This is a genomic window from Erwinia persicina (genome assembly GCF_014838825.1).
Lineage (GTDB): Bacteria > Pseudomonadota > Gammaproteobacteria > Enterobacterales > Enterobacteriaceae > Erwinia > Erwinia persicina_A.
Map to the genome: position 1 here is coordinate 1 of NZ_JACYMO010000003.1, position 115,343 is coordinate 115,343.

Sequence of the window (115,343 nt, forward strand, 5' to 3'; positions counted from 1 at the left end):
GTGATCCCGCCGGGCGATGAAACGGTGGTGCTGGATTTTGACACGGTAATCGACAAGTACCTGTATCTGAACACCCGCACCCTCGGCCAGGCGTTCAGGCTGCATCTGGCGGAGTGCGATCTCAGCCTGGGCAAAACGGTCAGGGTGACCTTCAGCGGTAATGAAAGCACCGCGCTGCCGGGGTTGCTGGCGCTTAGCGGTGCCAGCCAGGCCAGCGGCATCGCCATCGGTATGGAAACTGCGCAGGGCGAACCGTTGCCCATTAACCAGCAAGGCAAGGCGCAGGCACTGGTGAGCGGGGCCAACACCCTGGCGGCACAGGCCTATGTGCAGGGTGAACCGGACGCGCTGAAGCATAAAACCATTGAGCGCGGGCCGTTCAGTGCGGTGGTGACCTTTAGCCTGGAATATGAATAACAGTGCAGCGGCATGGCAAACCGCCTGGCGCTGGCTGTGCCAACGTCGTCGCCATGCGCCACCCAATGTGGACATCTGGCATTTGCGCTTTCACTGGGCGCGGCAGGACGACCGGCTGTATCAGCAACTGCAAAGTGGGAGTTACCGGCTGGCACCGATGCAGGTATTGCGGCGTGGTGGTCACAGTTGGGTGCAGTGGTGTGCGCAGGATGCACTGATATTGAAGTGGGCTGCGCTGCTGCCAAAACCTGCCCGTTGCATGCACTTGCGCGGGCATGGCGGTAGCGTGGTTTCGGTGGCAGAAGCACCACGTAGATAACTTTTTTAACGCCCAGGAGGGCCTGTGGTATGCGCGATATATGGATGACTTTTTGCTGTTTACCCGCACCCGCTGGCAACTGCGGCGCAGCGTTAAGCGGCTGCATGAATTTTTTGACCTGGGCGGGTTTGAAACCCACCCGGACAAAACACAACTGGGCAGGATTGCACAGGGGTTTGACTGGCTGGGGGTATGGTTTACCCCCACGGGGTCCACCATAGCGCCCAGAGCGCTGGAAAACCATCGTGCACGACGCGCGCGGCTTTACGAGCAGGCTCGCCGACAGGGGCTGTCATCGACAGAAACTGCGGAACGAGTGCGAACGTACGAGGCACGGTGGACATTATGGGCAGAGCGTATGCTGGGTCATCCAATGGATGATATTTAAGGGTCTCTGCCGTTTAATAAAAATTCTGAGAAATATACACCATGAATTTCCATACTACCTTGCGTGTCTTCGTCGTGCTGATCTGCAGTGTCCCGACCCTATGCTTCTCCAACCTGACCGTGAGTATAACAACAGCACCCCCACCTGACCGGCCGTGGGAAGCGCTTTATGGCACGGTCTCGGGGGCTAGCGCGACGGACCCTACCCCCAACCCCTGCTACCAACGATGGGGGTGCCATCTCACCTTCTTCGCAATCCAAGAAGAGTGGTATCCGGTCGGCCGCGAGGAATATACTACGTGGGACCTCAAGGGGTTCGACTTTCCGGAAGGACATACGGACATGGACTATAAAACCCTGGGGGAATGGTGGTCGGCCGTGGTCGACAAGGGGCGTATCGCATTTGACGTTCCACGATTCGAAGTCGGAGTCGCAGGTAATCCCTGTCTGGTCATCGCCGGAACGAATGACGAAATCCTCCGACGCATGGCGGCCAACACCATCGTATCGAACTGCGCCAAACCGCGTGTACAAGTCCCGAGCTGCAAGGTGGAACCAGAACAAATAAATGTGACATTCAACACCGCCGCCGGCCGTGATCCTGGCGAACAGATAGTTCCGGATGTACGCCTCTCCTGCACGTCGGCTGTGGCTGTGCGTATCGAAACGAACACTGCAGAAGAAATACCGCTCGGGGGTGATAATACCACCGTAGCTGTACTGGACTGGGGTAGTGGGTACGGACGGCCTGGCGTATTCAATATGGCCGATAATGGAAGTCGTCCGATACCGCTCAAGGTGAAAACGCGGGGCATCGCCCTGCTGGAACCTGGGAGCTACTCTGGCAGCGCGATCGTGAACATAAGTTATGAATAAGACGGGCCATGTTGGCCCGAATCGTCTGTCCCCGTCCAGCTCCCGGAGTACACACCAACCCTATACAACGCAGAAGGGCACGTCGCCTTCGAAACTCCGGTCGAGTTTTGGGATAACGCGCAAAGCGGCGATCAGCATTCCGTCAGTTGTCAAACCGAGCTTAGCGCGAAGGGTGTAAGTAAACATGGGCGCGCCGGCTACAAGCATCGTGCTGTACGCCAATTATCGTTCAGCGTTTCACGTTTGACTGATATTTTTATAATGTGTATGGCGTTATTTTTAACGCCATTTTTCTAATATTTCCAGGTTATCACGATATTCTAGCGTATTTTTTTTCTTATTTATATTTTTGCTTTTTATGCCGTTGGCGATATATATCCCCAACCCCGGCGGGATTGGATTGCGGCTGCCGTTACTTTTGAGGTCACGCCGGCGCGGCTCTATTAATGGGTGCGGCTGGCGGGCAATACCGCTGTGCCGCATTGATAACGCCTGGCTGTCGCGCAATAATCGCAGGCTGTTTGCTGTTTGCTGTTGGCGCTGCCGGTTATCTTTACCCGGCCCGAATGGCAAAGCCCTGATATGTGGCACTGGCTGGCTTATGTGCCGGGGTGCTGTTTTATTTCGCCTGGCTGCAAGTGCGCATGACCACGCGCCAGCGCCATGCAGCGTTGTATTTGATTTTATCGCCATCGGGTTGACGATAATGGTCTATTTTCTGTCCGGTTCAGACCTGCCGCAGCGATGTATATGCCCTCTGGCCCCAACTGATGAGACTGCGATCTTAACGAAAATCGGATAAATCTACCGGGCTGTTTCGCAGTGAGCATCAATGGCAGAAACGGCGTTCCATCAATAAAAATAACAGACATAACCTTATTATTTTTTTCATTTTTATCCAGGGGTTGAGATTAAGCCATTGCGTGAACATTACGCCATCAAGGGGTTAAATGGTGGGGTTACTACGCGCTAATACCGGTTCGTTTTTTAGGGCCGCAGGTTTTTTTACGTTCGGCCGCTTAAGCGCCGATATGAATAAAACCACCGGAGATAGTGTGATCGAAAACCGGGTAGAAGCTATTGCTCATTTGGGCCTGTGCGGCGTTTTATTAGCCTGCAGTCGGGGCGCGTTGGCGCTGGAATGTCATATTAATAGTGATAATGGTATCACTGAAGAGATCGAAAATATGGGTGTATTTTTATGGTAATCCGGCGGGCGACGTGGTGCGCCCCGGTATCGGCATGGGGCTGATATATAACGATGCCGCTCTCGGCATCGTCAAGGCAGGCAGCAAGGTGCAAACGGATATCCGGCGGCTGAATAATAAACCGGAGAAGGGTCAGGCCAAATACAAAATTTATTTGGAGAAAATCGGAGAAATAAAAGAGGGAGGCAATGATGCGATGGCAGTGTTCCAACTGGATGGTGCAGGGGGTATTAACAGTACACCGGGGAAAAACTATCGTTATATCTTGCATGGTATGGCGGGAATAAAGGTCTCGAACTGTTCAGTTACGATCAATGCACCGAGTGAAATTGATTTTGGTGTTATCTCAGCGGTCGCGGCCCCGGGACTGATCGCCGCCAAACCCCTCAGTGTGACGGCGGTTAAGAACCAGGCTTGTCATGCCGGTAGTAAATTAGGCGTTGCGCTGATCTTCTCTTCGCCCGGAGGTGGATTGGTGGAGAATAATACTGCTCTGGATCTGGGGAGCGGTGCTTATTTTAACATTAAGGATAAGGAAGGAAAAATCGCCTTCGAAACGCCGGTCAAGTTTTGGGATAACGTGCAAAGCGGCAATCAGCAGACCGTCACTTATCAAACCGAGCTTAGTACGAAGGGTGTATTAACGATGGGGGTAGCCGGGAAAAGTATCGTGCTGTACGCTAATTATCTTAAGTGTTTCACGCCGAACTTATTTTTCATAATCTAAAAGACGTTATTTTTTAACGTCATTTTTCTAATATTTCCAGGTTTTTTTATGACATTCGATCGTATTCATTTCTTATTTTTATTTTTTCTGTTTGTTCCGCTGGCGATATATATCCCCAACCCCGGCGGGATTGGATTGTCGCTGCCGTTTAATTTGATGGTCTACGGCGGCGCGGCTCTATTAATAGGGGCTTGCTGGCGGGCAACACCGCTGTGCCGAACGGTGATAACGCCGACCTGTCGCACAATAATCGCCGCCTGTTTGCTGATGGCGCTGCCGGCTATATTTACCCGGCCTGAATGGCAAAGCGCCGCCGTTTGGCGGCTGGCTGGTTTATTTGCCGGAGCGGCGTTCTATTTCACCTGGCTGCAGGTGCGTATGACCGCGCGTCAGCGCCATGCGGTGCTGTATTTAATTTTATCGGCGGCGGTGCTTCAGGCGTCAATCGCGCTGCTGCAGATGTTTGCGCCAGCAATGGCACAATCCTGGGTCCCATCCGGCAGCTCGCGCGCCTTCGGCATTTTCCAGCAACCTAATGTGCTGGCGAGCTTTATCGCCACAGGGCTGGCGCTGGCGTTGGCGGCGTATATGCTGCCTGGGTTCCAGCGGCTGGATCCGCGTGCAGAACGCTGGCGTCGCCGCGCTCTGGCCGCGGCGCTGGTGCTGCTGCCGATGGTGTTGGTGTGGGTGCAATCCCGCACCGGCTGGCTGGCGGGTGCCCTGGTGCTGGGGCTGTTTGTCCTGTGTTTTTGCCGCCGTTATCCGCAGGCTGTGGCCATTGCCTCGCTGCTGGTTGCCGGCGGCACCGTGGCGGCGGCGCTGGTGCTGTGGTGGGGGAGTGAGCTGGGTGGTGCGTTGCGCTACGCCAGCCATACCGGCTCCAACCATGCGCGCTACGCCATGCTGCGCGATACGCTGGCGATGATCGCCGAAAAGCCGCTTTTGGGCTGGGGTTACGGCGGTTTTGAGTACAGTTTTCAGCATTTTCGTATAAACCAGACGCCACCCACGGTGGTGACTGAAATCGCCCGTCATCCGCATAATGAATTGCTGCTGTGGTGGGTGGAAGGGGGCGTGGTCGCGCTGCTGGGTATGCTGCTCCTGGTGGGGGCGGGCATCAAACTGCTGACCCACGCCCACTGGCGCGACAGGCGTGCTGTTGCCTGCGGTAAATCATCGGCGGGTGAGGCACTGGCTCTATGCGTGGCACTGCTGCCGATTGCGCTGCACAGCCAAACTGAATACCCGTTTTACCTGTCGGCACTGCACTGGCTGGTGTTTCTGTTGTTGCTGGCAATGCTCGATCGGCTGGTCAGTCCGCGCCTTGCCACCGGCTGTGGGTTAAAACGATGGCGACTGCCGATGCTGGCCCTGTCGCTGGTGGCGCTGTTCGTGATGGTGACCGGATTTTACAGCGGGCAGGTATTGACCCAGGCGGAGCGCGGCGGGTTGCAGGATATGCGGCAGGTGGACGCCTTGCCGGGCTGGGCAAGTTGGATGCATGACGATCGCCTGCAGTTTGATCGCCAGTTGGCAGGCTTGCTCGCCTTTAACCGAACGGGTGACGAGCAGCGGCTGGAAACCTATGCCCAATGGGCGCAGCGTTATCTGAATCACCGCATTGATAAAAACGTTTACGCCAACCTGTGGGTGATTCTGCGCCAACAACAGCATTGGATGTTGGCTGAGCAGTACCGGCGTGACGCCGCGCGTTTATTTCCCCAGGATGGCCGGTTTACTGATGCAATGACTGGATCAGATTCGGGGTCAGGATCACAAGCTGCTTATCCCTGATTATGAACGGATCACATACGGGGATCGGGTCAGGCGAAGCTGCTGGTTTAGTATTTATAGAAATGATATATCGCGATCATCACCACCACATTCAGCACCACACTAATGATGAAGTACGTTTTAAACGGTTGTTTCTGCGTTTTATGGCGAAAGCGTTGCTGACCGGCAATCGCGCCAGGCCATCCTCCCAGCAAGCCAAAGACCAGCAAGGTGGACTCCGGTACCCGCCGCCAGCTTTTGCGGGCAGCCTGTTTATCTCCACCGTAGATCAGAAACGTCAGTGTGCTGGCCAGCAGGAACCACATCACCACAGGGTGAGGCAGGAATGCGCTGCCGGTGGCCGCCAGGGCCAGCAGCAGGTAACAGAACAGATTCAGTGTCATTCAATAAGCCTGTAAGTAGACCCGTTCAGCCCAGTGGACTCTTTTCGGAAGTGGATATCATAATTAATAACATCATGTGGTGTAAGTATCCCATCAAAACGGCCCATTCACGTTCAGAGACCTTCCTGCATACTGATTATGTCACCTGAGAAGATCGCTATGCGTAAGATCCGTTTCATCGGGCACCCGATCATCATCGTACCGAAATCCGTCGATATCAAAAAAACAAAGATCTTGAGGGTGAGACTCATCGTCTGAAGCAGATGTTGGCCGATCGGAGTCTGGAAAGTCGGGCGCTGAAAGACGTCATCGAAACCAGTGGTGATTAACGCTTTTATACTTTTAATAAGTGCGGTTAATATTATATTAGATCGAATAATTTTCTATATTTTTTAATGTCTTCTAAACGGCCTGATAATTTTCATTGGGTTTTAAGTTATCCTCACTTTAACTATTTATAGTGTCTTTACCTGATGAACAGTGTATTTTCTGAAAATTTATATTTTTTCGCAAAAAATACTTGACCTTCCAGGCGTGGTAAGTCGGATAAATACAGCAGGAGCTGCCAAGGCTCAGCAAAACCCATTCGTCTCCAGTTGCGGAAGGTAACATGATGAAAGTCAGAAAAATAACACTGCTCACAGCGGCAATAAGCCTTGCGCTAGCTATTGCTGGCTGCAAAGAAGTCGACTCCACACCGGCGGCTCCAACAGCACCTGTTTCTGCTCCAGTGGCCGAAGTGATTGTCAGGCCAATAACCCCCTTTGCAGAACTCACGGGGTCACTCACAGCGGTTAATCATGTCGAATTACGTCCAAGAGTTGCCGGCTATATACAGAAAGTAAGTATGCCTGAAGGACATTTCGTCGAAAAGGGCAGCGAACTATTTCTTATTGATCCACGGGTGTTACAAGCGGCGTTTAATAATGCAAAAGCAGGTTTGCGAGAAACAGAAGCCGCATTGATGTTAGCTAAAGCTGAATATTCTCGTACTGAAAAATTGTTTGCTCAAAAAATTGTTTCACGCGCTAATCTCGATACTGCCATTGCCACACTGAATGCCAGAAAAGCACAGGTGGATGCAGCCAAAGCAATGCTTGAATCAGCACAGCTTGAGTTAAGTTTTACCCATGTCACCGCGCCAATTAGTGGGCGCGTGGGTCAAACTTTGGTGACTGAAGGGAATTATGTTGCCAGCGGTGTTACACCACTGACGACAATCGTCTCAATTGACCCTTTGTATGTTTATTTTGATATTGACGAACGTACTTATTTGCAGTTTTTCGCTGCAAATCGAGCCAATGCTAAGCTCAAGAGTTCTCCAGCCGCAAAAGTAGAAATCGCATTACTTACTGACAAAAGCTATTCGCGACAGGGTCGTGTTGATTTTCTTTCCAATGGTGCTGAACGTCAAACGGGAACCGTGCGTATCCGTGCAGTTATCGATAACCCTGATGGAAAATTAACGCCAGGCTTATTTGCCAAAATTAAATTAGAGACGGGGCCATCACAGCCTAAAGTTTTGATATCCGATCTATCGATTGGTGCCGATCAAGGTGGTCGCTATGTATTAGTGGTTGATAAAGAAAATAAGACAGAGTATCGACCGGTAGAATTAGGCACTACCGTGGACGGTTTACGTGTCATAGAGCATGGCTTGCAGCCAGGTGAACGTATCGTCGTCAAAGGGTTTATTCGTCCAGGTATGCAAGTTAAGCCACAATCAGTCGGAATTGATGGCAAGCCTGTCGAAGTTACAGAGAAGCAAACTGCAGGAGATAAGCCATGAAATTTCCTCGTTTCTTCATTGAACGGCCAATCTTCGCTATTGTTCTTTCTATTCTGATGGTTCTCGGGGGGATTGTCGCTTTTTTCCAGTTACCCCTCAGTGAATATCCAGCGGTAACGCCCCCGACAGTTCAAGTGACAGCATCTTACCCTGGCGCTAATCCAAAGGTGATTGCTGAAACCGTTGCTGCACCACTTGAACAAGCCATTACAGGTGTTGAGGGCATGTTATATATGTCCTCACAGTCGGCAACCGATGGTCGTATGACGCTTACCGTCACATTTGCACAAGGAACGAATGCCGATATGGCACAAATTCAAGTGCAAAACAGAGTTTCGCGAGCACTGCCTCGTTTGCCTGAAGAAGTACAACGTCAAGGCGTTATCACTCAAAAAACCTCACCAGATATTCTGATGGTGGTTCACTTATTGTCTGCGGATAAACGTTACGATCCCCTTTATATTTCCAATTATGCTTATCTCCAGGTTCGCGACGAATTATCACGTATACCCGGTATCAGCGATGTCCTCGTTTGGGGCGCTGGCGAATACAGTATGCGGCTTTGGCTTGATCCTGATCTTATTGCTGCCAGAATGCTGACGGCGGGTGATGTCATTGCCGCAGTTCGTGAACAAAACGTACAGGTTGCGGCAGGTTCTGTTGGTCAAATGCCAAATTCAAATGCAGCTTTCCAGGTAACAGTAAACACACTTGGACGATTAACTGACGAAGAGCAGTTCGGTAATATTATTATTCGTACTGGCGATAATGGACAGGTTACCCGTTTACGGGATGTGGCTCGCATCGAAATGGGTGCTGATGCGTATGCACTACGTAGTCTGCTTGATGGCGAACCGGCTGTTGCGCTTCAAATTATTCAGAGCCCTGGCGCTAATGCGCTTGATGTTGCACAAGCAGTGAGAACAACGATGCAACGGCTTGAAGGTGATTTTCCTGCTGGATTAAGCTCACGTATTGCTTATGATCCGACTGTATTTGTTCGCGCCTCTCTTCAATCAGTGGCAACAACTTTACTTGAGGCAATTTTTCTTGTTGTTATTGTCGTTGTACTCTTTTTACGGAGCTGGAGAGCATCACTTATTCCATTGCTGGCAGTACCTGTCTCATTAATTGGTACCTTTGCCATCATGTACATAATGGGGTTTTCACTTAATACCTTGTCATTATTTGGCCTTGTCCTTTCGATAGGGATCGTCGTCGATGATGCGATCGTGGTGGTTGAAAACGTTGAGCGCCATATCGAAAATGGAGAAACGCCTGTACAAGCCGCAAGGCTGGCCATGGATGAAGTTACGTCGCCGATTATTGCCATTACCTCTGTACTTTCGGCAATTTTCATCCCAACTGCATTCCTGAGTGGTCTGCAGGGTGAATTTTATCAGCAATTTTCGCTAACCATTGCAATATCGACTATCTTGTCAGCCATTAATTCACTCACACTTAGCCCTGCACTTGCAGGCATGTTATTACGTCCACGTAAAGCGCATGTTGTGAGTGACCCACATACTTTGCCTGGACGCGTTAATCTATTTTTACAGATGATCGGCAAGCCGTTTAAGCGAGCACCCAGTGCTTATAGTAACACGGTACGAAAAGTGGTTAGCGTCAGCGGTCTGGCACTTTTAGTTTATGGTGGATTACTTGCGCTAACTTATTTTGGCTTCAAGGCTGTTCCACCAGGTTTTGTGCCAATGCAGGATAAGTATTATCTTGTAGGAATCGCACAGCTGCCTAATGGATCATCGTTAGATCGTACCGATGATGTTGTTAAAAAAATGTCTGAAATAGCGCTCGAAGAACCGGGCGTTGAAAGTGTCGTTGCATTTCCTGGGCTTTCAATCAATGGATTTGTTAATGTTCCTAATGCTGCCGTTATGTTCATTATTCTTGATCCATTTAAAGCTCGTACGACTGATGAGCTTTCGGCCATGGCTATTACAGGGCGATTACAAGCTAAATTTTCAACCATTCCTGATGGCTTCCTGGGTGTATTTCCACCACCACCGGTACCGGGTTTAGGTGCAACTGGCGGTTTTAAAATGCAAATTGAGGATCGCAGCGGTGCCGGGCTTGATGCATTAGTGAAAAATACCCAAATTTTGATGACTAAAGCCACTGAATCCGGGATGGTGACAGGGCTTATGACCAGCTTAGATATTAATGCTCCTCAATTTGATGTCACGATTGATCGAATTCAAGCTAAGAGTCAGGGCGTTAATTTAGCTGAGGTATTCGAAACACTGCAAGTTTATCTTGGCTCTATCTATGTTAATGATTTCAATCGTTTTGGCCGCACTTACAAAGTCATGGCGCAAGCCGATGCCGCTCATCGCATGCAGGTAGAAGCGATAGGACGTTTGCAAGTCCGTAATCTGGCAGGAGAAATGTTACCCCTGTCATCATTTGTAACCGTTACACCAGGCTCTGGCCCCGATCGTGTCATTCATTATAACGGCTATCCTTCTGCTGATATATCAGGCGGTGCCATGTTGGACGTTAGTTCAGGTCAGGGAGTTGAAACCATGGAGCGACTGGCAAAAGAAATATTACCAGAAGGAATGAGTTTCGAATGGACTGAATTGGCTTACCAACAAAAAGGGGCTGGCAATTCTGCACTGTTTATTTTCCCGATGTGTCTATTGCTTGCGTATCTTATCCTTGCTGCACAATATAACAGCTGGCTGCTTCCTTTAGCCGTTCTCCTTATCGTGCCAATGTGTTTGTTAAGCGCCATTACTGGTGTTTGGTTGATGGGGGGTGACAATAATATCTTTGTCCAAATAGGTCTTATTGTCCTGGTTGGCTTAGCCGCCAAGAATGCAATTTTGATTGTCGAATTCGCCCGAAGTCTTGAAAGCGAAGGCGTGAGTACTCTGGATGCGGTTATCAAAGCGTGTCGATTACGTTTACGACCTATTCTGATGACATCACTTGCATTTATTGCCGGTGTTATTCCATTAGTTTTGGCCAGTGGCGCTGGGGCTGAAATGCGTCAATCCATGGGAATTGCAGTCTTTGCGGGGATGCTCGGTGTGACGCTATTCGGTTTATTCTTAACCCCTGTATTTTATGTTGTTATGCGCAGGTTGTCTGTGCACTACGAAAAATACCGGGCCAAAGTTAAATTGCACAAAGAGGGGCGTATATCATGAATACACTTTCTCAAAAAGTATTGTTCTCTTTGAGTGCTCTTATTTTACTGTCCGGATGTACAGCTGTAGGTCCTGATTACTCGCCACCTTTATTACCATCCGCTGCAAATTTTGGTGGATCGGTTGCGGGTATGGGTTCCGGCGCTGTTGAAATTGAGTGGTGGAAAACATTTGATGATCCTGCACTCGTTATCTTGATCCAACGCTCACTTGCTGCAAACCATGACATCGGTATCGCCGTCGCCCGGCTTGAAGAAGCAAACGCGATTCTGCGTGAAAATAGACAAAATTTCTTACCACTGGGTGGTATAGAGAGTGGTTATGAGCATCGTCGGCAAAGCCGGACGGAAACTTCATCCGGCCAGACATCGCAGTTCGATACTTATCGAATTGCGGTTGATTCATCCTGGGAAATAGATCTCTTTGGCCGTGTACGTCGTTCAGTGGAAATGGCCCAGGCACAAGCTGGCTCACGTGAAGCATTATTACGACATGTACAAGCAGGTGTCGCTGCTTCTGTCGCTGCTACATGGTTCGAACTTCGAGGTGTTGAAGCCGAACTTGCCGTTGTTACTGATATTAGCCAAAGTCAGCGCGAAAGTTTCAGGCAGACCGAACGCTCCGTAAAGGCAGGTTCTGCCAGTCAATTTGACCAATTACGAGCAGAAGCTTTGCTGCGCAATATCGAAGCGGCTGTGCCTGAACTGGAACGCCGCCGAACCGCTTCTGTTAATGCATTGGCGATCTTGCTTGGTGAAGTCCCTCAGGATTTTAAATTACCGGCGGCTGTACCTTCAACAACACAAACACACAAAACCCTGGTTCTGCGAACCCTGGACGTGGGTGATCCAGCCTCGCTTCTCTCGCGACGAGCGGATATTGCTGCTGCTGAGCGTTCTCTGGCGGCCGCAACGGCTCGGGTGGGGATTGACACAGCAAGTCTGTATCCTGACGTTCAGATACAAGGTTCTATTGGGCTTGTTGCTGGAAGCCTTAATGCAATGAATGATACCAGTATTTTATCGGGCTTTATTGGCCCGATTATACGCTGGTCTTTTCTCGATACAGCGCGAGTGCGTGCTCAAATTGCAGCCAGCGAAGCACGAACTAAAGCGGCATTAATCGTTTACGATCAGACCGTACTGCGTGCATTACAAGAAACGGATGATGCCTTCAAAGCTTATGATGCGGCAAATAAGACCCTTGAGTTACACCAACTTGAATCAGTCGCACATTCTGATGCCGCACGTCTTGCTCAATTACGGTTTTCCCTCGGTGAGGGGATTTACTCAGATGTACTTGAGGCACAAAAATCTGATTTTATTAGCCGCCGTGCCCTGGCGATAGCCTATACCAATCAGCAACTCGCCATTGTGAGTATTTACAAAGCATTGGGCGGTGGTTGGGAAATTTGTACAGCGAAAAATAGTGATTGTTCAGGGGCTGAGGGCAGGCAATATTCCTATGTTAAAAATTAAATTCAAAATGAATAAAAAAATCCTTGACCTTGCCCTTAGGGTCAACCTTATGTTGCTACCCAACAACCATATTTAAGGGGAATCTCAATGAATACTAACCCAACAATATCCTCAGCCACCCGGCTCAGTTTACCCGTTGAAGGTATGACTTGTGCATCTTGTGTCGGTCGTGTTGAGAAGGCATTAAAAGCCGTGCCTGGCATAAGTACAGCATCAGTCAACCTGGCGACAGAACGTGCTGATATCACAGTGACTGATTCAGGCGATGCACTGTCTGCTGTTCGTGCCATTGAGAGCGCGGGTTATAGCGTCCGTCATGAAATAACAGAACTCGCCATTGAAGATATGACCTGTGCATCTTGTGTCGGACGTGTTGAAAAAGCACTGGCACAGACTCCCGGCGTTATCGAAGCTGGTGTGAATTTAGCGACAGAACGTGCCCGAATTATCCATTTTGCTGACGTTATTTCTGTAGCCGACCTTGAAGCGGCTGTCGTTAAGGCTGGTTATACATCTCGTCGATTATCTGCCGAATCGGCAAATACAGAAGATCAAGACAATGAACGTCGTGAAGGTGAAGCGCGTTCATTACGCCGGGCGCTATACACTGCGGCTATTTTTACGTTACCCGTTTTCATACTCGAAATGGGATCGCATGTTATCCCCGGTATGCACGACCTGGTAATGAGAACATTGGGCCAACAGGTGAACTGGTACATTCAATTTGTGCTTGCAACTATCGTTCTGTTTGGCCCAGGAATGCGCTTCTTCCGCAAGGGAATACCGGCACTGTTACGTGGTGCTCCTGATATGAACTCACTGGTTTCTGTTGGCACAATTGCAGCCTATGGATATTCTGTTGTCGCCACTTTTATCCCCGGGGTACTGCCGAAAGGAACAGCAAACGTCTATTTTGAAGCGGCGGTTGTGATAGTCACCCTGATCCTGCTTGGACGTACTTTAGAAGCGCGTGCAAAAGGCCGTACTTCACAGGCAATCAAACGGTTAGTCGGACTTCAGGCAAAAACAGCTCGCGTTGATCGCAATGGCAAAATAGTTGAGATTCCACTCGATCAAGTAGCAACAGATGATGTCATTCTCGTTCGTCCTGGTGAAAAAATTCCTGTTGATGGTGAAGTTGTTGACGGTTCATCTTATGTTGATGAAAGCATGATTACTGGTGAGCCTGTACCCGTATCGAAAGGTATTGGGGCTGAAGTTGTCGGAGGCACCATCAACAAAACAGGCGCTTTCAGCTTCCGTGTGACAAAGATTGGGGCAAACACTGTTCTTGCACAAATTATTCGTTTAGTTGAACAAGCACAAGGTTCCAAATTACCCATCCAGGCCTTAGTCGATAAAGTAACCATGTGGTTCGTGCCAGCAGTAATGACAGGGGCGGGCTTAACGTTCATTATTTGGTTATTCCTGGGTCCAGATCCCGCGCTAACTTTTGCGTTAATTAATGCAGTTGCTGTTCTTATTATTGCCTGTCCATGTGCTATGGGTTTAGCTACACCAACATCTATCATGGTGGGTACTGGGCGCGCAGCAGAACTGGGTGTTCTCTTCCGCAAAGGTGAAGCGTTACAAGCATTGCGTGATGTTAGTGTTGTTGCACTCGACAAAACAGGGACACTGACCAAAGGACGTCCTGAGCTAACCGATTTGGTTCCGGCTGAAGGTTTTGAATACAAGGAAGTATTAGCTTTAGTTGCTGCAATTGAAACACGTTCTGAGCATCCAATTGCTGAGGCCATTGTGGCCGCCGCTAAGCAACAAGATATCACTCTGGCTTCTGTTGAAAGCTTCGAAGCCGTTCCTGGGTTTGGTGTATCTGCTCAGGTTGCAGGCCGGACTGTTGCTGTTGGTGCAGATCGCTACATGACTCAGCTTGGCCTTGATGTAAACAACTTGCAACCGACGGCGCTGCGTCTGGGTGAACAAGGTAAGAGTCCACTCTATGCTGCCATTGATGGCCGTCTGGCAGCAATAATCGCGGTCGCGGATCCCATCAAAGAAACGACGCCTGAAGCGATTAGGGCGCTGCATGCTCTGGGCCTAAAAGTTGCAATGATTACGGGTGATAATAAAGCTACCGCTGCCGCAATTGCCAGACAACTCGGTATTGATGAAGTGGCAGCAGAAGTGTTACCCGATGGTAAAGTTGCAGCCCTGAAAAAATTCCGTGCTAATGGCGCTCGAGTTGCATTTGTTGGCGATGGTATTAACGATGCGCCAGCACTTGCTGAATCTGATGTGGGTTTGGCCATTGGTACAGGTACAGATGTAGCCATCGAGGCTGCTGATGTCGTGTTAATGTCAGGGGATTTACGTGGTGTTGCTGATGCTATTGCACTTAGCCAGGCGACAATTCGTAACATCAAACAGAATCTGTTCTGGGCCTTTGCTTATAATGCCTTACTGATCCCCGTGGCTGCCGGTTTGCTTTATCCTCTGAACGGTATGTTGCTTTCACCGATGTTTGCCGCTGCGGCAATGGCACTTTCCAGTGTCTTTGTTCTGGGCAATGCTCTGCGATTAAAACGTTTTCAGCCACCCATAAAGCAAACCGTTATGCAAGATGACGACCGTCATCAGATTCATGCAGCTGAATAAATCAAAAGGGCAGCCAGATGTGAATATAACCAATCCTGACGTCATGGCAGAAACCAAAGCGCGTACCGGCGTCCGGGTTGCACCGATCGGCGCGATCGGTGAGCAAATAGTTTACGGTACATTTTCATCACAAAAGCCAAACCTGATTAAGGCTCTCGGCTTGTCGGGTTTATAGAGAGGAAAAAAAATGAATATCGGTCAGGCAGCTAAACTCTCAGGTATCTCGGCGAAGATGATCCGTTATTACGAACAAATTGGGTTGATACCAAAAGCAATTCGTTCTGATGCTGGTTACCGTCATTACAGTTCATCGGATATTGATAGTCTTCATTTTATTCGTCGTTCACGTGACCTTGGTTTTTCTGTTGAACAAATTTCGGGATTAATGAACTTATGGCTCGATGGCGAACGAGCCAGTTCTGACGTGAAAACAATGGCGCTTACCCATATTTCAGAGCTAAGATCCAGGATAGCTGAATTACAGACAATGGCGGAAACGCTTGAGCAATTAGCCCGTGACTGCCAGGGTAATAATCAGCCTGGCTGCCCAATTATCGCGGGATTAATTGAACCCAAAACGCTAACTGAACAACAATCGCAAAAACGTCAAAGAGTTCAAAGAACACCCCGGTTTGGGAGCAGTTCACTTGCTCCATTGCGCAATCGAAGGTCATTGTAACGATCCCAGCTTTGGTTCCAGGCACTTTTCCAGGGTGGAGATGAATGTCGGCAGATTCGATGTGCTGTACCAAGATCGACTGGAGATCTTTAAAAAGGATCTCGGCAGTTTCGTGCGTTTTTATGAGTTTATGTCTCAGATCGTCGATTATGACGATAAAGAGCTGGAAAAACTTAGCCTCTATGCGCGTCATCTGCGTCCCTTGCTGCATGAGCAGAGACTGGACGAGGATGAGGTGGATGTCAGCAATATCCAGATGAGCCATTATCGTCTGTCGAAAATCCATGCCCAGCATCTGAAGCTGCAGGAAGATTCACCGGAATATAAGCTGCACCCCAGTAATGATGTGGGTACCGCCAGGCCTAAGGACAAGAAAGAAGAGTTCATGTCGCATATTCTGGCACGGTTAAATGAGCTGTTTATTACGGATAATCTGACCGACAAAGATATGGTCAATTATGCGTTTTCCGTTCGTGACAAACTCTCGGAAAATCAGTCAGTAATGACGCAGATTGCTAATAATACGCGTGAGCAGGCGATGCTGGGTGATTTCCCTAAAGCCATTGATGATGCCGTGATGGACAGCAGTGAAGCGCAGCAGGAAATGATGATGCAGTATCTGTCGAGTCCTGAGCTGGCCAGGGGGTTCGCCCGGGTGGTTTTTGATATGTTGAAGGGAGCCTGAACAGCAGGTTCATCATTTTGTAATACGCATAAGGAAGCGCCATGCCTGTACCGACTTACGATAAATTTATTGAACCCGTGTTGCGCTTTCTGGCTACCAGGCCTGAAGGCGCGACTGCCCGCGAAGCGCATGAGGCCGCGGCGGACAGACTCAATCTGGATGAAAGTCAGCGTGCAGAAGTCATTGCCAGCGGCCAGCTGACCTATAAAAACCGGGCAGGCTGGGCACACGACCGGCTAAAGCGTGCGGGATTATCGCAGAGCCTGTCGCGGGGAAAATGGTGCCTGACGCCGGAAGGACTGGGCTGGGTTCATGCGCATCCTCAGCCACTGACCAGAGAGGATGTCACGCATCTGGCCTTTGATTTTAATCGTGTGACATTAAGACAGCAGCCGGATGCCGTTGATCTCGACCCGCAGCCTGAGCCTCTCAGCGTGGAGGAACTGGCGCTGAGCAGCCCGGACGATCGGCTTGAGCAGGCGCTGAATGAGTTACGCAGTGCGGTGGCGGATGAATTGCTGGAAAACCTTAAACAGGTTTCTCCTGCGCGCTTTGAGGTGATTGTTCTTGATGTGCTGCACCGTCTTGGCTACGGCGGGCACCGCGACGATCTTCAGCGTGTGGGGGGCTCAGGCGATGGTGGCATTGATGGCATTATCTCGCTGGATAAGCTGGGCCTGGAAAAGGTTTATGTGCAGGCGAAACGCTGGCAGAACACGGTGGGCCGCCCTGAGCTGCAGGCTTTTTATGGCGCACTGGCCGGACAAAAAGCCAGACGCGGCGTGTTTATCACCACATCTGGCTTTACTTCTCAGGCGCGGGACTTTGCCAGGGCAGTGGAAGGTATGGTGCTGGTGGATGGGCAGCGGCTGGTGAATCTGATGATTGAGAATGAAGTTGGAGTGACTTCTCGTATATTACGCGTGCCAAAACTGGATATGGACTATTTTGAGTAATGAGTGAATCCAGCGCTGATCCTGTAAATAACGCTGAGCATCTTCCATTGTCTGGCTGGTGTGATGCTAATTCATCGCAAGCCTAAATGCGTCAGCCATATATTCTTGTTCCCGGCCCGAAAGCCCTAAACTATTTGCAATGGTTCTCCACTGGCTGACTATTTCAATAAAGTCCTGGATGATTTCATTGGCCTCTGCCAGGTTCAGGCGAAAGTGTCCCGCAACCTCTCGCGCCAGTTCAAGGTCCAGCGCGTTATCCGCCTCGGTGATATTCAGTTTCAGGCCGTCAGACCAGGGAACAGGGTTGATATCGTAGGCCTCCGAAAGCCGCCACCCTTTACCGGGGACCAGGATAAACCCGTGATTGCGCAGGTGATCATCGGTGTTTGAAACGAGAATATTGAAAACGATTCGGGACCAGAGTTCTTTCAAATCCTGCCTGGTCTGTGCTCCCTGCCGTATCAAAACATCTGCGAGTTCCAGATAACTCACCCCGTTCGAGGCGTCATCTCCATCCTGATGGCGGGTCATTGTCATGGCCGATGCAAAATGCAGGCGCTGGCCTGAATCTGTCCGGTCAAAACGACGCACCATAAAACAGTGATGATCGCTGGCAAATTTACGGGCTTCTGCGGTGGCGACGTGAAGCCCACAGCCTGTGGCAAGCGCGTTGGCGACCATTTCCCAACCGCCCACATTGTAATCATCCCGGGTACTGGGAAATTTTGCGATGTAGAGATGGCCATACTCGTCTGCAATGCTGGCTTTTGGCCTGGCGCCACCTAAAGAACCCCCCGGCGCAATGAGCATACGCAACCACTCCTGACCCTGTGGAGAGGTATTGTCAGGATCATCCTCCAGCGCACGGCTTGCTCTTTCTAAGGCCTTAATTTCTGTAAAAGGTGGTGCTGCGATATCAGTCCGGTTATCAAGAAATTCGCCTGCATCTTCAAGCCTGAAACGCAGGGCACCCACGCGATAAAGGTCATGTACGCCCAGCAGGTAATCGGATTCATATAACCGGGATCCTTCAACCTGAACACCGGCGCGGATATCTCGTTCCAGGCGACGCTTCATCAGCATTCGCCCCCAGCGATCGGGGCTGGCGTCGCCAAATATGCCAAACTTATCCCGTGGAAGAGTCGGATATTGGGCACCTTCGAATAGCAAAATTTCAGGGTCAAGTTGCACAAGGCTTAGAGCGGGATCGGCCAGTGCTGCGGGATCATACTCAAATTCAAACAGCTCGCGCGTCCGACTTTGTCGGTTATGCAGGAAACCCATCCTTTTTGGTCCGGATAATCCTGCCCAGTCTGCGTATACCGCGATCATTGCCATTGTCAGCCACCTTTTGTCGGTTTCTTCCGTGGTTTGAGCAGGGAAGCCAGTTCAGCGGACGTAGTCCCCCTTTCTTTCGGAGCTTTTGTGTTTGGGCGGTGGCTTGTTTTCACGCTGGCTTCGGCCTGAGTATCGGCTTTTTCATGTCTGGCAGCAGCCCCGGTACGTGAGTTTTTAACCACAGACGTTTGGCGTGAGGCAATGACTTTTGCGGGGGAAAACTTATCGTTTTTTATCAGGCGAAAATCCTGTAGCTGACGCCCCAGCTCATCTTCAGCTGCTAATTTGTTCAAATCATCTTCCAGCCCTAAAACTTGCATCACGGAGAGGTACGCCCCTATCGTGACACCTGAGCCTCCCGCTTCCAGGGAACGTAGCGTCACTGGCGTCATCCCTGCACGTTCCGCAACCTGTTTGGCTGTGAGTTTACGTCGCAGGCGGGCGAGTTTCAGTCTCTCACCAAAATCAGTAAGCAGTCGGTTTGTGTCAGGGAGTAAGGGTGCTGTTTTTTTCGCCATAATGTCAATATTTTATCTTTATTTAATGCCTATGGCTATAATATTATCATTTTAATGGTGGGTCGGTCTCAGTAAACGTCATATTAAAAGTGATAATATTATTTCACTTTTAACTAAAAAGAGAAAAAATATTATCACTGCGGTGGGGCAGGCTTGGCTGGCTATTGGATCAGCGCAGCAGGGGCTTTCTGGCATTGCTCAGCAACTGGAAATCCCGCCTTTTCAGGCGGGACTCGCTCCTTAATCCCTTACCCTCGCACCCGTTTCCCCGCAATCACCCCGATAAACTCCTCCACCTGGCGCTGCTTACGTACTGACAGCGTGCAGACCTTCCTCAGTGACGTCATCAACGCGGACTCCTGCGGTTCGGGATCGCGGGCGGTGATCACCAGGCAACCGTTCATGACGCGGATATCGATTTTGGTGCCGGTGGCAAAGCCTGCGGCTTCCAGCCATTTCCCTTTGATGCTCAGCGCCGGGATCTGCTGGTAATCTGGATAGGTGCTCGCATAAGTCACGGTTAAATGGCGCAGCGTGGGCGCGGTGACTTCTGATTTAACAACGTCTGTATTACAATTCTGCTCAGCCATGATAACTACTCCATCTAGTTGTTGCGGTTAGCGGCATGACGGTGTTCCTAGCACCTTCATGCTGCGATTAATAACCCTGTTATTATAACCAGCAGTAAAAACTAATCACTCTGAAAAGAGAGTCAAAGTTAAAAAATGCAACGCGGCGCAGAAAAATAATGAAGGAGATGTAATCTCCTGACAGGTTTTTTAAATAACTTTTCTGTTTGTAGGTTTTTTTAACTTCCCTGAAAATAATAATTAAACTGTTTTATTTACGTATGGGACGGATTAAAATTAATGGGGTTTAAATGTAAAATGTATTACCTAAACGCTTAATGATAAGTACTTGGTTTGATATCGTAATCTCTTTAAATATTTTTTTCTGGCGATAATGATTCCTTGATTACCGTGAAATGATATCATCGGCATGTGATTTATATTATTTTCAGTTTGACGTTTTTAGCGTTAATTGTAATAACAAAAGGAGGTGTTATGACGTGGGAGTACAATCAGAGAACCGGTGAAATGACTCACAATGGAGCACATTACGCAAATGGGTATAGTGGTAGCCCTGAAGGAAAAATAACCCTTCTAAAGAGAATGTCGGTTTTGTCGGGCCGATCCCGCGTGGCTACTGGCGGATTACTCGTCATACCAGAAGTAAAGGTAACTGGACGATAGAACTGGTACCTATTGCGGGAACAAATACATTTGGTCGTAATGCTTTCAGAATACATGGTGATAACCCTAAAACTCTCGGTAGTAGTTCTGAAGGGTGTATAATTATCAATGGCGCTAATGTTAGAGCAAATATTTTCAATTCCGGTGACGATATTCTGGTGGTCAGATGAAAAGGATATATTTGTTAGCTATGATCATGCTGTCATACAGTTCTATGGCCGAAATAAATGTGGTGACGCCGAAAATTGTGCTTGAGAATATTCATGACAGTGGTGCGAAAAAATACCTCCATGATTTAGCGAAAGAAAATGCCAGGGCAACATCAACCAGTCAGTGGGAAGCAATCGTAAAAGGTCTTTCCTCTGGGGAGGCTGAATGGCTACAGATTGTTCCGCTGATTGCCCGCTACACCGATGCAGGATTCGCTGAAGATCTCGCTACGGCGCTGGCACAGGCCCTTCCTAAAAATGTGGCGGGCGTGATGAATGTTCTTGATGAGCAACTACCCCCTGTCAGTATCGGTAATGTGTGTTCGATGCCGCTTTATAACGAAACGGTTCCAGAACAAAACGAATATGTCGTGAAAGCTATCCAGGCTCTTTACAAGAATGATACTCCGCAGGCTAAAGAATGCCTGCGGCAACTTATCAAAACGGTCGGTAAGGCTGGCCCATTTCGCAGGGTGGATTAGATGGCAATTCCCGTTTATATGTACATACACGACGATGCAGGCAACTTGATTAAAGGCAGTGTTGATATTCACGGCAGGGAAAACAGTGTTGAAGTTCTGGGGCTCCATCATGAAGTCTATCTTCCCACTGATGATCTTACGGGTGAAATAGTCAACACCAGAAAACATTTGGCCTATCTTGTCGAGAAGGAGATTGATTCATCTTCTTCCTATCTTTATAAAGCCGTCACTAGCGGGCGCAGGCTAAAGCAAGTGGAGCTTAAATTTTTTAAGATTAATGATGCCGGTTATGAGGTTGAGTACTTCAACACTCTGCTGGAAAATGTGCGTGTGAAGTGTATTTTACCACTCATGCATGATATTAAAGACACTGCTAAGGAGAATTTCAATCACATGGAAATTGTGGAGTTTATATATGAAAAAATCAGCTGGAAATATGTTGATGGTAATATCATCCATTCTGATAGCTGGAATCAAAGAAAGACAGCGTGACGGTACAGCTAATGATAACTTACCCGGGATACTCCCGTGAAAGCCTTGCTATATCTCCTCTTTCTCCCGGCCTTCACCTGGGCCGCAATAACCCCCGCAGAGATACAGCACGGTATTCAAAAAGATGGCAACCACGCGTTCGCCCGGAATACTCCCGACGGCGACTGGCGTGAAATACTCAACAATATCTCTGCGGGTAAAGGTGAATGGATCGCGCTGGCACCCGAACTCGCTCCGGTAATGGACAGGCAACACGCGATTCAACTGGGGAAAGCGCTTTACAACGCACTGTTACCGAATGCGAAAGAAACGCTGGCTGTACTGGCTATTCTGGATCAACACCAGCACGCCTATCCTTTTCAGCAGGGCACGGGGACTAGCTGCCTTCCACCGCTGAATAAGGCCGGTGATGCCGTCGAGAACCAATCTGTCTATGAGCAGACCCGGCTGGCGCTGCTGGATGCCGGGCCGCAGGGTGGGGACTGTTTGTGGACGATGGAGGCGCTGGTTGAGGAAGTAAAATCTGTCAGCACAATCCGTGATACGTTACGCTAACTTGACACGAGTAACCGGTTCTCACCGCCGTCCTGGCGGTTCGTCCTGGTTCACTGTGCTTCCTCTGCGCTGCTGAATGCCGCCTCAACGTCAAAATCCAGGTCAAAACCCAAACCGAAAACAACTCAGGATGCGAAGGGGTAGACCCTTTTTTCCGGTCTGCCCGTGATGTTGAGTAGGACGCCAATCCGGAGTTACGGGGCGATCGGAAAAGATGATCGCCCCCTACGAAAGATCGCAATGCAGTCGGGGTTTTAAAATTTACAGCGAGCGCTATCTTGCGGGGAGGGGGCCAGTTTGAGGTAAGCCGGACGTCACGCGACAGGACGTCGCGTACCGAGGCCCGCAGGGATGCGTCTTTTGCCGATCCGGCGTGCTCAAACTGGCCCCGGACCGGTCGCTGAACAGGCAGCCAGTACCAGACCGGTTGCTGAACAGGTAGCCAGTACCAGACCGGTCGCTGAACAGGCAGCCAGTAAAAGCATTTCCGGGGCCCTTACGCCCCGTACCCCATCACCTGCAACAGATGCTGTGCCTGCTGCACCGCTTCCTGACGGTGCGCCACACCCAGCTTCTGATACAGATTACGGATATGGGTTTTAATGGTGGTGGAGGCCACGTCCAGCTCCCCGGCGATCTGGTCGTTGCTGTAGCCGGAGTAAATCAGCCCCAGCACCTGCCATTCACGCTGAGTCAGCGGGCTGGTGCGGATCAGCTCCGGCACCTGCGGATGGGTCAGCAGTTTATTGACAAAACCTTCGTCGAAATGCGCAAACTTATGGCGGTGATGCTGGTTAATCTCGCGCAAAATCTGCTGCGCCCGGCGCTGCTCCAGGTCGGGCAGCAGGTTAAGCTGGATCAGCTGACGCAGCTGCTGCGCCATCATCTCCCCTTCAATGACAAAGTGACTGATAAACCCGGTGCGGTTAGCCAGCCCCAGGGCTTCAATCAGCGCCCGCTGCGCTTCCGCTTTGCGGCCGGTGTGCCAGTAAAGCAGATTACTCAGCAGCAGGTTGCGGTTCAGGTCGCTGGTCAGGCGCAGCTGGCGCGCGTTCTGATTCAGCTCATCCAGCACCACTTCGGCTTCATCAAACTTCTCCAGCATGATCTGCACGCGGGCAATATTGCGCCACTGGCCCTGCTGGAAGTGGTTGTCGGCCATATCCGGCTTACGCGCCTGCTGTAACCACTGGCGCGCCGCCGCTTTATCGCCGGTCATCTGCCAGTAGGTGACGCGCGGCTTATCGGTGTTGGTCAGCCAGTCGATATGATACTGCCCGGTTTTCAGCAGCGCCTCGCAGCGCTGTAAATGGTGGTGAGCATTGTCCAGCTGGCCGCGTGCCAGCGAACACTTGGCCAGCATCGCCAGGCACTGCAGCTGCTGCTGCGGCTGGAAGTTGGTGAGGATCTCCAGCCCCTGGCGTGCGGCGTCTTCGGCATCGTCCAGCCGTGACCACGACCACAGCAGCTGGGAGCGCAGGCGCAGCAAAAACTCGTGCATCGGCAGCTGTTCCAGATGCTGCTCACGCACCAGCTCAAACGCGCGCTCCTGCATCTCAAACGCGGCCTGCAAAAAGCCCTGGGCAATCAGGATCTCGCTCTGCTGAAGCAGCGCCCACAGCGCGTAGTGATAGGCTTCGTGGCGGCGGGCAATCTGCTCCGTCTGCTGCATCAGCGGCAGGGCGCGGGCCAGGTCACCCTTGCAGTGCTGGATCTCGCCGGTGACGGAGGTGGCCACAATGCGGCTGTAAAAACTCTCGTAGGGCAGAAAACGCAGCGCCTCGGCGGCCAGCTGTTCGGCCTCGTCCTGGCGACCGTCGTTAATGGCGACCTGCGCGCGCAGCGCGTTAAACTCGGCGTTCAGATCCTGATCCATCACGATATCCCGCTTCTGCATCTCACTTTCTGCCTGCGCCAGCAGCGTGTCCACCTCGGCGTAGCGGTGCTGGCTCTGGGCCAGCCACGCCTGCAGCAGCACCAGCCTGGGGCTCTGGATCAGGCGGTCGTAAGGCAGGGCGGCCAGGCACTCTTCCAGCAGGGCCAGCTCGCTCTGGTTGAACAGCGACCAGGCGTGCTGCAGCATAATATCGCGCAGCATATCAATATCATCCGCCCCCAGGGCGTGGTGGATCGCCTCCGCCGGGAACCCCTGCGCCAGCCAGCCTTCGGCGGCGGCGCGGTGGATGGCGGGCAGCTCCGCCGCCAGCTCCCACTGACAGCGCTGGCGCAGGAAGCTGGCAAACAGCGGATGGAAGTTAAACCACTCTCCGGTGTCATCCATGCGGTGGATAAACAGGCCCTGGCGTTCGAGCTCCTCCAGCCGCTGCTGGCCGTTGCCGTCGCCGGTCAGGCGCACAATCAGCGCATCATTCATCGAGCGCAGCAGCGAGCAGCGCAGCAGAAAATCCCGCGTCGGGGTATCCACGCGATCCAGAACTTCATCCACCAGATAGTCGGACAGATGGCTGGCGTTCAGCCCCGCCAGCTTACGCGCAGACTGCTGGGTGGACTGGCGCGACGGCGTGCTGGACTGGCGGGCGGACAGGGCGATCAGCTGCAGGGCGGTGGCCCAGCCGGCCACGTCGTCACACAGGCGGCTGCTGTCGACCTGGTCAATCGGATCCTTCAGGCGGTTGTCGAAAAACTGCTGTGTCTCCGGGTGGGTAAACGCCAGATGCGCGGCGTTCAGCTCCAGCAGCTGCTCACGCACGCGCAGGTTGGCAATGCCGAGCGGCGGCAGGGTGCGGGACAGCACCACCAGCGACAGGTTCTCCGGCTGGTGCCGCAGGAAGAAGCGCATCCCATCGTGGATCGCTTCGTTAGAAATCAGATGATAATCATCAATCACCAGCAGCAGCGGGCGGTGCCAGTCGGAAAGCTCGACAAACAGCTGTGCAAACAGCGCGGGCAGGCTGGCGTACTGATGCTTCTGGCTGAGGGCCTCGCTTTTGCCGCAGTGGCCGCCGCAGGCCTGCTGGATAGCAGCGATCAGATAGCTGGCAAAACGCTCCGGCAGGTTGTCGCTTTCATCAAGAGAATACCAGCCCAGATCGCTCTTACCCGCCGCCCAGTGGGCCACCAGCGTCGTCTTACCGTAGCCCGCCGGGCTGGCAACCAGGGTCAGACGATAGTGGGGGGCCGCCGAAAGCTTCGTCAGCAGTCGGTCGCGAACCACGGTATTTTGCTGCCGCACCGGGCGGCTCAGTTTTGATGGGATCAGCATTTTTTTCGATTCTTTTGACGGTAGTCAGGGGGACGTAATCTTTATTTCGCAGCGCGTAATTAATCACTTTTTCTAAAGTCCTCCTTTGAAACATCGAATGCAACAATGTTACGTATTTACATGCCGTTAACTTGCTCTGCATCACATTTCTAAAGACAAATTTTTGACCCCCTCCCCCTGACCGCCCGTCTCCTCCGGCTACGCCCCGTTTCTCCTCCCTGCCTAATCGCTGGCGGGAGGATGCCGCCCCGCGCTGAAGGTTGCAGCATAGCGCTTAATAACACTCCACTTTTCCTACAGATTCCCGAATAAAGAGGCATGTGATGCAGGTGACTTTAGATAAAACGCAGTTTATCGCCGCGCTAAAACGCCAGTGGCAGGGGTTCGGCTTACAGCAGGCACAGGATATGACGCCGCACCAGTGGTGGCAGGCAACCAGCGCGGCGCTGTCAGAGCAGCTGAACGCACAGCCCGCACCCGCAGCGACGCCGCACCCGCAGCGTCATGTGAACTATATTTCGATGGAGTTTCTGATTGGCCGCCTGACCGCCAACAATCTGATTAACCTCGGCTGGTATGACACGGTCAGCCAGGCGCTGCAGGAGCAGGGCGTGGCGCTGGCCGACGTGCTGGAGCAGGAGACCGACCCGGCGCTGGGCAACGGCGGTCTGGGCCGCCTGGCGGCCTGTTTCCTCGATTCGATGGCCACCGTCGGACAGCCCGCCACCGGTTACGGCTTAAATTACCAGTACGGCTTGTTCCGCCAGTCCTTTGAGGCCGGGCAGCAGCAGGAGGCCCCGGATAACTGGCAGCGCGAAAGCTATCCGTGGTTCAGCCACAACAGTGCGCTGTCGGTGGACGTCGCCTTTGGCGGTAAGCTGGTGAAGGATGCACAGGGCGCAGAGCAGTGGCAGCCGGCGTTCACGCTGCGCGGCGAAGCCTGGGACCTGCCGGTCGTCGGCTACCAGAATGGCGTCACCCAGCCGCTGCGCCTGTGGCAGGCCACCGACGTGCATCCGTTCGACCTGGCGCTGTTTAACGACGGCGCGTTCCTCAGGGCAGAGCAGAAGGGCATCGACGCCGCGAAGCTGACCAAAGTGCTCTACCCGAACGACAACCACGACGCTGGCAAGCGCCTGCGCCTGATGCAGCAGTATTTCCAGTGCGCGTGCTCGGTGGCGGACATTCTGCGCCGCCATCACTTCCTTGGCCGCAAAATCCAGGATCTGCCCGACTATGAGGTGATCCAGCTGAACGACACCCATCCGACCATCGCCATCCCGGAGCTGCTGCGCATCCTGCTTGACGAGCATCAGCTGGAATGGGACGCGGCCTGGCGTATCGTGCAGAAAACCTTTGCCTACACCAACCACACGCTGATGCCGGAAGCACTGGAGTGCTGGGATGAAAGGCTGGTACGCAGCCTGCTGCCGCGTCACTTTTCGCTAATCAAAGCCATTAACGCCCGTTTCCGTAAGGTCGTCGATAAACAGTGGCCGGGCGACAAAGCGGTGTGGGAAAAGCTCTCGGTGCATCAGAACCGCCAGGTGCGCATGGCCAACCTGTGCGTGGTCAGCGGCTTTGCGGTGAACGGCGTCGCGGCGCTGCACTCCGGGCTGGTGGTGAAGGATCTGTTCCCGGAATATCACCAGCTGTGGCCGACTAAATTCCACAACGTCACTAACGGTATCACCCCGCGCCGCTGGTTAAAGCAGTGCAATCCGGCGCTCTCAGCGCTGATCGATGACACGCTGAAAACCGAATGGGTGACGGATCTCGATGCGCTGCAGGGGCTGGAAGCATCGCTGGATGATACGGCGTTCTGCCAGCGCTATCAGCAGATTAAGCGTGACAACAAAATCCGGCTGGCGGCGTACGTAAAGCAGGTCACCGGGCTGACGCTGAACCCGGAGGCGATCTTCGACGTGCAGATCAAACGTCTGCACGAGTACAAACGTCAGCATCTCAACCTGTTGCATATTCTGTCGCTCTACCGCCAGCTGCGCGATAACCCGGAAATGGATCTGGTGCCGCGCGTGTTCCTGTTCGGTGCTAAAGCGGCACCGGGCTACTACCTGGCGAAAAACATCATTTATGCCATCAACCAGGTGGCGGAAAAGGTCAATAACGACCCGCTGGTACGTGACCGCCTGAAAGTGGTGTTTATCCCGGATTACCGCGTGTCGGTGGCCGAACTGATGATCCCCGCGGCGGACGTCTCCGAGCAGATCTCCACGGCCGGTAAAGAAGCCTCCGGCACCGGCAACATGAAGCTGGCGCTCAACGGCGCGATGACCGTCGGCACGCTCGACGGGGCCAACGTCGAAATCGCCGAGCAGGTAGGCGAAGACAATATCTTCATCTTCGGGAACACCGTCGATCAGGTCAAAGCGCTGCTGGCGAAAGGCTACGATCCGCGGGCCCTGCGCAAAAAAGATAAGCATCTGGACAGCATTCTGAAAGAGCTGGAAAACGGCTTCTTCAGCAACGGGGATAAAACGGCCTTCAGCCTGATGCTCGACAGCCTGCTCGGCGGCGGCGACCCGTACCTGGTGCTGGCGGACTTTGCGGATTACTGCTCCGCACAGCGCAAGGTCGATCTCCTGTTCCGCGATCGCGACGCGTGGACGCGCAAAACTATCCTCAACACCGCCCGCGTCGGCATGTTCAGCTCTGATCGCGCCATTCGCGACTATCAGCAGCGTATCTGGCAGGCGAAACGCTAAGGGGTCCGCATGGAGAACAACACACTGGAGCAGGCGGCCAGGGAGGCGGGGATCGCCGCCGGTTTTATCAATGCGCACGGCCAGCAGCAGGCGATAGCGGCGGAAACGAAGCGTGAGCTGTTAACGGCGATGGGCTGGACGGTGGCGGGGCGCAGGCCCGCCACCCCGGTGCCGGGGGTCAAAGTCTTTGTTGCCGGGCAGCGCCTGGCGCTGCCGGTGGAAGGAGACGGGGAATACCTGTGGACGCTGCAGCTGGAGAGCGGTGCCACGCAGCGCGGGCGCATCAGCGGTAAAATGACGCTGGCGCTGGCGGGGAAAATTCCGCCCGGCTACCACCAGCTGACCCTGGCGCAGGGGGGGGATGAGTGGCAGTGCCGGGTGATTGTCGCCCCAAAACGCTGCTATGAACCGGATGACCTGTTGGCCGGGAAAAAGCTGTGGGGAACCTGCGTACAGCTGTATACGCTGCGGTCGGACAGCAACTGGGGCATCGGCGATTTTGGCGACCTGAATCTGCTGTTGAAGAACATTGCTGAACGCGGCGGGGCCTTCGTCGGGTTGAACCCAATCCACGCGCTCTATCCGGCCAATCCGGCGGCGGCCAGCCCTTACAGCCCGTCATCGCGCCGCTGGCTGAACGTCGTGTATATCGACGTCGGCGCGGTGGATGATTTCCGGCAGAGCGACGCGGCGCAGCGCTGGTGGCAGCAGCCTGATACCCAGCAGCGATTAAAAGCCGCCCGTGCCAGTGACGAGGTGGATTATGCCAGCGTGGTGCCGCTCAAGCTGGAAGGGCTGCGGCTGGCCTATGCGCATTTTCTCGGGCGTAAGCCGCAGGATGCGCAGGTCAGAGCGCTGGCCAGCTTTACCCGCGAGGGCGGGGAGAGCCTCTGGCTGCAGGCCGCGTTCGACGCGCTGTACGCCCACCTGGCGCAGGAGAACGGTAAAGGGGTGGGCTGGAACCAGTGGCCCGAACAGTATCACGACGCCCGCGGCCCGGCGGTACGGGCGTTCTGCGAGCAGCACGCGCAGGAGGTGGCGTTTTATCTCTGGCTGCAGTGGCTGGCGGAAACCCAGTTCGCCAGGTGTTATCACACCAGCCAGCAGCAGGCGATGCCGATGGGGCTGTACCGCGATCTGGCGGTCGGCGTGGTCGGCGGCGGGGCGGAAACCTGGAGCGATGGCGACCTGTACTGCCTGAAAGCTTCGGTGGGTGCGCCGCCGGATATTCTCGGCCCGCTGGGCCAGAACTGGGATCTGCGGCCGATGGATCCGCATGTGATGGTGAAGCGCGGCTATCAGCCGTTTATTGATCTGCTGCGGGCCAATATGACCAGCTGCGGGGCGCTGCGTATCGATCATGTGATGGCGCTGCTGCGCCTGTGGTGGATCCCGGCGGGAGAGACGGCGGATAAGGGGGCCTACGTACACTATCCGGTGGACGATCTGCTGGCGATCCTCGCGCTGGAGAGCCAGCGCCATCGCTGCATGGTGATCGGTGAAGATCTGGGGACGGTGCCGGTGGAGATCGTCAGCAAGCTGCGCGAAGGCGGAGTTTACTCTTACAAGGTGCTCTATTTTGAGCGCGATGAGGAGAATAACTTCCGTGCGCCGCAGTCCTATCCGGTGCAGGCGATGGCGACCATCACCACGCACGATCTGCCCACGCTGCGCGGCTACTGGCAGGCGGACGATCTGGCCCTGGGGAAAACGCTTGGCCTGTATCGTGATGACAGCGTCCTGCAGGAGCTGTATCTCGACCGCGCCCGCGCGCGTCAGGGGCTGCTGGACGGGCTGCATCACTACGGCTGTATTCCACAGAAAACCGGCCGCCATGCTGAACTGATGGCGATGACGCCGGTGATTAACCGCGGGTTGCAGCGCTATGTGGCCGACAGCGCCTGCGCGCTGCTGGGCCTTCAGCCGGAGGACTGGCTGGATATGGCCACCCCGGTGAACGTGCCGGGCACCAGCGATGAGTATCCCAACTGGCGGCGTAAGCTCTCGCACACGCTGGAGGAAATGTTCGCTGACGATCGGGTTAATAAGCTGATCAAGGATCTTGATAAACGGCGGCGCAGGGTGTCGGTGAGCTGAGGTCAACGCAGTGAAAAAAGGGTTTCTGCCGGTGGGGGGAAACCCTTTTTTGTTGGGTAAAAATCATCAGAATCAACAGCCTGTGGTAAGCCGTCCAGTTCGGGGGAAAGAGGGGCATCCCCTCAAGGATCTCCAGAAAGATTTTATTGCTGGATGAATAGTGAATGGGCTGGGGCCAGTCTGAGCACGCCGGACCGGCAAAAGACACATCCCTGCGGGCCTCGACACGCACCCTCCCTGGTGCGTGACGTCCGGCTTACCTCAAACTGGCCCCATCCTGTTAAACAATCGTGCCCGCTGTGATTTTTTAAAACCGCTACGCCCATGTCAGCAGGTGAAGGAGGAAGGGCTGATTGCAGCAGGCTGCCGGCCAGGGAAGGCCGGCCGCCAGGCCACAGGGACGTGTTTATGCCGTTGCAGCAAGCAGCCCTTCCTCCGAAAACCAGGTATACCGCGCCTCTCGCGACAACGCCCTGGCCGTGTTCCGGGGGGACCTCAGTGGCTGAACGCCTCAGCCCATACGTCGTACATTCAACTGGCAACAGCATGTCTGGGAATTCCGCAGCGCTACATCCGGCAGCCATTTTGGTCTGTATAGAGAGCATTCGTAGCGTCAGATTTTGACATAAAAAAGGGCGGCTTATTCAGCCGCCCAGGACACAGGGAAAAGTACTACACCCGTTACCGGGATAACGCGCAAAAATATCGCTATAAACTAACCCTTCACCCCGCCGGCCGTCAGGCCACCCACCAGCCAGCGCTGGGCGATGAGGAACACCGCCGTAATCGGAATAGCAGAGAGGATCGCGGCGGCGGCGAAGTCACCCCACAGGTAGTTCTGCGGGTTCAGATACTGCTGCATTCCCACCGCCAGCGTATAGCTGTTCACATCGCGCAACAGCAGAGAGGCCACCGGCACCTCGGTGATGGCGGCGATAAAGGAGAGGATAAACACCACCGCCAGAATCGGCACTGACAGCGGCAGCAGCACCAGACGGAACGCCTGCCACGGCGACGCACCGTCCAGCGCGGCGGCTTCTTCCAGCGAGCTGTCGATGGTTTCGAAATAGCCTTTTATCGTCCATACGTGCAGGGCGATACCGCCCATATAGGCGAAGATCACCCCGCCGTGGGTGTTCAGCCCGAGGAACGGGATGTAAATACCCAGGCGGTCAAACAGGGCGTAGAGCGCCACCAGCGACAGTACCGCCGGGAACATCTGGAAGATCAGCATCCCTTTCAGCAGCGAACTTTTGCCACGAAACTTCATGCGGGCAAAAGCATAGGCGCAGGTGGTGGACAGTGCCACGATGCCCACGGCGGTGATCCCGGCGATCTTGATCGAGTTCCACAGCCACAGCAGCACCGGGAACGGCGGCGGCGTCAGGCTGCCGTCGCTGTTGGTTACGCTGATCCCCAGCGCCAGCTTCCAGTGATCCCACGACACCTGATCCGGGATCAGGCTCCCCGTGGCAAAGTTACCCGGCCGCAGCGAGATGGTGAACACCATCAGCAGCGGGAACAGGATCAGCGCCAGAAAACTCAGCAGTAACAGGTGCGTCACCAGCAGTCTGACTTTTTGCGACCTCGGTTTTACCATCGGCATTGTTGTTACTCCCTAGTCGAATTTCATACGTGAGGCTTTCAGGTTGACGACAGCCAGCGCGCCGACCAGCAGAAAGATCAGCGTGGCAATCGCCGCCGCCAGCCCGAAGTCCTGCCCGCCGCCGCCCTCAAAGGCGATGCGATAGGTGTAGCTCACCAGCAGGTCGGTATGCCCGGCAGGCGTGGTGGTGCCCAGCATGTCCGGCCCGCCGTTGGTCAGTAGCTGGATCAGCACGAAGTTATTAAAGTTGAAGGCAAAGCTGGCGATCATCAGCGGCGTCAGCGGTTTGATCAGCAACGGCAGCGTGATGCGGAAGAAGTTCTGCATCGGGGTCGCGCCGTCCATGGCCGACGCTTCGTAGAGATCGTCCGGGATCGCCTTCAGCAGGCCCATGCACAGGATCATCATGTAGGGATACCCCAGCCAGGTATTGACGATGATGATCATGCTCTTCGCCGTCCAGGGATCGCTGAACCACGCCGGTTTAATCCCAAACAGCGCGTTGAGCATCAGGTTGATCTCCCCGAAGCTCTGGTTAAACAGCCCTTTGAAGATCAGGATGGAAATAAACGCCGGGACGGCGTAGGGCAGGATCAGCAGGATACGGTACGCCGCTTTGCCTTTCAGCTCCTCCCACTGCACCACGCAGGCCAGCACCATGCCGACGGCAACGGTCAGCACCACGGTGAGCAGCGCAAAAATCACCGTCCAGACAAAGATAGACAGGAAGGGTTTCTGAATGCCGTCATCGTGCAGCACGCGCAGGAAGTTGTCCCAGCCGATGCCAACGGTAAAGCCGGGGCTGAGTTTTTCTGCCTGCCATTCTCCCCCGGCGTTCACCGCCTGATAAAAACCGCTCGCCATATTCGGCCGGTAGACCACGCCGGATTGGGCATCGGTCAGCTGCTGGTTCTCTTTATTCAACTGATAGAGCGGCTGCGTGCCGGAAAACTGGCGCAGGGAGCTCATGCGCAGGATGCTGCCGTCCGGCAGGGCGGCCTGCAGTTTGCCCAGCGCCTGGCGGTTCTGCGTCACCACGCGCAGCCCGGCTTTTTCCCCGGTGGGGGCCGCCTGCGGCGTCAGGTGCAGCGTCTTCGCGTCAGAGGCATCAAAGGCGAAAGGCGGGGAAACCAGCACCTCGCCGCTGTCCGGGGAGGTCAGCGTCAGCTGCCAGCGGTCGCCGGACGGGTAGAGGGCAAAATTCAGCGCCTTGCCGCCCTGGAACTCACGGCCCATCAGCACCGACTGCGCACGTTCAAACGTCAGCTGGTTGGTGCTGCTGTAGTTGGTAAAGGCAATGGCGATGGTGCAGACCAGCGGGAACAGGACGAATAACGCCATGCCGGCCAGGCCGGGGTAAACATAGCGCCATGAGTAGGCACGGCGGTTTCCGTAGATATACAGGCCGGTACTGGCGAGGATCAGGGCCAGAACGGCAAACAGATATTCACCCTGCGCATACATCAGCACGATCAGATAACCGGTTAAGCAGGCAAGCAGGCCGATGGCCAGCCATTTCAGCGCATGACTCAACGGCCGTTTTTTTTCAGCGGTCAGACCGGTTTGGGCTACTGGCATAGGGGCTATCCTTGTAGGAACGATGGGGAGCCCGCAGGCTCCGCACCGTTTATTTCATTACCTCAACGGCATCAGTCAGTTAACGTATTTATTTGGTAATGCGCGACTCGACGTCTTTCAGCGCCTGCGGCACGGTCTGCCGGCCATTCACCGCATTGATAATCGCGCTGCGCTCGGCATACCAGAACGCGCTCATCTGCGGGATGTTCGGCATGATTTCACCGTTTTTCGAGTTCGCCATGGTGGCGGCGATGCGCGGATCTTTCTCCAGTTTTTCCTGGTACGATTTCAGCGCAACCGCGCCCAGCGGTTTGTCTTTGTTGACGTCGCCCAGGCCCGCGTCGGTGATCAGGTAGTTTTCCAGGAACTCTTTTGCCAGCTCTTTGTTCGGGCTGGCGGCGTTAATCCCGGCAGTCAGCACGCCGACGAACGGCTTAGACGGTTTGCCGTGGAAGGTGGGCAGCAGCGCCACGCCGTAGTTGATTTTGCTCTTGTCGAGGTTTGACCATGCCCACGGCCCGTCGATGGTCATCGCGGTCTGGCCCTTGTTAAAGGCGGCTTCAGCGATGGAGTAGTCGGTGTCGGCATTAATGTGTTTGTTTTTCACCAGGTCGATAATGAACTGCAAGCCAGCGCGGGAGCCGTCGTTATTCACCCCGGTGTCTTTGATGTTGTATTTTCCGTTTTCATACTTGTACGCATAACCGCCGTCGGCGGCGATGATCGGCCAGGTAAAGTAGGGTTCCTGTAGGTTCCACATGATGGCGCTTTTGCCTTTGGCACGCAGCGCGGTGTCCAGCGCCGGGATCTCTTCCCAGGTTTTCGGCGCGTCTTTAATCAGGTCTTTGTTGTAAATCAGCGACAGTGCTTCCACCGCGACCGGATAGCCGATCAGCTTGCCGTTGAAGGTGACCGCGTCCCAGGTGAACGGGAACAGTTTGTCTTTAAACGCCTGATCCGGGCTGACTTCTGCCAGCAGGCCGGACTGGGCATAACCGCCAAAGCGGTCGTGCGCCCAGAAAATAATGTCAGGGCCGCCGCCGGTGGCCGCCACCTGCGGGTATTTTTCTTCCAGCTTGTCCGGGTGTTCTACCGTGACTTTAATGCCGGTGTCTTTTTCGAATTTCTTACCGACTTCCGCCAGGCCGTTATAGCCTTTATCCCCATTGATCCAGATGACCAGCTTCCCTTCTTCTATTTTGGCAAAGGCAGAAGAGGACAGCACCATGGACGCAAGCGCGGAGAGGGCCAGGGCATGTTGAACGACTTTTTTAATGGAAGGAGCCTTAATGCTGAGAGTCATAATCCAATCCTTTTATTCTCTGTTAGGAGCCGGTCATGCTGATGTCACAGACGGGATGACAGGGTACCGCGTCAGTGTGGATTCAACCCGGCCTGGCTTCATCATCCCCCCCTCTACGCCCCCGGCTCTCAGAGTGTGATCCCACCGACACTCTCAGGCGTTATGTGCTTTACCGCTCAACAATCCCCTTCATTTTTTGCAACCCCGATCACGAATTTGCAGGTTGTTGTGAACTTTCAGCCGCAGGCCGGGTGCCCGCGTCCTCCCTGCGTCTCCCCCGTGAAAAACTTTGTTACGGATGATTACGCTTAACCGCTATTCCTTCACTCTTCGTTGCATCGAGTTTTCTCGCAGGATTCAGGTACAGGAGTTCAGGATGGCGAGCGTTTCCCTTAACAGCGTGTACAAGGCCTTTGGTAAGACGGTGATTTCCAGCGACATCAATCTGGACATCCAGGAAGGCGAATTCGTGGTGTTTGTCGGCCCTTCCGGCTGCGGTAAGTCAACGTTGCTGCGGATGATTGCCGGTCTGGAAGACATCACCTCCGGTGAGTTGAAAATTGGCGATAAGCGCATGAACGAGGTACCGCCCGCAGAGCGTGGGATCGGCATGGTGTTCCAGTCCTATGCGCTGTATCCCCACCTGTCGGTGGCTGAGAACATGTCGTTCGGGCTGAAGCTGGCCGGGACGAAGAAAGCTGAAATCAGTCAGCGGGTGAACCAGGTCTCCGAGGTGCTGCAGCTGGCGCACCTGCTGGAGCGCCGTCCGAAAGCCCTGTCGGGCGGGCAGCGTCAGCGCGTGGCGATTGGCCGCACGCTGGTGGCGGAACCGACGGTCTTCCTGCTGGATGAACCGCTGTCTAATCTTGATGCCGCGTTGCGCGTACAGATGCGCATTGAGATCTCCCGTCTGCATAAGCGCCTGAAGCGCACCATGATTTACGTTACCCACGACCAGGTGGAAGCGATGACGCTGGCCGACAAAATCGTGGTGCTCGACGCCGGGCACATCGCCCAGGTCGGCAAACCGCTTGAACTGTATCACTACCCCGCCAACCGCTTTGTCGCCGGGTTTATCGGCTCGCCAAAAATGAATTTCCTGCCGGTCAAAGTCACCGGTGTGGAACCGCAGCGCGTGCAGGTAGAGCTGCCCAACCGTCAGCAGGTCTGGCTGCCGGTGGAAGGCACCGACGTGATCGTCGGCAGCAATCTGTCGCTGGGGGTGCGCCCCGAACATCTGCTGCCGGGCGACATCGCTGAAGTGACGCTGTCCGGTGAGGTTCAGGTGGTAGAGCAGCTGGGTAACGAAACCCAGATTCATATCCAAATTCCGGCTATCCGTCAGAACCTGGTGTACCGCCAGAACGACGTGGTGCTGGTAGAAGAAGGTGCAACATTCGCCATCGGTTTGCCGCCACACCGCTGCCATCTGTTCCGCGAAGATGGAACAGCATGTCGCCGGTTACACCCCGAACCCGGCGTTTGAAAGCACGCGATCCCCTACAGGAGAAAATGATGATAACAATGCGTAGTGCTTCCCTGTCGCTGGCAGTGGCTGCCGGTATCCTTTCTGCACAAGCGATGGCGGTTGATTTTACCGGCTATGCCCGTTCCGGGATTGGCTGGTCAGGCAGCGGCGGCGAGCAGCAGTGCTTCAAAGCCACCGGTGCCGACAGCAAATACCGTCTGGGTAACGAGTGTGAAACCTATGCCGAATTAAAGCTGGGTCAGGAAGTGTGGAAGGAAGGCGATAAGAGCTTCTACTTTGATACTAACGTCGCCTATTCCGTGTCGCAGCAGAACGACTGGGAGTCAACCGATCCGGCTTTCCGTGAGGCCAACGTGAAGGGGAAAAACCTGATCGAATGGCTGCCGGGGGCGACAATGTGGGCCGGTAAGCGCTTCTATCAGCGTCATGACGTGCATATGATCGACTTCTACTACTGGGATATCTCGGGCCCGGGTGCCGGTCTGGAGGATATCGACCTGGGCTTCGGTAAGCTGTCACTGGCTGCCACACGTAATACCGAAAGCGGCGGATCGTTCGGCTATATCGCCGACCAGCGTAATGAAGTCGCCACCTCCAACGATGTGTTCGACGTGCGTCTGGCCGGGCTGAACACCAACCCGGGCGGTGTGCTGGAGCTGGGTGTGGACTACGGCCGTGCCAATGCGCGCGATGGCTACTCGCTGGCTGACGATGCCACCAAAGACGGCTGGCTGCTGACGGCGGAGCACACGCAGAGCATTTATAACGGCTTCAACAAGTTTGTGGTGCAGTATGCCGCTGACGCCATGACCGATCCGGGTCAGGGCGCGGCCAATGGCCATTCCAACGGTTCGGCGATCAACAACAACGGCAGCATGGTGCGCGTGCTCGACCACGGTGCCATTGATTTCAACGACACCTGGAGCCTGATGTATGTCGGCATGTACCAGGACGTTGACCGTGACAACAACAACGGCACCACCTGGTACACCGTGGGTATGCGCCCGATGTACAAATGGACGCCGATCATGAGCACCCTGCTGGAAGTGGGCTATGACAACGTCAAGTCCCAGCGTACCGGCGACCGCAACGGCCAGTACAAAGTCACCCTGGCCCAGCAGTGGCAGGCAGGCAGCAGTATCTGGTCGCGTCCGGCCATCCGCGTGTTCGCCACCTATGCGAACTGGGATGAGAAGTGGGGCTACGACACGGATACCGGCACCAGCAACGGCTTAGCCATGAATGACACCAGCGCCCGTACGTTCAGCCGTGGTAATGACGATGAAGTGACGTTTGGCGCGCAGATGGAAGTCTGGTGGTAACTTTTTCCTTCCTGTTTCGCGCTGCTGATGCGTTGGCTGCGCGGCCTCGCCCCGGTCACGTAGTGGTCTACGCTCCCGGGGACTTGGCCACTTGCCGCCTTCCAGCAACACGAAACAGTTTGGAAAAAGCTGTGTTTAACATGAGCTAAGAAGTGCTGGCTGGCGGTATATCAGTGGATAACCGCCAGCCTTTAGCGTGATCAAAAGGAAATAACGATGAGAAAAAATCTGCTGTCACTGTGTCTGTCGCTGAGCCTGCTGGCGGCGTCGCCTGCCGTAGTGTTTGCCGCGCAGCATGATGCCAATACCGCCCCGGCGATCGCGCGTGACACCCTGCACCATCTTTCATGGACGCCGCTGGTACCACCGGTGACGCAGGATGTGACGCTGGGAACCGCCAGCGCAAAGATTAATCAGGGTGATATTCAGGGGGCTGTGGCGGCTTTTGCGCTGCCTGCCGACCGGGGATCGCTTGAGATCACGCTGACCAGTATTGCCACCGGTAAAACGGTGTATGCCCCGAATGTGTTAGTGCTGGATGAGCAGATGCGTCCGGCAGCCTTTTACCCTTCCAGCTATTTCCCGTACCAGCCGCCGGGCATCGTTTCCAGCGATCGTCTGGAGGGCACCCTGAAACTGACCCCTGCGCTGGGCCAGAAACAGATCTTCCTGCTGGTGTATACCACGCGTCAGGATCTGGCGGGGAGTACGCAGATGGTGAACCCGGCGAAAGCCTATGCGGCGGGCGTGGGTAACGCCGTGCCGGATATCCCGGATCCGGTGGCGCGCCATACGCCGACCGGTACGTTAAGCCTGAAAGTCACCGCCGAGCAGAAAACCGGCAACGTGATGATTGGCCAGATCTTCCCGGCAGCAGCACCGGCTGCCGCACCGGTGGTGGTGGGCAGTCACACGCCGCCAGCGCCGGCGAAACCGGCGGAGCCGATGCTCGACGATTCCGAAAGCTATTTTAATGATGCGATTAAGAAAGCGGTGAAGGCGGGCAACGTGGATAAGGCGCTGAAGCTGCTGGACGAAGCGGAACGCCTCGGGTCGAAAACGGCACGGCAAACCTTTATTGACAGCGTGAAACGCTGATAGCCATTAAGCCGCCGCCCCTCGCGGTGTGTGAGGGGCACAGGCCCGTGCGGGTTTACCGGCTTAAACACATCTCATACTGCGTCAGCGCCATCGGTTCAAAGCCGGCCCTGTGGAACAGGGGAGCCAGCCTTTGCGGTACCGCCACGGGTGTGCGGATCCCCGGATAATGCGCGCCAATGCGGGCCAGCAGATCGCTGCCCAGTCCCTGACGGCGACAGGCCGGATCAACAAAAAGATAACGCAGCTGTGGCGTCCCCGTCAGCCGGTCGATCACCCCCCACGCAGTCTGCCCGTTGCCCACGACCTCACAGGGCAGCGCCGGGAACGCGTGCGGATCAAGCAGCCACGGTGTCTCCTCCTGCGGGGCACGCCAGATGGCGCGCAATAATGCAGCGGTAGGCGTGTGCTCAAGAGGGGGGGCAGAGCCGGGCAAAGCGCCTGGCCCGGAAAACCCCAGCAGCGTCTGTGTAATGCGAAAGCCCAGCGTCTCATAAAGCGCGATCGCCGCCGTATTACCTCCGATGACCTCCAGCCAGACTGGCCCGATATGCTCCGCCGCCAGCCGGGACAGCACTGCCGTCATCATCGGCTTTGCCCGCCCCTGACCGCGAAAGTCCGGGTTCAGCGCAAAGGCCGCAATCCTTGCCTCACGGCCGCGCGTGGCGATCAGGACGATGGCCACGGGCGTCTCCCCCTGCATCCAGACGCCGGAGTGAAGAAAATTCAGCCCTTCAGCGCCAAAGCGCGTGGCAAAATAGTCCGGCGTGACCGACAGCGGCACCACGTACTGCTGAAAGCAGGTATTCATGATGTCACTGAGCTGCACGATGCTGAAGTGAAGCGCAGGAACAAAGACAGATGACATAGTCAGACTCCGTTGTCGTGATGGCTACTGGCTGAAGCCATCTCCGTGATCAGTATTCAGCGCGGGCTGCCGCTGAAGCCCGGTAAGCTTACCGCTGAATGAAATAGTATGTCACGACGGTGGCTTTTTCCCCGTCAGACTACCAGAATAGCCTCATAAACCGGTAAACGCCGGGTGAAAACGGATATAAGCAGCGAGGTAACACCATGCAACAAGGCCCTCTGACCGAAGCAGAACTGGAATGGCTGGACGATATTTTAATGAAGTACGGCAGTGAGGCGTCGGTGGTGGATGCTTCTGAGCTGGATGGCCTGTTCACGGCGATCCTCTCCGGCCCGGTGCTGGTGGAGCCTCAGCAGTGGCTGCCGGTGATCTGGGGCGGGGAAGAGAACGATCCTGAGTGGGAATCGGACGAAGAGTTTGAACAGTTTATGGATCTGCTCGCCCAGCATATGAATGACATTGCCGATCGCCTCAGTGATTACCCGGATCAGTTCGAACCGCTGTTCGGCCTCAATACCGTGGAGGATCAGGAGTTCACCGTGGTGGAAGACTGGTGCTTCGGCTACATGAAAGGCGTGGCGCTGGGAGACTGGTCATCACTGCCAGTGGCCCTGCAGCCTGAGCTGGCGACGATCGCGCTGCATGGCAACGAGGAAAACCTCGCCCGCCTGGAGAAGCTGACGCCGGAAGAGTACGAGCAGAGTATTGAGGCGATCCGTACGGCGGCCATCAGCCTGCATGCCAAATGGCTGCTGCACTAAACCCCGGCCAGCCGCGCGCTGACGCGCGTGGCTGACCCTTCACCGGTTACCAGCCCGGTACGGCCCCACCGTTAAAGATAGTCTCTGCCGCAGTGGCCACTTCAGGCGACTGGTACGATTTAACAAAGTCGCGCACGTTGGCGGCGTCTTTATTCTCCTCGCGGGTGACGATGATATTGACGTACGGCGACTGTTTATCTTCGATAAACACGCTGTCGCGTACCGGATTCAGCCCCGTCTGTTGCAGATAGGTGGTGCTGATAATCGCCACCGTCACCTGCGCATCATCCAGCACGCGCGGCAGCTGCGCCCCTTCCATCTCCATAATTTTCAGCCGCTTCGGGTTGGCGATAATATCGACCGCCGTCGGCAGCAGACCGGTATTGGCCCTGAGCATAATCAGCTTCTCTTTCTGCAGCAGCAGCAGGGCGCGGCCCAGGTTGGTTGGGTCGTTAGGGATGGCAATGGTGGCCCCGTCTTTTAATTCGCTGACCTGTTTAATCTTTTTGGAATAGCCCGCCATCGGGAACACGAAGGTGTTGGCGACGGCCACCAGCGTCGTGCCTTTGGCTTTGTTGTCCTGCTCCAGGAAAGGACGATGCTGGAAGACGTTGGCATCCAGATCGCCGTGCGCCGTCGGGTCGTTCGGCAGCAGCGATCCGCTGAACCCGACCAGCTCCACCTCCAGGCCGTACTTCTCCTTCGCCACCTTTTTCGCCACTTCGGCCACATCCTGCTCGGCACCATTGATCACCCCGACCTTAATATGGTGGGCATCGTCATGTTTCTGGTCGCAGCCAGCAAGCAGGATCGCCATCATCAGCGCGGCGGATTTCAGGGTACGGCCCAGGGGGTGTTTCACATTATTTTCCTTAATTTCAATAAGCTGGAAGCCTATCAAACAACCGCAAATCGCTGGCGGAGTCAACATTGCCGCTTATGATAAAAAGGGTGGCGTTATAATCAGAGGTTGTAAGGCAGGGCGGGGCGGGAATTACGCTTTTTTGCTCTCAGCATGCCACAGGCAGATCTGAACGGCCAGCTCATCTTCCAGGGTATAGAAAAAGCAGGCGGGAACATCCAGCACTTCCGCCAGACGGCACACCAGTTCGAAGTCCGGGACATGGATACCACGCTCATATTGATTCATCCGTGCGCTGGCGGTCGCTTCGTCAATCCCCGCCAAGACCCCAAGCTTTTGTTGTGATATTCCTTTCTTCACCCGGGCTTCTTTTAAACGATGTGGCAGCATGTCGATCCTGATTTGTGAGCAATTAACAGGATTCTCTAAGCTGCCCGTGTAAAATGTACTAAGTATTACTTAGTATTGGATTTGCACGATATCAGACCTGGAAAACAAGCAGAGGAAGGCATGAAGAAAAAAACTGATATGCACCCCGCCGATATTGTCGCGGCGATGAAAAAGCGACAAACCTCTCTGGCCGAGCTGTCACGCAGAGTGGGGTTAAGTTCCGGCACGCTGGCAAACGCCCTGAAAAGGCCCTGGCCAAAGGGGGAGTTTATTATTGCCACCGCGCTGGGAATGCACCCTTCGGAGATTTGGCCCAGCCGCTATTTCGATAAGCGTGGCAAACTGCTGGCCCGCGAACAGCTGCTGCGGCGCACCCGCCAGCGCGAGACTGAACCGCAGGCCCCGGAGGGTGGGGAACGCACGGCCTGAGTGATCCCGGCGTGTCAGGGACAGATCGTATCGGACGGTTTATCAGCCAGCGAACGGCGGGCATACCGCCGCCTGGCTGTGTCGCCAGGAGCAGAAAGCCGACTCAGCCCCTGGCCTGCGGTGGTTGCCTGCCAGGGGAGGGGAAGGATCAGTTGGCCATAATGCTGGCGGCCAGCTGAGCACTGCCTGAGGTATTGCCGATCAGTTCGGTCAGCAGGTTATTCACGCCGTCGCTCATCGGTGTAAAGCGTGTCTCCGGTGAGCGGGCGACCACGATAAACACGCCGACGCTGTACTGCGGCACCATCGCCATATAGGTGATGAAGCCGCCACCGCCGCCGGTTTTTTCAATAATGCCCGGACGGCCGTCGCGCGGGGCCATATACACCCAGCCCATGCCCAGCGCATCAGCGCGCCCGGGCACGTCCATCCCATCCACTTTGGTGAGCTGACTGCGCTGATAAATCATCGTCTGCAGACGGTCGGCCTGTGCGCTGCGGCTGTTAACGTCCGAGGCAAGGAACTGCTGCATCCAGCGGCCCATATCATCCGGCGTGGAGTAAACGCCGCCGCTGCCGATAGCGGCCAGCGAGTTATTGCACGGGCTTGGGCTTTTGGCCGGGATCATCAGGCGGCGACACTGGTCCGGTGAGGGCGTAAAGGTGGTGTCCTTCATGCCCAGCGGTCGGGTGACCAGCTCCTGTAACAGCGCGGGATAGGGTTTGCCCCCGGCGCGGGCCAGCGCATCGCCCAGCAGGTCAAACGCCAGATTGGAGTAGCCTGCGCGCTGTCCCGGTGCCCATTTCAGCTGGGCGCTGCGCAGCCAGTTCCAGCGCTGGCTGTTGGTCGGCCAGGTAAAGACCGCCCGGTTCGCTTTGCCTCCCGGCTGCTCGCGCGGCAGGGCGCTGGTGTGGGTCGCCAGGTTGATCAGGCGGATTGGCTGGCCGTTATACTCGGGTACGCGACTGCCCGGCGGGGCATATTTGCTCAGGGGGTCGTTCAGCTTCAGACGACCCTGCTCAGACAGTTTCACCATCACTTCGCTGGTCATCAGCTTGCTGAGGGAGGCGATGCGCACCAGGGAGTCTTTTTGCGGACGCTGCTGGCTTCCGGGGCGAACGGTGCCCCGGCTGACGAAAATGCGCTGATTGGCATCAATCGCCACCATCGCCATGCCGCTGGCCTTGGTGTTATAGAAGATGTTGTCGGCGTACCGTTCAACGGTCTGTGACGCCATCAGCGGGTCAGGCTTTGGCTGTGCCTGGCTTTGCAGTGGCAGTGCCAGTGCAGGGAGCAGCAGTAAAGCATAGAGCGGAGATTTCAACGGGCAGGCATCCCTGTAAAGTAAATAGATAACCACTTTATACTCGTCATACTTCGGGTGGCATGTGCGTTAACTGCGCTCGCTGATCCCCGTCACAGGGTTAGCCGTGCTGACGGGGATCGCCGGGCATGAGCACCTGACTGCAAGCCGAATTATTCAGAATACATAGTAGATTTTCTGATTTTAACTGCAAGTCTTTCCGGTGGAGAAAATGTGCCCCATCAGGGCTGCGGGGCGACCCGCAGGCTGACCAGACCCACGCCCAGTTTTCGGGCGGCAAAACCGTCCGTCAGTCCGAGGCTGGACTCCTCAGGCTCCGGCGGCACGATGATAATCGATCGCGCATGGCCGGGATTGCTCACCTGCAACGTCAGCGTGCTGTCCTGCTCGCCAAACGTCACCTGCTGCTGCCAGTCGCCGACCTTTATTGTCACCGGGCGCAGCGCATTGGGGCCATAGGCCCGGGCGGTCAGCGTCAGCGTAAAGTCGGCAGGCAGCGGTTCCAGGTACTGTACGGTCACCTGTGGCAGCAGATTGGCGTCTGACCAGCGTCCCCACGGTTCAACATAGGAGAGGCCGGACACCTTTTGCACCTGCTGCGGCAGGCCTGGCAGATTAAACAGCACTGTGTCAGAGCGGTACTTCAGGTCAGTATCGGCAATCTTCAGCCGCGTAACGCTGCGCTGATACTGCTCATCGTCCTGCGCGGCGCTGGTCTTTGGCGGGAAGACAATCTTCCCCGGTGTATTCCCCGGCTGGACCCGGGAAATGACCGGTGAGGCGTTCAGCGTGCCGTTAGCCACACACAGTCCGTTATCCATCGCCAGCTTGTCATCCCACACGCTGCCTATTTTGTAGCAGCGGTCAATCCAGACAAACTTCTCGTCGGGCGCAAACTTCGCCAGCTGCTGCTTCAGCGGCGTGGCAAGCCAGGCGTCCAGCTTCGGTTCAATCTTACCCGGCGTCACGGACAGCAGCAGCGGCAGCTTAAAGTGGGAGCCGGAGAAGCTGAAGAGGTTTTTATCCGTATCAATTTTGTAGTCAGAGATGCTCTTCGGGAAGTTCCACAGCTGGATGACGTCGGGCTTCCACTCGGTGATCTTCTCTTTAATATTCAGATAGGTTGCAGAGAGCGAGGTGGAGGAGAGGCTGCTGCGGCCGAGGCCGATAAAATTATCGCCGCCCATCGCATCGAGTACGGTAGCACCGTTATCCAGCGTGCTGCGCTTGACGTTGAGCACCCGGCTGCTGACATCATCGCCGCGCAGCATAAAGAACAGGTCGCGACGATCGTGCTGATTCAGGTATTTAAACGCCGTGTTGTTCATCGCCAGATGATCGGAGCTGACGACAATAATGGTGTTTTTAAAGTACGGCGTGGCGCGGATTTTTTCGATCAGCGCCGCAATATGCTCCTGACCGCACGCCACGGCGGCGAAAGATTTATTGTCTTTGCCTTCAAAGGGATAAGATTTGCGCTGGCAGCTGCGTGAAATAAACCCGTCGGGATGATGCGTGTCGACTGTCAGGGCAAACAGTGAAAACGGCTGATTCTTCTTCGCCAGCTCCAGATATTTCTCGAAGACCAGCTCCAGCACTGTATCGTCGTACCAGCCCCAGTCGTTACGATATTTAGGATCTTTCACGATGCTTTTCAGCTCGTTAAAGCCGTAGGCATGGTCAAAGCCGTGGGAGGAGAGGAACAGATCCTTACCGGCAAAGCTCAGGCTCGCCCCCTGGTAGAAGTAGTTCTGATAACCGGAGGACTTCAGAATATCGCCCAGGCAGATATTCTGCGGATAGAAGGAGGAGAGTGAACTGGAAGCGTTGCCGTCAAATGGCGCAAACAGCGGAATACCACACTGCGACGCCACCATGCCGGCAATGGTGTATTCGGTGCCGGGAAGCTGCTCGGTGTTACTGAAGTCCACCGCATTGTTTTTGATCGCACTCAGCTCCGGGGCCAGCTTCGGGAAGGCCTTGTCGTCAAAATAGGTACGTTCCAGGCTCTCCGCATAGATATAGACCAGGTTTGGCCGATCGCCCCGCAAGGTTTTCCCCGGCACCTTGTAGTGGGCGTCAAAGTCCGAATCCCCTTTAGCGATCTGCGATTTAATCAGCGCCGCCACCTGCTGATAGGCTGGGGTGGTTTTGATCGAGGCCAGCGCCAGTATCAGTGCCAGGGCACTGTATAATTGACTGTAGTCGTGGCTTTTCCGCAGGCGTAATACCCAGGATAATAAAAGAAACAGCAGAAATAAACCTGTTATCAGCGCAGCGGCTGGCAGAATATACTTTTGCAGTCCGGCACCGCTCAGGCTGCTGGTAATGGTATAAATCACCGCATCATTAATTCCTTCGCCGGTAAAATAGTTACTCGCCAGCAGCGAAGCATTGAGGATGATATAGATGCCCAGCAACAGCAGCACGGCAATAAACCACAGCTTATGACGCCCTGCCTTCCATGTGTACAGTGACGCTGAAGCGATAAAAAACAGTAACGAAACCCATTCTGAAACCATTAGATCGATCTTACCCTGTCTGTGACGCAATCCCTGTCAGGTGTCTGCGAGGTGAAAATAAGGAATGTAATCAGGTAACTTAACGCAGCAAATTATCCCTGGCAACATTCAGAGGCGACAGAGAAAAGTGAGACTGGGGCGATCTGCTTCATCGCCGTTTAATCTTTGTTTAGATTGGCGGGCTGAAAGCGGCCTGGCCGCGCGGTCATTAACGCGGGCCGACAGCCGGAAACCCGCATGACGGGCGGCGTGGCCGCAGGGGCAGGCGGGATCGGCAGGCCAGGCTCACTGCCGGGGGGATGAAAAAAACCACGTGGCAAGTAAACTGCGCTAATGTATTTTACTGCGCCAGAATAATGCTGAAATTCAGATTTGGCTCACACAAAGGGGCGGGTGGAAATCGGGGGCCCATCAGGATGAAAGCGACGGGATCGTTCATGCCGCCAGCACGTGCAGTATAAAGAGTGAAAAATGCGCTATATTGACTTTATCAGGCTGCCTAAAAAGAGCCTTATCCCTGCCCCGCGTTGCCCGCTGTCAATCAGATGTGTCCGGCACTTTTTTATAAAACCCACAAAATAAAGCACAATATGATTAATAGTGTAAATAAATACATTCATTGAAATATTTACTTAATCTATTTTGGCAATAAACAGCACAAAACCTTATCCCCATAACGCCTTTTTTAGCGACGTTCAGGATACTATTTTTCCTGCTATTTATTTGACTATATTACGCAGGGATTCTAAATGTTAACAAAAATGCGCGTTTTAACTCAGGCCATTGGCCTGGGGCTGATTATTGGCAGTACTTCGTTTGCTGCCCAGGCTGAAATTACCCTGTTAAAACAGGATCCTCAGGCGGGTGATCCGTTAAGCCGCCTGAACTTTACCGTGGGCGGGAGTATTCGCCCTCAGTTCAATAATATGACCGGCGACGGGGATAAAGGTTCCTACAAACGTAATGGTTTTGATGGCGGTACCCGTTTCCGCTTTGCCGCAGACTATTATCTTTTTGATGATATTAGCTGGATCAGTTATTACGAACTGGGTGTGAATATCCCGGCGGTATTTAGCTGGGATAATCATCATGCAGACGGGGCAAATAACACCTCCCGCCGTATGTTATATACCGGTCTGAAAAGTAATACCTGGGGGCAGCTGACCTTCGGCCAGCAGAACAGCGTGTATTATGACGTGGTGGGAGCGAAAACCGATATCTGGGATTATGACATGCTTGGCCAGGCTCCGGGTAACGGCATCAACGGTGATTACGACGGCTCCTACCGTGGCCGCAAAATGCTGAAATATAAAAATACCTTCGGCGACGCGGATGTTTACGCGTCTTACCTGTTCTCTGACGGCGAGTATTTACCGGGCAACGGCCTGCGCTACAAGCGTCAGGGCGGCGGGTCTCTGGGTGTGGATTACCACATCACCAAAGACCTGACGTGGGGCACCGCGTGGAACTATACCCGCGCTGAGATGCGCAACCCGGGTAACGGCGATGACAAAACCTACGATCAGAATATCGTGGGGACGGCGTTAAGCTGGAAACCGGATAACTGGACCTTCACCGTCGGGGGCGGCTGGTACGATAACTTCCTCACCACCAAAAAAGTGGATGTGGATAACTACTTCTCCGGGAATGCCTGGGGGGTGGAATACCTGGCGGGCTATACCGTGCCGGTCGGCGCTTATGGCCTGACCTCCGTCATGCCTTACGTGATGGGCGACCGTATGCAGTATGTAACCGGGCGTGATTACCAGCGTATCGATAACGGCGTGGGCGTCACCCTGAAGCTGGACTACGGTTTCCGTGTGGATTACGAACACGTGTTTACCTCCAGCACCGACGACCTGGGCGATATGAATCTGGTGCGTCTGCGCTACGATTTCTGATCACCAACGAACGACTCCCCGGCAGGCTGCCGGGGAGTCACTCGTTTTACAGCTCGCCGGTCAGGTACTGTGCCACGCCGTTGCCAAAGCTCCAGTCACCCTTATCGTTGGTGATAAAGGTGATCATCACGTCTGACGGCAGAATGCCGCAGCTCTCCTTCAGTTCCCGACACAGTTCGGCCATAAAAAACTGCTTCTGCTCGCTGCTGCGCGGGCTGGTAAACACCCGCACCATCACCAGGTTATCGCTACGCTGTAGTCCGAGGCCGGTATCTTCAAACACCATCTGATAGCCTTTGTTTTCGTGAACAATCTGATAGCGATCGCGCTCGGGGACGTTAAACGCCGCCAGAACCGCACGGTGTGCCGCATCCAGCAGTGTTTTCAGCTCTGACTCGGAACGACCCTGAATGACATCAAACTGAAGTAGTGGCATGGAAACCTCGGCGTTGTGGGTGAATAACAGGATTTAACCGGATGCGACGGCGTAAGGGCTGCCGCGATCTCAGGGGGCCAATTTACCCACAATCCGCGCCGGGAAAAAGCGCTATACTTGAATTGATTATTTACTATAGTGAACAATGCCATGAAAGAACTGAAAACGGATGCGCTGTGGACTCATCTGCACTGGCTGACGGTGCTGGCGGAGCAGGGGACCTTTACCGCCGCGGCAGAACGGCTGGAGGTGAGCAAGGCCGCGATGTCGGTGAAGATCAAAGAGCTGGAACAGCTGGCCGGGGTACCGCTGGTGACGCGCACCACGCGCAGCGTACGTCTGACCAGCGCGGGTGAAAAGCTGGTAGACGACCTGCGCGGGCCGTTTGCGCAGATTGAACAGAGCTTCTTCGGCGTGCGGGATTCTGCCGGTCCGTTACGCGGGCTGGTGCGCGTGACTGCGCCGGTAGCCTTTGCCCGCCAGCAGCTGGTGCCGCATATGACCGCTTTCCTGCGTGAGCATCCCCAGGTGCGCATTCAGCTCGAAGTGTCTGACCGTCTGGTGTCACTGGCCAGCGAAGGTTTTGACCTGGCCATTCGCCACAGCAACAGCCTGCCGGAGACACACGTCGCCCTGCCGCTGTGCCGCACCCACGCGGTCGTCGTCGCCTCCCCGGCGTATCTGGCCCGCTATGGTCATCCGTCCCGCCCGCAGGCGCTGAGTGAGCATCAGTGCCTCTATTATCCCCGCGGGGTGGAGACGCCCCGCTGGCGCTTCCAGCCGCTGGCCGGCGGCGAATCCGTGACGGTGAACGTCAGCGGCCCTTTTGCCACCAATAACAGCGAGTCGATCCGCGATGCCGCGATGGAGGGGCTGGGTATTGCGCTACTGCCGGACTTCAGTGCCCAGGCGGCGCTCAGGGAGGGCGCGTTAGTGCAGTTACTGCCGCAGTGGCAGACGGTGGGGGCATTTGCCGACACGCTGTACGTGGTGCGCCCGTGGTCTGCTCAGGTTCCGCGTGCCGTCAGCGCGTTCATTCACTGGCTGCGTGAAGCCTTTGCCAGCGGCTGAACGGTGCAGTCGCTGTGCGCTGACGCACAGATTATATAAAATTTGTTAAAGCTTTCGTAACACCCTGCCGACAACCCCTGCTTAATTCCTGCAATTTCCCTACATTCATAACAAGGTCGTTATATGCATACCCACCCGCCTGTGACTCAGCAGGAGTATCCGCTCGATGATGATACGACCCTGATGACCACCACCGATGCCCGTAGCTACATTACCTACGCCAACAGCGCGTTTATTGAGATAAGCGGCTACGATCGCAGTGAGATCGACGGCCAGCCGCATAATCTGGTCCGCCATCCTGATATGCCCGCAGCCGCCTTTGCCGATATGTGGGCCACGCTGAACCAGGGACTGCCGTGGACCGGACTGGTGAAAAACCGCCGTAAAAACGGTGACCACTACTGGGTTCGTGCCAATGTTGTGCCGGTGATCCGTAACGGTGAAATCCAGGGGCATATGTCAGTGCGCATCAAGCCTACGGCGGAGGAGGTACAGGGGGCAGAAGCCCTGTATCAGAAGATGAATCAGGGCAAGATGAAAGGCTGGCGTCTGCACCGGGGCCTGCTGCTGCGCAGCGGCTGGCTGAGGGGACTAAGCCTGCTGAAAACCATGCCGCTGCGCTGGCGTCTGCACAGCGCGGTGCTGGCCCTGTGGCTGCCGCTGGTGGCCGCTGCCGCAGCGGCAGGCCTGGCGGGGGTCCCGCTGGGCGGCTTTACGCTATTTTCTGCGCTGATAGCGCTGCTGGTGGATCTCTGGCTGCAACGCCAGATTGCCAGGCCGATGGCGGCCGTGTGTCGCCAGGCGCTGAATGTTGCCACCGGAGCCAATCCGCATGTTGAGCATATGGACCGGGTGGATGAGATCGGCACGACGCTGCGCGCGGTGGGTCAGCTGGGCCTGATGTTCCGCTGGCTGCTGAATGACGTCAGCGACCAGGTGTTGGACGTCCACCGGGCCAGTGACGAACTGGCGCGCGGCAACGATAAGATCAGCAGCCATACTGAACAGACGGCCGCCAGCGTGCAGCAGACCGCCAGCACCATGAACCAGATGACCAGTACGGTGCAGCGCAACGGTGAAAGCACTGAGCAGGCCAACCAGTTCTCGCGCACTGCCAGCAGTGCCGCCGTCAAAGGCGGTGAAGTGATGCAAAACGTGGTGGTGACAATGGATGAAATTGCCGACAGCTCCCGCAAAATCGCTACCATTACCGGCCTGATCGACAGTATTGCCTTCCAGACGAATATCCTGGCGCTGAACGCCGCGGTGGAAGCGGCACGCGCTGGCGAACAGGGTAAAGGGTTTGCCGTGGTGGCTGGCGAGGTCCGTAACCTGGCGCAGCGCAGCGCGGGTGCAGCCAGTGAGATCCGTCAGCTGATTGCGGCCAGTAATCTGAAGGTGCAGTCCGGGGCCGGGCAGGTCCATGAGGCAGGCAAAGCCATCGGGGATATTGTGGAGAAAGTGCAGAACGTGACCGAGCTGCTGCAGCAGATCAGCGTGGCGACCGCCGAGCAGGGGGCGGGCCTGGGCGAAGTGGGTCAGGCGGTGGAGGCGCTGGATCGTCTCACGCATGATAACAGCGCACTGGTCAGCGAGGGAGCGCTGGCGGCGCAGCGGATGAAACATCAGGCAGAGCGCCTGGTCGAAGCGGTCAGCGTCTTCCGCTGACCACGGTCGGCGCAGGCGCGGGTTCCTGCCGGCTGCTCCGTCGGCGTATTCGGCAGCTTATGCCGCTGCGCCACATGAAAAAAGCAGCACAAATGCGTCACCTGGGCGAAGATGTCATTCTGATGGTTATCTTATTAATCGAAGGAGTGTCATGAAAAGCTATCAAATAGCCCTGATCCCCGGTGACGGCATCGGCGTGGACGTGACGAAAGCCGCATGGCAGGTGCTGGAGCACAGTGCCGGTCGCTTTGGTTTTGCCCTGAGCGGTGAGACGTTCCCGTGGTCCTGTGAGTATTATCTGCAGCACGGAGAAATGATGCCTGAAGACGGCATCCGTACCCTGAGCCAGTTTGATGCTGTGCTGCTGGGAGCCGTCGGCTGGCCCGAAAAGGTGCCGGATAACGTGTCGCTGCACGGCCTGCTGCTGCCGATCCGCAAGCAGTTTGACCTGTATGCCAACGTGCGCCCCCACCGCCTGCTGGCAGGGGTGGAGGGGCCGCTGCGTAAAAGTGAGTTTGATATTCTCTGCATTCGTGAAAACACCGAAGGCGAGTACAGCGGTGCCGGCGGGCGCATTCATCAGGGCACTCCGGCCGAGGTGGCGGTCGAAACGTCGATTTTCACCCGGCGCGGTGTGGAGCGCATTCTGCGGTACGGCTTTGAGATGGCGCAGCAGCGCAGTAAGCGGCTGGCGTCGGTGACCAAATCGAACGCGCAGAAGTACACCATGGTGATGTGGGACGAGGTCACCGAAGAGGTTGCTCGTGACTACCCGGATGTGACGGTTAATCGCTACCATATTGACGCTATTGCGGCGCGCATGGTGATGAACCCGGAAACCCTGGACGTGATCGTCGCCTCCAACCTGTTTGGCGATATCCTCACCGATCTCGGCGCGGCCATTCAGGGCGGCCTGGGCTATGCCGCTTCTGCTAACCTCAATCCCGATCCGTCAGTCCCTTCCATGTTCGAGCCGGTGCACGGTTCCGCGCCGGATATTGCCGGACAGGGCATTGCCAATCCGATTGCCGCCATCTGGTCGGCGGCAATGATGCTGCAGCATCTGGGCGAGACGGATGCGGCGGGAGCCATTCTTCGCGCGGTGGAAACGGTGACGGTGCAGCATCAGCCGGATCGCGGGATGAAAACGGAAGAGATTACCGCAGCGGTCATCGCTGCGTTATGATTGTTCAACGGGCTCCCGTACCGGGGGCCTGCTGTCAGGGAGACCTCCGATCGTGGAAGCGCACGGCATCACCGATATTATTCAGCCCGGCCTGCGGGTGCTGTTCTGCGGCATCAACCCGGGCAAGTCCTCTGCCCATACCGGGTATCATTTTGCCCATCCCGGCAATCGCTTCTGGAAAACCCTTTTTCAGGCCAGGTTCACCTGGACGCAGCTCCGCCCGGAGCAGGAACAGCAACTGCTGGAGACCGGCTGTGGCATCACCATGCTGGTTGAGCGGCCCACGGTGGTCGCCACCGAACTGGCCGGTAGTGAGCTGCGCAGCGGCGGGCAGGCGCTGATGGAAAAGATTGAGCGCTACCAGCCTGCCGCACTGGCGGTGCTGGGCAAACAGGCCTATCAGCAGGCGTTCCGGCGCAGCAAGGTTGAGTGGGGCAGGCAGCCGCTGACGATGGGGAATACGGAAATCTGGGTGCTGCCTAATCCGAGCGGATTGAACCGGGCGTCACAGGATGCGCTGACGGCAGCCTATGCGGAGCTGGATCTGGCGCTCAAGGCGCGGGGAATATAGTTTTTCATTAAAAAAAATGGCCCCTCATTGAGGAGCCATCTTATCGCGCCGATCCGCTTAATCGTCGAGGAAGCTGCGCAGCACTTCAGAGCGGCTAGGGTGACGCAGCTTACGCAGCGCTTTCGCCTCAATCTGACGAATACGCTCACGCGTTACGTCGAACTGTTTGCCCACTTCTTCCAGCGTGTGGTCGGTATTCATATCGATACCGAAACGCATACGCAGTACTTTGGCTTCACGCGCGGTCAGACCGGCCAGCACGTCGTGCGTGGCAGAACGCAGGCTTTCTGACGTGGCAGAGTCCAGCGGCAGCTCCAGCGTGGTGTCTTCGATAAAATCACCCAGATGTGAATCTTCATCATCACCAATCGGCGTCTCCATAGAGATAGGCTCTTTAGCAATTTTCAGCACCTTGCGGATTTTATCTTCCGGCATCAGCATACGCTCCGCCAGCTCTTCAGGCGTCGGCTCTCGGCCCATCTCCTGCAGCATCTGGCGCGAAATACGGTTGAGCTTGTTAATTGTCTCAATCATATGCACCGGAATACGGATGGTACGCGCCTGGTCAGCGATCGAACGGGTGATCGCCTGACGGATCCACCAGGTGGCATAAGTTGAGAACTTATACCCACGGCGATACTCAAACTTATCCACTGCTTTCATCAGACCGATGTTACCTTCCTGAATCAGATCCAGGAATTGCAGACCACGGTTGGTGTACTTCTTGGCGATAGAGATAACCAGACGCAGGTTAGCCTCAACCATCTCTTTCTTCGCACGGCGCGCTTTCGCTTCGCCGATCGACATACGACGGTTAATGTCTTTTACCTGTTCAATCGTGAGGCCAGTTTCCGTTTCGATCTGCTGTAGCTTCATCAGACTACGGTGTACGTCATCTGACACATCGTTCAGCTTCTCTGACCACGGCTTATTCATTGCCAGTGCCGCTTTGAACCAGGTTTCGCTGGTTTCATTGCCGGTGAACAGGGTAATGAAGTTCTTCTTCGGCATCTTACAGATTTCTACGCACAGCTTGAGGATCAGGCGTTCCTGAGTACGGACGCGATCCATCATGGTGCGCATGCTGTTGACCAGGAAGTCGAACTGCTTCGGCACCAGGCGGAACTGCTTGAACACGTCGGACAGATTCTGAATCTCAGCAATAGCATCAGCGTGGCTGCGGCTTTTCGCTTTAATGACGGTGCGGGTGGTTTCGTACTGTACGCGCAGGTCATTGAATTTCTCACGCGCCAGTTCCGGGTCGATGCTGTTGTCATCGTCCGAACTGTCGTCGTCAGACTCTTCGTCTTCTTCTTCGTCATCACGCTCTTCAGCGGAAAGTTCAGAACCCACGTGAGTCGCAGTAGGGGCGATCTCTGCTTCGGCATTCGGGTCGACAAAACCGGTGATCAGATCGGACAGGCGAGCGTCGCCCGCTTCAACACGGTCGTACTGCTCAAGCAGGTAAGTAATCGCTTCAGGGTATTCAGCAACGGAACACTGTACCTGGTTGATACCCTCTTCGATGCGTTTGGCAATATCGATCTCGCCTTCACGCGTCAGCAGTTCAACCGTCCCCATTTCACGCATGTACATGCGCACCGGGTCGGTGGTACGTCCGATTTCAGATTCTACGCTGGATAATACCTGAGCAGCCGCTTCGGCAGCGTCTTCATCCGTGTCGTTATTGTTCTCATTCAGCATCAGATCATCGGCATCAGGCGCTTCTTCTACAACCTGAATGCCCATGTCGTTGATCATCTGAATGATGTCTTCAATCTGATCGGAGTCGACGATATCTTCCGGCAGATGGTCATTGACCTCGGCATAGGTCAGATAGCCTTGCTCCTTACCACGGGTGACAAGTAGCTTAAGCTGTGACTGCGGGTTTTGCTCCATAAGACGGTATCCACACTTCTGTTAAATTAGATTGGTGTCGGGTCGGCTAACATGCCAACAATAACAGTGAGGGCGTTTGGATTATTGCCGCTGCCCGTCATGGCGGCCGTCAGGGTCTACCTGACTCGAATTCGGCACTTAAGCCGCTTTGATCGTTGTCGAGGCTATCGCACTTGCCATTTTGAACCCCGGCTGTGCTCGCAGTCCTCACGTACTTCAGTACGCTCCGGGTGCTGCGCGCAGGTGGTGTCCAAACTGACTGCGCCGATAACGTCTCTGAATTTTGTGTAATAAGGTCAAAACCTTATTCATTTACTGTTTCTTCAGCGCCTGGCTCAGCGTCCAGAACTCGCGACGCTCTTCTGCGCTCAGGACGTGCGTGCGGTCGCGGGCGATCAAATCTTCAAGCCTGCGTTCCAGCGCGTTGTCATACATACTGCCCAGCGCGTCCTTAAACATGGTTTCCACTTCGTCATCTACGATCATGTGGTTCCATGTTGCCAGGGTTTCAAGGCTCTGGCTAAATTTTGTTCCGCGATATAATTCTAGTAGCTGTCCGGTGGTCAGGCCAGGTTGTGCTGCGCAAGTGCTTACTAACTCAACGAACAGCGGAAAACCCGGCAATTCTGACTGCTCCAGCCCTTCCAGAGAGGGCACCATCATCGCCAGCTGCGGATTCTGTATCAACAGCCCAATAAGTATACGCATGGTTGTGCGTTTTAGCTGAGGCTGCGCGGGCGGTTTCGCATTTTCCGCTTGCTTCGGCATCAGCTTTTCCAGCTGGCTGTCATCAAGAATGCCCAGCTTATTACCCAGTTCCTGCCGCAGGTAGATGCGCAATGTCTCACCCGGCACCTGACTGATTAACGGCAGCGCCAGCGTACTGAGCTGCGCTCGTCCATCCGGGGAGCGCAAATCCACCTGAGGCATCAGGGTGTCGAACAAAAACGTGGAGAGCGGCATTGCCTGCTCCATCCGCGTTTCAAATGCCTCTTTCCCCTCTTTACGCACCAGCGTATCCGGGTCTTCACCGTCGGGCAGAAACATAAAGCGTAGCTGACGACCGTCATTCATGTAAGGTAACGCGGTTTCCAGCGCCCGCCATGCGGCCTCGCGGCCTGCACGGTCGCCGTCATAACAGCAGATCACCGTATTGGTCGAGCGGAACAGCAGCTGGATATGCTCTGCCGTGGTGGAAGTACCGAGGGAAGCCACCGCATAATCCACGCCAAACTGAGCCAGCGCCACCACATCCATGTAGCCTTCGACCACCAGCAGTTTAGTGGGTTCCGGATAGTTTTTTAGTGCTTCATACAGGCCGTATAGCTGGCGACCTTTGTGAAAAATATCGGTTTCCGGTGAGTTAAGGTATTTTGGCATTGCGTCACCCAGCACGCGGCCACCAAAACCAATCACCCGCCCACGCTTGTCGTGGATAGGGAACATCACCCGTTCGCGGAAGCGATCGTAACTGCGGCCCTGCTCGTTGGTGACGAGCATCCCGGCATCGATCAGTGACTGGCGGTCATCGGGATTACGGCCAAAACGTTTGAGCGCATTATCCCAGCCTGCCGGGGCGAAACCGATAGAGAAATGTTTTATTACGTCGTCGCTCAGCCCACGCTGAGACAGATAGTCGCGCGCGGCAGATGACGTGCTTTGTGTCAGCGACTGCTGATAAAATTCACTCAGCCCCGTCATTAGCTGATACAGGCTCTGACGCTGATGACGTTCGAGCTGGCTGGGGCCGCTGCCGCTTTCGTACGGCACTTCCAGCCCGTAAAGCGTGGCCAGCTCTTCAATGCTTTCCACAAACTCCAGCCGATCGTAGTTCATCAGGAAGTCGATGGCGTTGCCGTGCGCACCGCAGCCAAAGCAGTGATAAAACTGTTTTTCACCGTTAACGGTAAAAGAGGGCGTTTTTTCATTATGGAAAGGACAGCATGCGTGGTAATTCTTGCCCTGCTTTTTCAGCTTTACCCGGGCATCAATAAGATCCACGATATCCGTGCGCGCAAGTAGGTCATTGATAAATACGCGTGGAATGCGTCCAGCCATAAATCCCCTTCATCTTTCTGCGTCTGGCTGCGTTGGCTGCTGTCATTCACCCCGGTCACTGACTGATGTCAGCTCCCGGGGATTCATGCCATTGCCGCCTTGCCAGACACCGAAATCTATTGGGGATAATTCCCTTCATCTTTCTGCGTCTGGCTGCGTTGGCTGCTGTCATTCACCCCGGTCACTGACTGATGTCAGCTCCCGGGGATTCATGCCATTGCCGCCTTGCCAGACACCGAAATCTATTGGGGATAGCTCCCTTCATCTTTCTGCGTCTGGCTGCGTTGGCGGTTTTTCAGCGCCTGGCTGTATTGACGTTTATGAACCAAAACAGTGCGTTACAGGGAATTCCGCTGTAGGGTCTATTTTTGGTTCATAAACGACAACAAGCCGCGCATTCCTTTCGGAAGCACGGCCTGAATACTACTAACTTGTCTGTGAAGCGTGAGGGTGACCCCTCAGGATATTAGTACAGACGAGTGCGGCGTGCGTTTTCGCGAGCCAGTTTCTTCGCGTGGCGTTTTACTGCAGACGCTTTAGCGCGCTTACGTTCGGTAGTAGGTTTTTCATAAAACTCACGACGACGAACTTCAGCCAGAACGCCTGCTTTCTCACAAGAACGCTTGAAGCGACGCAGTGCAACGTCGAATGGCTCGTTTTCACGTACTTTAATTACCGGCATGTAACTCTCACCTCGATAAATTCGGTTTTGCTGCTGACATCGGTGCCAGCTCATTTCAAAATGGTGCGGAATTTTACTCCAACACAGGCTTCGTTGTAAAGCACCATAGCATTAAGTAACCAACAGATACGCCTGTGCGGCTGCCGGTTTTTTTCAGGGGACTGATTATACACGAATCCTCCTGGCCTGGTGCGAAAAAAAACACCTTATTGCTCAATGCGTAATCGCCCGGCAGGTAAATTACCGGAGCGGATATGCGCCTTCATGCTACACTGCGCGCCGCAAGAATGAGGTAAAAAAAGCCATGCGTGTTCTCGGAATTGAAACATCCTGCGATGAAACCGGTATTGCCATTTACGACGATGCTGCCGGTTTGCTCGCCAATCAACTTTACAGCCAGGTCAAACTCCATGCCGATTACGGTGGCGTGGTGCCGGAACTGGCCTCGCGCGATCACGTGCGGAAAACCGTGCCGTTGATCCAGGCGGCGCTTCAGGAAGCCGGACTGCAGGCGAAAGATATTGACGCTGTCGCCTATACTGCCGGTCCTGGCCTGGTGGGTGCTCTGCTGGTCGGGGCGACCATTGGCCGCTCGCTGGCGTTTGCCTGGGATGTGCCGGCCATCGCCGTGCATCATATGGAAGGCCACCTGCTGGCACCCATGCTGGAAGAGAATCCACCGGCTTTTCCATTCGTTGCTCTGCTGGTGTCCGGTGGGCACACGCAGCTCATCAGCGTTACCGGTGTGGGGGAATACACTCTGCTGGGTGAGTCGGTAGATGATGCGGCTGGTGAAGCGTTCGATAAAACGGCCAAGCTGCTGGGGCTGGACTATCCCGGCGGCCCCCTGCTGTCAAAAATGGCACAGCAGGGGGTAGAAAAACGCTTTGTCTTCCCGCGACCGATGACCGATCGTCCGGGGCTGGATTTCAGCTTCTCAGGCCTGAAGACCTTTGCCGCAAATACCATTCGCGATAACGACGACAGCGATCAGACCCGCGCTGATATTGCGCGGGCGTTTGAAGATGCGGTGGTGGATACACTGGCTATTAAATGCCGGCGTGCGCTCGATCAGAGCGGTTTCAAACGTCTGGTGATTGCCGGAGGCGTCAGCGCGAACCGCACGCTGCGCAGCAAGCTGGCGGAGATGATGCAGAAGCGCGGCGGGGAAGTGTTCTATGCCCGTCCTGAGTTCTGTACTGACAATGGCGCGATGATCGCCTATGCCGGAATGGTGCGGTTGAAAGGTGATACCCCCGCCGGACTCAGCGTGACGGTTCGCCCGCGCTGGCCGCTGTCTGAACTGCCGGCGATTTAATCCTCCACGGGGTCAGGACTTTTCCGGCCCCTGCGTTTTCTTCTTTTTCTTCTTCCAGATCTTATTTTCCTGCCCGCGCCACAGGCGCTGAATATTGTCATGATGACGTAACAGGATCAGGCAGGAGAGCATCGCAACCGGGAAGGTAAACTGCGGTTTAAACCACCAGACGTAGAAGGGCGCAATCAGCGCGCTGACAATCGCCCCCAGCGATGAATACCCGCTCAACAGTACAGTCAGCAGCCAGGTACCGGTCATCAGGCCAGTCAGATCCCAGCCGATCGGTGCGATCGCCCCAAAGGCTGTCGCCACCCCTTTACCGCCTTTGAAGTGGAAGAACACCGGATAAATATGGCCAAGGCAGGCGGCAATGGCGGTCAGACCCAGATACAACGGCGTGAGGCCGAGGTGATAGGCCAGCCACACCGGCAGCATCCCTTTGCATACGTCAAACACCAGTACCGTAATGGCCGCACCTTTGCCACCGAGGCGCAGCACGTTGGTGGCTCCGGGATTACCCGATCCGTTGTGGCGTGGGTCTGGCAATCCGAACAGTCGGCAGACCAGAATCGCACTGGAGACAGAGCCACACAGATAAGCGAAAATGATCATGCCAAGCGCGAATACACTCATAACACCGTTCCGTCTTGTTGGGGTCGTCTTAAAGTCAGCATCTGTGGATAATACGCATAAACCGCCGGCGATGGTATCCGGCAACCACAAAAACAGAGAGACATAACATGGATATCGTATTTATTGATCAACTGTCGGTTATCACCACCATTGGCGTTTACGACTGGGAACAAACGATTCAGCAGAAGCTGGTGTTCGATGTCGAAATGGCCTGGGATAACCGCAAGGCCGCTGCCAGTGATGATGTTAACGACTGCCTCAGCTATGCTGATGTATCAGAAGCCATTATTCACCATGTCGCTCAGGGTAAGTTTGCCCTGGTCGAGCGCGTGGCAGAAGAAATTGCTACGCTGCTGCTGACCCGTTTCGCTTCGCCGTGGGTGCGAATTAAAGTCAGTAAACCCGGGGCTGTCGCCCAGGCGTTGCAGGTCGGTGTCATCATTGAACGCGGGACTAATCCGAAATAATTCCATTTTGATTGCCATCACAATGAAACCAAACCACATTATGCTCTGTCTTAAGGTTGCCCTGATGATGTCAGGGCACAATGGGCGGGAGCGTTAAGCGACCGCCTTTTTAATGGTTTTAACAGGGTTAGGGGCAGATTTGATGGCAGATATTCATCAGCTATGGGTGGCAGCAATACTTGGGATTGTTGAGGGGCTGACGGAGTTTCTCCCCGTGTCTTCTACCGGACACATGATCATTGTCGGTCATTTGCTGGGATTTGAAGGTGAGAAGGCGGAGACCTTTGAAGTTGTCATTCAGCTCGGATCGATTCTCGCCGTTGTGGTGATGTTCTGGCGTCGTCTGTTTGGCCTGATTGGCATTCACTTCGGTGAGATGAAACACGAAGGAGTCGGGCAGGGTAAACTGACCTTGATCCATATTCTGCTGGGGATGGTGCCGGCGGTGGTGATTGGCCTGCTGCTGCACGACAAAATTAAGACGTTGTTTAATCCGGTCAACGTGATGTACGCGCTGGTGGTGGGCGGTGTGCTGCTGATCGCGGCAGAATTGCTGAAGCCTAAGCAGCCTAAGGCGGTTGGCGTGGACGACATTACCTATCGTCAGGCGTTTATCATTGGCTGCTTCCAGTGTCTGGCGCTATGGCCGGGCTTCTCCCGCTCGGGTGCCACCATTTCTGGCGGGATGCTGATGGGCGTCAGCCGCTATGCTGCCTCGGAGTTCTCCTTCCTCCTTGCTGTACCGATGATGATGGGGGCCACCGGCCTGGATCTCTACAAGAGCATGGGCTTCCTGACGATGGCTGACTTCCCGATGTTTGCCGTCGGCTTTGTCACCGCGTTTATCGTGGCGCTGATTGCGATTAAGAGCTTCCTGCACATTATCAAGCGCATCTCGTTTATACCGTTTGCCATCTACCGCTTTATCGTGGCCGCTGCGGTCTACGCGGTGTTTGTTCTGTAAGCTGAACGGGGGCAGGCCTGCCTGACCCCGGCCATGCTACAGGGCTCTCCAGTTCTCCAGCGCCGCCACCCGGCGGCGCGTGAGCTCTTCCCTCACTTCCGCCCCTTTGAATCCTGCCTCTACCACCTCTCTGGTCGATACCGACTGCACCACCCGCCAGGCTTCGCGCAGGTAATCGCCTTGCGGATAAGGATTATTTTCGAAACCGGTCCGCCCGCGGGCATCGGCTTCGCTGGTCAGGGCAATCTGCTCTACGCGATGCGGTTTACGCCAGGCGTCCAGCCGGTCAAACAGCGCCACCAGCGTAGCCGCCGGATGATTCTGTACCGTATGCACCAGATCGTGAAACTCGGTGACTAACAGCGCCAGATCACGGGTGGCATTGGGAATGCGCAGGCGTTCACACAGGGCGGCCACCAGCGGCACGCCTGCCGGGCCATGCCCGTGATGGCTTGGCCACTTCTCCGGAGGCGTCAGCGCCTTGCCCACGTCGTGAAACAGCGTGGCAAAACGGATATCCACCTCGGGACTGAGCTGTGCGGCTATCGCCAGCGTCATCAGCGCATGAACCCCGGTGTCGATTTCCGGATGCCATTTTGCCGGAGCCGGAACGCCGTACAGGTTATCCAGTTCCGGGAACAGCACTGCCAGCGCACCGCAGTCTCGCAGCACCTGGAAAAACACCTGCGGATTTTGCGTCTGCAGCGCACTTTCCGTCTCTTTCCAGACGCGCTCCGCCGTCAGATGCGCCAGTTCGCCGCTGCTCGCCATTGACGCCATCAGCGCCAGGGTTTCACCGGCAATATGGAAGTTAAGGTGGGCATAGCGGGCCGCAAAGCGCGCCACGCGCAGTACGCGCAGCGGATCTTCACTGAAGGCTTCAGAGACGTGGCGCAAGACCCGATTTTCCAGGTCTTCCCGCCCGCCGTAGGGATCATAATAGTGACCAGCGGCATCCTGAGCGATGGCGTTAATCGTCAGATCGCGGCGGGCCAGATCCTGCTCCAGGGTAACATCCGGTGCGGAATAGCAGACAAAACCGGTATAGCCGCTGCCGGACTTACGCTCGGTGCGGGCCAGCGCATACTCTTCATGGCTGTCCGGGTGGAGAAATACCGGGAAGTCACGGCCAACCTGCTCAAAGCCCTGTGCCAGCATCTGCGCGGGAGAGGCACCCACCACCACCCAGTCTTTGTCTTTTATCGGCAAATTCAGCAGTCCGTCACGCACGGCGCCACCGACAAGGTATGTTTTCACTGGGGTCTCCAAAGGCTGCGGGTCAGAATAAACTGAACATGAATTGTCACACTATAACATTCATGTTGCATGAATGATAAATTGCGGGCAACGCAAAAAGGGCATCCGCAGATACCCTCGGGTGTCGCGCCAGTCTGGTCAGTTCATCCAGCGGTCGCTTTTCTTCCTGCGCGGGATCATATGCGGTAACAGCAAGCCCAGCAGCAGGCCGACGCCGGCCACGCCACCCCCGTACATAAACCACTGCATGATAATGGTGCGCTGTTTGTCATCAAGCTGAACATTGGCGGCGTCGACTTTCTTCTTGGCCACGATAAGCTGGTTTTTCAGCTGCTGATTTTCTTCTTTCAGGCTGTTAATGGCGTTGTCGCTTCCCGCCACCTTTTTTTGCATATCGGCGGTGCGTTCATTCCAGCTACCGTCGATATTGGCCAGTTTGGCCGTCAGGACTTTGACCTGTTGTTCCAGTTCGGGCACACGGGTGCGCAGGCTGGGCTGCTGGCTGAGTTGCGTCAGAGGGATCCAGGTCGTACGGCCCTGGCTGTCACGGATCTGGCCATATTTGCTGTTGTCATTCGTTTGCAACAGCGTCACTTCTTCGCCAGCGTTTAAGGTGCCAACCAGACGATAATCATTACCCGGCCCGCTGCGGACCCAGGTGGTCAGTTCGTCGGAAATGTAGCGTTTCTCTTCGGCGTGGACGGTTGCCGCAGCGCTCATCGTGAGCAAAGTCAGACCAATGAGGTGAGTGATTTTCATTCGAACTCTTTTTGCATAAGGGCTGTAAAAATGTAATTGCACAGTCTGGAACGGCCTCACACAAAGCTGAATGAGAACTATCCTGGTCTCAGGCGGCTTGAGACGCTGTGCGCGAAAGCGTAATAAAGCAGAGACAGTGTTGTCTCTTGTGCATTATTCTTGGTGGCTATAGCAGTACGATCGCCCGCCATCTTTGCGAGCATTATCAGATACCTTAACCGTTTACTCAGCCGTTAACGACGTAAATAAGACATTATGACCATAGAAATCGAATTAAAGTTCATTGCCGTTCCAGAAGCGGCCGAAAAAATTGCCAGTAAGCTTACCGCCTGGCCACATCAGCATTCCGCCGGTCAGGCATTGACCAATATTTACTTCGAAACGGCTGACAGTCAGCTGCGGCGCTGGGATATGGGGCTGCGTATTCGTGGCTTTGGTGACCGCTATGAAATGACGCTGAAAACCGCCGGTCAGACTATCGGGGGGCTGCATCAGCGCCCGGAATATAACGTTGCACTGGCAGCACCGACGCTGGATATTCAGCAGTTACCAGCCGATGTCTGGCCCGCCGGGACGGATGTGGCGGCCCTGCAAACGCAACTCGCTGCGCTGTTTAGCACCCATTTTACACGCGAGAAGTGGGTGGTCACTTACCTGCAAAGCGAGATTGAAGTTGCATTTGACCGGGGAGAAGTGATCGCTGGTGAACGTAGCGAGCCGCTGATGGAAGTGGAGCTGGAGCTGAAAAGTGGCCAGCGTGACGATTTGCTGGCCTTTGCCGCCGAACTGGCGACGATTGAAGGCCTGCGGCTGGGCAGCCTCAGCAAAGCGGCGCGTGGGTATGCACTGGCCCAGGGCGATCTCCCGCGAGCCTTACGTCCGGTGCCACTGCTGAAGGTCAGACCGAAGGCAACGGTAGAAGAGGGGATGCGGGCGGCCTTCCTGCTGGCATTAACCCAGTGGCAGTATCATGAAGAGCTGTGGCTGCGCGGTAACGCCGCCGCGCTGCATGAGGTGAAGGATGCGCTGGAAGTACTGCGTCAGACCTTCTCACTGTACGGTGCGCTGGTGCCGCGCAAGGCCAGCAGTGAGCTGCGTCAGAAGCTGACTCAGCTGGAAGAGGCGCTGCTTGAAGACAATCCTGAAGCGCAGCGGATCTGTTTCAGCCCGCTCTGGCTGCAAACGCAGTTAGCGCTTACTCACTGGATAGCCACTGAACGCTGGCGTCAGTTTGTCGATCAAAAGGCAGATACCAAGCTGCAGGGGTCGTTCAAACGCTTTAGCGACATCATGCTGGGCCGCATTGCCGCCGACCTGAAAGAGACCTTCACCCATCTAAACCATTCGGGTGAGTATCAGGACAAGCTGACGCGCCTGCATCGTCAGGTACTGGCCGTGCATCTGCTGGCGGGTGCCTACGATCCGGCGGCCGTCAACGCCTGGCTACAGAGCTGGAAGCAGCTGCAGGAAGCGATTGTGAAACAGCAGGAAGTCTGGCTGGATGGCCACCGCCAGCAGGCCCTGAAACAGGCGGCTTTCTGGAAAAATGGCAGCCTTTAACCCGTTGCGGGGTCATTCGATTCTATAGGGAGTGTTTATTGTATGGTGCCATCATTAACTCAGCCACTGCCGGTCGTCATGCAGCAGCAGAGCGCGTTGCTTGATCCATTATTCAGCGATGCCTCCGCAGCGCAGCAGGCGGTGCTGGCGTTCAGCGATTTTATCAGTGATAACCTGACAAAATATCCCGCCTGGTGGCAGCAGCTCCGGCAGCAGCCACCGCAGCAGGATGAATGGCACCATTATCCCCTCTGGCTTCAGGCACAGCTGGCGAACGTGCAGGATGAGAACACGCTGATGCGTGAGCTGCGCCTGTTCCGCCGCCATATGCTGACGCGCATTGCCTGGATGCAAACTCTGGCGATCAGTGATACGCAGCAGTCTTTGCGGCAGCTGAGTGAGCTGGCGGAAACCCTGATTGTTGCCGCCCGCGACTGGCTTTGGCAGGCCTGCTGCCGCGATTTTGGCACCCCGATGAACGCCGCCGGGGAACCGCAGCCGCTGTTAATCCTCGGCATGGGCAAGCTGGGGGGCGGTGAGCTTAACTTCTCTTCCGATATTGATCTGATTTTCACCTGGCCGGAAAACGGCACGACCCGGGGCGGACGGCGCGAGCTGGATAACGCCCAGTTCTTTACCCGGCTTGGCCAGCGCCTGATCAAAGTACTGGATCAGCCTACCGCCGACGGCTTCGTGTATCGCGTGGATATGCGCCTGCGTCCCTTTGGTGACAGCGGGCCGCTGGTGCTGAGTTTTGCCGCGCTGGAGGATTATTACCAGGAACAGGGGCGCGACTGGGAACGCTATGCGATGGTCAAAGCGCGTCTGATGGGCAGCGACAATGACCGCTGGAGTGAAGAGCTGCGTCAGATGCTGCGGCCGTTTGTCTTCCGCCGTTATATTGACTTCAGTGTGATCCAGTCGCTGCGAAATATGAAAAGTATGATCGCCCGGGAAGTACGGCGACGCGGGCTGAGGGATAACATCAAACTGGGCGCGGGCGGCATTCGGGAAACCGAATTTATTGTCCAGGTGTTCCAACTGATACGTGGCGGTCGCGAGCGTTCGCTTCAGCTGCGCTCCCTGCTGCCGACGTTGGAGGCCATAGGCCAGCTAAATCTGCTGTCATCAGAACAGGTCGCCCAGCTGCACGATGCCTACCTGTTCCTGCGGCGTCTGGAAAACCTGCTGCAAAGCATCAGCGATGAGCAGACGCAGACGCTGCCGGGCGGCGAGCTGGATCGGGCGCGTCTGGCCTGGGCAATGGGCTTTGCCGGCTGGACGGCCTTACAGGATGCGCTCGACCGGCATATGCTGGCGGTGCGCACCATCTTTGACGATTTGATCGGTGACGATGCCCCGGAACACGGCGATAACCGTGAAGCCGGGGAGTATGGCGTGCTGTGGCAGGATCAGCTGGAAGAAACCGAGCTGGAGCCGCTGGTGCCGCATCTTGATGGTACCGCCCGCCAGCATCTGCTGCGCACTATCACCGATTTTCGTCAGGATGTGGATAAGCGAACGATCGGCCCGCGCGGCCGCCATGCGCTGGACCAGCTGATGCCGCGCCTGCTCAGTGAAGTGGTGCCGCGCGATGATGCCCCGGTGACCCTCGGTCGCCTGACTCCGCTGCTGCTGGGTGTCGTTACCCGCAGCACCTATCTGGAGCTGCTGACAGAGTACCAGGGCGCGCTGAAACACTTAATTCGCCTGTGTGCCGCTTCCCCGATGGTCGCCAGCCAGCTGGCGCGGCATCCGCTGCTGCTGGATGAACTGCTCGATCCGGCCACCCTCTATCAGCCCACGGCAACCGATGCCTACCGCGATGAGCTGCGTCAGTATCTGCTGCGCATTCCGGAAGAGGATGAAGAGCAGCAGCTGGAAGCCCTGCGCCAGTTTAAGCAGGCGCAGCACCTGCGCATTGCGGCGGCGGATATTGCCAAGACCCTGCCGGTAATGAAAGTGAGCGATCACCTTACGTGGCTGGCGGAAGCGATGATTGAATCCGTGGTGCAGCAGGCATGGAATATGATGGTGCTGCGCTACGGACGACCTTCCCACCTGACGCGTGACGATGAACGCGGTTTCTCCGTGGTCGGGTACGGCAAGCTGGGGGGCTGGGAGCTGGGCTACAGTTCTGACCTTGATCTGGTGTTCCTGCACGACTGTCCGTCGGACGCGGTGACGCTGGGTGAGCGCAGTATTGACGGCCGTCAGTTCTATCTGCGTCTGGCGCAGCGCGTCATGCACCTGTTCAGTACGCGCACCTCCTCTGGCATTCTTTATGAAGTCGACGCCCGCCTGCGTCCGTCCGGTGCGGCGGGGATGCTGGTCAGCACCTTTGATGCGTTTGATGAATATCAGCGGCATGAGGCCTGGACCTGGGAGCATCAGGCCCTGGTGCGGGCGCGCATCGTCTTTGGCGATGCCGCCCTGAGCCAGCGATTCGACCAGATCCGACGCGGTATTCTGTCGCTACCGCGTGAGCCTGAAGCACTGAAAACGGAAGTGCGTGAAATGCGCGAGAAGATGCGCGCCCACCTCGGCCACAAGCATAAGGGGCGCTGGGATATCAAAGCCGATCGCGGCGGTATTACCGACATTGAGTTCATTACCCAGTATCTGGTGCTGCGCTACGCTGCGCAGGATCCGATGCTCACCCGCTGGTCTGATAATGTGCGCATTCTTGAGCTGCTGGCCAACAGCGGCAAAATGGCGGCCGCCGAGTCGGAAGCGCTGACCCATGCCTATGTCACGCTGCGCGATGCGCTGCACCATCTGGCCTTACAGGAGCTGCCGGGGCATGTCGAAGAAGACGCTTATGCCCGTGAAAAAGCGGTGGTGAATGCCAGCTGGCAGACATGGCTGGGGGCCTGATATTACCGTGCAGACGCGATGATTAGTCACTGACACTATTGTGCTATTATCGCGCGCACTCATTTTTACTGCAGTCTGGAGTCTCTGGAATGAAAATTACACTGCCTGATTTTACGCGTGCGGGTGTGTTGGTGGTTGGCGATGTGATGCTGGATCGCTACTGGCACGGCCCGACCAGCCGTATTTCACCTGAAGCACCGGTACCGGTGGTAAAAGTCGATCACGTGGAGGAGCGTCCGGGTGGTGCCGCTAACGTCGCCATGAATATTGCTGCACTGGGCGCGCAGTCACGGCTGGTGGGGCTGACCGGCGTTGATGACGCCGCGCGTGCGCTGAGTGCGACCCTCACCGGTGTCAACGTGCAGTGTGATTTTGTCCCGGTACCGACCCATCCGACCATTACCAAACTGCGCGTGTTGTCCCGTAATCAGCAGCTGATCCGCCTTGATTTCGAAGAGGGATTTGAAGGCGTCGATCCGGCACCGATGCACGAGCGCATCGAACAGTCGCTGCCGAAAATAGGTGCGCTGGTGCTGTCAGACTACGCCAAAGGTGCGCTGGCCAGCGTGGAGACGATGATCGCCCTGGCCCGTAAAGCCGGTGTTCCGGTGCTGGTCGACCCGAAAGGCACCGACTTTGGACGCTATCACGGCGCAACGCTGCTGACGCCGAATCTTTCCGAATTCGAAGCGGTAGTCGGCAAGTGTACGAGCGAAGACGAGATTGTTGAGCGCGGCACGAAACTGATGTTACAGCATGCGCTCTCTGCGCTGCTGGTGACGCGTTCAGAGCACGGTATGACCTTGCTGCAGCCGGGTAAAGCCCCGTTCCATATGCCAACGCAGGCCCAGGAAGTATTTGACGTCACCGGGGCAGGCGACACGGTGATCGGCGTGCTGGCGGCGGCGCTGGCGGCCGGTAATACCCTCGAGGAGAGCTGTTTCCTCGCCAACGCGGCGGCCGGTGTCGTGGTCGGCAAGCTGGGGACGTCTACCGTATCCCCGGTCGAGCTGGAAAATGCGATCCGCGCCCGCCCGGAATCCGGTTTTGGCGTGATGGATGAAGCGCAGCTGATTGCTGAGGTGGCGAAAGCCCGTCAGCGTGGCGAGAAAGTGGTGATGACCAACGGCGTCTTCGACATTCTTCACGCCGGACACGTCTCCTACCTGGCCAATGCCCGTAAGCTGGGCGACCGGCTGATTGTGGCGGTTAACAGCGACGCGTCAACCCGCCGCCTGAAAGGCGAAACCCGTCCGGTTAACCCGCTGATCAATCGTATGATCGTGCTGGGTGCGCTGGAAGCGGTGGACTGGGTGATTGGCTTTGAAGAAGACACCCCGCAGCGCCTGATTGCTGAGGTTCTGCCCGATCTGCTGGTCAAAGGCGGCGACTACAAGCCGGAAGAGATTGCCGGCAGTAAAGAAGTGTGGGCTAACGGCGGTGACGTGCGGGTGCTCAATTTCGAAGACGGTATTTCGACCAGTAATATCATCAAAACGATTATCTCGGGAACCGGGAACCACTAATCGTCGACGGCTGCCCGGGGAGGGCAGCCGTATACTGCGTTGTCACTTATTCCGCTGCTTTTGGCTCGGTCACCGCAGGAACCGGAGCCGGAGAGACCCGGCTTTCCAGTTCGGCCAGACGCTGTTCAAGCGCGGCCAGCTTCTCGCGGGTGCGCAGCAGCACCTGAGTCTGTACGTCAAACTCTTCGCGGTTCACCACATCCAGACGGGTCAGCTGAGCCTGCAGCGTCTGACGGATTTTCTTCTCTACATCATCGCCAAACTCACGAATACCTTTCGGCATGGACTCATGAACCTGACGGGCAAGCTGTTCGATTTTTTTTGGGTCAAGCATAGCGGCTTCCTGATAGCAGCGAATTTGATCTTAGTGTAATGCCAGATGGCTCAGGTATAAACCTGAAAACGCCAAAGCGAAAAAATGGATATCAATTTGCCCGTTTTGTTCGTTGCTCTGTCACTTTTTCAGCGTTATGATGAATTTGCTTATTCTCAGGGCGGGGCGAAATTCCCCACCGGCGGTAAATCAGCGTTTGCTGAAAGCCCGCGAGCGCTTCAGGATCACTCCTGAAGGACAGCAGATCCGGTGTAATTCCGGGGCCGACGGTTAAAGTCCGGATGGGAGAGAGTAACGGATCATGACGGGCTTTTGCCTGCCTCGCGTTATTTTTTTGTCACTGCATGACACTCCTAAGCACGCCCTGGTTCTGGTAACCCATACATTTATTAAGGTTTATTTACCATGAATCAGTCGCTACTTTCTGAATTTGGCACGCCTGAACAGCGTGTAACCCGTGCCATCGAGGCGCTGCGCGAAGGCCGCGGTGTGATGGTCTTAGACGATGAAGATCGTGAAAACGAAGGTGATATGATCTTCGCTGCGGAAACCATGACCGTTGAGCAGATGGCGCTCACCATTCGTCACGGTAGCGGTATCGTCTGCCTGTGCCTGACCGAAGAACGTCTGCAGCAGCTTGAGCTGCCGATGATGGTTGAAGATAACACCAGCGCCTACGGCACCGGTTTTACCGTGACCATCGAAGCCGCGAAAGGCGTCACCACCGGCGTGTCGGCTTCCGACCGTCTGACCACCATCCGTACGGCAATCGCAGATGACACGAAACCAGACGATCTGAATCGTCCGGGGCACGTATTCCCGCTGCGCGGCCGTGCCGGTGGCGTGCTGACCCGCGGTGGTCACACCGAAGCCACTATCGACCTGGTGACGCTGGCAGGCTTCAAGCCGGCAGGCGTGCTGTGTGAATTGACCAATGACGATGGTTCCATGGCGCACGCGCCGGAAGCTATCGTGTTTGCCAAACAGCACAATATGCCGGTTGTGACCATCGAAGACCTGGTGGCATATCGTCGTAGTCACGAGACCCGCCAGGCCAGCTAATCCCCGTCATACTTCAGGCTATGGGTGCGTTGGCTTTCCTCGCGCACCCCAGTCACGTACTGATGTACGCTCCCGGGGATGTGCTGCGTGGCCGCCTGCCCTAACCTGAATTATTTAGGGGAGCATTCTCCGTCATACATCAGGCTATGGGTGCGTTGGCTCTCCTCGCGCACCCTGCTTTTAATCTGCTCTCTTCCTTCCATTTGTCCCTTCAAATTTTCTGACTATCTTCGTCAGGGTTATCCTGGTTCATCCGTGGCAAAAAGCGCGTAATGTGGACTGCATTGAACAAAAACTTTGCTGGAGTCACACCATGAGCCATACACGAATGCCTGCTCTGTTCCTCGGTCATGGCAGCCCGATGAACGTGCTGGAAGAGAATATCTGGACGGAAACCTGGCGAGAACTGGGCAAAACCCTGCCGCGTCCGAAGGCAATTATTGCCGTCTCGGCACACTGGTACACCCGGGGTACGGCCGTTACGGCGATGGAAAAGCCGCGCACGATCCATGATTTCGGCGGTTTCCCCCAGGCGCTGTTCGACACCCGCTATCCCGCCCCGGGTTCCCCGGCGCTGGCCCGCCAGGTGGCGGAAGCACTTTCGCCGGTGGCAGTGGAGCTGGATCAGGAATGGGGATTCGATCACGGTTCGTGGGGCGTGCTGATCAAAATGTACCCGCAGGCCGATATTCCGGTGGTCCAACTCAGTGTGGATGCAACCAGACCGGCGGCTTATCACTTTGAACTGGGCCGCAAGCTGGCTGCGCTGCGTGAGCAGGGCGTGATGATCGTCGCCAGCGGCAACGTGGTGCATAACCTGCGCATGGTGCGCTGGAGCGGGGAGGCGGAAGCCTGGCCGTGGGCAGAGTCCTTCAACCAGTACGTGCGCGAAAATCTGAGCTGGGAAGGTGAATCAGAGCAGCACCCGCTGATCAACTTTATGCAGCATGACGGGGCCGCGCTGTCTAACCCGACCCCGGAGCACTATCTGCCCCTGCTGTATGTGCTGGGTGCGCGTGCGGAAGGTGAGGCAATTACCATCCCGGTCGATGGTATAGTGATGGGTTCACTGAGTATGCTGTCGGTACAGGTAGGTTAACAGGCAGAAGCGGAAGGTTGACCGGAAAAGGTCATCCGTAAACAGGATGAGACCTGCGACAGAGGGCAGCCAGATAAAGGGCCGCCCTCTGCATGACAGGGACACACTCATTGTGCCGGAGCTGACGTTCTGTTGCGTCAGCCCGTTTTATTCAATAAATGCGTGGGGGTAGAACCGTGACAGATCCTGAGTGATCAGATCGCGATCTTCCCGCAGACCGATGCCCGCCGGCTGATCGTTAATCAGCCAGGAGCCAATCAGCGTGTAGCTGTCACCGAATTTCGGCAGCGGGTGGAACTGCTGCACGATCATCCCTTCCTCACCGTACGGCCCGTCAACGCGTGCAATTTCCTGACCGTTTTCTACGATGCTGATATTGGCCCCCTCACGGGAGAACAGCGGCTTAACCACATATTTATCCATGTGGGGCACGTTGTCTTCTGCGAAGTAAGCCGGCAGCAGATTAGGGTGATTCGGGAACATTTTCCATAACAGCGGCAGCAGTGCTTTGTTAGAGATAATGCTTTTCCAGCCCGGTTCCAGCCAGCGCACACCGGCATCCGCCAGCTTGGTGGAGAACATCTCACGCAGCATGAACTCCCACGGATAAAGCTTGAACAGGTTGCCAATCACCTGATCGTGCTGGTCGGTAAACTGCCCTTTCTCGCCCAGGCCAATCTCATCCATAAACAGGAATTCACTTGGCAGACCCGCTTCGGTCGCGCAGTCCTGCAGATACTGAACGGTGCCACGATCTTCATCGGTGTCACGGCAGCAGGCAAAATGAAGCCAGCTAAATCCGTGCTGCTGATGAAGTTCGGCAAAACGCTCAATCAGTTTTTCCTGCAGACTGTTGAACTGATCGCTGCCCGTCGGTAGCTGGCCGGCCTTGACCTGATCTTCCAGCCACAGCCACTGGAAAAACGCGGCTTCATACAGGGACGTCGGGGTATCCGCGTTGTTCTCCAGCAGTTTGGCCGGGGACTCTCCGTCCCAGGCCAGGTCCAGCCGGGAGTAGAGCGAAGGCTGCTGACTTTTCCATGACTCGCGCACGAAATCCCAGGTATGTTTTGGAATGCGAAACTTGGTCAGCAGCTCTTCGCTGTTAACCACCAGTTCCACCGCCTGCAAACACATCTGGTGCAGTTCGCTGGTGACATCTTCCAGATATTCAATCTGCTGCAACGTAAACTGGTAATAGGCGTCTTCACACCAGTACGGTTCCCCGTGCATGGTGTGAAAACGAAAACCATATTCCGTCGCTTTTTCACGCCAGTCGGGGCGTTCAGCAATGGCAATACGCTTCATCCGCGCTTAACCCCCCATGCTGCGGTTGGTGCCGGAGGCACTGCTACGCTGCATGGTGGTTTGTTTGGCAACGGTCTCACCAAAGCCACCGCGAGTGACGGTGCTGGTTGTGGCAGGTTTCGGAGCCAGGGCCGTTTTAGGAACGGTCATGGTGCGGCCTGGCGTTGCGGCACCATAGCTTTTGCCGCTGGCATCAACGAATTTTCCGTTCGCCGGGCTGGACGGGTTCTTTGAGGAGAACAGCGGTTGCTGCTGCCCCATACCGCCACCCATCATACGGCCCATCATGTAACCGGCCATCAGAGGCATCCAGAAGCTGCCGCTGGACTGTGATTCCGCATTCGTGGTGCCGACGCCAGCCTGAGCCGGAGCCTGCTGACACTGACCTTCACCAAATTCTGCCACACAGTCTTCACGGCTGGCATATTTCGGTGCGGTTTTCACCGCTTCTTCTTTGGCGCTGTTAAACGCCGTGGTGCATTGTGCGCTCTTGCCTGGGTTCGCAGCAGAGCAGTCATCCGCGTTCTGATACATAGAGACGGTTTCGTCGGCCTGTTCACATGCGGCCAGCATAAATACTGCACTTACCGCCAGCGCAACCGGCGTTAAATGACGTGCGCTCCAGCTTTTGCGAAAGGAGGCATGATTAATCTGTTTAGTCCGTTTCATCACTTTTCGTCCTGTGCCCAAAGGTAGTGCATAGGATAGGGGAACAGCGGTGAAAAATGAAGCGATGAGGCCTGACCAGGAGGGGATCTTTACGTAGCTATACGTTTGATTGTGAAGGGGCAGCCATCGCTGCCCCTCAGGGGACTACTGACCGAATGGATTGCCGCTGGCGCGAGGTGCTGCCGGGCGACGGGTCTCGGTGGCATTCGTGCTGCGAGGCGCTGTTTGTGCTCCGTCAGCATAGGCCGTCTGCTGTGCATTTTCCGGTGCAACAATCTCCGGCGAGGTGCCGACATCTTTGCCCAGATGATTGTTCAGCGTTTGCAGATCCTGCTCGTTCAGCGTACCCAGCGCAGACTTAATGTTGAGCTGGTTAATCATATAGCTGTAACGGGCGTTCGCCAGCTGCTGCTTGGCATTGTACAGCGTGGTGGTGGCATCCAGCACGTCGACGATGGTACGGGTACCCACCGAGTAACCGGCTTCCATCGCATCCAGAGAGCTTTGTGCCGACACAACAGATTGCTTATAGGCTTCAATGCTGCTGATTGACGCGTTCACGTTATTAAACGAAGAACGTACGGTCTGCACGGTGCTGCGGTGTGCGCTTTCCAGCTGCTCACTGGCGGCCACAAACGCATACTGCGCCTGTTTCACCTGGGAGCTGACCGATCCACCGCTGTACAGCGGCATATTGAAGCTCAGGCCGACCTGGTTGCTGCCGCTGATGTTGTCATTGCTGTTCGGGCTGGCACGTTCGCCGCCATAACGGGTATTTGACAGGCCGGTTGAGGCGGTCAGATCCAGCGTTGGCATATGACCCGTTTCTGAAGAACGGATCTGCTCACGCGCCAGGTCCTGAGACAGGCGGGCGGACAGCAGCGACAGGTTGCGGCTTTCCGCTTCTTTCAGCAGCGCATTGACCGGCTGAGGTTTTTCAGTTTTGAACGTATCAACGTTTAGCGAGGCCAGGTTTGGATAGTAATTACCGGTCACCTGACGCAGGGTTTCTACCGCGTTGTCGAGGGCATTACGCGCCGAGACTTCGTTGGCCAGTACGGTGTCGTACTGTGAGCGGGCGTTCTGCACGTCGGTGATAGCGACCAGGCCAACGTTAAAGCGCTGGGTGGTTTGATCCAGTTCGCGATAGATGGACTGCTTCTGCGCTTCGGTGTAGGACAGCGTATCGATCGCATTCAGCACGTTGAAATACGCCGTCGCCGTGTTCAGGATCAGCGTTTGCTGTGCCGTCTGATAGGTGACATCCTGAATACCGGCCGTTTTTTCCTGCAGTGTCAGCGCACGCCATTTTGACATGTCAAAAATGGTTTGCGTCAGCTGCAGGGAGGCGCTTTTAGAATCGTTATGGGTATCCCGGGCGTCGCGGTAGCCGCTGTTATAGGTATAGTCAGCACCCAGGCCTAACTGCGGTAACAGCGGGCTGCGGGCTTCATTAATTTTCTCAAAGGCAGCATCACGATCGGCCGCAGAGCTACGAAGGTCAGGATTTGATAAACGTGCCTGCTGATATACCTGCAGCAGGTTTTCAGCCTGGCTGGCAACACTGAAGCCGCCCAGGCTCAGACCGATGAGTAAAGGGAGCAGTTTGTTCATTTGCATTCCTTGTAGTGCAGCAAAATTGCTATGGTAGCGCTGACGTAGGCCAAAAATTATCGCCGATAATAGCAGAGAGTTCCGATAAGGTAAGTTGGCTGAAAGTGCCATCCTGCCTTAATTTACTTAAATAAGTCGTTAAGAACCAGACAACTGTTGGAATACTCTTGCACTTTACGTTTTTGCCACCACTTCCCAGGAGAGGTTGTTATGGAAACTGGTCACAATTACCCAGTGACTTTCACCAAAAACGATGTAGAAATTATTGCACGTGAGACGCTGTATCGCGGTTTTTTTTCGCTGGAGCGCTACCGGTTTCGTCACCGCTTGTTTAACGGTGGCATGAGTGGTGAAGTGACCCGGGAAATTTTTGAGCGCGGCCACGCGGCGGTGCTGCTACCCTATGACCCTCAGCGAGACGAAGTGGTACTGATTGAGCAAATCCGTATTGCCGCGTACGACACCAGCCCAACACCCTGGGTGCTGGAACTGGTGGCCGGGATGATTGAACCGGGTGAAACCCCGGAAGAGGTGGCCCGCCGGGAAGCCGTGGAAGAGGCAGGGATCGTTGCCGGACGGGTTAAACCGGTGGTGAACTATCTCTCCAGTGCGGGAGGCACCACTGAGCGCCTGTCAGTATTTGTTGGTGAAGTGGATGCCAGCGTGGCCGAGGGAAACCACGGGCTGGAGGAGGAGAATGAGGATATTCTCGTTCATGTGGTCAGCCGCAGTCAGGCTTATCAGTGGGTGGAACAGGGGAAAATTGATAACGCAGCGGCTGTCATTGCTTTGCAATGGCTGGAGTTGCACCATAAACAGCTACGAGAAGAGTGGAATCCTGAATAATGAAACGCTATGTCCCCGATTTTCCTGAAATGATGCGCGTCTGCGAAACAAATTTTGCGCAGCTGCGGCGCCTGTTACCTAAGGAGGATCGGGCGGGAGAGTCGATGGCGTATCAGGTGAACGGTGCCAGCTATCGGATCACCATCCTGGAGTCGACCCGTTACACCACGCTGGTGGAGATCCGACAAACGGCCCCCGCAGTGAGCTATTGGAGCCTGCCTTCAATGTCGGTCAGGCTTTACCACGATGCGATGGTGGCGGAAGTGTGTTCAACACAGCAGATCTATCGCTTTAAAGCACGCTATGATTATCCTAATAAAAAATTGCATCAGCGTGATGAAAAACACCAAATTAACCAGTTTTTAGCGGACTGGCTGCGCTATTGTTTGTCCCACGGTGCGATGGCCGTTCCGGTATAAAAGATAGCTGCGACATTTTCAGAGCGAGTTAAGGACGTTGATTGGATAGCCTGTTAAAACTTCCTGTGGCGAGTGGGTCCAGAGTCAGGATTTTACAGATAACGGACACCCACCTCTTTGCAGGCAAACACGAAACGCTGCTAGGGGTGAATACCTGGGCCAGTTTTGACGCCGTTCTGGAGGTGATCACCGCAGAGCAGCGTCACTACGATCTCGTTGTCGCGACCGGCGACCTGGCGCAGGACCACTCCATTGAGGCCTATCAGCATTTTGCTGAGGGCATCGCACGTCTGTCGGCCCCCTGCGTCTGGTTGCCTGGTAATCATGACTTCCAGCCCACGATGTTCAGCACGCTGGCGGCGTCTTGTATTGCCGATCAAAAACAGGTGCTGGTGGGCGACCACTGGCAGATTGTGCTGCTCGACAGTCAGGTGTTTGGCGTCCCGCACGGAGAACTGAGCGACTATCAGCTGGAGTGGCTGGAAAGTGCGCTGGCGGCCGAACCGCAGCGCCACACGCTGGTGTTATTGCATCATCATCCGGTGCCGTCGGGGTGTTCATGGCTGGACCAGCACAGCCTGCGGAATCCGCATATGTTGGATATTGTCCTGCGACGCTATCCGCGGGCAAAAACCCTGCTGTGCGGCCATATTCATCAGGAACTTGACCTTGACTGGCACGGACGGCGCGTACTGGCTTCGCCATCGACCTGCGTGCAGTTCAAGCCGCACTGCACCAACTTCACCATTGATGCCGAGTCTCCCGGCTGGCGCTGGCTTGACCTCTATGATGACGGTCGACTGGAAACCCAGGTGCAGCGTCTGACCACGCGCATGTTTAACCCGGATCTCGATTCAGAAGGATACTGACCGATGGCCACGCTGCTGTATCTGCATGGTTTTAACAGCTCCCCCCAGTCCGCGAAGGCCACCCAGTTTAAACAGTGGCTGGCGGAACATCGCCCGGACATCCGGCTGCATGTGCCGCAGCTTCCGGCTTTCCCTTCTGAAGCTGCCGCCCTGCTGGAGACATTTGTCATGCAGTCGGCGGGGGAACAGCTGGGGATTATTGGCTCATCACTGGGCGGCTATTACGCGACCTGGCTGTCGCAATGCTTCACCCTCCCTGCCGTGGTGGTTAACCCGGCGGTGCGCCCGTTTGAGCTGCTGGCCGATTATCTCGGCCACAACGAGAACCCATACACCGGCCAGCAATATGTGTTAGAGTCTCGCCATATTTACGATCTAAAAGTGATGCAGATTGACCCGTTAGAGTCGCCGGATTTGCTCTGGTTACTGCAGCAAACGGGTGATGAAGTGCTCGACTACCGCCAGGCCCTGGACTACTACAGCGCCTGCCGCCAGACGGTAGAAGAGGGCGGAAATCATGCTTTTATCGGATTCGAACGCCATTTCTCCGCCATGCTCGCCTTCCTGGGTTTTCAGGAGTGAGTTTACGCCGGAGTCTGGTCACTCATTTTTAGCCACTACCAATCAGATTGTTACGATGACTCAATCCAGCTACAACGCTGACTCCATTGAGGTTCTCAGCGGCCTTGAACCCGTGCGTCGCCGCCCGGGCATGTACACCGATACCGTGCGTCCTAACCACTTAGGCCAGGAAGTGATCGATAACAGCGTGGATGAAGCGCTGGCCGGTCACGCCAAACGCGTGGAAGTGATCCTGCACGCCGATCAGTCGTTGGAAGTGATCGACGACGGGCGCGGCATGCCGGTGGATATTCACCCGGAAGAGGGCGTACCGGCCGTTGAGCTGATTTTCTGCCGCCTCCATGCCGGCGGTAAATTCTCAAATAAAAACTACCAGTTCTCCGGCGGCTTGCACGGCGTGGGGATCTCGGTGGTCAACGCGCTGTCAAAACGCGTCGAAGTCACCGTTCGCCGTAACGGCGAAGTGTACGAAATGGCGTTTGAAAACGGCGATAAAGTGCAGGATCTGACGGTCACCGGCACCGTCGGTAAACGTAATACCGGCACCCGCGTCCAGTTCTGGCCGGATGAGTCCTTCTTTGACAGCCCGCGCTTCTCCGTTTCGCGCCTCAGCCACCTGCTGAAAGCCAAAGCCGTGCTGTGCCCGGGCGTCGAGATTGTTTTCAAAGATAAGCTGAACAATACCGAACAGACCTGGTGCTACGCCGATGGCCTGACCGATTACCTGATGGAAGCCGTCAATGGTCTGCCAACGCTGCCAGAAAAAGCCTTCGTCGGCGCGTTCGCCGGGGATGTAGAGGCGGTCGACTGGGCGCTGCTGTGGCTGCCGGAAGGCGGTGAACTGCTGACGGAAAGCTACGTTAACCTGATCCCGACCATGCAGGGCGGCACCCACGTGAACGGCCTGCGTCAGGGCCTGCTCGACGCCATGCGCGAGTTCTGTGAATACCGTAATATCCTGCCGCGCGGCGTTAAGCTGTCGGCAGAAGATATCTGGGACCGCTGCGCCTACGTGCTGTCGGTGAAAATGCAGGATCCGCAGTTTGCCGGGCAGACCAAAGAGCGTCTGTCATCCCGTCAGTGCGCGGCGTTTGTGTCCGGCGTGGTGAAAGACGCCTTCAGCCTGTGGCTGAATCAGAACGTCCAGGCCGCAGAAATGCTGGCAGAGCTGGCGATTTCCAGCGCCCAGCGCCGCCTGCGCGCAGCGAAAAAAGTGGTGCGTAAAAAGCTGACCAGCGGGCCGGCCCTGCCGGGTAAACTGGCCGACTGCTCTGCCCAGGATCTTGCCCGTACGGAGCTGTTCCTCGTGGAAGGTGACTCAGCAGGCGGATCGGCCAAGCAGGCGCGTGACCGTGAGTATCAGGCGATCATGCCGCTGAAGGGCAAGATCCTCAATACCTGGGAAGTCTCCTCGGATGAGGTGCTGGCGTCGCAGGAGGTGCATGACATTTCCGTGGCGATCGGTATCGATCCTGACAGTGAAGACCTGAGCCAGCTGCGCTACGGCAAGATCTGCATCCTTGCGGATGCGGACTCCGACGGCCTGCACATCGCCACGCTGCTGTGTGCGCTGTTTGTTCGCCACTTCAGCACGCTGGTAAAAAATGGCCACGTTTACGTGGCAATGCCGCCGCTGTACCGTATTGATCTCGGTAAAGAGGTTTATTACGCGCTGGATGAAGAAGAGAAAGCGGGCATTCTTGAGCAGTTAAAGCGCAAGAAAGGCAAACCGGGCGTGCAGCGCTTTAAAGGGCTGGGCGAAATGAACCCGTTGCAGCTGCGCGAAACCACGCTGGATCCGAACACCCGCCGTCTGGTGCAGCTCACCATCAGTGATGAAGATCTCCCGCATACGATGGCGGTGATGGACATGTTGCTGGCGAAAAAACGCTCTGAAGATCGCCGTAACTGGCTGCAGGAAAAAGGCGACATGGCAGAAATCGAGGTCTGAGGATTTTCGACGCCAGCGCTGCGGGCCGACTGTTTTTCCCTCACCGGGAGGGCAGTTGGCCCCTTTTTTTGCGAAATAATCCGCTGATATTCTTTCTGAGGCGAGATTTAAGCAATAAAGAGTAAGGGGAATGGGCCGTGAGGGTGTACTATACGCGTCCAAACAACACAGGAAATATTTATGGCTTATAATCAAAAACAACCTAAATCAAACGGTTTTCTCATCTCCATCGCCTGTCCTAAGTGCAGTAAAAGTGCTGATCACAGCGCCCCCAGAGTTCATAAGAATAAAAACCTTCTTTGCCCATTCTGCAGTGTCCTCTTTACCCCTTCTGAAACGAAAATTTAAACCCAGACTTCTGCTTTGCTGCCATTGGTCGGAATTTTCTGCCCTCAGGCCCGGTGAAGCCGTAAGCGCATAAAGACGTCAACCTGTGCGAGGTCCTGCCGTGATTCTGTTAGAATTGCAGGGTCATCTTTCTACCAGGTTGAACTCTTGAAAATCACCCTTGAAGAGCTTCGTGCGTGGGTCGTCGTGGTCGATACCGGTTCGATCACTGCCGCCGCGGAGCAGCTTAACCAGACCACCTCCGGTATCAGTCGCGCGCTCAGCCGTCTGGAAAGCAAACTGCAAACCACGCTGCTGCACCGCACCACCCGTCGCATTGCGCTGACCGAGGAAGGGCAGATCTTTCTTGAGCACGCCCGGCAGATTATCCGTTCGGTGGAAACCGCCGAAGAGCAGATTGCCCAGCGGCGTGAAATCCCCTCCGGTCGCCTGCGCGTCAATGCCGCTACGCCGTTTATGCTGCACGTCATCGTGCCGCTGATGCCGGAGTTCTCACGGCGTTTTCCACTGATCCAGTTAGAACTGAATACCGATGAAGTGGTGATCGACCTGCTGGAGCAGCAGACCGATATTGCCATCCGCATTGGCGAATTGCGTGATTCCACCATGCACGCCCGCGCACTTGGCAGCAGCAGGCTGCGGCTGATGGCCAGCCCGGCCTATCTGCAGGAGCACGGCGTGCCGCTTAGCGTCGCTGATATGGTGGATAAGCACCGTCTGCTGGGCTTCTGCAATCTGGATCAGCACAACATCTGGCCGGTATGGCGTTCGGAAGGGGAGTTTTTGCAGATTAAACCGACGGTGATGGCCTCCAGCGGGGAGACGCTGCGTCAGCTGGCGGTTAACGGCATGGGTATTGCGCGGGTGTCGGACTTTCTCAGCCGGGAGGATGTCGCCTCCGGCAGGCTGGTGCCGGTGCTGGAGGCGGAGACACGGGAGATGTTTCACCCGATCCATGCGGTGTACTACCGCAACAGCACGCTGGCCGTGCGCATCCGCTGCTTCCTCGACTATCTCAGCGAGCAGTTTGCCAGCAAGACCCTGCTGTAAAAGGACGAACCGAAACAGAAGGTCCGCCCCTGCATGGCAAGGTGATAACCGCCAGGGGCCGACTTTTTACCGGTCAGCCCGCTGGCCTTTACAGCGCCGGTTCCAGTACAAAAATTTTCACATCGACCACATCATCTTTGATGGCGGTGCGATGCCGTTCCATATGGTCAGCCTGCTGGTGCTGCTCCAGATGTCGCAGTGAATCCCAGTGCTCCACCATAAAAATGGAATCAGGAGAGTGCTGCTTCCAGGGCACCTGGGCTTTGTGGTCAATCAGCGCCTGGTAGCTACCGCAGCCTTCTTCATCCAGCACGGTGGGGGTCAGACGCTCAATAGCGTGTAAAACGGCAGTACGTCGGCCTGGCTTGATACAGATTTCAGCGATTACGGTCAGCATACTGTTTCCTTTTTACCGGGGAACCCAATGGGTGAGTGTCCAGTTAAGCAAAAATCGCGCTCAGATGAGTCCGATAGCGCGCGATATCGCCTTCAATATCCGGCTGTTTGATCACATCGTTACAGATAAAGGTCGGCAGACCGTCCATACCGAGGAACTGGTTGGCCTTGTGGAAGTGCAGATAGACACCGTCTACGCCCACGCCTTCAAAGAACTGTTCCGGGTCGGTAAACGCCTGGAGCGGCGCATTCCAGGTCAGGGACAGCATATAGGTTTTGCCCTGCAGCAGGCCGCCTGAACCATATTTTTTCGCCGCATCGGAGCGGGTACGGCCATCGCTGGCGTACAGTTTACCGTGGCCTTCAGTGAAGACTTCGTCGATATATTTTTTCAGCGTCCACGGCTCGCCCATCCACCAGCCCGGCATTTGATAAATAACGGTATCGGCGGCAAGATATTTGTCGATTTCATCGGCGACCACGTAACCGTCGTCCAGCACGGTGACATCGACCTGATGACCGGCATCGCGCAGGAAGCTCGCCGCAACGTGGGTCAGGGTATGGTTCAGTTCACCTTTGGAGTGGGCGAAGGCTTTACCGGCATCAATAATTAAAATCTGGCTCATGTATTTTTCTCAACAGTGTGCAATGCCGGAGAGTGTATCCGACGTCAGCCGTGAGAAAAATGGGGTGCTAATCACAATACTATTGCGTTTTAAGCAACAATACGCGGCACTGATAATAACAATGAGAGAACTATGATGATGAAAATCGGGGCTGCGGCCCTCCTGCTGGTCGCGGGCAGCGCCAGCGCGCAGTCACATCTTGACCGTGCAATGCAAAGCAAAACGCTGGTGGTCTGCACCACCGGGGACTACAAGCCCTATACCTATCTGCGTCAGGACGGCAGCTACGAGGGGATTGATATCTCCCTGGTACAGTCGCTGGCAAAAAGTCTGGGGGCGGAGGTGAAGTGGGTGCCGACCACCTGGAAAACCCTGACGCCTGATTTTATCGGTAAGCAGTGCGACGTAGCCCTGGGGGGCGTTTCAGTGACGCTGAAACGCCAGCAGACGGCATGGTTCGCCAACCCGCTGGATACCGATGGCAAAATCCCTCTGGTGCGCTGCGCGGATAAGAAGAAATACCGTACGGTGGAGCAGATGAACAAAGCATCGGTACGTCTGATTGAACCGGCGGGTGGAACCAATGAGGCCTTCGTGCATGCGTACCTGCCGAAAGCGAACCTGACGCTGTTTCACGATAACGTGACGATTTTCCAGCAGCTGGTGGACAAAAAAGCGGACGTGATGATCACCGACGCCTCTGAAGCGCTCTATCAGCAGAAGCGCTATCCGTCGCTGTGCGCCATTAACCCGGATAAACCGCTGCAGTACGGGGAAAAGGCCTGGATGCTGCCGCGCGATGATATCAGCTGGAAAATGTACGTTGATCAGTGGCTGCATCTGAGTAAAGCCACCGGTGAATACCAGCAGATTGTAGAGCAGTGGTTAGCGGGGAAATAACGGCAGGCCAGGGACAAATCAAATTCAAGGGGCGGCGGCGACTGGCCGCCCCTTGTCGCCCAACCCGCGCCGCGGGAAAGCGAAACGAACGTGACCTTAAGCCCTGGCCCTGGACCTTAAAACAGCGGCCCAAACCAAAGCCCCAGCCTAGCGATATAAATCCGCTTTACCCGTCGATCCAAACAGGGACATTTTATAGGCGATCACCGCTTTTGCCGCTTTGATCGGCTCCGGGTAGATGGCATTCGGATCCCACCAGGCTTCACGGCTGAGGATCTCACGCGCTTTAGCGAAATAGGCGTATTTCATATCGCTGGAGATATTGATCTTACCGACGCCGAGCGTCACGGATTCGGCGATCTCCGCATCCGGGTTGGCCGATCCGCCGTGCAGCACCAGCGGGATCGCCACGCGCTGTGAGATCTCGCGCAGAATATGCATCTGCAGTTCCGGCTTCATATCCTTTGGATAAATGCCGTGCGCCGTACCGATAGCCACGGCCAGCGTGTCCACCCCGGTGCGGGTGACAAAGTCCTCAGCCTGATCGGGATCGGTATAAATGACCTTACTGACCCCGCCCTCCACTGAAGTGCCGGTATCACCAATGGTGCCCAGCTCGCCTTCCACCGAGATCCCCACCGCATGGGCCAGCTTGACCACTTCCTGCGTCAGCGCCACATTCTCTTCATACGGCAGCAGCGACCCATCAATCATCACGGAGGTAAACCCGCACTGAATCGCGCGCTGGACGTGCTCAACCGATGCGCCGTGATCAAGATGGATAACAAAAGGAATACGGCTGCGCAGGGTGCGTTCACGCACATAGCCGAAGAACTCATCGGTCACGAACTCCAGTTCACTGGGGTGGATGGAGATGATCGCCGGGCTATTGCTGGCTTCCGCCTGTTCGACGACGGCGCGGATAAAGCAGCTGTCGGCGACGTTAAAGGCACCAATGGCGAAGCGATTTTCACGGGTTGGTTTTAACAGTTCGTGCATTGACATCAACATGGTTGTACTCCTTCAGGGTCAGATTTTAGGCAACACTTTCCTTCACCGGCGACGGACACCGGTGAGATACAGGGCAGGTGGAAAGGGATCAGGCGTTACGCACAGCCTGCGGTACCTGATCCGTTAACTGATTCAGTGACACAGGCGGTTTCTGTCGGGTCCGCCAGCGCAGTATCGAGTGAATGAACCCTCACCGCGCCTTATTCCAGGGTGAATGTAATGTCTTCGTCACGTAGCGTACCGTCGTCAACATCATCGAATTCTTCGTCGGCAGCGGTGACGGTTTTTTTGATCAGCGACAGCATGACGCCGCAGATCACCGTACCGATTGCCAGGGCCAGGCAGAACATTACGGGCTTCGTGAACAGCGGGACGACAAACATGCCACCGTGTGGTACCGGTGCCCCAACGCCCCAGACCATAATCAACCCGCCAGCAATGGCCGACGCCACGACGCAGCTGCCCACCACGCGAAACAGGTCGCGTGCCGCAATCGGGATCACCCCTTCCGTGATCATGCAGATCCCCATGGGTAGCGCGGCTTTCAGCGCCTCCTTTTCCGCCCGCGTGTATTTGTTGCGCGTCAGCAGGAAGGAGAGGGTAATACCAAACGGAGGGATCATCGAACCGGCAAACTTCACGGCTTCCGGGCCGTAAATACCATCGACCAGCATGCCGTCAGCGAACAGCGACATGGTTTTATTGACCGGTCCGCCGAAGTCAAAAGTGGCCATGGCACCAAGGATCGCCCCCATCAGAAACTTCGATCCGCCCTGCATCGACTCCAGCAGATGGATCAGCGCTTTTTGCAGCCAGACGATCGGCTGGCCGATAAAGGTCATCATCAGCAGCCCGGCGATCACCGTGCTCAGCACCGGCAGGATCATCACCGGCATCAGGCCCTGCATGGAGGCCGGTAATTTTATGGTGCGCTTCAGCAGCAAAACGGTATAACCCACCAGGAAGCCGCCGAGAATACCGCCGATAAACCCGGTGCCGATCTGCCCGCAGATAAAACCGACGATCAGGCCCGGTGCAAAACCCGGACGGTCGGCAACCGACCAGGCGATGGCCGCAGAAATCAGCGGGACGATCAGGCCCATCCCCCAGCCGCCGATCTGATTCAGCATCCACGCGACGCTACCGGTCTGTTTACCGACATCGGGGCCGCCGATCACCTGACCGAGAGCAATGCAGATCCCGGCGGCGACGATCAGTGGGATCATCCATGAGATCCCGGTCAACAGATGACCCTTGATCTCTTGTCCCAGTTTTTTAGATTGACTGTTCATGGTGATCTCCCCTCAGAGTGGTCAGGCGCGTGTGAGCGAATCGGCCACTTTTTCAAGGAATTTCACCGGGGACTTAATCACGACATCGGTTTTGACCCGCACCACCGGTTTACCCTTAAAACGCTCTTCGCCGTTAATTTTGATATCCACCGCCAGGATCACCACGTCGGCGGCGGCAATATCTGCCGCACTCAGGGGATTCTCGGTACCGATGGTGCCCTGGGTTTCGACCAGAATGTCGAAGTGGAGCGCCTTTGCGCCTTTAATCAGTTTTTCTCGCGCGATGTAGGTATGCGCGATGCCTGCCGTGCAGGCGGCCACACAAACAATCTTCATGGTATGCCTCGTTTTCAGTGTTAACAGAGGTCTGTTTCCGCGTACTGGCTGAACAGTTCGATAATGCTTTCGGCATCCTGCTCCTGTAACAGTTGAGCTATCACGTCATCATCGGCCAGGGCGCAGGCCACCTGAGACAGAAGGCGAATATGGGTGGTATTTTGATCTTCCATGCGCACCGCAAATAAAATAATGCAGCGTACTTCGCTGCCATCGAGCGTTTCCCACGGGATATCGCTGCGGGTGCGGCCAATCGCCAGCGTGGTCTGTTTTACCGCCAGTGATTTACCGTGCGGAATGGCAATATGATTCTCAAACCCGGTTGAACCTTCCGCTTCACGCAGCCAGACGTCGTGCATAAAATCCTCTTTCGAGGTCAGGGCGCCGTCCTCATACAGCAAATCAGTCAGTTCGCGGATCGCTTCGTCTTTACTGCTGGCGTTCATGTTTAATTTGACGCGCCGGGCGCTGAGAATCTTAGTGATATCCATCGGCAAACCTCTTAAGTACAAGTTGAAAAGACGTGCTCTGACGCCTTGAAACGATCGGTTGCCTGCAGTAATTTGCTGGCAATGACCTTCTCGGTGACGCGCTTAATATCGTCGTCGTTAAAAAAGGCGGATACGTAGACCACCGGGAGCGGCTGCTCCGCCAGATGGATGGTAGAGATTACCAGCTCAATATCCTGCTGCTGGCAGTACGTGTTCAGGGAGCTGGCAGAAACTACCCCCGTAATCACCCAGTCGGGGAAAGCGCGCAGAATGCGGCTTTTCAGCAGGTGCGAGGTACCCACGCCGCTGGAGCAGACGATCAGGATGCGTTTGTGGGCTATCTGGCGCTCCAGCGCGGCCTGAAAATGTACCGTCAGATAGCCGATCTCATCATCCGCAATCTCCGGTAAGTGAAAGCGCTGGCACAACTGCATCACCGCGTGTCCGGTGAGCTGATAAATATCGCCCAGCTCCTGTTTAATATCTTCCAGCAGCGGATTGCGGATGCGGATATGGTATTTCAGCCGGTTAAGCAGAGGTTTAATATGAATCAACAGACCTTCATGCAGCAGACGATCGTCCCTGAGATTGATATTTATTACCTCAGAAAAAGTTGCGATTAAATCCAGCGTTAAATGACGGGATTCACTATTGGATAGCTGACAGCACAGCGGTGGGTTGGCAGGATTGTCCTCAACCACAATGCCGGATGAGATAATATATTGATAAACAAACCACACTTCATCGCAGGGTAGCGTATTATTCATTTTTTGTTCAATCTGGTTGACCATTCCCTGAGCAATAGTGAAAACGATTTCATCGGCTTTCTGATTGATGTTTTCTTCGCTAAGAATAAGCGGATTTCCCAGCGCCATTCGGTGCATCATAATTAATATGTGAGTAAAAAGATTAATATAATACGGTTCACCTAATGGATACGTTAGCTGCTGTTCCATCTGCTGTAAAAGCTGCTGAACAAAAAGCACATCCTCTTCGCCAAAATAGTGCGTCAGTGCCTTATAGCTGCCGGGATCAAGACGTGAATGATTGACGACCCCCGGCTCCTGAAAATTCATTACATCATTAATCAGCGAGGCCATGGCCTGGCGGATATGGTTTTCACTGCCTTCAATATGCGTTCCGCTTTGGCCTCGTACCAGCGTCAGGCCGAGTGGGGCTATCCAGCTCTCAATGATTTTCAGATCGTTAACAATAGAGGCACTACTGATAAAGTAGCGTTCTGACAGCTTGCTGATGGAGGTTTCCCGTGGCGTATCACTCAGAAGCTGAGAGGCAATTTTCACCCGACGGGAATTATTGGCCAGCGCTTCCGCGCCTCCTTCTTCTGGCGTGAAAAGCTGTTCCAGCAGCATCAAACGCTGGCTGTCATCGACAATCAGCATAATACCAATGCCTGCCTTTTTCTCTGTCGTGATATTCCACTCCGTTAACAGGGTTTCGATAAAATGAATGTCGCGATGTACCGTCTTTTCAGAAACAGCCAGCCAGCTGGCCATATTTTTAACGGAAACATATTCCGGGTGTTGCAGCAGGTACTTAAGTAATTTCTGTTGGCGTAAGGTCAGAGCTTGCATCAGATCACCCTTAAGTTTTATTTATTTATCATTCCGGGTTGGATTTATCATGTGCTGACTGAGTGAGTGTCAATCTAGTTGCTGACAGGCAAGTGGGCAATACTAAAGCTTGTCCCTGTGCGGGACATAATTAAAACGGTGTGGCGAGTTGGAATTATTTGGGAGGCAGATCACATTAACCATGAGAAAAATAAATGTGATCCTGTTCTCATATTATTCCCTTTATTCATTCTCTTTCACAAAGATTAATTTCGGCGTGAGGCGGTCACAATTTGTTGTCTGCGCCCGGGCTTAACCGTTGTTCCCTGTGACAGACCCTTATCAGATAAGGTACTATCCTCGCCAAACTTACCGCAGTGTGCCGCTGGCCCTTAACGCGCCGCGATGTGAGGAAAAGAGAACAATGACTGATCTGACGCAGGATGGTGCAGAGCGCCTTGCCCTGCATACCTTTACCGAGAATGCGTACCTTAACTATTCCATGTACGTCATCATGGATCGTGCGCTTCCTTATATTGGCGATGGCCTGAAGCCCGTTCAGCGACGCATTGTGTATGCGATGTCAGAACTGGGACTGAGCAACAACGCCAAGTTCAAAAAATCGGCCCGTACCGTCGGTGACGTGCTGGGTAAATACCATCCGCACGGCGACAGTGCCTGCTATGAAGCCATGGTGCTGATGGCGCAGCCTTTCTCCTATCGTTACCCACTGGTCGATGGCCAGGGCAACTGGGGGGCACCGGACGATCCAAAATCCTTCGCCGCGATGCGTTATACCGAGTCACGTCTGTCGAAGTATGCTGAAGTCCTGCTGGGAGAGCTCGGTCAGGGCACCGTCGACTATGTTCCTAACTTTGACGGCACCATGCAGGAGCCGTCAATGCTGCCGGCGCGCCTGCCGAATATTCTGCTCAACGGCACCACCGGTATTGCCGTGGGGATGGCGACCGATATTCCGCCACATAACCTGCGCGAAGTGGCGAAAGCCGCCATTGCGCTGATCGACAGCCCGAAAACCACGCTCGATGAGCTGCTTGATATCGTTCAGGGGCCGGATTATCCGACAGAAGCGGAGATCATTACTCCGCGCAACGAGATCCGCAAAATTTATCAGAGCGGTCGTGGCTCGGTGCGGATGCGTGCGGTATGGAAGAAAGAAGACGGCGACGTGGTGATCACCGCGCTGCCGCACCAGGTGTCCGGGGCACGCGTGCTGGAGCAGATCGCCGCCCAGATGCGTAATAAAAAGCTGCCGATGGTGGAAGACCTGCGCGATGAATCCAACCACGAGAATCCGACGCGGCTGGTGATCGTGCCGCGCTCCAACCGTGTGGATATGGAACAGGTGATGAACCACCTGTTTGCCACCACCGATCTGGAACGCAGCTACCGCATTAACCTGAACATGATTGGCCTGGATAATCGTCCGGCGGTAAAAAACCTGCTGGAGATCCTCAGTGAGTGGCTGGTGTTCCGCCGTGATACGGTGCGTCGCCGCCTTAACTTCCGTCTGGATAAGGTGCAGAAGCGCCTGCATATCCTCGGCGGTTTGCTGGTGGCGTTCCTCAATATTGACGAAGTGATTCATATCATCCGCTCCGAGGATGAGCCTAAGCCGGTACTGATGTCGCGTTTCGACCTCTCTGAAACCCAGGCTGAAGCCATCCTTGAACTGAAACTCCGCCATCTTGCCAAGCTGGAAGAGATGAAAATTCGCGGTGAGCAGGATGAACTGGAAAAAGAGCGGGCGTATCTGGAAGGGCTGCTGGCCTCTGAGCGTAAAATGAATACGCTGCTGAAAAAAGAGCTGCAGGCCGACAGCGATGCGTACGGGGACGACCGCCGTTCTCCGCTGCGCGAGCGCGAAGAAGCGAAAGCAATCAGTGAAAGTGAGCTGGTGCCGTCCGAGCCGGTGACTATCGTGCTGTCACAGAGTGGCTGGGTGCGCAGCGCCAAGGGCCATGATATTGACCCGACAGGCCTCAGCTACAAAGCCGGCGACAGCTTCCGTGCCGCCGCGCGCGGCAAGAGCAACCAGCCGGTGGTCTTTATTGACTCGACCGGGCGCAGCTATGCGCTTGACCCGATCACGCTGCCGTCGGCGCGCGGTCAGGGTGAGCCGCTGACGGGCAAACTAACGCCGCCGCCGGGTGCGGTGATCGAACAGGTGCTGATGGAGGAGGACGATCAAAAACTGCTGATGGCCTCAGATGCTGGCTATGGTTTTGTCTGCACCTTCAGCGATCTGATCTCCCGAAACCGTGCCGGTAAGGCGCTGCTGACCCTGCCTGCCAACGCCAGAGTGATGACCCCGATGGCGATCCACAGCAACGATGACCTGCTGCTGGCGATCACCAGCGCCGGGCGGATGCTGATGTTCCCGGTCGGTGATTTGCCGCAGCTGTCCAAAGGGAAGGGCAATAAGATTGTCTCGATTCCGTCGGCCCAGGCGGCCTCCGGTGAAGACAAGCTGGCCTGGCTCCTGCTGCTGACGCCGCAAAGTGACATTACGCTGCACGTCGGTAAGCGTAAACTGACGCTGAAAGCGGCCGATCTGCAGAAGTTCCGTGCCGAGCGTGGCCGCCGTGGCACGCTGCTGCCGCGTGGTCTGCAGCGTATTGACCGGGTGGATGTCGATGGCCCTGCCCGTTCCGCCCCTGTGGATGACAGCGAAGAGTAATATTCTTCCCCCGCCTGCGCGTCAGTGACGTGCAGGCGGATGTGCTGTCGGAAAAAATATAATAAGCTCAGGCGTGCGCGGAGCTGCCTGGCGCGATACCTGCAAGTGATAATGAGGTTGTTATGCTCGCTATTTTACGTCTTATGATCGTCGTGATTTATTCAATACTGTTGTGTGTTTTTGGCTGTATTTATTGTTTGTTCAGCCCGCGCGATCCCCGCCACGTTGCCACCTTTGGCCATCTTTTCGGGCGTCTGGCCCCGGTGTTTGGCCTGAAAGTTGAGCTGCGCAAACCTGTCGATGCAGAAGACTATCCCAACGCGATCTATATCTGTAACCACCAGAATAATTACGACATGATCACCGCGGCCAAAATGGTGCAACCCACGACGGTGACCGTGGGTAAACGCAGCCTGCTGTGGGTCCCCTTCTTTGGTCTGCTCTACTGGCTCACCGGTAACCTGCTGATTGACCGTGATAACCGTGCTAAAGCACACGGCACTATCGGTGAACTGGTGGATCAGTTTAAACGTAAGCGGATCTCTTTCCTGATGTTCCCGGAAGGGACGCGCAGCCGGGGCCGTGGTCTGCTGCCGTTTAAAACCGGTGCTTTCCATGCAGCGGTGGCGGCGGGGGTGCCGATTATTCCGGTGGTGGTGTCAAATACGCACGGTAAAATCAAACTGAACCGCCTGAAGAATGGGCTGGCGATTGTGGAGATGCTGCCGCCGGTGGACACTCAGGCCTTTGCCGAACAGTCCGTGCGTAAGCTGGCCACCCACTGTCGTGAACTCATGTCAGCAAAGCTGGATGAGTTAAATGCCGAAGTTGCCGCACGCGAAGCGTCAGGTAAGCTATAAATTAACGCAGTGGCCATTAAAACGGCCACGTTGTCTGCATTTTGCGGCAGCACATCTCGCGGATACACAGCCCGCGCATAATGATAAAAATGGAATACGGTCGCTGTGGCGGCCGGTTTTGACTTACGGAGTGGGTATGTCCTTCAGTCGACGTCAGTTTCTTCAAGCCTCGGGTATTGCCCTCTGCGCCACGGCGGTTCCTTTCCGCGCCCGCGCTGCCGGGCAGCCCAGTGCGCTTCCCGTGCCTCCTTTAATTGAATCACGTCGCGGGCAGCCGCTGTTTCTGACGCTGCAGCGCAGCCACTGGTCTTTTAACGGCAGTAATAAGGTGCCGGTGTGGGGTATTAACGGTCACTATCTTGGCCCGACGGTGCGCGTATGGAACGGCGACGACGTGAAGCTGATTTACAGCAACCGTCTGAGTGAACCGGTCTCGATGACGGTGAGCGGTCTTCAGGTTCCCGGCGTGCTGATGGGCGGCGCGGCGCGCATGATGTCCCCGGGCGTAGACTGGGCCCCGGTGGTGCCGATCCGTCAGTCAGCGGCAACCTGCTGGTATCATGCCAATACCCCCAACCGCATGGCGCCCCACGTTTACAACGGGCTGGCGGGCATGTGGCTGGTGGAAGATGAGATCAGTAAATCCCTGCCCATCCCCAACCACTATGGCGTGGATGACTTCCCGCTGATTATTCAGGATAAGCGGCTGGATAATTTCGGTGCTGCGGAATATGACCCGCCAGGTAGCGGAGGGTTTGTCGGTGATACGCTGCTGGTCAACGGCATGCAGAATCCGTATCTGGAAGTCTCCCGTGGCTGGGTGCGCCTGCGCCTGCTTAATGCCTCGAATGCGCGCCGCTATCAGCTGCGCATGAGCGACAGCCGGCCGTTCAATGTCATTGCCAGCGATCAGGGCTTTCTGCCTGCGCCGGTGGCGGTAGAGCAGCTGTCTCTGGCACCGGGTGAACGGCGCGAAATCCTCGTGGATATGTCCCAGGGCGATGAAGTGTCGATCACCGCCGGAGAGGCCGCCGGTATTGTTGATCGCCTGCGCGGCTTCTTTGAGCCCTCTTCTATCCTGACCTCGACGCTGATCCTGACCCTGCGCCCCACCGGCTTGCTGCCGCTGGTGACCGACAATCTGCCAATGCGATTGCTGGCCGACCAGGTGATTGAGGGGGCCGTCAGCCGTACGCGTGAGTTCCGCTTAGGCGACTCCATGCCGGGCATCAATGGCGCGCTGTGGGATATGAACAGGATAGATGTGCAGGCGCAGCAGGGGAGCTTTGAGCGCTGGATTATCCACGCCGACCTGCCGCAGTCATTCCATATTCAGGGGGTGATGTTCCTGATTAAAAGCGTGAACGGGGCACAGCCCATGGCGGAAGATCGCGGCTGGAAAGATACGCTGTGGGTGGACGGTGACGTGGAGCTGTTTGTGTCCTTCACCCAGGCCTCGTCTGAGCATTTCCCGTTTACCTATTACAGCCAGACGCTGGAACTGGCCGATCGCGGGACGGCGGGGCAGCTGGCGGTAAGCCCGTCACCGCAGCCCATGGGGTAAGGCGCTGCGGTGACGGGCTCCGGCTTGCCGCCGGGCGCTCAGTAATGGGGAAATGGAGGACGACCTGTTTTCCGTCGTCCCGCCCGATGCCTCCGCTTAATTCAGCTCATCGGGGTCCGGTCCCAGGCGGTTCCCCTCATCCAGTGCCGCAATCTCACTGATTTCCGTCTTTTGCAGGCGGAAGTCGAACACCTTAAAGTTCTCTTCAATGCGCGATGGCGTGACCGATTTCGGGATCACCACCAGACCAGTGTCCAGGTGCCAGCGGATGACAATCTGAGCCGGCGTTTTATCGTACTTCTTCGCCAGCTGTTTGATCACGTCTTTATCGAAAACGCCTTTGCCGCCCTGTGCCAGCGGGCTCCAGGATTCGGTCTGGATCTGATGCAAAGCGTTCCAGGCATGCAGCGTGCGCTGTTGCAGCATCGGGTGCAGCTCCACCTGGTTGATCACCGGGCTGACGCCGGTTTCATCCAGCAGGCGCTTCAGGTGCGGTTCGTTAAAGTTACAGACGCCAATGCTCTTCGTCAGCCCCTGCTTTTGCAGTTCAATCATCGCCTTCCACGCTTCAACAAAGTTGTCCTTTGCCGGGCAGGGCCAGTGCATCAGATAGAGATCGACACTGTCGAGCTGCAGTTTCTTCAGGCTGGTTTCCAGTGCCTGAGGCGCGTTAAGCTGATCGTCATTCCACAGCTTGGTGGTCACGAAGATATCCTCGCGTGCCACGTCCGTTTCCTGCAATGCCTGGCCGATACCCTCTTCGTTCTTGTAGATAGCGGCGGTATCAATGGAGCGATAACCGACGGACAGTGCTTTCACGGCGGCGGCGCGGGCCTCATCAATACTGGCCTGCCAGACACCCAGGCCAAGCTGGGGCATCATATTGCCATCGTGCAGTTTAATAATCGGTTGATCTGCCATGTTATCTCCTTATCAGCGTGTGAACCGGTGCGCGGGCACCGGTTGATGGCTCTAAGTCTAGTTGATACACAGGACTCGGGGAGGGATTAACGGGCATCCAGATAAATCTGACGGCTGACCTCAGGGGAAATATCCTGATGCTCACCCAGGGCGGTCAGGCCTTTTTCCTCCAGTTTTTTCAGCAGCTGCGGGATCGAAGAACCGTCGAGCTGATAGTCCCTGAAGCGCGTCGGTACGCCCATCTGCTCAAAGAAATCACGGGTGGCAGCGATGGCGGCATCGATGCGCTCTTCGTCGTTACCGTCGTGGATCCCCCAGACGCGGGCGGCGTATTGCAGCAGTTTCTCGCGTTTGGTCGCGCGCTGAATATTCATCAGCGAGGGCAGGACGATCGCCAGCGTTTGGGCGTGATCCAGCCCATGTAACGCCGTGAGCTCGTGGCCGAGCATATGCGTGGCCCAGTCCTGTGGTACACCAGCCCCGATCAGACCGTTCAGTGCCAGGGTCGCGCTCCACATGATGTTGGCGCGAACGTCGTAATTTTCCGGCTTGGCCAGCGCCTTCGGGCCTTCCCCGATCAAGGTCAGCAGCAGACCTTCGGCAAAACGATCCTGCACGTGGGCCTCGACCGGATACGTCAGGTACTGTTCAATCGTATGCACAAAGGCATCCACCACGCCATTGGCAATCTGGCGCGGCGGCAGGCTGTAGGTATAAACCGGATCCAGCACGGCAAAGCGCGGGAAGACATGATGGCTGCGGAAGGCCTGCTTATCGTGAGTGGCACGGCGGGTGATCACCGCACTGCGGTTAGACTCGGAGCCGGTGGCGGGCAGGGTCAGCACCGAGCCGATCGGCAGCGCCTGACGGATCTCCGCGCCCCCTGTCTGCAGGATGTGCCACGGGTCCTGCGGATAAAACGCGGCGGCGGCGATGAACTTGGTGCCGTCAAGCACCGACCCCCCGCCGACGGCCAGCAGGAAGGTGATCTTTTCACGCTTCACCACCTCAACGGCCTGCATCAGCGTTTCAAAACTGGGATTAGGCTCAATACCGCCGAACGCCTGCACGTCGAAGCCCTCAAGGGCGCGATACACCTGCGCCATCACACCGTTATTTTTCACGCTGCCGCCGCCGAAGGTGATCAGCACTCTGCTGCCAGGCGGAATTTCCGCAGCCAGATGGGCGATCTGGCCCTGACCAAACAGAATACGGGTTGGGGTATGCAGAACAAAATTATTCATCACGGGCAATCCTGTTGAAAGGGGTATCGGCTGGATCAGGCGTTCAATTGTCGCCAGCGGCCGGGCATGGCTCAATGCTCATTTCTGCCTGTTTCTTGCCTGATCCTCCAAAGGGCTGGAGAAATACCGGAACGGAGGCGATGATACGCCCGGGTTTCATTCTGCAGGCGGGAATCAAAATGGATAGACAGGCAATCTGCGCCCGGCTGGCGCAACAGGTCATCAGTCTGGTGACCGGCGATAAACATCAGGTGGCTCCCGTGCCGGGGATCACCCTCATACACGCAGATCGTTACTGGGCACGCCAGCCGGTGATGTATCAGCCGGCTATTGTGATCCTGTTTCAGGGGCAGAAAACCGGTTATCTCGGCAACAGCGTATTTCAGTATGACGCCACCAAGTATCTGATGCTTACCGTGCCGCTGCCGTTTGAGTGTGAAACCTTCGCCACGCCGGAACAGCCGCTGGCGGGACTGTCGCTGCGCGTCGATGCGCTGAAGCTGCAGGATCTGCTGATTGATATCGGGGACGACGACGGCTTCCGCCCTGAGCCGCAAACGCGGGGTATTCACTCGGCGCTGCTGACCGAAGAGATGCTTTGCGCGACTGAGCGGCTGCTGGACGTGATGCGCCACCCGCGCGATGCCCGCGTACTGGGCCCGCAGATTGTGCGTGAAATCCTCTACCATGTCCTGCAGGGGCCCTGTGGCGGCGCGCTGCTGGCGCTGGTCAGTCGGCAGACCCAGTTCAGTCAGATTGCCCGTGCGCTGCGCCGCATTGAGCACCATTTTACCGACAATCTCAGCGTTGACCTGCTGGCGGCCGAAGCCAATATGAGCGTCTCGGCGTTTCACCATAACTTTAAAGCGGTGACCAGTACCTCGCCGCTGCAGTATCTGAAAAGCTATCGCCTGCATCAGGCGCGCATGATGATGTTGCAGGAGGGGATGAAAGCCAGCGTCGCGGCCATCCGGGTCGGTTATGAAAGCCCGTCGCAATTTTCACGCGAATTCAAACGCTACTTTGGCGTCACGCCGGGAGAAGAGATGTCCCGGATGCGCCAGGGGGGGTAGGTGGCCGATCCGGCAGGGGGCATTATATCAAAGGTTTACCGACTGGAAAATTAACAAGGCCTTGATAATTAGTAAGAAAATCTAAATAAAATAATGTATTGAGAAGATACTTAAAAAGCCATATATTGGCCGCGTTTTATGTAGGGCCCACTATTTACTTAATTCAATTAATTCAACTGCGGCGTTAATGATACCCCCGGTTGTAGGAGAGATATGATGACGGATAAAGTCCGTATTGATACTTTAGATGCCAAATCTTTTGATGGAAACAATGAGACCTATTTAGCCAGACAGGCTGAGTTTGAATCTAATGTAAGGAGCTATCCACGTAAATTGCCGTTTGCAATTGCGAAAGCTCAGGGTGTTTGGATCACTGATGTTGAAAATAATCACTATCTTGACTGCCTTGCCGGCGCGGGAACGCTGGCGCTTGGACATAACCATCCGGACGTTTTACAGAGCATCCAGAATGTCATTACCAGCGGCTTGCCGTTACATACTCTCGATCTGACAACGCCGTTAAAAGATCAGTTCTCAGAATACCTGCTGTCCTTACTGCCAGGACAGGGGAAAGAGTACTGCCTGCAGTTCACCGGTCCGTCCGGTGCCGATGCCGTTGAAGCCGCGCTGAAGCTGGCGAAAAAAGTGACCGGCCGTGCCGGTGTGATCAGCTTCTCCGGTGGTTACCACGGGATGACCCACGGCGCGCTGTCGGTGACCGGTAACCTGTCACCAAAAGAAGCCGTCGATGGCATGATGCCAGAAGTGCAGTTTATGCCTTATCCGCACCAGTACCGCTGCCCGCTGGGCATTGGTGGTGAAGCGGGTGTTAAAGCGCTGACCTACTACTTCGATAACCTGATCAACGACGTTGAAAGCGGCGTGCGCAAGCCTGCGGCCGTGATCCTGGAAGCCGTACAGGGCGAGGGTGGGGTTAACCCGGCACCGGCCGAGTGGCTGCAGCGTATCCGTCAGGTCACTCAGGAACACGGTATTCTGCTGATCATTGATGAAGTACAGGCCGGTTTCTGCCGTACCGGTAAACAGTTCGCCTTTGAACACGCGGGCATTGAACCGGACATCATTGTGATGTCAAAAGCCGTCGGCGGCGGTCTGCCTCTGGCCGTGCTGGGCATCAAAAAGCAGTTCGATGCCTGGTCTCCTGGCCACCATACCGGAACCTTCCGCGGTAACCAGCTGGCGATGGCCACCGGCCTGACCACGTTGAAAATCCTGAAAGACAATAACGTGGCGGCGAAAGTGGCAGAGCAGGGCGAGTGGCTGAAAGGCAAACTGGCTGAACTGCAGAAGCGCTATCCGGTTATTGGCCACGTTCGCGGTCTGGGCCTGATGATCGGCATTGAGCTGGTTAAGCCACAGGAAGCGGCGGATCATATGGGCTGCCATCCGGCCGACGGCGAGCTGTCCGCACTGGTTCAGAAGAAATGCTTCGAAAACGGTCTGATCCTGGAGCGTGGTGGTCGTCACGGCTGTGTGCTGCGTCTGCTGCCGTCCCTGTTGATCACCAATGAAGAGCTGGGTGTTTTCCTGGACAAATTCGAACACGCCCTGCTGTCTGCTGGCGTCAAACCTGTATAACTGGAGTAAGTGATGTCCCGGTTAAACCCGATTCTGGCCGCGTCAGCGCAAAGCACGGATGCGTATCAGCAAGCGATTAAACAGACCAGCGAAGCCGTGGTGCAGTGGCTGCAACAGCCTGAAATGTATCAGGGAAAAAGCGTGGCTGAACTGCGTGAACGCATCCAGCTGGACTTCACCTCTCAGGGCCTGGGCAACCAGGCCGCGATTGAGCGTGCGGTCGAATTCTTCTTAAAAGACAGCCTGTCGGTTCATCACCCACAGTGCGTCGCCCACCTGCACTGCCCGAGTCTGGTGGTCAGCCAGGCGGCGGAAGTGCTGATTAACGCCACAAACCAGAGCATGGACTCCTGGGATCAGAGCCCGTCGGCTACCATTATTGAGGTGAAGCTGATCGAATGGCTGCGCGCTCAGGTAGGCTACCAGCCGGGTGATGCCGGAGTGTTCACCAGCGGTGGCACCCAGAGTAACCTGATGGGCCTGATGCTGGCGCGCGATGCCTTCTTTGCGCGCCTCGGCCATTCTGTCCAGCAGGACGGGCTGCCAGGCGATCTGAGCAAGATCAAAGTGTTGTGTTCCGAAAATGCGCACTTCTCCGTGCAGAAGAATATGGCACTGATGGGACTGGGTTACCGTTCCGTTACGCTGGTGAAAACCGACCGCTTTGCGCGCATGGACGTCAATGACCTGGCTGAAAAGATTGCGCAGGCACAGGCCAACGGCGAACAGATTCTGGCGATTGTGGCCACCGCAGGCACCACTGACGCGGGGGCTATTGACCCGCTGCCGGCGATTGCCAGCCTGGCAGCAGAACATCAGATCTGGGTGCATGTGGATGCGGCATGGGGCGGGGCGCTGCTGCTGTCTGAGAAATACCGCGACTACCTGGACGGCATTGAGCTGGTGGACTCCGTCACGCTGGACTTCCACAAGCAGTTCTTCCAGACCATCAGCTGCGGCGCGTTCCTGCTGAAAGAGGCGCGTCACTACGAGCTGATGCGCTACCAGGCGGCGTACCTGAACTCCGAGTTCGATGAAGCGCAGGGCGTGCCTAACCTGGTATCCAAATCGCTGCAAACCACCCGCCGTTTCGATGCGCTGAAGCTGTGGATGGGCCTGGAAGCGCTGGGCCAGCAGCAGTACGCTGAGATCATCGACCACGGCGTCACCCTGGCGCAGCAGGTGGCGCAGTACGTCACTGAGCAGCCGTCACTGGAGCTGGTGATGCAGCCACAGCTGGCCAGCGTGCTGTTCCGCTATCGTCCGGCCTCCCTGGCCAACGCGGATGATGCGGCTATCGCGCTGCTGAATCAGAAAATTGGTGATGCGCTGCTGGATTCGGGAAGGGCCAACGTGGGGGTGACAGAATCGGACGGGGTAACCTGCCTGAAGATGACGCTATTAAACCCCACCGTCACCCTGCAGGATATTCAGGTCCTGCTGGCGCTGGTGGAAACCACAGCAGAGCAGCTGTAATACGCTGACTGACGCGGGGCAGGCACAATGCCGTTGCCCCGCGAGACATCCAGCCCGGTTATTACCGGGCTTTTTTGCCTTTTACCACCAGGGCGATACTGCCGATCAGACCAATGGTGAGCATAATCAGCGGCAGGATCATCAGGCAGGCCATCACCTGATCTTCATGACGTTTGATAAACGGCACCTGACTGATGGTGTAACCAAACCCGACCAGAATCCCCACCCACAGCAGCCCACTCAACCAGTTAAAGAGCTGGAAACGCCCGTTTTTCAGGCCGGAAATCCCCGCCAGAGTGGGCAAAATCGTGCGTACAAAAGCCAGAAAACGGCCGACCAGCAGCGCCATCAGACCGTGACGATTAAACAGATTCCATGCGCGCTGGTGATACTGCGCCGGTAAATGCAGCAGCCAGCCTTTGACCAGTCGGGTGTTACCCAGCCAGCGGCCCTGGAGATATCCCAGCCAGCAGCCGAGGCTGGCCGCGGTGGTGAGGATTAGCAGCGTGGGTATAAATGCCATCACCCCTTTGGCAATCATCGCCCCGGCGAGCAGCAGCAGGCTGTCACCCGGTAAAAACGCCGCAGGCAGCAGACCATTTTCCAGTAGCAGCGTCAGAAACATAATGCCGTAGACTATCCAAATCACATCCGGATTGGCCAGCGCGGCAAAATCCTGATGCCACAGCGCCTGAACAATCTCGTGTAGTACACCCATTCGTTATTCCCGTTAAACCCATTGCCTTTCTTGATGACGCTATCCTGCTGGCTACGGCGACTGACGGGGTCAGATCGTGCCGTCCCTGCCGTGACAGGATAGCGTCCGTTGCGTTGGCGAATACAACTTCCTTGTCCAGTGTAACTGTAAACAGGTTCCGGCACCTTGATCAAAGGCGCGAACCCACCATGCCATTCATCAAATGTTGAAGTTCAGGCGTCTTCAGCGGCTCAGGCGGTCAAAACCGGCGGCCAGGTCGTCAATCAGATCGTCGACATTTTCCAGGCCGATATGCACACGTACCAGCGTGCCGGTAAAATCGACCCCGCCAGCCGGGCGGATGGCCGCCAGCTCCTCCGGCTGGTTAGCCAGGATCAGCGACTCGTAGCCGCCCCAGGAGTACGCCATACTGAAATGGCTGAAGTTATCCAGGTAGTCCGCCAGCTGCGCGTCACTCAGCCTTTCGTTCAGTATAAAGGAAAACAGGCCGCTGCTGCCGGTGAAGTCGCGCTGCCAGAACGCGTGACCCTGACACTCAGGGAGTGCAGGGTGGTTGACCCGGGCGACTTCCGGGCGTGCTGACAGCCAGTGTGCCACCCGCAGGCTGCTCTCCTCATGCTGACGCAGGCGCACTGCCAGCGTGCGCAGGCCTCGGCTGGTCATGTAGGCGGTATCGGCATCGGCCATCTGCCCCATCAGATAGGAGTTTTCCCGCAGTTGCTCCCAGCAGCGCGCGTTCGCCACGGCAGTCCCAATCATCGCATCCGAGTGGCCAATCAGGTATTTGGTCCCGGCCTGAATGGAGATATCCACGCCGAAGTCCAGCGCCCGGAAAAGGATGCCCGCGCCCCAGGTATTATCGATCATGATAATCGTCTCCGGGGCCTTACGGCGGATCGCCGCGACGATGGCCGGAACATCCTGCACTTCCATGGTGATTGACGCCGGTGACTCCAGAAACACCACGCGGGTGTTGGGCTGGACGAGGTCAGCGATCTCACTGCCGGTACTGTGATCAAACCAGGTGGTGGTGACCCCCAGCTTACTGAGGATTTTGGTGCAGAAATCCTGTGTGGGTTCATACACGCTGCCGCTCATCAGCACGTTATCCCCGGCAGATACAAACGCCAGAATAGCATTGGAAACGGCTGCCGCACCGCACGGATACAGGGCGCAGCCGGCACCGCCTTCCAGTTCGGTCATCGCCTCCTGCAGCGAGAAGTGGGTCAGGGTGCCACGGCGACCGTAGAACAGCTCACCGTCTGCCCGACCAGCGGTGGCCCGCTTCTTATCGGCAACGGTGTCAAAGACCAGCGACGAAGCACGCTGGATGACGGTATTCACTGACCCCTGGGTATAACGTTTGCCGCGTCCGGCACGAATCAGTGCCGTCTCAATTTTTTCGCTGCTCATAAAGATCCTGTGTCATTTTTACCCTTTTTTTAACGTTAACACGCCAGCCGTCTACGCGGTATTCAGCATCGGGTTAAGTGATAAAAATTCACCATCCGTGCGCGCCGGGGAGCCTTCAGTCAACAAACTGAGCAAAAAACACCCAAAAAGTTGTAAATAGTAATGAGAACTACTATCAATTCCCGGCCTTTTTGGTATGATCCGCGAAGTATTTTTCGCTATCAACACTTAGACGTTGGAGACACAGCGTGACAAATGATTTGATGCAGATGGACCTGTCCGTCTGGGGCATGTACCAGCATGCCGACATCGTGGTTAAAGCGGTGATGATTGGCCTTTTGTTGGCATCGGTTGTCACCTGGGCCATTTTCTTCAGTAAAAGCGTTGAACTGAGCGCGGCGCGCAGGCGTCTGAAGCGTGAGCAACAGCAGCTGGCGAATGTCCGTTCGCTGGAAGAAGCCGCCCGGATCTGTGACGGCTTCCAGGGTTACAGTCTCAGCACGCTGCTGATTAAAGAAGCGGAAAACGAGCTGGAACTGTCGGCAGGATCGGACGATAACAACGGGATCAAAGAACGTACCGGCTTTCGTCTGGAGCGCCGTGTGGCGGCCTTCAGCCGTCACGCTGGCCGCGGCAACGGTTTCCTCGCCACTATCGGCGCTATTGCCCCGTTCGTTGGCCTGTTCGGTACGGTATGGGGCATCATGAACAGCTTTATCGGTATTGCGCAGACGCAGACCACCAACCTTGCGGTTGTCGCCCCCGGCATTGCTGAAGCGCTGCTGGCCACCGCGATTGGTCTGGTTGCCGCGATCCCTGCGGTCGTTATCTATAACGTCTTTGCCCGTACCATCGGCAGCTACAAAGCCTCGCTGGGTGACGTAGCCGCGCAGGTTCTGCTGTTGCAGAGCCGTGACCTTGACCTGGCGGCGAGTGAAAGCACACAGCGCGTTCAGCCAGCGCAGAAACTGCGGGTGGGTTAAGTATTATGGCCATGCGATTTAACGAAGATCTCGATAGCAACGGTGAAATGCACGAGATCAACGTCACGCCGTTTATCGACGTTATGCTGGTGCTGCTGATTATCTTTATGGTCGCCGCGCCGCTGGCCACCGTTGACGTTCGCGTCAATCTGCCTGCTTCCACCAGTTCCCCGCAGCCGCGCCCGGAAAAGCCGGTATACCTGTCTATCAAAGCCGATAACCAGCTGTTTATCGGTAACGATGCCGTGACGCAGGAGACGCTGGTCGAGACGTTAATCAGGCAGACTGAAGGCAAGAAGGACACCACCATCTTCTTCCAGGCCGACAAGACCGTCGATTATGAAACGCTGATGAGTGTCATGGATAAGCTGCGGCAGGCCGGGTATCTGAAGATCGGCCTGATGGGCATGGAAACGACGGGCAAATAAATATTCTGTCGAAGAATGGCGGGGGCGGACCTTTTTCCGGTTGCCCCCGGCGGGCTGACTGCAACAGACGGTCAGCCGCACTCCCTACACCTGAATCGCGGGCTCTTTCAGACGCCGCACCTGATACTGCTTCACCAGCCGCTTAATCATTAATGCCCCTGCCAGCCCACACACCGCAGCAATTGTCAGCCAGACGCCCGGCATCGCTTTATCACCGGTGACATGGATCAGATAGCTGCACATCGCCGGGGTAAATCCGCCAAACAGGGCAGTCGCCAGACTGTAAGCCAGCGAGAAGCCCGTTGCACGCACTTCGGCGGGCATCACCTCGGTCAGGTACACCACCATGGCACCGTTGTAGCTGGCGTAGAGGAAGGAGAGCCACAGCTCGGCTTCCAGCAGGTGCGACAGACTGGGTGATCCCACCAGCCAGTGCAGCACCGGCCAGGCGGTGAGGATCATCAGAACGGTGAACAGCAGCAGCAGCGGACGGCGGCCGTAGCGGTCAGAGAGGGAGCCCATCACCGGCAGCCAGAACAGGTTGGAGATGCCGACGCACAGGGTGACAAAGAAGCTCTGTTTGTCACTCATCATCAACACGGTTTTACCGAACGTTGGCGTAAAGGCGGTGATCATATAGAACATCACCGTGGTGGTGACCACCATCAGCATACCGGCGAGGATCAGCGCCCAGTTACTGCCTACCGAACGCAGAATCTGCTTCATGGACGGGTGGTGTTTACGCTGGCTGAACGCTTCGGTCTCTTCCAGCATCCGCCGGATCCAGAACAGGAAGGGGACAATCATACAGCCGATCACAAACGGAATACGCCAGCCCCATTCGCTTACCTCCCCTTTATCCAGCAGATGGTTGAGCAGCAGACCCAGCAGCGCGGCAAAAATTACCGCTATCTGCTGGCTGCCCGACTGCCAGCTGACGTAGAAACCTTTCCTGCCCTTTGGCGCGATTTCCGACAGGTAGACCGACACCCCGCCCAGTTCGACGCCGGCAGAGAAGCCCTGTAACAGGCGTCCCAGCAGGATCAGGATCGGCGCGGCCATCCCGAGCGTGCTGTAGCCGGGCACCACCGCGATGGTCAGCGTGCCGATCGCCATCAGCCCCAGAGTCAGCAGCAGCCCTTTACGACGCCCGTGCTGGTCGATATACGCGCCGAGGATGATTGCACCCAGTGGACGCATCAGGAAACCCGCCCCGAAGGTCATTAGCGTCAGCATCAGGGAGGCAAAGGGGTCATCACCGGGGAAGAAGGTTTTAGCAATGGCGGTAGCGTAATAGCCAAACACCATAAAGTCGTACATTTCGAGGAAATTACCGCTGGTGACATTGAAGATTGTTTTCGCACCGCCCTGCCGCGATGTCCCTGTCGGGGTTGTTGTGGTCATTACCGCATCCTTTGTCTGTTTTTTCTCGTTTTTACCCTGCGGCAGGGGGCGGTGAATGTGATGGCGATCACTGTGTTAATTTACTGTTTGTTCACATTAGTAACCAAAAATTAACAGGAGATAAAAAAGCACAGCTCTGCACATATCCGGACGCTTATTGGCCGCTGCGTTGGGTTATTGTTCATATTTCGTTATATTTTTTTGCATTTGCACACCGTCTTTTTTTTACCAAAAATCAGCGGGATGGCCATTCTGCCGGTTTCTCTTCTCGACAGTTTCTCTGTGCTGACTAGCCTTACTGGTGAACAAAACTGTTATGAACCCAGGAGGAACCATGGCCGACCAATATGAAATGCAGAATCCTCTCACGCAGTATCCCGCCACGGAATATCCTAAACAGCGTCAGCCCGCTCCGGGCGTGCAGGCCGACATGCAGCCCCGGCCTGACTGTGGTGAAAACAGCTATCGCGGCAGCGATCGGTTAAAAGGGCGCAAGGCACTGGTCACCGGCGCTGACTCCGGTATCGGGCGCGCGGCGGCGATTGCCTATGCCCGCGAAGGGGCCGATGTGGCCCTCTCTTATCTGCCAGCCGAGCAGAAAGACGCCGAAGAAGTGGCAAAACTGGTTGAGCAGGCCGGACGCAAAGCCTTCCTGCTGCCCGGCGATGTCAGTCAGGAGGCGTTCAGTAAGAAGCTGGTGGAAGACGCCCGCGAACATCTCGGCGGGCTGGACATCCTGGCGCTGGTGGCCGGTAAGCAGGTGGCGGTAGAAGATATTGCCGACCTGACCACGGAACAGTTCCGCAAAACCTATGAAACTAACGTGTTTTCGCTGTACTGGATCACTCAGGCTGCGATCCCGCACATGCCGCCGGGGGGCAGCATTATCACCACGTCCTCCATTCAGGCCTATCAGCCGAGCCCGCACCTGCTGGACTATGCCTCGACGAAAGCCGCTATCCTTGCCTACACGCGCGGGCTGGCGAAGCAGATCATCGATAAAGGCATCCGCGTGAACTGCGTGGCACCGGGCCCGATCTGGACGGCATTGCAAATCGCGGGCGGGCAGACTCAGGATAAGATCCCGGAATTCGGTCAGCAGACACCGATGAAAAGGGCAGGCCAGCCAGCTGAACTGGCACCGGTCTATGTCTATCTGGCTTCTCAGGAGTCCAGCTACGTCACCGCTGAAGTCCACGGCGTCACTGGCGGTAATCCTCTGGGTTAACCGCCTGGGGCGGGGCGTCAGCCCCGCCCCATCTGCCTGATAAGTCGCCTGCTCAGAACGATAAATCCACCGTCACCGTATCGCTGTAATTTCCGGCCACCGGCGTGGCCTGATTTGTCAGCACCTGCGCATTGTAATTAAAGGTACGCGTTAAGCCGTCGCCGCTGACGGCATTTGCCGCGGCACTGGCCATCCGGTCAGGAGCCGTACTGCCCCAGCGAGAGGTTCCTGATCCTTTATAAATCTCATAGGCCAGCTTCCCCGTTGTGGTAGCGCTGGTCATATAGCGCTGCGTCCCCACGGCGTTCAGGCCGTTACTCAGACCCACCGTGTAGGTGCTGCCTTTGGTGCAGATGACGTTAATCGACTGACTGATGCTGTTAAAGCTGCTGACCAGCGGTGCGCTGCCAAAGCTGACCGCCGGCGCGGTGATGGTGGTGCAGTCTTTGGCAATCGCGATATTGACGATAATCGACTGTGCGCTGGTGCCGGTCTGCTGCGAGCCCAGCAGGCAGGCCCCGAGCAGACCGACGCCGGTACAGACATCGTAGTTCACCGTCACCGTCAGTGTGACGGTGTAGTTTCCTTCCGCCACCACCGCACCCGGTACCGTCCGCAGGTAGAGAGGGACATTGAACACCACCTGTCCGACGCCACCGATGTTCAGGCCGAGCAGCTGGCTGCGGGACAGGGTATAAATTGTGCCGTTAATCCCCAGTTCGTTACTGCAGTTAACATCGGAACAGAGCTGCAGCGGGATCAGATCCGTGTTCAGCTTCAGCGCCCCCCGACTGCCCGTGGTGGCAACGGCAGTGGCTCCGGTCAGCTGCAGTTTGATGCTGTCGCTGGAGAGCAGGGCCAGTACACCGCCACCGCAGTTGACGGTGATATTGCGCTGAACAGTGCCTGGCGTGGTATTGACCGTAAACGAGCTGACGCCGCCAAAGCTGGCCGTCACCGTGGGCGTCGTACAAAGTGCCATCGCGGGCAGGGTGCCCGCCATCAGCAGAAGGGCGCTATACAGCAGCAGTCGTATTCTCATGGTGTGTTTCCGTAGGGTGGCGGTGGCAGCGTGCAGACCAGCGGACCGTAAGTGGTCAGGGAAGCAGGACGTCCACCGGACAGGGTCAGCACGGTGTCACAGCGGCGTCCATCCGGGGTTGTCGCATGAATCGGGTTCTCTCCGGCCAGGTTCTCCAGCCAGGTAATGCCGTCCCAGCCGACAAAGGTAGAGGGCTGGCCAGGGCGATCGATCTGCGTCGACAGCGGCAGCGGCTTGCCGTCCTGGTCGTGCAGGATCACGCTGGCGGCGCGCAGCGGTTCAATCGGGAAGTGCAGCAGGTAACCGCTCTGCCGCTTGACGGAAAAACGCTGCTCGACGCTGCTGGCGGCCATATTCGCCGGCAGATCGAGCGTGTCGATATCATACTTTGCCGGATAATAGGAGCTCACCTGCGGCACCAGCAGGTAGCCATTTTGATCGGTTTTGCCCATCAGCTGGTTTTCAAAGCGGACGTTGATGGCCGGGTAATCGGTTTTCACCAGCACAAAGGCATCCGTCACCTGGTTGGCGGCAAAGACGCTGCCGTCCATCAGCACCAGCGAACCGGAGATATCGGCAAACTCCGTGCTGTAGCGATCGTCGCCGTAGAAGCCGGCTGACGTTTCTACCTTCTGGTCCCGCCAGCGCAGACTGCCCTGACGATAACTGCCGCCCTCGCTCTGATTGGCCACCGAGGCATCCCAGGCCAGACCGCCGTCGGTAGGCATGGAGTGGGACAGGCTGAGTCGCTCTGAGGTCCCTCCCTGTTGATTACGCTCCACGTTGACGCTGGCGTTGCTCAGTTCGCCGAAGGGGATTGTCAGGCCAACCGCGCCGGACCAGTCACCGCGCTCCCGATCGCGGCTGGCCGAGACATACAGGCTTGAGCTGCCCCACAGGCTTTTGCTCCACGAGAGGTTCATCAGCCGGGTGCGGCTGCCGTCACCGCTGGTAATATCAATCAGCGCCGCGCCGACGCTGCCAAAGCTATCCAGCGACACGCTGGCGTTATACTGGGCGCTGCGACGGCTGAGAGTGTTGAACTCCCTGATCTCACTGCTGTTTTCACGGTCGGCATACAGAGCGAGGTTGCCAAAGCCGGTGGTGCGCTGAGTTTGCTGCATACCGAGGCTGAAGCGGCTGGTGCTGTACTGGTAGCCCCAGCCGTATTGTCTGCCGTGGTCGCCCTGCATCTGGCTCTGGCTGACCGAGCCGTTAACCACGCCGTACGCTCCCAGCTTTAACTGCATTCCGGCCCCTCCCAGCGCCAGCGATGGAGCTGCTTCGGCGTGGCTTTCCAGCGTCAGCCAGTCGGTCAGGCCGTAGCGGTAGGAGCCGCTGGACGCCGCAGAGCCGTAATCAAAGCTCTTCAGACCATAGTTCTGGCGCAGAGCCCCGGCAGAGAGGGCGTAATCAGAGAGGCCCGTTTTCAGCAGGTCGCTGGCGACGTAGAACGGCAAGGTGGTACTGATGCGGCGACCCTGCGCATCGGTGGTGACCACCACGGCATTCCCGGCCCCGTTAACAAACGGCATATTGGTCAGCGAGTAAGGGCCCGGCTGGACATTGTTAGAACTGGTTTTATAACCGTTTACGAACAGATCCACCGTGGAAGGAACCGCCGCCTGGCCGGAGAAGGAGGGCAGCGGGTAGGTCACCAGGTCGGGGCGCAGCGAAAAATCACGCCCCAGCTGGATCCCGCCCAGGCGCACGCTGCTGCTCCACGCCAGCGAGTCGCTGATCAGGTCACCGACCTGCCAGTTCAGTGCGTTCTCTTCATTCTGACTGGACCACCAGGTGTCATAGCGGATGTAGCCATTTTTCAGGTAACCCTCTTCGCCGGAAAGCTGCTGCTGATAGTTACCGTTACTGATGAACTGGCCGTAACCGCCAAACAGACGCAGCTCATTCCAGGCGGACAGGCGGGAACCGCCGCCGGTAGTATGGCTGGTATACAGGTCGTAGTTGAACAGCGCTCCGTTACTGCTGCGTCCCTCAAAGCGTGGTCCGTTACGGGTCGTTCCGGCAAAGGTTTGTGCGGGCAGCCATTCCGGGGGAACCGTCAGCGAAATGCGCTGGCGCTGACGGTCATAATCGACCCTGACCCGATCCAGGGTGGAAACATCCATCAGCGATGAGGTGATATGCGCAGTCGGGATGCCGGCCTGCTGCAGGTCAGCGGCGCGCAGCAGGTAATGACCGTCACGAAACTGTACCGGTACCACCAGGCCGCGATCGTCGTCGTTCACCACCAGCCCCAGCATAAAGGCCTGTTCGTTCGCCGTGGTGGTACTGGCACCGGGCGGGGGCGGCAGCGAGGTATAGACTTCCGCACTGCCGGTCAGCGGAGACAGGCAGGTCAGCAGGCCGGTGAAGGCCAGGGTGCAGTGCCCTCCCGGCACCGGACGGTATCTGTTCATCTGCTAGCGTGCTGAACTGGTACTGCGCCAGGTCTGTTTGTGTTCCAGCTGTGCGCTGATTTCAGCACGCCCGGACGCCGGGAAGCTTAACGGGAAGGTGTTACTGGAGTTGGCCAGCACATACCCCAGCAGGCTGCCAGAGAGCGATCGCCCACCCAGCGTCACATTGCTTAACCGGGCATGCGTACTGCCCCGATTGGTGATTTCCAGCGCCTGCTTACCCTCGCGGTTAACCAGCTGCCAGCTGAGTTCCGGGCGGGCGGTGTCGGGGTCGAGGCCGCTGCCATAGACAAACAGTGGCACGGAATACCGCATCTGGAACGTCAGTCCGGCCTGATTTTCCCCCGGGGCCCTGGGGGTGGGGATCTCATCCAGCAGCACGCGGTAAGCGAGCTCCTGGCCTGCCGTGGGCGGCGTCTGGTTGATCAGACGCACCATCTGGCGCTTACCGGGTTCAATGCGCACCACCGGCGGGCTGGCGAGCACCTGCTGCTGGGTCTGATACTGTTCCTGGCCGTTCACCTGCTGCCAGCTGAAGACGCGCACCTGCATCAGTGTGGTGCTTGCCCCCCGGTTTTCCAGCCACAGTTCGGTGGCTTTCTCGTTGTGGCTGAGTTTGGGGTCGATGGGCCAGATGAGCACGGAATTACCGGCCTGGGCCTTCAGCGACATTACGCCGCAAAGCAGGACAAAAAACAGTCCCGAAAAGGTATATTTCTTCATTATTGCTCCTTGTACTGCCCGACATTACCAGCTCAATATCACCGTCAGCGTGTCGCTGTAGGTGCCGGCCCGGTTCACGCCACTCAGCTGTAACTGACCGTAGATGGGCAGCATAATATTGTTGGCATTACCCAGCGGCACTGCCACGTCCTGATTGACCGGGATAGACGTCGTGTGGGCGGCGTTGGTGTAGAGGTTGTACGCCACCAGGCTGGTGTTACCCGCCACTTTCAGATTGCGCGTGGTGGTATAGTTGCTGCCGCCGTCAATGCGCATATTCAGCGTGGTACCGGGCGTGCAGGCCAGCGTAATGCCAGCGTTCTGCACATAGGCCGCACTGGCAGTGACGCTGCCCACCCCGGGCTGCGTACCAAAATCGAGCGTGCCGAAAGAGGACGTACCGGCACCGGAGATCACGCAGCCGTTCACCACCGAGGCACTCACCGTAAAGTTCACGCTGGGCAACGCCTGCGCACTGCTGCTGTAGATCAGCAACAGCAGGATCAGCGGATAAAGGGCGTCCGCGGCGCAGTACACCCGCTTCCACACGATGCGTTCCCTTATCGCGACAATCAGTAATTCACTGCGACGTTAATCGTGTCCTGATAGGTCGCGGCCGGAATGGCGACGTTATTGTTGCCCCCGCCGGTTATACGGCCGTAGATCGGGTAGTTATCCCCGTTCGCCGGGTCGGGCGTCCCGGCGCTGACCAGGTTAGTGTTGTTGGCTATCGGGGTGGTGTAGTTGGTGCTGCCGTACAGGGTATAGGCAATACCCACGGTGGCGGTGGTGGCATTGATCAGATAGCGGGGCTGCGTGGTTTCTGCCCCGTAAACTGTGGTGGGTTTGGCGCTGCTGCTGGTGATCTGCACCGAATAGGTTGAGCCGGTTGAGCAGCGGACAAAGATACCGTTACCCAGGGATCCGACGAGGGTGGCTGATAGCGTATCGAAGGTCGCCGGGCTGGTACCGAAGTCCAGGTTACCGAAGTTGACGCCGGTACTGTTGGTGGCCAACTGTCCATTGACCAGACAGCCTGCGGTCAGGATCAGTTTAGCGGCAATACTTCCGGTGGTCGTGGCGGCATAGCCTGAACTGGCTACACCCAGGCTCAGGCCGCAACCCAGCAGTAAAAGCTTCATTTTCATAACCATTCCTTACTGATTAGAGTGATGAACGTGCTTTTCCGCCTGATGGAACAGTGTCGTCAGCAGGGCTGAATCAACAATGAAAATAATCAAAACCCTTTAGCGGGTAAAATATCACGTAAGGAATAGTCTGTTATTTGAATTAACGCGTTAGCATTCATTAGCGTAACTATAGATCAGCTCATGCCCCGCTGATAAGCGAATCGTAAAAATATTATTTATGTGTTAACAAGATCATGGATAAGTGCGCTTTCAGCCCAGCTGTGAAGGGGGTGTGAAATTTTCAACAATATTTACTGGCGGCTCTAGGCTATTTATCAGGCCAGTGCTATGTTCACTGCAGAAGACGAGTAAGTTTAATAAACTTTATAAATTATAGGGCTATATCCCATCGCTGAAAAAAAACGTTTCAGCGTCCTCCTCTTTCCCGTTACGCGGCTAAAGCTGGCTGATTTTTAGCCGATAAAACAGGCTTCAGCCCGATTAATTTTTTTAATGACACCGGGCCACCACACACTAAGTCAACATGGCTTCTGCATTCGAGACTGTCCTATGCTCATGAGTTCGTACGATCAACTGCTGGTTATCGTCTCTTTCATCGTCGCGTTCCTTGCCTCCTACACCGCGCTGGATATGGCGGGGCGGGTGGCAACCTCCACGGGGAAAGTGGCCAGAGTCTGGCTTTTCGGCGGTGGCTTCGCGATGGGCGTAGGTATCTGGTCGATGCACTTTATCGGCATGCTGGCGATGAGCCTGCCGATGGTCATGAGCTACAGCGCCAGCCTGACGGTGGTGTCGATGGTGATTGCGGTCGCTGCCTCTATTTTTGCCCTGTGGATCGTCTGTTATGGCGAGCTGCCGTGGTACCGGCTTTGCGGCGGCGCGGCCATCATGGGCAGCGGTGTGGTGGCGATGCACTACACCGGCATGGCCGCGCTGGCAATCCAGCCGGGGATCATCTGGGACTGGCGCTGGATCTGGCTGTCAGTGGTGATCGCGCTGGTGGCGTCCGGCGTGGCGCTGTGGCTGGCCTTCCGCCTGCGTCAGGGCATCGGCCGCCTTGCCCTGATGCGCAGCGGGGCTGCGATGATCATGGGCGTGGCCATTGCCGGGATGCACTACACCGGCATGGCCGCCGCCAGCTTTCCGATGGACAGCCATGCCACGCACCTTGGTGTGAACAGCAACTGGCTGGCGATTCTGGTGGTGGTGGTCACGCTGGCGATCCTCGGGATTACCCTGCTGGTCTCCATGCTGGATGCCCGTCTGCAGGCGCGGACGTCCGTACTGGCCTCATCGCTGGCGGAAGCCAACCGCGAACTGGCACAGCTGGCGCTGCATGACAATCTGACCCGTCTGCCAAACCGCATTCTGCTGGAAGACCGTCTGGATCAGGCCATCAATAAGGCCACACGTGAAGACTCGAAATTTGCCCTGATGTTTATGGATCTGGATGGCTTCAAAGCCGTCAATGACGCCTTCGGTCACCATATCGGCGACAGTCTGCTGATCGCGGTTGCCGAACGCATGCGGGAAAAAGTCGAAGGGCACCATACCCTGGCGCGACTGGGCGGGGATGAATTTGTCTTGCTGATTGAAATCGATGACCCCAATGATGCCGCTGTGGTTGCAGACTCGCTGGTGAAAGCGGTGGAACGGCCGTTTGCTATCTCCCGCTATGAGCTGGTGGTCTCTTTAAGTATCGGTATTGCGGTCTTCCCGGGCGACGGTCACGACGAGCGTGAGCTGATGTTTAACGCGGATGCCGCCATGTACCACACTAAAAATAATGGCCGTAATGGATACAGCTTCTTCCAGCCCTCGATGAATACCATTGCGCAGAATCAGCTGCAGCTGATCAACGATCTGTGGCTGGCGCAGGAGAACGACGAGCTGCGCCTGTTCTATCAGCCCAAGTTTTGTGCGCCGCGCGGACCCATTATCGGCTTCGAGGCGCTGCTGCGCTGGCAGCATCCCCAGCGCGGACTGCTGACGCCGGACGTCTTTTTGCCGCTGGCGGAAAAAACCGGGCTGATTGTCAGCATGGGTAACTGGGTTATTGGTGAAGCCTGCCGCCAGCTGCGCTGCTGGCATTTGCAGGGGCACAGCGAGTGGTCGGTGGCGGTGAACCTGTCGGCGCTGCAGTTTGAACAGGCCGGGCTGGTGGAAACCGTGATCAGGGCGCTGGAAACGCACCACATATCCCCTGAGCTGCTGACGCTGGAGGTCACCGAAACCACCGCCATGCGCGACCCGGATGAGAGTATCCGCATTCTGACGCAGCTAACCGAACTGGGGGTGAAAGCCTCTATCGATGATTTTGGCACGGGTTATTCCAGCCTGTTGTACCTGAAACGCTTACCGGCCAGCGAGCTGAAAATCGATCGTGCCTTCGTCAAAGAGCTGCAGGCACAGACCGAGGACGCCACCATCGTCACCGCCATTGTTGCCCTGGCACAGACACTGAATCTGAAGGTGGTGGCCGAAGGGGTGGAAACCGCCGAGCAGCAGGCCTTTCTGACCGGGCTGGGCTGCAATACGCTGCAGGGCTACCTGCTGGGTCGTCCGGTACCGGCGGACAAAGTGCCTGAGCTGAAACAGTATGTGGATGAGGATGACAGGGAGACGCTGGAGGTGGCCGCCCCAAAGCTGGCAACCATCGTGCCGCTCCCTGATGCGGTGTGATTTACTGCCGCGGGCTGCCGACCTATAATAGTTTACACTTTCGTTAAAACGGTCTGTAACAGTCGTGGCAAAATATGAACAGCTGGTGGCACAGATCCAACAGCAAATTGAAACGGATATCTGGCAGCCGGGGGAAAAACTTCCCTCGCTGCGTCAGCAGGTAGAGCTGAGTGGCATGAGCCTGATGACGGTAATGCACGCCTATCAGGTACTGGAAAGCCAGGGATGGATCCAGTCGCGCCCCCAGTCAGGCTACTACGTTGCCCCCCGCGCCGAATTTCTCAGCCAGCCGCCGACCCACCAGAAGGTGCAACTGGCCGAATCGGTGGATATTAATGCGTTTATCTTCGACGTGCTGCAGGCCTGCCGCGACCCGCAGATCGTTCCGTTTGGCTCGGCGTTTCCTGACCCGGAGCTGTTTCCCCAACGCCAGCTGATGCGTGCCCTGACCACCGTTTCCCACAGCATGAAAGCCGTTGATGCTCTGCATAATCTGCCGCCGGGGAATGAAGCGCTGCGCAAAACGCTGGCGCAGCGCTACGCCCTGCAGGGTATTCAGGTTTCCCCTGATGAAATCGTGATCACTAACGGGGCGATGGAGGCGCTGAACCTCAGCCTGCAGGCACTGACCGAACCCGGTGACTGGGTGGCCATTGAAAACCCCTCGTTTTACGGTGCGCTCCAGGCCATTGAACGCCTCAAGCTGAAAAGCGTGGCGATTGCCAGCGATCCGCAGACGGGGATCGATCTTGACGAACTGAGCCGTTCGCTGTCCCGCTGGCCGATCAAAGCGCTGTGGATGATGACCAACCAGCAGAACCCGGTAGGCTGCACGCTGAGTAAAGAGAAGAAGGAACAGCTGGTGGCGCTGCTGGCCCGGCACGACGTGGCGCTGATCGAGGATGATGTCTACAGTGAGCTCTATGTGGGCCATGAGAAGCCTCTGCCGGCTAAGGCTTTCGATCGCCAGGACAACGTGCTGCACTGCTCCTCTTTTTCTAAAAACCTGGTGGCGGGATTTCGTGTCGGCTGGGTGGCGGCGGGCAAACATGCGCAGCGCATTCAGCGCTTACAGCTGATGAGCACCCTGTCGACCAGCGCACCCATGCAGCAGGCGCTGGCAACTTACCTCGGAACCCGCAGCTATGACCGCCATCTGCGGCGTCTGCGTCAGGTGCTGGAACAGCGTAAAAATCTGGCACGTCAGGTACTGAAACGACATCTGCCGCCGGGGGCGCAGATTAATGATTCGCGAGGAGGGTACTTTTTGTGGGTGGAGCTGCCGAAGCAGGTGAACACCACCGAGCTGTATTACCGTGCGCTGGAAAAGAATATCAGTATTGCCCCGGGAAAGATGTTCTCCTCCAGCGAGCAGTACGCCAACTATTTCCGCTTTAACACCGCCTGGTGGCATGAATCGCAGGAAGCCGCGGTCGCCACGCTCGGCAGCCTGATCGCAGACCTTATGCTTTCCCCGTAGGGACGGACCTTTTCCGGCCCGTCCGGCCGGTTTACACCGTAGCGGCGCTTTTCTGACCCCAGGTCAGATGGAAGACGTCATAAAAATCGACTTCGCCCTTCAGGGAAAGCAGTTTGTTAATTCCCTGCTTCACTTTTTCCGGCACTTTCTCATTACTGAGAATATCGCCCACCGCCTGGTCAGACAGCGTACGGACATAATACCATTCGCCGTTGTAGCAGACGCGCAGGTCGAGGGTATCAATGTCCTCGAAGCGATATTTCGGGTTGACGTCCATCAGCATCAGACCGCTCATCAGCAGTACGAAAATCGTCGCGCCCCAGAAAGCGGGCCAGCCAAGAAAATCCGTGGTGAAGATCAGCGCGACGGTCAGGATGTAACAGCCATACATTGATGCCCACAGGCCCGGATGGGTCTTGAGAAACTGGAAACTAAAGCGCGGTTTGTTGTCGCGCTGCTCCTCGCGATTCAGGGTGTCGATCTCGCGCAGCAATATTTTTTTTACTTCTTCCATTTTTTACCTCTGCAAAAGAGTGCGGGCAGAGTGAAAGTAAACCATGTTTGAACCTATAATAGCAGGCACAGTTTTCGGTTATTCAGCTATAACAGTTGCTCACAGGGATGGGCCCGTCGTCATCGCCGGTGACGAAGTGTAAAATTCAGGCTCCCCCTGAGGGCCTGCTTA

Annotated in this window: 99 protein-coding genes, 1 pseudogene and 1 riboswitch; of the genes and pseudogenes, 57 read left to right on the plus strand and 43 right to left on the minus strand. The window is 55.9% G+C overall.

Features of this window, described 5'->3' with window-relative positions:
* The 4 genes from IFU29_RS09220 to IFU29_RS09230 all read left to right on the plus strand — a co-directional run.
* Positions 1-417 (plus strand): fimbrial protein (locus IFU29_RS09220; protein WP_191933678.1); only part of this gene is annotated, 417 nt, incomplete at its 5' end.
* Positions 410-736 carry a hypothetical protein gene (locus tag IFU29_RS22485; protein WP_244633670.1) on the plus strand — a complete coding sequence of 109 codons (327 nt, stop codon included), beginning with the start codon at positions 410-412 and terminating at the stop codon, positions 734-736. The genes IFU29_RS09220 and IFU29_RS22485, both read left to right, overlap by 8 nt.
* A 40-nt stretch (positions 737-776) precedes the next feature.
* Entirely contained in the window at positions 777-1,124 is a 348-nt protein-coding gene (locus IFU29_RS22490) for a hypothetical protein (RefSeq protein ID WP_244633671.1), read from the plus strand.
* Positions 1,125-1,465: 341 nt separating this feature from the next.
* Positions 1,466-1,999, plus strand: coding sequence for a hypothetical protein (locus IFU29_RS09230; RefSeq protein ID WP_191933679.1), 534 nt, complete (start codon positions 1,466-1,468; stop codon positions 1,997-1,999).
* 279 nt (positions 2,000-2,278) lie between these two features.
* Here IFU29_RS09230 and IFU29_RS09235 read toward each other — a convergent pair whose 3' ends face one another.
* Positions 2,279-2,590 carry a hypothetical protein gene (locus tag IFU29_RS09235; RefSeq protein ID WP_191933680.1) on the minus strand — a complete coding sequence of 104 codons (312 nt, stop codon included), beginning with the start codon at positions 2,588-2,590 and terminating at the stop codon, positions 2,279-2,281.
* A 359-nt stretch (positions 2,591-2,949) separates the two neighbouring features.
* Between IFU29_RS09235 and IFU29_RS09240 the strand changes: the two genes are divergently transcribed.
* The 3 genes from IFU29_RS09240 to IFU29_RS09250 are packed head-to-tail and all read left to right on the plus strand — an operon-like array spanning position 2,950 to position 5,728.
* A complete protein-coding gene (locus IFU29_RS09240) occupies positions 2,950-3,207 on the plus strand; it encodes a hypothetical protein (RefSeq protein WP_191933681.1) in 258 nt (85 codons plus the stop codon).
* Positions 3,161-3,934 (plus strand): hypothetical protein, encoded by a 774-nt coding sequence (locus tag IFU29_RS09245; RefSeq protein ID WP_191933682.1) that lies wholly within the window; start codon positions 3,161-3,163, stop codon positions 3,932-3,934. The genes IFU29_RS09240 and IFU29_RS09245 overlap by 47 nt, the downstream gene beginning before the upstream one ends.
* 48 nt (positions 3,935-3,982) lie before the next feature.
* Complete coding sequence (locus IFU29_RS09250; RefSeq protein ID WP_191933683.1) at positions 3,983-5,728, plus strand: PglL family O-oligosaccharyltransferase; 1,746 nt, start codon at positions 3,983-3,985, stop codon at positions 5,726-5,728.
* A gap of 47 nt (positions 5,729-5,775) precedes the next feature.
* Here the strand turns inward: IFU29_RS09250 and IFU29_RS09255 are convergent, their stop codons facing one another.
* Positions 5,776-6,111, minus strand: a complete 336-nt coding sequence (locus IFU29_RS09255) for a DUF1294 domain-containing protein (protein WP_191933684.1) — start codon at positions 6,109-6,111, stop codon at positions 5,776-5,778.
* Positions 6,112-6,721: 610 nt separating this feature from the next.
* On the opposite strand from IFU29_RS09255, the gene IFU29_RS09265 reads away from it, so the two are divergent.
* The 7 genes and pseudogenes from IFU29_RS09265 to IFU29_RS09295 all read left to right on the plus strand — a co-directional run bounded on the left by IFU29_RS09265 (position 6,722) and on the right by IFU29_RS09295 (position 17,490).
* The gene (locus IFU29_RS09265) at positions 6,722-7,900 is read left to right on the plus strand and encodes an efflux RND transporter periplasmic adaptor subunit (protein ID WP_274604289.1); all 1,179 of its coding nucleotides are present in this window, start codon (positions 6,722-6,724) and stop codon (positions 7,898-7,900) included.
* Complete coding sequence (locus IFU29_RS09270) at positions 7,897-11,073, plus strand: efflux RND transporter permease subunit (protein ID WP_191933685.1); 3,177 nt, start codon at positions 7,897-7,899, stop codon at positions 11,071-11,073. The genes IFU29_RS09265 and IFU29_RS09270 overlap by 4 nt, the downstream gene beginning before the upstream one ends.
* The gene (locus tag IFU29_RS09275) at positions 11,070-12,551 is read left to right on the plus strand and encodes an efflux transporter outer membrane subunit (RefSeq protein WP_191933686.1); all 1,482 of its coding nucleotides are present in this window, start codon (positions 11,070-11,072) and stop codon (positions 12,549-12,551) included. Before IFU29_RS09270 ends, IFU29_RS09275 begins: the two co-directional genes overlap by 4 nt.
* A gap of 87 nt (positions 12,552-12,638) precedes the next feature.
* On the plus strand, positions 12,639-15,170 hold the full coding sequence (locus tag IFU29_RS09280) for a heavy metal translocating P-type ATPase (RefSeq protein WP_191933687.1): 2,532 nt from the start codon (positions 12,639-12,641) through the stop codon (positions 15,168-15,170).
* A 187-nt stretch (positions 15,171-15,357) separates the two neighbouring features.
* Positions 15,358-15,849 (plus strand): Cu(I)-responsive transcriptional regulator, encoded by a 492-nt coding sequence (gene cueR, locus IFU29_RS09285; RefSeq protein ID WP_191933688.1) that lies wholly within the window; start codon positions 15,358-15,360, stop codon positions 15,847-15,849.
* A 70-nt stretch (positions 15,850-15,919) separates the two neighbouring features.
* A pseudogene (locus tag IFU29_RS09290) lies at positions 15,920-16,534 on the plus strand (type I restriction endonuclease subunit R); the annotation flags it as partial.
* 41 nt (positions 16,535-16,575) lie between these two features.
* Positions 16,576-17,490 carry a restriction endonuclease gene (locus tag IFU29_RS09295; RefSeq protein WP_191933689.1) on the plus strand — a complete coding sequence of 305 codons (915 nt, stop codon included), beginning with the start codon at positions 16,576-16,578 and terminating at the stop codon, positions 17,488-17,490.
* Positions 17,491-17,556: 66 nt separating this feature from the next.
* On the opposite strand, the gene IFU29_RS09300 is transcribed toward IFU29_RS09295, so the two are convergent.
* The 3 genes from IFU29_RS09300 to symE form a co-directional block, all read right to left on the minus strand.
* A complete protein-coding gene (locus IFU29_RS09300; RefSeq protein WP_191933690.1) occupies positions 17,557-18,828 on the minus strand; it encodes a type II toxin-antitoxin system HipA family toxin in 1,272 nt (423 codons plus the stop codon).
* 2 nt (positions 18,829-18,830) lie between these two features.
* Positions 18,831-19,346, minus strand: a complete 516-nt coding sequence (locus IFU29_RS09305; RefSeq protein WP_191933691.1) for a helix-turn-helix domain-containing protein — start codon at positions 19,344-19,346, stop codon at positions 18,831-18,833.
* Between the two features lie 248 nt (positions 19,347-19,594).
* Positions 19,595-19,936: an endoribonuclease SymE gene (gene symE / locus IFU29_RS09310; protein WP_191933692.1), complete on the minus strand. Its 342-nt coding sequence runs from the start codon at positions 19,934-19,936 to the stop codon at positions 19,595-19,597.
* Positions 19,937-20,538: 602 nt separating this feature from the next.
* Between symE and IFU29_RS22710 the strand changes: the two genes are divergently transcribed.
* From IFU29_RS22710 to IFU29_RS09330, 4 genes are read left to right on the plus strand one after another with little or no spacing between them, the layout of a single operon-like run.
* Positions 20,539-20,769, plus strand: coding sequence for a hypothetical protein (locus IFU29_RS22710; protein WP_342214471.1), 231 nt, complete (start codon positions 20,539-20,541; stop codon positions 20,767-20,769).
* Positions 20,770-20,780: 11 nt separating this feature from the next.
* Positions 20,781-21,290, plus strand: coding sequence for a hypothetical protein (locus IFU29_RS09320; protein ID WP_191933693.1), 510 nt, complete (start codon positions 20,781-20,783; stop codon positions 21,288-21,290).
* Complete coding sequence (gene tssD / locus IFU29_RS09325; RefSeq protein WP_118665474.1) at positions 21,291-21,782, plus strand: type VI secretion system tube protein TssD; 492 nt, start codon at positions 21,291-21,293, stop codon at positions 21,780-21,782.
* A gap of 36 nt (positions 21,783-21,818) precedes the next feature.
* The gene (locus IFU29_RS09330; protein ID WP_191933694.1) at positions 21,819-22,337 is read left to right on the plus strand and encodes a hypothetical protein; all 519 of its coding nucleotides are present in this window, start codon (positions 21,819-21,821) and stop codon (positions 22,335-22,337) included.
* A gap of 496 nt (positions 22,338-22,833) precedes the next feature.
* On the opposite strand, the gene malT is transcribed toward IFU29_RS09330, so the two are convergent.
* A complete protein-coding gene (malT, locus tag IFU29_RS09335) occupies positions 22,834-25,560 on the minus strand; it encodes an HTH-type transcriptional regulator MalT (protein ID WP_191933695.1) in 2,727 nt (908 codons plus the stop codon).
* A 323-nt stretch (positions 25,561-25,883) separates the two neighbouring features.
* On the opposite strand from malT, the gene malP reads away from it, so the two are divergent.
* Together malP and malQ are read left to right on the plus strand one after the other, a co-directional pair.
* The gene (malP, locus tag IFU29_RS09340) at positions 25,884-28,286 is read left to right on the plus strand and encodes a maltodextrin phosphorylase (protein WP_191933696.1); all 2,403 of its coding nucleotides are present in this window, start codon (positions 25,884-25,886) and stop codon (positions 28,284-28,286) included.
* Positions 28,287-28,295: 9 nt separating this feature from the next.
* On the plus strand, positions 28,296-30,383 hold the full coding sequence (gene malQ, locus IFU29_RS09345; RefSeq protein ID WP_191933697.1) for a 4-alpha-glucanotransferase: 2,088 nt from the start codon (positions 28,296-28,298) through the stop codon (positions 30,381-30,383).
* Positions 30,384-31,098: 715 nt separating this feature from the next.
* Here malQ and malG read toward each other — a convergent pair.
* The 3 genes from malG to malE all read right to left on the minus strand — a co-directional run bounded on the left by malG (position 31,099) and on the right by malE (position 34,870).
* Positions 31,099-31,989, minus strand: coding sequence for a maltose ABC transporter permease MalG (malG, locus tag IFU29_RS09350; protein ID WP_062744382.1), 891 nt, complete (start codon positions 31,987-31,989; stop codon positions 31,099-31,101).
* Between the two features lie 12 nt (positions 31,990-32,001).
* Positions 32,002-33,567 (minus strand): maltose ABC transporter permease MalF, encoded by a 1,566-nt coding sequence (gene malF / locus IFU29_RS09355; RefSeq protein ID WP_191933698.1) that lies wholly within the window; start codon positions 33,565-33,567, stop codon positions 32,002-32,004.
* Between the two features lie 88 nt (positions 33,568-33,655).
* Positions 33,656-34,870 (minus strand): maltose/maltodextrin ABC transporter substrate-binding protein MalE, encoded by a 1,215-nt coding sequence (malE, locus tag IFU29_RS09360; RefSeq protein ID WP_191933699.1) that lies wholly within the window; start codon positions 34,868-34,870, stop codon positions 33,656-33,658.
* 376 nt (positions 34,871-35,246) lie between these two features.
* Here malE and malK point away from each other — a divergent pair, with 376 nt between their 5' ends.
* The 3 genes from malK (at position 35,247) to malM (ending at position 38,779) form a co-directional block, all read left to right on the plus strand.
* A complete protein-coding gene (gene malK / locus IFU29_RS09365; RefSeq protein WP_062744379.1) occupies positions 35,247-36,356 on the plus strand; it encodes a maltose/maltodextrin ABC transporter ATP-binding protein MalK in 1,110 nt (369 codons plus the stop codon).
* Positions 36,357-36,382: 26 nt separating this feature from the next.
* Positions 36,383-37,681, plus strand: coding sequence for a maltoporin (locus IFU29_RS09370; RefSeq protein ID WP_162901007.1), 1,299 nt, complete (start codon positions 36,383-36,385; stop codon positions 37,679-37,681).
* 216 nt (positions 37,682-37,897) lie between these two features.
* Complete coding sequence (malM, locus tag IFU29_RS09375) at positions 37,898-38,779, plus strand: maltose operon protein MalM (protein WP_191933700.1); 882 nt, start codon at positions 37,898-37,900, stop codon at positions 38,777-38,779.
* A gap of 55 nt (positions 38,780-38,834) precedes the next feature.
* Here the strand turns inward: malM and IFU29_RS09380 are convergent, their stop codons facing one another.
* The gene (locus IFU29_RS09380; protein WP_191933701.1) at positions 38,835-39,647 is read right to left on the minus strand and encodes a GNAT family N-acetyltransferase; all 813 of its coding nucleotides are present in this window, start codon (positions 39,645-39,647) and stop codon (positions 38,835-38,837) included.
* 206 nt (positions 39,648-39,853) lie between these two features.
* Here IFU29_RS09380 and IFU29_RS09385 point away from each other — a divergent pair, with 206 nt between their 5' ends.
* Complete coding sequence (locus IFU29_RS09385) at positions 39,854-40,411, plus strand: YecA/YgfB family protein (protein WP_191933702.1); 558 nt, start codon at positions 39,854-39,856, stop codon at positions 40,409-40,411.
* A gap of 46 nt (positions 40,412-40,457) precedes the next feature.
* Here IFU29_RS09385 and nlpA read toward each other — a convergent pair whose 3' ends face one another.
* Together nlpA and IFU29_RS09395 are read right to left on the minus strand one after the other, a co-directional pair.
* Complete coding sequence (gene nlpA / locus IFU29_RS09390; protein WP_423244838.1) at positions 40,458-41,231, minus strand: lipoprotein NlpA; 774 nt, start codon at positions 41,229-41,231, stop codon at positions 40,458-40,460.
* A 174-nt stretch (positions 41,232-41,405) separates the two neighbouring features.
* On the minus strand, positions 41,406-41,663 hold the full coding sequence (locus tag IFU29_RS09395; protein ID WP_191933703.1) for a helix-turn-helix transcriptional regulator: 258 nt from the start codon (positions 41,661-41,663) through the stop codon (positions 41,406-41,408).
* A 120-nt stretch (positions 41,664-41,783) separates the two neighbouring features.
* Between IFU29_RS09395 and IFU29_RS09400 the strand changes: the two genes are divergently transcribed.
* Positions 41,784-42,092: a helix-turn-helix domain-containing protein gene (locus tag IFU29_RS09400; RefSeq protein WP_191933704.1), complete on the plus strand. Its 309-nt coding sequence runs from the start codon at positions 41,784-41,786 to the stop codon at positions 42,090-42,092.
* A gap of 148 nt (positions 42,093-42,240) precedes the next feature.
* Here IFU29_RS09400 and ampH read toward each other — a convergent pair whose 3' ends face one another.
* Both ampH and opgB read right to left on the minus strand, forming a co-directional pair.
* Complete coding sequence (ampH, locus tag IFU29_RS09405; RefSeq protein ID WP_062744372.1) at positions 42,241-43,416, minus strand: D-alanyl-D-alanine-carboxypeptidase/endopeptidase AmpH; 1,176 nt, start codon at positions 43,414-43,416, stop codon at positions 42,241-42,243.
* Between the two features lie 221 nt (positions 43,417-43,637).
* Positions 43,638-45,938, minus strand: coding sequence for a phosphatidylglycerol--membrane-oligosaccharide glycerophosphotransferase (opgB, locus tag IFU29_RS09410; protein WP_191933705.1), 2,301 nt, complete (start codon positions 45,936-45,938; stop codon positions 43,638-43,640).
* Positions 45,939-46,687: 749 nt separating this feature from the next.
* Here opgB and IFU29_RS09415 point away from each other — a divergent pair.
* Positions 46,688-47,839, plus strand: a complete 1,152-nt coding sequence (locus IFU29_RS09415) for a porin (protein WP_191933706.1) — start codon at positions 46,688-46,690, stop codon at positions 47,837-47,839.
* Between the two features lie 46 nt (positions 47,840-47,885).
* Here IFU29_RS09415 and IFU29_RS09420 read toward each other — a convergent pair whose 3' ends face one another.
* The gene (locus IFU29_RS09420; protein ID WP_118665494.1) at positions 47,886-48,275 is read right to left on the minus strand and encodes a tautomerase family protein; all 390 of its coding nucleotides are present in this window, start codon (positions 48,273-48,275) and stop codon (positions 47,886-47,888) included.
* Between the two features lie 150 nt (positions 48,276-48,425).
* On the opposite strand from IFU29_RS09420, the gene IFU29_RS09425 reads away from it, so the two are divergent.
* The 4 genes from IFU29_RS09425 to mug all read left to right on the plus strand — a co-directional run bounded on the left by IFU29_RS09425 (position 48,426) and on the right by mug (position 52,771).
* Positions 48,426-49,346 carry a LysR substrate-binding domain-containing protein gene (locus IFU29_RS09425; protein ID WP_191933707.1) on the plus strand — a complete coding sequence of 307 codons (921 nt, stop codon included), beginning with the start codon at positions 48,426-48,428 and terminating at the stop codon, positions 49,344-49,346.
* Positions 49,347-49,469: 123 nt separating this feature from the next.
* A complete protein-coding gene (locus IFU29_RS09430) occupies positions 49,470-51,014 on the plus strand; it encodes a methyl-accepting chemotaxis protein (protein WP_191933708.1) in 1,545 nt (514 codons plus the stop codon).
* A gap of 151 nt (positions 51,015-51,165) precedes the next feature.
* The gene (locus IFU29_RS09435; RefSeq protein WP_191933709.1) at positions 51,166-52,200 is read left to right on the plus strand and encodes a tartrate dehydrogenase; all 1,035 of its coding nucleotides are present in this window, start codon (positions 51,166-51,168) and stop codon (positions 52,198-52,200) included.
* A gap of 52 nt (positions 52,201-52,252) precedes the next feature.
* Positions 52,253-52,771, plus strand: a complete 519-nt coding sequence (gene mug / locus IFU29_RS09440) for a G/U mismatch-specific DNA glycosylase (RefSeq protein ID WP_191933710.1) — start codon at positions 52,253-52,255, stop codon at positions 52,769-52,771.
* A 57-nt stretch (positions 52,772-52,828) separates the two neighbouring features.
* Here the strand turns inward: mug and rpoD are convergent, their stop codons facing one another.
* The 3 genes from rpoD to rpsU all read right to left on the minus strand — a co-directional run bounded on the left by rpoD (position 52,829) and on the right by rpsU (position 57,410).
* Positions 52,829-54,670, minus strand: a complete 1,842-nt coding sequence (gene rpoD, locus IFU29_RS09445; protein WP_191933711.1) for an RNA polymerase sigma factor RpoD — start codon at positions 54,668-54,670, stop codon at positions 52,829-52,831.
* Between the two features lie 312 nt (positions 54,671-54,982).
* Complete coding sequence (dnaG, locus tag IFU29_RS09450; protein ID WP_191933712.1) at positions 54,983-56,728, minus strand: DNA primase; 1,746 nt, start codon at positions 56,726-56,728, stop codon at positions 54,983-54,985.
* A 466-nt stretch (positions 56,729-57,194) separates the two neighbouring features.
* Positions 57,195-57,410, minus strand: a complete 216-nt coding sequence (gene rpsU, locus IFU29_RS09455; protein ID WP_001144069.1) for a 30S ribosomal protein S21 — start codon at positions 57,408-57,410, stop codon at positions 57,195-57,197.
* 304 nt (positions 57,411-57,714) lie between these two features.
* Between rpsU and tsaD the strand changes: the two genes are divergently transcribed.
* Positions 57,715-58,728, plus strand: a complete 1,014-nt coding sequence (tsaD, locus tag IFU29_RS09460; protein WP_191933713.1) for a tRNA (adenosine(37)-N6)-threonylcarbamoyltransferase complex transferase subunit TsaD — start codon at positions 57,715-57,717, stop codon at positions 58,726-58,728.
* A gap of 12 nt (positions 58,729-58,740) precedes the next feature.
* Here tsaD and plsY read toward each other — a convergent pair whose 3' ends face one another.
* Positions 58,741-59,361: a glycerol-3-phosphate 1-O-acyltransferase PlsY gene (plsY, locus tag IFU29_RS09465; protein ID WP_191933714.1), complete on the minus strand. Its 621-nt coding sequence runs from the start codon at positions 59,359-59,361 to the stop codon at positions 58,741-58,743.
* Positions 59,362-59,468: 107 nt separating this feature from the next.
* On the opposite strand from plsY, the gene folB reads away from it, so the two are divergent.
* Complete coding sequence (folB, locus tag IFU29_RS09470) at positions 59,469-59,828, plus strand: bifunctional dihydroneopterin aldolase/7,8-dihydroneopterin epimerase (protein ID WP_191933715.1); 360 nt, start codon at positions 59,469-59,471, stop codon at positions 59,826-59,828.
* Between the two features lie 142 nt (positions 59,829-59,970).
* Positions 59,971-60,792 carry an undecaprenyl-diphosphate phosphatase gene (bacA, locus tag IFU29_RS09475; RefSeq protein WP_191933716.1) on the plus strand — a complete coding sequence of 274 codons (822 nt, stop codon included), beginning with the start codon at positions 59,971-59,973 and terminating at the stop codon, positions 60,790-60,792.
* 36 nt (positions 60,793-60,828) lie between these two features.
* Here the strand turns inward: bacA and IFU29_RS09480 are convergent, their stop codons facing one another.
* Together IFU29_RS09480 and IFU29_RS09485 are read right to left on the minus strand one after the other, a co-directional pair.
* Positions 60,829-62,049 carry a multifunctional CCA addition/repair protein gene (locus IFU29_RS09480; protein WP_191933717.1) on the minus strand — a complete coding sequence of 407 codons (1,221 nt, stop codon included), beginning with the start codon at positions 62,047-62,049 and terminating at the stop codon, positions 60,829-60,831.
* A 138-nt stretch (positions 62,050-62,187) separates the two neighbouring features.
* Positions 62,188-62,808: a TIGR04211 family SH3 domain-containing protein gene (locus tag IFU29_RS09485; RefSeq protein WP_191933718.1), complete on the minus strand. Its 621-nt coding sequence runs from the start codon at positions 62,806-62,808 to the stop codon at positions 62,188-62,190.
* A gap of 255 nt (positions 62,809-63,063) precedes the next feature.
* Between IFU29_RS09485 and IFU29_RS09490 the strand changes: the two genes are divergently transcribed.
* The 3 genes from IFU29_RS09490 (at position 63,064) to hldE (ending at position 68,771) form a co-directional block, all read left to right on the plus strand.
* Positions 63,064-64,368 carry a CYTH domain-containing protein gene (locus tag IFU29_RS09490; protein WP_191933719.1) on the plus strand — a complete coding sequence of 435 codons (1,305 nt, stop codon included), beginning with the start codon at positions 63,064-63,066 and terminating at the stop codon, positions 64,366-64,368.
* Between the two features lie 42 nt (positions 64,369-64,410).
* On the plus strand, positions 64,411-67,245 hold the full coding sequence (gene glnE, locus IFU29_RS09495) for a bifunctional [glutamate--ammonia ligase]-adenylyl-L-tyrosine phosphorylase/[glutamate--ammonia-ligase] adenylyltransferase (RefSeq protein WP_191933720.1): 2,835 nt from the start codon (positions 64,411-64,413) through the stop codon (positions 67,243-67,245).
* Between the two features lie 89 nt (positions 67,246-67,334).
* Complete coding sequence (gene hldE, locus IFU29_RS09500) at positions 67,335-68,771, plus strand: bifunctional D-glycero-beta-D-manno-heptose-7-phosphate kinase/D-glycero-beta-D-manno-heptose 1-phosphate adenylyltransferase HldE (RefSeq protein WP_191933721.1); 1,437 nt, start codon at positions 67,335-67,337, stop codon at positions 68,769-68,771.
* Between the two features lie 46 nt (positions 68,772-68,817).
* Here the strand turns inward: hldE and ubiK are convergent, their stop codons facing one another.
* Entirely contained in the window at positions 68,818-69,105 is a 288-nt protein-coding gene (gene ubiK / locus IFU29_RS09505; RefSeq protein WP_062744352.1) for a ubiquinone biosynthesis accessory factor UbiK, read from the minus strand.
* A 147-nt stretch (positions 69,106-69,252) separates the two neighbouring features.
* Positions 69,253-69,402, plus strand: a riboswitch (FMN riboswitch).
* Between the two features lie 108 nt (positions 69,403-69,510).
* Here ubiK and ribB point away from each other — a divergent pair.
* Both ribB and ygiD read left to right on the plus strand, forming a co-directional pair.
* Entirely contained in the window at positions 69,511-70,167 is a 657-nt protein-coding gene (gene ribB / locus IFU29_RS09510) for a 3,4-dihydroxy-2-butanone-4-phosphate synthase (protein WP_137270184.1), read from the plus strand.
* A gap of 313 nt (positions 70,168-70,480) precedes the next feature.
* Positions 70,481-71,266, plus strand: a complete 786-nt coding sequence (gene ygiD, locus IFU29_RS09515) for a 4,5-DOPA dioxygenase extradiol (protein ID WP_191933722.1) — start codon at positions 70,481-70,483, stop codon at positions 71,264-71,266.
* Positions 71,267-71,413: 147 nt separating this feature from the next.
* On the opposite strand, the gene IFU29_RS09520 is transcribed toward ygiD, so the two are convergent.
* From IFU29_RS09520 to tolC, 3 genes are all read right to left on the minus strand, one after another.
* A complete protein-coding gene (locus IFU29_RS09520; RefSeq protein WP_191933723.1) occupies positions 71,414-72,574 on the minus strand; it encodes a glutathionylspermidine synthase family protein in 1,161 nt (386 codons plus the stop codon).
* A 6-nt stretch (positions 72,575-72,580) separates the two neighbouring features.
* Positions 72,581-73,243, minus strand: coding sequence for a DUF1190 family protein (locus IFU29_RS09525; protein WP_191933724.1), 663 nt, complete (start codon positions 73,241-73,243; stop codon positions 72,581-72,583).
* A gap of 144 nt (positions 73,244-73,387) precedes the next feature.
* Positions 73,388-74,857, minus strand: a complete 1,470-nt coding sequence (tolC, locus tag IFU29_RS09530) for an outer membrane channel protein TolC (protein WP_191933725.1) — start codon at positions 74,855-74,857, stop codon at positions 73,388-73,390.
* Positions 74,858-75,067: 210 nt separating this feature from the next.
* On the opposite strand from tolC, the gene nudF reads away from it, so the two are divergent.
* The 7 genes from nudF to IFU29_RS09560 all read left to right on the plus strand — a co-directional run bounded on the left by nudF (position 75,068) and on the right by IFU29_RS09560 (position 80,922).
* Positions 75,068-75,703: an ADP-ribose diphosphatase gene (gene nudF / locus IFU29_RS09535; RefSeq protein WP_191933726.1), complete on the plus strand. Its 636-nt coding sequence runs from the start codon at positions 75,068-75,070 to the stop codon at positions 75,701-75,703.
* Positions 75,703-76,122, plus strand: coding sequence for a DUF1249 family protein (locus IFU29_RS09540; RefSeq protein WP_191933727.1), 420 nt, complete (start codon positions 75,703-75,705; stop codon positions 76,120-76,122). The genes nudF and IFU29_RS09540 overlap by 1 nt, the downstream gene beginning before the upstream one ends.
* Positions 76,123-76,163: 41 nt before the next feature.
* Positions 76,164-76,991 carry a 3',5'-cyclic-AMP phosphodiesterase gene (cpdA, locus tag IFU29_RS09545; RefSeq protein WP_191933728.1) on the plus strand — a complete coding sequence of 276 codons (828 nt, stop codon included), beginning with the start codon at positions 76,164-76,166 and terminating at the stop codon, positions 76,989-76,991.
* A 3-nt stretch (positions 76,992-76,994) separates the two neighbouring features.
* Positions 76,995-77,573 (plus strand): esterase YqiA, encoded by a 579-nt coding sequence (gene yqiA / locus IFU29_RS09550; RefSeq protein WP_191933729.1) that lies wholly within the window; start codon positions 76,995-76,997, stop codon positions 77,571-77,573.
* A 55-nt stretch (positions 77,574-77,628) separates the two neighbouring features.
* Positions 77,629-79,524: a DNA topoisomerase IV subunit B gene (parE, locus tag IFU29_RS09555; RefSeq protein WP_118665516.1), complete on the plus strand. Its 1,896-nt coding sequence runs from the start codon at positions 77,629-77,631 to the stop codon at positions 79,522-79,524.
* A gap of 180 nt (positions 79,525-79,704) precedes the next feature.
* Positions 79,705-79,872, plus strand: a complete 168-nt coding sequence (locus IFU29_RS22810; protein WP_157076019.1) for a YnfU family zinc-binding protein — start codon at positions 79,705-79,707, stop codon at positions 79,870-79,872.
* Between the two features lie 147 nt (positions 79,873-80,019).
* Positions 80,020-80,922, plus strand: coding sequence for a LysR family transcriptional regulator (locus IFU29_RS09560; RefSeq protein ID WP_062745820.1), 903 nt, complete (start codon positions 80,020-80,022; stop codon positions 80,920-80,922).
* A gap of 88 nt (positions 80,923-81,010) precedes the next feature.
* Here IFU29_RS09560 and IFU29_RS09565 read toward each other — a convergent pair whose 3' ends face one another.
* Entirely contained in the window at positions 81,011-81,319 is a 309-nt protein-coding gene (locus tag IFU29_RS09565; protein WP_062745822.1) for a putative quinol monooxygenase, read from the minus strand.
* 43 nt (positions 81,320-81,362) lie between these two features.
* Positions 81,363-81,944 (minus strand): NAD(P)H-dependent oxidoreductase, encoded by a 582-nt coding sequence (locus IFU29_RS09570; RefSeq protein WP_191933730.1) that lies wholly within the window; start codon positions 81,942-81,944, stop codon positions 81,363-81,365.
* Positions 81,945-82,076: 132 nt separating this feature from the next.
* Between IFU29_RS09570 and IFU29_RS09575 the strand changes: the two genes are divergently transcribed.
* Positions 82,077-82,844, plus strand: coding sequence for a transporter substrate-binding domain-containing protein (locus tag IFU29_RS09575; RefSeq protein ID WP_191933731.1), 768 nt, complete (start codon positions 82,077-82,079; stop codon positions 82,842-82,844).
* A gap of 147 nt (positions 82,845-82,991) precedes the next feature.
* On the opposite strand, the gene IFU29_RS09580 is transcribed toward IFU29_RS09575, so the two are convergent.
* The 5 genes from IFU29_RS09580 to IFU29_RS09600 all read right to left on the minus strand — a co-directional run bounded on the left by IFU29_RS09580 (position 82,992) and on the right by IFU29_RS09600 (position 87,569).
* Positions 82,992-83,855 carry a ketose-bisphosphate aldolase gene (locus IFU29_RS09580; RefSeq protein WP_191933732.1) on the minus strand — a complete coding sequence of 288 codons (864 nt, stop codon included), beginning with the start codon at positions 83,853-83,855 and terminating at the stop codon, positions 82,992-82,994.
* A gap of 200 nt (positions 83,856-84,055) precedes the next feature.
* A complete protein-coding gene (locus tag IFU29_RS09585; protein ID WP_191933733.1) occupies positions 84,056-85,147 on the minus strand; it encodes a PTS fructose transporter subunit IIC in 1,092 nt (363 codons plus the stop codon).
* A 21-nt stretch (positions 85,148-85,168) separates the two neighbouring features.
* A complete protein-coding gene (locus IFU29_RS09590) occupies positions 85,169-85,483 on the minus strand; it encodes a PTS fructose transporter subunit IIB (protein WP_191933734.1) in 315 nt (104 codons plus the stop codon).
* 20 nt (positions 85,484-85,503) lie between these two features.
* Entirely contained in the window at positions 85,504-85,974 is a 471-nt protein-coding gene (locus tag IFU29_RS09595; RefSeq protein ID WP_191933735.1) for a PTS sugar transporter subunit IIA, read from the minus strand.
* 11 nt (positions 85,975-85,985) lie between these two features.
* A complete protein-coding gene (locus IFU29_RS09600; protein ID WP_191933736.1) occupies positions 85,986-87,569 on the minus strand; it encodes a BglG family transcription antiterminator in 1,584 nt (527 codons plus the stop codon).
* 403 nt (positions 87,570-87,972) lie between these two features.
* Between IFU29_RS09600 and parC the strand changes: the two genes are divergently transcribed.
* The 3 genes from parC (at position 87,973) to ftsP (ending at position 92,673) form a co-directional block, all read left to right on the plus strand.
* Positions 87,973-90,249: a DNA topoisomerase IV subunit A gene (gene parC / locus IFU29_RS09605; RefSeq protein ID WP_191933737.1), complete on the plus strand. Its 2,277-nt coding sequence runs from the start codon at positions 87,973-87,975 to the stop codon at positions 90,247-90,249.
* A 122-nt stretch (positions 90,250-90,371) separates the two neighbouring features.
* A complete protein-coding gene (locus tag IFU29_RS09610) occupies positions 90,372-91,109 on the plus strand; it encodes a 1-acylglycerol-3-phosphate O-acyltransferase (protein WP_191933738.1) in 738 nt (245 codons plus the stop codon).
* 136 nt (positions 91,110-91,245) lie between these two features.
* Positions 91,246-92,673 carry a cell division protein FtsP gene (ftsP, locus tag IFU29_RS09615; RefSeq protein ID WP_191933739.1) on the plus strand — a complete coding sequence of 476 codons (1,428 nt, stop codon included), beginning with the start codon at positions 91,246-91,248 and terminating at the stop codon, positions 92,671-92,673.
* Between the two features lie 96 nt (positions 92,674-92,769).
* On the opposite strand, the gene dkgA is transcribed toward ftsP, so the two are convergent.
* On the minus strand, positions 92,770-93,594 hold the full coding sequence (gene dkgA / locus IFU29_RS09620) for a 2,5-didehydrogluconate reductase DkgA (protein WP_191933740.1): 825 nt from the start codon (positions 93,592-93,594) through the stop codon (positions 92,770-92,772).
* Positions 93,595-93,680: 86 nt separating this feature from the next.
* Positions 93,681-94,838, minus strand: a complete 1,158-nt coding sequence (yqhD, locus tag IFU29_RS09625; protein ID WP_191933741.1) for an alcohol dehydrogenase — start codon at positions 94,836-94,838, stop codon at positions 93,681-93,683.
* Positions 94,839-95,017: 179 nt separating this feature from the next.
* Here yqhD and IFU29_RS09630 point away from each other — a divergent pair, with 179 nt between their 5' ends.
* The 3 genes from IFU29_RS09630 (at position 95,018) to IFU29_RS09640 (ending at position 98,986) form a co-directional block, all read left to right on the plus strand.
* A complete protein-coding gene (locus IFU29_RS09630; protein WP_137269491.1) occupies positions 95,018-95,911 on the plus strand; it encodes an AraC family transcriptional regulator in 894 nt (297 codons plus the stop codon).
* A gap of 216 nt (positions 95,912-96,127) precedes the next feature.
* On the plus strand, positions 96,128-97,510 hold the full coding sequence (locus IFU29_RS09635; protein ID WP_191934040.1) for a diaminobutyrate--2-oxoglutarate transaminase: 1,383 nt from the start codon (positions 96,128-96,130) through the stop codon (positions 97,508-97,510).
* A 12-nt stretch (positions 97,511-97,522) separates the two neighbouring features.
* Positions 97,523-98,986, plus strand: coding sequence for a pyridoxal phosphate-dependent decarboxylase family protein (locus IFU29_RS09640; protein WP_191933742.1), 1,464 nt, complete (start codon positions 97,523-97,525; stop codon positions 98,984-98,986).
* 61 nt (positions 98,987-99,047) lie between these two features.
* Here the strand turns inward: IFU29_RS09640 and IFU29_RS09645 are convergent, their stop codons facing one another.
* Both IFU29_RS09645 and metC read right to left on the minus strand, forming a co-directional pair.
* Positions 99,048-99,704: a DedA family protein gene (locus IFU29_RS09645; RefSeq protein ID WP_191933743.1), complete on the minus strand. Its 657-nt coding sequence runs from the start codon at positions 99,702-99,704 to the stop codon at positions 99,048-99,050.
* A gap of 222 nt (positions 99,705-99,926) precedes the next feature.
* Positions 99,927-101,117 (minus strand): cystathionine beta-lyase, encoded by a 1,191-nt coding sequence (metC, locus tag IFU29_RS09650; RefSeq protein ID WP_191933744.1) that lies wholly within the window; start codon positions 101,115-101,117, stop codon positions 99,927-99,929.
* Between the two features lie 248 nt (positions 101,118-101,365).
* On the opposite strand from metC, the gene exbB reads away from it, so the two are divergent.
* Together exbB and exbD are read left to right on the plus strand one after the other, a co-directional pair.
* A complete protein-coding gene (exbB, locus tag IFU29_RS09655) occupies positions 101,366-102,100 on the plus strand; it encodes a tol-pal system-associated acyl-CoA thioesterase (protein ID WP_191933745.1) in 735 nt (244 codons plus the stop codon).
* Positions 102,101-102,105: 5 nt separating this feature from the next.
* Positions 102,106-102,528 (plus strand): TonB system transport protein ExbD, encoded by a 423-nt coding sequence (gene exbD / locus IFU29_RS09660; RefSeq protein ID WP_191933746.1) that lies wholly within the window; start codon positions 102,106-102,108, stop codon positions 102,526-102,528.
* 84 nt (positions 102,529-102,612) lie between these two features.
* Here exbD and IFU29_RS09665 read toward each other — a convergent pair whose 3' ends face one another.
* Positions 102,613-103,932: an MFS transporter gene (locus IFU29_RS09665; protein WP_191933747.1), complete on the minus strand. Its 1,320-nt coding sequence runs from the start codon at positions 103,930-103,932 to the stop codon at positions 102,613-102,615.
* 334 nt (positions 103,933-104,266) lie between these two features.
* On the opposite strand from IFU29_RS09665, the gene IFU29_RS09670 reads away from it, so the two are divergent.
* The gene (locus IFU29_RS09670; RefSeq protein WP_191933748.1) at positions 104,267-105,160 is read left to right on the plus strand and encodes an SDR family oxidoreductase; all 894 of its coding nucleotides are present in this window, start codon (positions 104,267-104,269) and stop codon (positions 105,158-105,160) included.
* A gap of 52 nt (positions 105,161-105,212) precedes the next feature.
* Here the strand turns inward: IFU29_RS09670 and IFU29_RS09675 are convergent, their stop codons facing one another.
* From IFU29_RS09675 to IFU29_RS09695, 5 genes are read right to left on the minus strand one after another with little or no spacing between them, the layout of a single operon-like run.
* Positions 105,213-106,202: a Csu type fimbrial protein gene (locus tag IFU29_RS09675; RefSeq protein WP_191933749.1), complete on the minus strand. Its 990-nt coding sequence runs from the start codon at positions 106,200-106,202 to the stop codon at positions 105,213-105,215.
* Entirely contained in the window at positions 106,199-108,622 is a 2,424-nt protein-coding gene (locus IFU29_RS09680) for a fimbria/pilus outer membrane usher protein (protein WP_191933750.1), read from the minus strand. The genes IFU29_RS09675 and IFU29_RS09680 overlap by 4 nt, the downstream gene beginning before the upstream one ends.
* 3 nt (positions 108,623-108,625) lie before the next feature.
* Complete coding sequence (locus IFU29_RS09685; protein WP_191933751.1) at positions 108,626-109,345, minus strand: fimbrial biogenesis chaperone; 720 nt, start codon at positions 109,343-109,345, stop codon at positions 108,626-108,628.
* 24 nt (positions 109,346-109,369) lie between these two features.
* On the minus strand, positions 109,370-109,894 hold the full coding sequence (locus IFU29_RS09690) for a Csu type fimbrial protein (RefSeq protein ID WP_342214466.1): 525 nt from the start codon (positions 109,892-109,894) through the stop codon (positions 109,370-109,372).
* A gap of 23 nt (positions 109,895-109,917) precedes the next feature.
* Entirely contained in the window at positions 109,918-110,493 is a 576-nt protein-coding gene (locus IFU29_RS09695; protein WP_062745880.1) for a spore coat protein U domain-containing protein, read from the minus strand.
* Positions 110,494-111,045: 552 nt separating this feature from the next.
* On the opposite strand from IFU29_RS09695, the gene IFU29_RS09700 reads away from it, so the two are divergent.
* Positions 111,046-113,178, plus strand: coding sequence for a putative bifunctional diguanylate cyclase/phosphodiesterase (locus IFU29_RS09700; protein WP_191933752.1), 2,133 nt, complete (start codon positions 111,046-111,048; stop codon positions 113,176-113,178).
* A gap of 64 nt (positions 113,179-113,242) precedes the next feature.
* Positions 113,243-114,658, plus strand: coding sequence for an aminotransferase class I/II-fold pyridoxal phosphate-dependent enzyme (locus tag IFU29_RS09705; RefSeq protein ID WP_191933753.1), 1,416 nt, complete (start codon positions 113,243-113,245; stop codon positions 114,656-114,658).
* A 31-nt stretch (positions 114,659-114,689) separates the two neighbouring features.
* On the opposite strand, the gene IFU29_RS09710 is transcribed toward IFU29_RS09705, so the two are convergent.
* Entirely contained in the window at positions 114,690-115,172 is a 483-nt protein-coding gene (locus IFU29_RS09710) for a YlaC family protein (protein ID WP_191933754.1), read from the minus strand.
* Positions 115,173-115,343: the final 171 nt, after the last annotated feature.

What these genes read in the sequence shown, in the direction of transcription:
- IFU29_RS22485 (WP_244633670.1), top strand. Translation starts at nt 410, where the DNA reads ATGAATAACAGTGCAGCGGCATGGCAAACCGCCTGGCGCTGGCTGTGC.
- IFU29_RS22490 (WP_244633671.1), top strand. Translation starts at nt 777, where the DNA reads ATGGATGACTTTTTGCTGTTTACCCGCACCCGCTGGCAACTGCGGCGC.
- IFU29_RS09230 (WP_191933679.1), top strand. Translation starts at nt 1,466, where the DNA reads ATGGACTATAAAACCCTGGGGGAATGGTGGTCGGCCGTGGTCGACAAG.
- IFU29_RS09240 (WP_191933681.1), top strand. Translation starts at nt 2,950, where the DNA reads ATGGTGGGGTTACTACGCGCTAATACCGGTTCGTTTTTTAGGGCCGCA.
- IFU29_RS09245 (WP_191933682.1), top strand. Translation starts at nt 3,161, where the DNA reads ATGGTATCACTGAAGAGATCGAAAATATGGGTGTATTTTTATGGTAAT.
- IFU29_RS09250 (WP_191933683.1), top strand. Translation starts at nt 3,983, where the DNA reads ATGACATTCGATCGTATTCATTTCTTATTTTTATTTTTTCTGTTTGTT.
- IFU29_RS09255 (WP_191933684.1), bottom strand. Translation starts at nt 6,111, where the DNA reads ATGACACTGAATCTGTTCTGTTACCTGCTGCTGGCCCTGGCGGCCACC.
- IFU29_RS09265 (WP_274604289.1), top strand. Translation starts at nt 6,722, where the DNA reads ATGATGAAAGTCAGAAAAATAACACTGCTCACAGCGGCAATAAGCCTT.
- IFU29_RS09270 (WP_191933685.1), top strand. Translation starts at nt 7,897, where the DNA reads ATGAAATTTCCTCGTTTCTTCATTGAACGGCCAATCTTCGCTATTGTT.
- IFU29_RS09275 (WP_191933686.1), top strand. Translation starts at nt 11,070, where the DNA reads ATGAATACACTTTCTCAAAAAGTATTGTTCTCTTTGAGTGCTCTTATT.
- IFU29_RS09280 (WP_191933687.1), top strand. Translation starts at nt 12,639, where the DNA reads ATGAATACTAACCCAACAATATCCTCAGCCACCCGGCTCAGTTTACCC.
- cueR (WP_191933688.1), top strand. Translation starts at nt 15,358, where the DNA reads ATGAATATCGGTCAGGCAGCTAAACTCTCAGGTATCTCGGCGAAGATG.
- IFU29_RS09295 (WP_191933689.1), top strand. Translation starts at nt 16,576, where the DNA reads ATGCCTGTACCGACTTACGATAAATTTATTGAACCCGTGTTGCGCTTT.
- IFU29_RS09300 (WP_191933690.1), bottom strand. Translation starts at nt 18,828, where the DNA reads ATGGCAATGATCGCGGTATACGCAGACTGGGCAGGATTATCCGGACCA.
- IFU29_RS09305 (WP_191933691.1), bottom strand. Translation starts at nt 19,346, where the DNA reads ATGGCGAAAAAAACAGCACCCTTACTCCCTGACACAAACCGACTGCTT.
- symE (WP_191933692.1), bottom strand. Translation starts at nt 19,936, where the DNA reads ATGGCTGAGCAGAATTGTAATACAGACGTTGTTAAATCAGAAGTCACC.
- tssD (WP_118665474.1), top strand. Translation starts at nt 21,291, where the DNA reads ATGGCAATTCCCGTTTATATGTACATACACGACGATGCAGGCAACTTG.
- malT (WP_191933695.1), bottom strand. Translation starts at nt 25,560, where the DNA reads ATGCTGATCCCATCAAAACTGAGCCGCCCGGTGCGGCAGCAAAATACC.
- malP (WP_191933696.1), top strand. Translation starts at nt 25,884, where the DNA reads ATGCAGGTGACTTTAGATAAAACGCAGTTTATCGCCGCGCTAAAACGC.
- malQ (WP_191933697.1), top strand. Translation starts at nt 28,296, where the DNA reads ATGGAGAACAACACACTGGAGCAGGCGGCCAGGGAGGCGGGGATCGCC.
- malG (WP_062744382.1), bottom strand. Translation starts at nt 31,989, where the DNA reads ATGCCGATGGTAAAACCGAGGTCGCAAAAAGTCAGACTGCTGGTGACG.
- malF (WP_191933698.1), bottom strand. Translation starts at nt 33,567, where the DNA reads ATGCCAGTAGCCCAAACCGGTCTGACCGCTGAAAAAAAACGGCCGTTG.
- malE (WP_191933699.1), bottom strand. Translation starts at nt 34,870, where the DNA reads ATGACTCTCAGCATTAAGGCTCCTTCCATTAAAAAAGTCGTTCAACAT.
- malK (WP_062744379.1), top strand. Translation starts at nt 35,247, where the DNA reads ATGGCGAGCGTTTCCCTTAACAGCGTGTACAAGGCCTTTGGTAAGACG.
- IFU29_RS09370 (WP_162901007.1), top strand. Translation starts at nt 36,383, where the DNA reads ATGATGATAACAATGCGTAGTGCTTCCCTGTCGCTGGCAGTGGCTGCC.
- malM (WP_191933700.1), top strand. Translation starts at nt 37,898, where the DNA reads ATGAGAAAAAATCTGCTGTCACTGTGTCTGTCGCTGAGCCTGCTGGCG.
- IFU29_RS09380 (WP_191933701.1), bottom strand. Translation starts at nt 39,647, where the DNA reads ATGTCATCTGTCTTTGTTCCTGCGCTTCACTTCAGCATCGTGCAGCTC.
- IFU29_RS09385 (WP_191933702.1), top strand. Translation starts at nt 39,854, where the DNA reads ATGCAACAAGGCCCTCTGACCGAAGCAGAACTGGAATGGCTGGACGAT.
- nlpA (WP_423244838.1), bottom strand. Translation starts at nt 41,231, where the DNA reads ATGATGGCGATCCTGCTTGCTGGCTGCGACCAGAAACATGACGATGCC.
- IFU29_RS09395 (WP_191933703.1), bottom strand. Translation starts at nt 41,663, where the DNA reads ATGCTGCCACATCGTTTAAAAGAAGCCCGGGTGAAGAAAGGAATATCA.
- IFU29_RS09400 (WP_191933704.1), top strand. Translation starts at nt 41,784, where the DNA reads ATGAAGAAAAAAACTGATATGCACCCCGCCGATATTGTCGCGGCGATG.
- opgB (WP_191933705.1), bottom strand. Translation starts at nt 45,938, where the DNA reads ATGGTTTCAGAATGGGTTTCGTTACTGTTTTTTATCGCTTCAGCGTCA.
- IFU29_RS09415 (WP_191933706.1), top strand. Translation starts at nt 46,688, where the DNA reads ATGTTAACAAAAATGCGCGTTTTAACTCAGGCCATTGGCCTGGGGCTG.
- IFU29_RS09420 (WP_118665494.1), bottom strand. Translation starts at nt 48,275, where the DNA reads ATGCCACTACTTCAGTTTGATGTCATTCAGGGTCGTTCCGAGTCAGAG.
- IFU29_RS09425 (WP_191933707.1), top strand. Translation starts at nt 48,426, where the DNA reads ATGAAAGAACTGAAAACGGATGCGCTGTGGACTCATCTGCACTGGCTG.
- IFU29_RS09430 (WP_191933708.1), top strand. Translation starts at nt 49,470, where the DNA reads ATGCATACCCACCCGCCTGTGACTCAGCAGGAGTATCCGCTCGATGAT.
- IFU29_RS09435 (WP_191933709.1), top strand. Translation starts at nt 51,166, where the DNA reads ATGAAAAGCTATCAAATAGCCCTGATCCCCGGTGACGGCATCGGCGTG.
- rpoD (WP_191933711.1), bottom strand. Translation starts at nt 54,670, where the DNA reads ATGGAGCAAAACCCGCAGTCACAGCTTAAGCTACTTGTCACCCGTGGT.
- dnaG (WP_191933712.1), bottom strand. Translation starts at nt 56,728, where the DNA reads ATGGCTGGACGCATTCCACGCGTATTTATCAATGACCTACTTGCGCGC.
- rpsU (WP_001144069.1), bottom strand. Translation starts at nt 57,410, where the DNA reads ATGCCGGTAATTAAAGTACGTGAAAACGAGCCATTCGACGTTGCACTG.
- tsaD (WP_191933713.1), top strand. Translation starts at nt 57,715, where the DNA reads ATGCGTGTTCTCGGAATTGAAACATCCTGCGATGAAACCGGTATTGCC.
- plsY (WP_191933714.1), bottom strand. Translation starts at nt 59,361, where the DNA reads ATGAGTGTATTCGCGCTTGGCATGATCATTTTCGCTTATCTGTGTGGC.
- folB (WP_191933715.1), top strand. Translation starts at nt 59,469, where the DNA reads ATGGATATCGTATTTATTGATCAACTGTCGGTTATCACCACCATTGGC.
- bacA (WP_191933716.1), top strand. Translation starts at nt 59,971, where the DNA reads ATGGCAGATATTCATCAGCTATGGGTGGCAGCAATACTTGGGATTGTT.
- IFU29_RS09485 (WP_191933718.1), bottom strand. Translation starts at nt 62,808, where the DNA reads ATGAAAATCACTCACCTCATTGGTCTGACTTTGCTCACGATGAGCGCT.
- IFU29_RS09490 (WP_191933719.1), top strand. Translation starts at nt 63,064, where the DNA reads ATGACCATAGAAATCGAATTAAAGTTCATTGCCGTTCCAGAAGCGGCC.
- glnE (WP_191933720.1), top strand. Translation starts at nt 64,411, where the DNA reads ATGGTGCCATCATTAACTCAGCCACTGCCGGTCGTCATGCAGCAGCAG.
- hldE (WP_191933721.1), top strand. Translation starts at nt 67,335, where the DNA reads ATGAAAATTACACTGCCTGATTTTACGCGTGCGGGTGTGTTGGTGGTT.
- ubiK (WP_062744352.1), bottom strand. Translation starts at nt 69,105, where the DNA reads ATGCTTGACCCAAAAAAAATCGAACAGCTTGCCCGTCAGGTTCATGAG.
- ribB (WP_137270184.1), top strand. Translation starts at nt 69,511, where the DNA reads ATGAATCAGTCGCTACTTTCTGAATTTGGCACGCCTGAACAGCGTGTA.
- ygiD (WP_191933722.1), top strand. Translation starts at nt 70,481, where the DNA reads ATGAGCCATACACGAATGCCTGCTCTGTTCCTCGGTCATGGCAGCCCG.
- IFU29_RS09520 (WP_191933723.1), bottom strand. Translation starts at nt 72,574, where the DNA reads ATGAAGCGTATTGCCATTGCTGAACGCCCCGACTGGCGTGAAAAAGCG.
- IFU29_RS09525 (WP_191933724.1), bottom strand. Translation starts at nt 73,243, where the DNA reads ATGAAACGGACTAAACAGATTAATCATGCCTCCTTTCGCAAAAGCTGG.
- tolC (WP_191933725.1), bottom strand. Translation starts at nt 74,857, where the DNA reads ATGAACAAACTGCTCCCTTTACTCATCGGTCTGAGCCTGGGCGGCTTC.
- nudF (WP_191933726.1), top strand. Translation starts at nt 75,068, where the DNA reads ATGGAAACTGGTCACAATTACCCAGTGACTTTCACCAAAAACGATGTA.
- IFU29_RS09540 (WP_191933727.1), top strand. Translation starts at nt 75,703, where the DNA reads ATGAAACGCTATGTCCCCGATTTTCCTGAAATGATGCGCGTCTGCGAA.
- yqiA (WP_191933729.1), top strand. Translation starts at nt 76,995, where the DNA reads ATGGCCACGCTGCTGTATCTGCATGGTTTTAACAGCTCCCCCCAGTCC.
- parE (WP_118665516.1), top strand. Translation starts at nt 77,629, where the DNA reads ATGACTCAATCCAGCTACAACGCTGACTCCATTGAGGTTCTCAGCGGC.
- IFU29_RS22810 (WP_157076019.1), top strand. Translation starts at nt 79,705, where the DNA reads ATGGCTTATAATCAAAAACAACCTAAATCAAACGGTTTTCTCATCTCC.
- IFU29_RS09565 (WP_062745822.1), bottom strand. Translation starts at nt 81,319, where the DNA reads ATGCTGACCGTAATCGCTGAAATCTGTATCAAGCCAGGCCGACGTACT.
- IFU29_RS09570 (WP_191933730.1), bottom strand. Translation starts at nt 81,944, where the DNA reads ATGAGCCAGATTTTAATTATTGATGCCGGTAAAGCCTTCGCCCACTCC.
- IFU29_RS09575 (WP_191933731.1), top strand. Translation starts at nt 82,077, where the DNA reads ATGATGATGAAAATCGGGGCTGCGGCCCTCCTGCTGGTCGCGGGCAGC.
- IFU29_RS09580 (WP_191933732.1), bottom strand. Translation starts at nt 83,855, where the DNA reads ATGTTGATGTCAATGCACGAACTGTTAAAACCAACCCGTGAAAATCGC.
- IFU29_RS09585 (WP_191933733.1), bottom strand. Translation starts at nt 85,147, where the DNA reads ATGAACAGTCAATCTAAAAAACTGGGACAAGAGATCAAGGGTCATCTG.
- IFU29_RS09590 (WP_191933734.1), bottom strand. Translation starts at nt 85,483, where the DNA reads ATGAAGATTGTTTGTGTGGCCGCCTGCACGGCAGGCATCGCGCATACC.
- IFU29_RS09595 (WP_191933735.1), bottom strand. Translation starts at nt 85,974, where the DNA reads ATGGATATCACTAAGATTCTCAGCGCCCGGCGCGTCAAATTAAACATG.
- IFU29_RS09600 (WP_191933736.1), bottom strand. Translation starts at nt 87,569, where the DNA reads ATGCAAGCTCTGACCTTACGCCAACAGAAATTACTTAAGTACCTGCTG.
- parC (WP_191933737.1), top strand. Translation starts at nt 87,973, where the DNA reads ATGACTGATCTGACGCAGGATGGTGCAGAGCGCCTTGCCCTGCATACC.
- IFU29_RS09610 (WP_191933738.1), top strand. Translation starts at nt 90,372, where the DNA reads ATGCTCGCTATTTTACGTCTTATGATCGTCGTGATTTATTCAATACTG.
- ftsP (WP_191933739.1), top strand. Translation starts at nt 91,246, where the DNA reads ATGTCCTTCAGTCGACGTCAGTTTCTTCAAGCCTCGGGTATTGCCCTC.
- dkgA (WP_191933740.1), bottom strand. Translation starts at nt 93,594, where the DNA reads ATGGCAGATCAACCGATTATTAAACTGCACGATGGCAATATGATGCCC.
- yqhD (WP_191933741.1), bottom strand. Translation starts at nt 94,838, where the DNA reads ATGAATAATTTTGTTCTGCATACCCCAACCCGTATTCTGTTTGGTCAG.
- IFU29_RS09630 (WP_137269491.1), top strand. Translation starts at nt 95,018, where the DNA reads ATGGATAGACAGGCAATCTGCGCCCGGCTGGCGCAACAGGTCATCAGT.
- IFU29_RS09635 (WP_191934040.1), top strand. Translation starts at nt 96,128, where the DNA reads ATGACGGATAAAGTCCGTATTGATACTTTAGATGCCAAATCTTTTGAT.
- IFU29_RS09640 (WP_191933742.1), top strand. Translation starts at nt 97,523, where the DNA reads ATGTCCCGGTTAAACCCGATTCTGGCCGCGTCAGCGCAAAGCACGGAT.
- IFU29_RS09645 (WP_191933743.1), bottom strand. Translation starts at nt 99,704, where the DNA reads ATGGGTGTACTACACGAGATTGTTCAGGCGCTGTGGCATCAGGATTTT.
- metC (WP_191933744.1), bottom strand. Translation starts at nt 101,117, where the DNA reads ATGAGCAGCGAAAAAATTGAGACGGCACTGATTCGTGCCGGACGCGGC.
- exbD (WP_191933746.1), top strand. Translation starts at nt 102,106, where the DNA reads ATGGCCATGCGATTTAACGAAGATCTCGATAGCAACGGTGAAATGCAC.
- IFU29_RS09665 (WP_191933747.1), bottom strand. Translation starts at nt 103,932, where the DNA reads ATGACCACAACAACCCCGACAGGGACATCGCGGCAGGGCGGTGCGAAA.
- IFU29_RS09670 (WP_191933748.1), top strand. Translation starts at nt 104,267, where the DNA reads ATGGCCGACCAATATGAAATGCAGAATCCTCTCACGCAGTATCCCGCC.
- IFU29_RS09675 (WP_191933749.1), bottom strand. Translation starts at nt 106,202, where the DNA reads ATGAGAATACGACTGCTGCTGTATAGCGCCCTTCTGCTGATGGCGGGC.
- IFU29_RS09680 (WP_191933750.1), bottom strand. Translation starts at nt 108,622, where the DNA reads ATGAACAGATACCGTCCGGTGCCGGGAGGGCACTGCACCCTGGCCTTC.
- IFU29_RS09685 (WP_191933751.1), bottom strand. Translation starts at nt 109,345, where the DNA reads ATGAAGAAATATACCTTTTCGGGACTGTTTTTTGTCCTGCTTTGCGGC.
- IFU29_RS09695 (WP_062745880.1), bottom strand. Translation starts at nt 110,493, where the DNA reads ATGAAAATGAAGCTTTTACTGCTGGGTTGCGGCCTGAGCCTGGGTGTA.
- IFU29_RS09700 (WP_191933752.1), top strand. Translation starts at nt 111,046, where the DNA reads ATGCTCATGAGTTCGTACGATCAACTGCTGGTTATCGTCTCTTTCATC.
- IFU29_RS09710 (WP_191933754.1), bottom strand. Translation starts at nt 115,172, where the DNA reads ATGGAAGAAGTAAAAAAAATATTGCTGCGCGAGATCGACACCCTGAAT.